A 115343-nucleotide genomic window follows, 5' to 3' on the forward strand; every position below is an offset into this window, starting at 1 on the left:
GCTCATTATCAAGCCCTCTCTACAAGGAAAATGAACGCTAAATTTCACATGAAAATTATTTTTAACAAGTGGCTAACTTAAACTTGAAATTTACAAATAATACTTTTGTAAATCTGAATTAAAAATAATTGATACGCATACTATTTAGAAAGGGGTAATATAGAACTATGAGTTGATACTTCCATACCTTTTGTCTCTAATTCACTCGCAAAGGACGGCGGAGAAGTAAACTCCCGTGATCAAGTAACCTTCGGTAAAGATTCAGCTGGATCTATTTCTCATATCGAATGTTACACTATCTTGATGGATGACCTGTCTAAATCACACACGATCCCATTCAATGAAATCCACAACTCAAACGTGGCTCTGGAACACGAAGCGAAAGTATCCAAAATTTCAGAAGAACAACTGTACTACTTGATGAGTAGAGGACTAAGCGAAGAAACCGCGACAGAAATGATCGTCATGGGATTCGTCGAACCATTTACTAAAGAGCTACCAATGGAATACGCCGTTGAACTGAACGGTCTCATTAGTTTCGAGATGGAAGGGTCAGTTCGGTAATAGTTAAAAAATATAATCGAGGTGCTAAAAAAGTGCCTCGATTTTACTGTTCTTGGCATTTTTTATAATGATTTTTAGTGTTTTTACAAATTACTGGCTTTAAAGTTTGTTTTTCCTTTAGGAAACATGGAAAAGGTCTGATTTGTGTTTGTATATATGCTATCTTTAAAGGGTAAGTTAACTCTAAAAGAGAACACAAGAATTTAAAGTTTTACAGAAATGAGGTATATTTATATTATTCTTGGTAAGGAGAGAACGAATTGGAGAATAGGAAAAATCAATTATTAGAAATATTAAAAGAAATTAATCTAGAAATAGTTAGTATTGAAGAACCAGAGCTTAAGCATGAAAGGATAGTCGTTCAATTAAAGGATTTGATAACAGATGTTAATGAGAAACTTATTAATTTAATTAGCATTAAAGATATGTCTAATGATCAATTATTACATCTGGTAAGTGAAGTTAATAAGAACTATTATAGCCAAATTAAAAATTTAATTTCTCGCTATCACTCAAATCCTTTGGAAAAGTATAATTCGTTAATAGAGGTAGTACAGTCACTGACAAACGAAATAAAACGAATTGACTACCTATCTCTTGTAGGTAAAAACAATGTAACTCTAGTTGGAGGAAACGGTGTGGGGAAATCTTCTTTTGCTAGTTATATGAAAGAATCACTATCAAGCAATATCGTTGTTATACCAGCACAAAAATTTTTATTTTATGATAAAATGATTGGCTCATTACATTTGACAGATAAAAAACTAATTAATAATATTCAAAAACAAAATTTGATTGGTCGTGGCAAATTTGAAAATAATAGTAAAAATGATTATGTAGTTCAATCATTTATGGCTGATTTGTCTAAGATATTTTCAAAACTAGTTACAGTAGTTACAAACACTCAAATAGAGCAGGAGCACGTTTTAGTAACAACTAATAGTATAGAAAATGATTCCAAAGATAAAACAATCTTGTATAGATTGAATTATTTATGGAAATCATTAATTCCTGATATTGTGTTTGAAGTCGATACTACAAATAGAGTACTAGTTCCGATAAAAAATGGACAGAGATATTCTCTAAATGCAATGAGTGATGGTGAAAAAGCTATGCTTTATTACATATGCCAAGTATTCCTTGCAGAAGAAAATAGCTTCATAGTTGTAGATGAGCCTGAAACATTTATGAACGTTTCAAATTTTAATAGATTATGGGATACCTTAGAAAGTTATAGAACAGATTGTAAATTTATATATATATCACACGTTATAGATTTTATTGTGACACGTTCTAATGCAGATTTGCTATGGTGTAAGAGCTATGATCATCCTAATGACTGGGAGATTGAAAATCTTGAATTAGAGGAAGATTTATCCAACTCTTTCCCCAAAGAACTTCTATCAGAAATAATTGGTGTAAGGAAACCTATACTTTTTTGTGAGGGTAAGAAGGGTTCTTTGGATTATCTTGTCTATTCGAAAATATTTCAAGAAGAAATTGTGGTCTGTCCGGTAGAAGGTCACAATCAAGTTATCCAATATACAAGAGCCTATAATAATTCACCGATACTTAACAATAATAAAGCATTTGGAATAATAGATGCAGATCTAATGAGTCAGAAACAGATAGACGAGTATAAAGAAGAAGGAATTTTTACATTATCATTTAATGAAATAGAAATGATTTTTTTTACGGACGAAATAATGAAAAATATGTTAGAAAATTATTTTCCGTCTAATGAAGTAGAAGAAAAAATTGAAATTTTTAAAAATGAGTTTCTTTCTCTAGTTAACAGTGAAAAAGAAAGTATAGTTCAACAAAAATTAAAGAAATATTTAGATGCCAGGCTCTCAAAATATAGAATTAATAAACTTCAACCTAGCAACGAGATGCTTATAGAAGTAAAGTCATGGCTAGATAGTATCGAAATAGAAACTATAGAACAGTCTTTTTTAACAGAATTAGAGTGTATTATTAGGGAAGCAGATTATGATGCACTTTTAAAAGTTTCTCCTCAAAAAAAATCCGTTTCTAAAGGATTGGCAAATAGATTATTAGATAACAACTATGAAGAGAAAGCAAAAAATAGGTTGAAATTAGATGAAGAACTTTCTAAAGAGATTAGAAATGTTTATTTTTCTCACATTATGTTTAGTTAAATTTACGTATTTAGTATAAAATCATACAAAGAGAATCTCTAACTGTCCGCAACAGTTTTAGTTTCTTTTTTTGTTTAGACTAGTAACTATATAAAGTTTATTGTTCAAGTAACTATTTCTTTAAACAAGCGTAAGTGATAAACTAGTCTATAAACGATTAATAATATAAGGGAGTTTCTAAATTGGGTGCAGAATTAAATAATCGTCTATTTAGTGCTGCGGATAATCTTCGCAGCAAAATGGATGCGTCAGAGTATAAGAATTATTTACTTGGATTAATTTTCTATAAATATCTTTCGGATAAATTGTTAGAAAAAGTAGTAGAACTTGCAGATGAGAGCTTAGAAGAGTTTGATACTCCTGACAAACAATTGAGTTTATATAAAAAGTTGTTAGAAGATGAGGATACAAAAAGCGATTTAATCGCAACTTTAATTGATACTTTAGGTTTTGATATTGAACCGAAGTATTTATTTAATGTGCTTGCAGATCAAGCAAAACAAAACATATTTCAATTAAATGATTTGAACAAAGCCTTTATAGATTTATCAACAAAACATGATCAATTTAATGGTTTATTTGACGACGTCGATTTACAATCAAAAAAATTGGGATCTGATGATCAGCAACGTAATGTGACTATTACTGAAGTACTTAAAAAAATTAATGATGTAAACTTAGTTGGGCAAGAAGGTGATGTTATCGGTGATGCCTACGAATTTCTTATCGGACAGTTTGCCTCGGAAGCTGGGAAAAAAGCGGGAGAATTTTATACTCCGCATATGATTTCTGACATGATGGCTCAAATTGTAGCTAGTGGTCAAGAAGATAAAAGACTTTTCAGTGTATTTGACCCAACAATGGGGTCAGGCTCCTTAATGTTAAATGTACGAAATTACTTAAAGCACCCAGACAGCATTAAGTATCATGGGCAAGAACTCAACACCACGACCTATAATCTCGCAAAGATGAATCTCATTCTACATGGGGTTGATAAAGAAGATATACGATTACGTAATGGAGACACTTTGAACAGAGATTGGCCTACTGATGAGCCTTATACATTTGATTCTGTTTTAATGAATCCGCCGTACTCAGCTAAATGGTCTGCGGATAATACGTTTTTAGATGATTCTCGCTTCAACAAATACGGTAAATTAGCCCCTAAATCGAAAGCAGACTTTGCATTCTTGTTGCATGGTTACTACCATTTAAAAGAAACGGGTACAATGGCAATAGTTTTGCCGCACGGTGTTTTATTTCGTGGAGCAGCAGAAGGGGTGATCCGTCAGAAGTTGTTAGAAGATGGAAGCATATATGCTGTAATTGGTATGCCAGGCAATCTATTCTTTGGTACATCAATTCCAACGACTGTAATCATCTTAAAGAAAAATCGGACAGAACGCGATGTCCTCTTTATTGATGCAAGCAAGGAATTTATCAAAGAAAAGAATCAAAACAAACTAACTAAAGGTAATATTGATAAAGTACTTACTACTTATGTTAAACGCGATAATATCGAGAAGTATGCCTACGTTGCAAGCTTTGAAGAGATTAAAGAGAACGACTTTAATTTAAATATTCCGAGGTATGTTGACACCTTCGAAGAGGAAGAACCAATTGACATTGAAGAGGTTAGCAAAGAAATCGTTAATCTTAATAAAGAAATAGAAAAGGCAGAAAATGAATTTTTATCAATGCTAGATCAACTAGCAGTCAACGAGAATACTAAGGCCTTAATAGAGGCAACTAAGGAGGTATTCCGTTGAGTATCAGTGAAGACAAAAGCTCCCCAGAACTAAGGTTTGAAGGCTTTACTGATGCTTGGGAACAGCGTGGAGGATCAGATATATTTAAATCAATTTCTGACAAGAACCACCCTGAGCTGCCAGTCCTGTCAGCATCTCAAGAAAAAGGGATGATTTTAAGAGATGACATAGGAATCGACATAAAGTATGCCAGTAAGAGCTTAATATCCTACAAGAAAGTAATGCCTCAGCAATTCGTGATTCATTTACGATCATTTCAAGGTGGATTTGCATATTCTTTAATTGAAGGTATAACTTCACCAGCGTATACAATTATAGACTTCAAGAATAAAGAAGAACATGACCCGTCATATTGGCAGTTTATTCTAAGTAGTCGAAACTTTATTAAACGTCTAGAAACAGTTACTTATGGTATTAGGGATGGAAGAAGTATCAGTTATTCTGATTTTTCTACACTCAAGTTCAATGTTCCTTCTATTAATGAGCAAACACAAATAGGTACTTTTTTTTTAGAACTCGATAAGACTATCGCTCTTCATCAGGAGAAGTTAAGTAAATTACAAGAGTTAAAAAAAGCTTACCTTCAAGTAATGTTTTCTCAAGATGGAGAAAATACTCCAGAAATTAGAATTACTGATTTTGATAAAGAATGGGAGCAGCGTAACCTTTTAAAAGTATTGAAAGTTAATTCTGGTCGTGATTATAAACATCTGGAAAGTGGAAATATTCCAGTTTATGGAACTGGTGGATATATGCTTAGCGTAAATCAATATCTGTCCGACAAAGATGCCATCGGCATAGGACGTAAGGGTACAATAAATAATCCTCAATATTTAGTAAGTCCGTTTTGGACAGTAGATACCCTATTCTACATGACTGTTAATAAAGGTTATGATTTACTATTCATCTACTCAATGAGCCAGACTATTAATTGGAAAAGGTTTGACGAATCTACTGGTGTACCTAGTTTATCTAAAACAACTATAAATAATATTATAAAATGTTTCCCACCTTACGAAGAGCAAGTTGCTATAGGTAAATTTTTTGACAAGTTTGAAACGATTGTTAAGTTTGAACAAACTATACTGGATGAATTGAAGAACTTAAAAATATCTTACTTACAAAATATGTTTATTTAAATATTCTTCCAAAAACTATAGAACCTCCGTTAAAATATTAATAGTGAGCAATTCACTAAATATAAAACGGAGGTTTTGTTATTATGCCAAAAAAGAAAAAAGAATCAATCTTATTTCATGAGTACTTTGAAGAGTGGATAGATTTGTATAAAGTGGGAGCTATTCGTCGGGTAACTCTCCAGAAGTACTATATGAGTCACCAGCGAATAATAGAGCTAGCTCCTAATTTAAAAGTATCTGATCTTGATAGGAGAAGTTATCAAATATTGCTAAATAAGTATGCAGCTACTCATGAAAAACAGACAACAATGGATTTCCACCATCAATTAAAAGGTGCTATTCTCGATGCAGTTGACGATGGACTTATTGACAATAATCCTACACGGAAAATCATTATAAAAGGGATAGCTCCAAGAAAGAAGAAGCAAAAATTCCTTAATCAATTTGAAGTTCAAGCTCTATTGAAACAACTAGATCTTACAGAAGAAATAAGCTGGGACTGGTTCATTCTTTTAATTGCTAAAACTGGTATACGATTCTCTGAAGCACTTGCTCTTACTCCAAATGATTTTGATTTTTCTCAACAAAAAATAGCTATTAGTAAAACCTGGAATTATAAACATACTCAAGGCGGTTTTCAATCTACAAAGAATGAATCATCAAAAAGAAAAGTACAATTGGATTGGCAAACGGCTATGCAATTTTCTCAGTTAATTAATAATATGGAAACTGATCAACCTGTATTTGTTAAAGGAAGAGTATTTAATTCTACAGTAAACAGTAGATTAAAAACCCTTTGCTTAAAAGCAGACATACCAGTAATCACTATCCATGGACTGAGACATACTCATGCTTCTCTTCTTTTATTTGCTAACGTGTCAATTGCTAGTGTGGCTAAAAGGTTAGGTCACTCTAGCATGACCACTACTCAAGAGACCTATTTGCATATAATTAATGAACTTGAAAATCAGGATAATGACAAAATTATGAAGCATTTAGCTATGTTATTGTAACGGAAATGCAATTAACTATGTAATGAGAGTAGAGACAGAAGAAATATACTGTCTCTACTTTTTAGCACAATGTCATATAAAAATTTTATTGAAATAAGATTTTTTCAAAATTTTAAGATTTTCTATTTTGCTTTGTTCAAGAGCAATAAGTTTATCTAACTGTATAAAATAATTACCTATTTGACCTTGTTCTTTACTATTTAATGGAATCCAAAAATTAGTATTTGATACTACATTCCAATCTGAACGAGGCATTTTTGTTCCAGTAGATTGATTAGAAACCGTTTGATATCTGCTACTTTGAATTAAAGTATATATAAATTTATTGTTAACGTTTTGAGGACGTAAAATCCAAAAATCACCTACAGCAATGCCAGTGAAGTCTGATAACAACCAGTTTTTTAAGTAAGGACGTAATTTACCAAACAAAATATCGCCAGGTTGAAACTTGATTCCTTTTTTATTACTCTTTTTCTCAAATATATTCTTGTTTAGTTTTCCTACTATAGAGATGATGTCTTCGTATTCAACACGAGGTAAATCTTTTTTATCGCTAGATATAGAAACGCGATTTACTATGTCTACCAACTTATGCTTTTTCCATTCTTCATTATAGTTAGCTACTCTAATTTTTGGAACATTTTCTTCATCTTGAGGGAACATTCCTACTAAGTAAGCCTTTTTTAACTCTTGTAATTTAGTTAACTTCTCCTGATGAAGAGCGATAGTGTTATCAAGCAGTTTGAAAAATGTTGCAATTTTGTTTTGTTCTTTAATAGAAGTTATAAAAGGAGAATAAGACTGAAGGGTTTTATAATAAAGTCTAACTCTAGTACCACCCTTCTTTTGCATGTGAGAAAACCGCATGAAAGATTTTGAAAAATTTAAATTTCTTAATACAAATTCATCATTTGCCTCGTTAGTAGTTGTAAATACGGGGTATTCCTTACTTACTAATACTGGAAGATCCATATGATTCTTATTAAAATGAAAAGTCGAGTCATCCGACATATGACGATATGTGATATATCCTTGAGGAACTAAATGGAAATCTAAGCTCTCATTTATACCACTTCTCTGTCCGTTAAAGTACTCTGACTGAAGAAATAGGCCTTTTCTAGATGACGTGGCTATAGGGTATTCCCCACCTTTAGAAATTTCGTTATGTTCTAATAATATTTCTCCTAACTTACGCTGTTCCCAAGCGGTAATTATCTTAAACTTCTTATCCGTATAAATATATTCATGATATAATGACAGAATATAAAGAAGAGGTAGGTGTTTGGTTAATGAATTCAATATATACTTACGGTGAAGCTGATGTAGAGGCTAGATTGATTGAAGTTTTAGGTGAAGGGTTTAATCAATGGACATATCGCCGTGATCTGAAATCAGAGGATGACTTGTGGAAAAACTTGAGACAGAAAATCACCCAGAATAATCTATCGGAAATTGGAGAAAAGCCTCTAACTAACAAAGAGTTTGACACACTAAAAATAGAACTTTTAGCACGTACGAAGACACCTTTTGATTCAGCAAAATGGCTTAAAGGTGAGAATGGCATAGCACGAATTACAATTGAACGTGAAGATACCTCTTTAGGATCTGTGTCTTTAATTTTATACTCCAGTCAAGATATTGGTGGAGGTATTTCTACATATGAAGTGGTTAATCAGATAGCTAAGCAAAAAATAAGTATGGACGGACGGGACAGACGTTTTGATGTAACATTGCTCATCAATGGATTACCAATTGTGCAAATCGAGCTAAAACAAGCTAGGGCTAAAGATGGGGTTTATCAAGCTTTCAATCAGGTAAAAAAGTATGCCGAAGAAGGAATGTTTCGTAATAATATTTTTTCTACCCTCCAGTTATTTGTGATTTCAAATGAACAAACGACTCGATACTTCGCTAATGCTCTACCTAAGGATATGCACCGCAAACTACTTTTTGGATGGCGTACTAAAGACAACAGGAAGGTAGAAAACCTTTATGAATTTTGCAAGCAGGTCTTGAACATTCCTGATGCTCATCGATTAATTGCTAACTATACAATTGTGAGTGAAGATCAAGACAATAGAAATTTGATGGTACTTCATCCCTATCAAGTTCATGCTATTGAAGCTTTGTTTACTGCTGCGAATAAACATCAATCTGGATATGTTTGGCATGCGACAGGATCGGGAAAGACATTGACGAGTTTTGTATCAACTAAGTTACTCGCCAGAAAATCGGGTATCGACCGAACTATTATGTTAGTGGATCGAAAAGATTTGGATAATCAAACGACTTCAGAGTTTTCCAAGTTTGCTTCAGAATTCAACACTGGCATGTCCTCAGGTAGTAATAGAGAAAACAGTTTAATAGTTGGTACTGAAAGTGCTAAAGAATTAAGTAAGACACTTTTAGCAGATGCAAATTCCAATGTCATTATTGTAACTACTCGACAAAAATTGGATGCTGCGCTACGTTATGCGAAACGACAAGAAGAGAAAAAAGGTACTAATCGATTTAAAAAATTGTTAGGGCAGCACATTGTATTTGTAGTGGATGAATGCCATCGTGCGGTAAGTGCAGAAGGTATGGAAGACATAAAAAAAGTTTTTCCAAATTCAACTTGGTTTGGTTTTACAGGTACTCCTATTTTTGAAGACAATAAAAAGCAAGCCAAAGGCCAGTTAGCACGAACAACACATGATCAGTATGGAGAAGTACTGCATACTTACACCATAAAGAATGCACTGGAAGATGGATCGGTACTTGGTTTTCAAGTAGAACACGAAGATACTATTGAACCAGTATCTCTAAGTAATCAGATATTTAGTCAACTAGACAATGTAAAAGAACCGGCATCTTACTCTAGGGAAAAGATTAATCAGCTTATCGATAACATGGATGGTATAAAAAAGGAAGAGTATTTAGATACTGAAGTATATGAAAGAGATGAGCATATAGAGAAAGTTCTTCATAAAATTTTTCGCCCCGACAATGCTTATACGAAATTTGATTTCGAGAATGGAAGACCACAGAAGTCAGCTATTCTAACAACCAGTTCGATTGATATGGCTAAAAAATACTATTATGCTATAAAAGAAATGACTAAGCACAACGATTGGATAGAAAAAGAGTTTAGCAATCATCCTGTCCGCACGGGAAGATCCATCAGCGATCCAGATTTTCCAAGAGTTGCTATCACCTATTCTTTCGATGAAAATACCGATAAAGCTAGTGAAAAAGAAAATGAGATGCAAGATATTATTCAAGACTACAACGATTATTTCGACACTTCATGGTCCTTAAAAGATATTGACCGCTACAATGGAGACATCAATAACCGTCTGGCACGAAAGAAAGCGGAATTTAAAAAAATTGGACAACAGATTGATTTAGTCATTGTAGTCGACCGCTTGTTAACTGGTTTTGATGCACCGACAGTTCAGACTTTATTTGTGGACCGCAATTTAAGTTATGCTAATTTAATACAGTCTTTTTCAAGGACAAATCGAACGTTTCCAGAAAAAACTAAAGGGCTAATTGTGACGTTTCGTAAACCTCATACGATGGAGAAGAACGTCGAAGAGGCAACAAAGTTGTATTCGGAAGCGAAAGAAGAAACAGGTTTAATTTATCCAACTTATAAGGAGTCTAAGAAACGATTCAAGAAAGCATATGAAGATCTAAAAGAATTTGTTATTGTGCCTGGTGATGTAGACGAGCACTCATCAATGGAAACAAGTGTGGAGTATGTAAAAGCATTTCAAGAGCTGAGTAACTCTTATGGGGCGTTGATTACTTATGATGACTATAACGATGATATGGAAACCTCTAAAGCTCTTAAAAGCCAAGTAAACATTATAGAAGAACAGATGGGTGTCTACAATACTGTCAAAGGATCTATACCCCTCATCGATCCAGAGCGGGAAATAGATTTGTCTGGTATTGAATTTTTCGGCGAAAATAATACTAAACTATATGATATTGACTCAACCTATATAGATCGATTACTGGATACTTATTCTGCAAATGATCAGAATGTTCGAGATGAGATTGAAAATGCCTTACAAAAATTGAATAAAAGTGAGTATGTAAAAGAAGTATACCGCTCTATTCTAAATGCAATGGATAGAAACGAGTTAGACATAAGCGAAGATGTTTTTGTTGTTAAAAGACGATTTTTTACAAATTCTAGAGATGGAGTAATTAAATCTTTTGCTAACGAATGGTTCGTATCTGAAAATGAACTCTACTCTTCAGCTGTTCAATACATGGTTGGAGCAGATTCAGTTCCCAATATTGGAAGTATCATTGAAACCAAAGACTATGATAGCTACAAAGTAGCAAACCCTGATGCTAAGCCTTTTAAATATGCTCAAGCCATGAAGCGTAAATGGAGAAATCTCTTAGATGAAGTCATAGTGCCTTTAGATAATGAGTTGAGGTAGGATTCACTTGATAAGTGTGAAATAAGTAATGATTGAAAAAGGAAGTGATCTTATGACTATCTATCGCATAAGAAACAATGAAATGTTAGAGATTCAAGAAGAACTGTTCACAAAAGAGAGAGACATGCAGATACTAATCGAATCAAATCTAGAGAATTTGTTTAATTTGAAATTCGTTGCAACAGAATTCTCTGTAGATGATTTTCGTCTAGATACAGTTGCTTTCGACGAAGAGACACAGAGTTTTACTATTATTGAATATAAAAAAGGCAAATTGTCTAGTGTCATTGATCAAGGATATGCTTATTTAAACACACTTTTAGCTCATAAAGGGGAATTTGTATTATGTTATAACGAACGATATCCTAATTATGTGAAAAAAATTTAGAGTATTGATTGGTCTCAGACGCGGGTTATTTTTATAGCAAATGATTACACCAATTATCAATATGGAGCAATTAATAATCCTGACCTGCCAATTGACTTAGTCATGGTAAAAAAATATAGCAATGGATTTATATACGTAGAAAAATTGAACAAAACTACTACTAAGCAAAGAACTTCAAAACAAGAAACTAAACAAGAAGTAAGTAAAAAGGGATTGTCTGAAGAAATTAAAGTGTATACTGAAGATGAGCACATCCAAAAAGGTTCTATAGAAATTCAAGAACTTTATGAAGAGCTAAAAGAAATGATAGTAAGCTGGGATAGTAGGATAACTATTAAACCTACTAAGCTATATAACTCATTTAAACTGAAACGGAATATAGTAGATATACATATTCAAAAGAAATCACTGAAAATTTGGGTTAATTTGAAATATGGTGAGTTACATGACTTTGAAAACATTGCTCGAGATGTAAGTAAAACAGGCCATTGGGGAAATGGGGATTATGAAATCGTCATAACAGATAATCAAAATATCGAATATGTAGCCAGTCTAATTAAACAATCTTGGAGATACCACAAGCAATGAGAAACTAGAGTTAGCGGGTATTTAATTAAACCAATATGAAGAAAATTTATGTAGTAAACTGTAATTAGTATTACTATTTATAGTTAAGATAAAGGTCAGAATACAAAGTGTTAAAAAAATAATTATTGAACTGAAACATGAAGCGAAAGTGTCTAAAATTTCTGAAGAACAACTGTACTACTTGATGAGTAGAGGACTAAGCGAAGAAACCGCGACAGAAATGATCGTCATGGGATTCGTAGAACCCTTTACTAAAGAGTTACCAATGGAATACGCCGTTGAACTAAACCGTCTCATTAGTTTCGAGATGGAAGGGTCAGTAGGGTAATAAAATAATGTAAGTCCCGAATCGCTTAGGATCGATTCGGGACTTTTTTTCTATTAATAAAAAATACCGATTAGTTTTCTACTGTGACTAGTTCAGGCCCCGTTGCATTCAAGAACTGGTCTCAAAAAACTTATTGAGACTACTTAATATGAGATTTTCTTTAGAACTAGTCACTAAAATGATATTGAAGCTAGTTCATCTTCAAAACTTGAAAGAAGTGGTTGCAAAAGACTTATTGAGACTAGTTCTTTCTTGGATTTTGGATAAACTGGTCACTAAATTCGTTTAGTGACTACTTCCTATATTAATTACTCATGAACTAGTCTCAAAAGCTATATAGAGACTAGTTGGGTGCCGTTAAGCTGTTCAACTGGTCTCAATTCTGACCAGCAGAGATAATAAAACTACCAGAGGCTCCTAAAAAAATGAAAAACGACTTATTGGCATAAGTCGTTTCCTCTTAATGCTATTAAATATAATGAGAGGATTTGGCAAATCCTGCTATTGTAAACTCAGTGTTTAAAATTGATCTGATTCTTCGTTTAGGTAGAGAGCCACCACACCATGTATACATCGTATTGCTGGTCAGCTGTTCTTCAGGAAACAGAAATTTAAATGCCTTAACCTCTGATAGGAAGAGCTCATTGAGTGAAGTAAAATGCTTACAGGAGCGACAGTGACTACTCTTAGAGGTTGTTTTTAAGTCAAAAGACCCACAACGGCTGCAGGTTAGGCCTTTCCTTAGCTCTTTAAAAGTATAAGAAGGTAATTTTCTCTGGTAAGGAAGCTCTTTTTGGCTTTCTTCCAATAGTCTGTCAGCAATATGGTAATGCTTGTCCAACAATGTGCTGCTACGACGGTTGATATCGGTAAAATGAGGAGCAAGTTGCGGTAGGAAAATATATGGATTATCCTGCTTAGCTTCATAAAGAATGAACGAAGAATTAACGAACACAACATTCGGAACAATACGTAAACTGTGCTCCCACTGGCTGATTAATTTGGTGAATACAGTCGTCGTACGATTTAATTGACCAGCTGGACTGACGATATCCTGACCAGATGTTGTCCGAAACTGTCCCGATTGATCTGTATAATTGCCTTCATAATTCTTTATTTCATACAAATATAGTGCTTCTGAAGTTACTATGAGTGAATCGATTTGAATAGGCGTACTGCCGATAACCAGTGACAGATCGTTGAGAATGATAGCCTCGCTGGTTAAATAGTTCACCACTAGAGAATCAAAAAGCAACTCGCCTTCATAGCCCTTAGTTAAAATAGACAAGTGCTGTTTTTCTCTGTAGTGAAGAGTCAGTCGTCTGTCCAGCAATTCTAGTGAAGTCAGTAATTCTGGTTTAGTCCGCTGTTTTTTTATAAGCATATTCCACCCCCATAGTATTACTATTTACAGTTAAAAGAAATTCTCACTTTATTTTATAGTGACTTTCTGATGATGAGCTTCTTCACCGACGGTAATAGTGAAAAGCGATTCAAAAAGACAGACTGTATTGATGCTCGTCAAAAATAGTGTTATTTGATCCGCTTTAAATGGTATACTTTAATTCGTAATTGTGAATCTTATAATCAAACAAGATTCCGATATTTTCACAAAGGAGGCCCCATGTTTTATTTATTCTTAGCCGTTATATGTAGTGCGGCAATTGCACTCATTTTTAAATACACCGAAAATACTGACACCAACAGATATGTCATAACAAGCGCTAACTATTTTATGGCGTTTGTCATCAGTTTTATTATGATTATGTATCAGGGACTCTTTAATGGCGTAACCAGAGAAGCATCGTTTATAAGTGAAATTGGCCAGCTGTCTTTAGATAATCAGTACATATTATCTCCTTATTCAAGTATTGTCTGGGGGATTATTGTCGGTGGGATATCAGGTGTGTTCTTTTTCTTGTCGTTTACCTATTATCAGAAAAGTGTTAAAGATAATGGTGTTGGTATATCAGGAACGATAGCCAAGTTAGGGATACTGATTCCTATGATTTTTTCGATACTCATCTGGAGAGAATTTCCTACATCCGTTCAGTGGATAGGGATCCTGTTATCTTTAGTCTCGATAGTTGTTGTCAATTTGTCCAAGAAGTCAATCAAGCGATTTGATTTTAAACCGACTATTTTACTTCTGTTTATCTTTGGCGGGATGGCTGAATTTTCAAATAAGATTTACCAGCAGTATGCTTTAAATGAGTACAAGGATATCTTTCTGTTCACCATATTTTTCGTCGCCTTTATAATCAGTGTCACGTACACTGCGAATACCAAGGGGAAGGCCACACTTAAAGACATCCTTATTGGGTTTGCAGTTGGTATACCGAATTTATTTTCGTCTTACTTTCTCATTCAATCGCTTGATACAGTAACGACCTCGGTGGCTTTTCCTATTTACAGTGCGGGGAGTATTGTCTTAATAAATTTAGGCGGCTTACTTATCTATAGAGAAAAAATTGCCCGCAAGAATCAGGTATCCATTGTTATGACGATTGTTGCACTTGTTTTGATTAATGCCTAAAAACGAAAGTTTGCAATTTTAAAAAGATAAAAACCTCGACATGTCGTTATGGACACCGTCGAGGTTTTTGCGTTCAAATTAATAGTTTATTTAATATCTTTATACTCAACTTCCCAAGCCCGTTTAACAGCTGGCCGTTCACCGATGCGTTCAGCCCATTTTTTCAAGTGAGTATACTCGTCAGCTTTCAGGAACTCAGCTGCATTTCCATACAAAGCCCCTTGGACAAGTCGGCCATACCAAGGCCAGATTGCCATATCCGCAATGGTGTACTCGTCACCGTTGATGTAGTCTTTATCTGCCAGATGTCTGTCGAGCAGATCAAGCTGACGTTTGGTTTCCATCGTAAAGCGATTGATAGGGTACTCTTGGTTAGTTGGCGCGTAATGATAGAAGTGTCCGAACCCTCCGCCTACATACGGAGCTGCACCTGTCTGCCAGAACAACCAGTTCATCAGTTCTGTTTTTTCAGCAAGGGCAGTCGGAATGAACTGTCCGAATTTCTCAGCTAGGTATAACAGAATATTGACGGATTCAAACACACGAACGGGTTTGTCCTGAGAATGATCCATCATGGCTGGAATTTTAGAGTTGGGATTGATGTTGACGAAATCACTTCCAAACTGATCGCCGTCGCCAATGTTGATCAAGTATAGGTCATACTTGGCATCCTCAACGCCAGCGTCTTTCAATTCTTCAAGCATGATAGCCACTTTCTGTCCATTAGGTGTCCCTAATGAATAGACCTGCAGTGGATGTTCACCTACTGGTAGTTTCTGTTCAAAGCGACTTCCAGCTACTGGCTGGTTACCGAATTGATTTTTCTCATCTTGATTCCATTCCCATACGTTAGGGACTTCGTAATTTGACATTATATCCACTCCTTATAGGTTTAGTATACTGCTTTAATATTTTTACACAAGAATTCCATCACTACGTAATCGGTAAATTAGTTTAAACTACTTTTGGTAATGTTCTCTCAAAAGCCCCATAGACAGACTAGTGTGATACTTGCCTTGAATGAAATACTGTTGTTCTTTTTTGCCTTCAATTTTAAAGCCCACTTTTTCATAAATATGGACTGCTTTTTCATTATAATCTACGACATCAAGTGTTATTTTATTCAGGTTCAGCTGATTAAAGCCGTAATCGACTATACTGCGCACAACTTTTTCAGCATATCCTTTCCCCTGATTATCGGGATCCAGCATGATAGCTAATACTGCAGTCCGGTGGCGCAAATTAATCAGGTGCAGATTCGTGTAGCCAATCCGCACCTCTTCCGCATAAGCAATAAATTGTCTAGCGGACTCATCTTTCTGACGATTTTCAAAAGAACTTGTGTACTTTTCTTTATTCATATATGGCTCACTAAACCAGTAATCCATAACGTCTGGATTTTTAAATAAGTCAAGCAGATAATCTGTATCGTCCTTTTCTACAGGTGTTAAAGTTATCTTGTTCATTGTATGCCTCCTGATATTGGTTCTGTATTATCCTATTTTAACGTAAACTATAGTGTTTTATCTAAGCTCATCTACTTCATTTTATACGCTTTCTATAGGTTTATCAAATATCTATCACCCCCGTGACCTTATTTTACTTAGTCAAACTTAGATATAGAACGAAGTAGAGTGTAACAGTGATTTTTTAGAGAAGTGAAGTAAGTAGACCAGTTTACTTCAGTAGATTAAGGGTGGATCTTCAGAAGTTGAGGCTAGCTTTGTTCTAAGTTACGAAGATTAGGTAAATTCTTAAGAAGTTTTGGGTATAAAGGGTTCAACTTCTTAAAAAGAATGCTATACTCGTACTAGATTGAAGAGATTACACGAACATCCTTGTTAAAGTAACTATAATACACTTATAAATAAAACAACAAAGAGGTCATTGCGTACCTGCTCTATATAAATCTAAGACATTAGAAGAAAGCACTATAGACTTGTAGGCATTTAATTATAAATACACATTTTTGGAGATGAAGACAATGAAAAATTACAGAGGATATGCCTTACTATCAATCAGCTCAGCTGTTATAGCTTTAGCGATTTCTCTTATGCTGAAAGCATCTGTCGGCGTAGGCGCTTTTGATGCGTTTACCCAATCGGTATCATTAATGGCAGGGATAAGAATAGGGACTGTTGCTATGACAGTTAACTTGCTCTGCGTCCTGGGACAGCTGATCTTATTAAAAAGGGACTTCGGTTTCAACCGTTTGCTGCAGATTCCTATGAGTGTATTAGTTGGTATGCTGGTTAATTTTTTCTATTATGATTTACTTGGAACGGCCCAGATCGAAAATTATGTGACAGCATTGATTACCTTTTTCATTTCATTGGTCACAGTCGCTTTTTCCGTAAGCATGATTATGACGCTGAATCTGATTACACCTCCAATTGAGAGTTTCTGTATGGAATTGACGAAAAGTGTACCTCTTAAATTCTCCACCATCAGACAACTTGTTGATATTCTGTGCATCGTCGTATCGGTAGTCATCACCTTCACCTTTGGGTTCACCTTACCTGTCAGAGAAGGGACAGTCATCGGCATGCTGATTTTTGCACCTTTACTGGGCTTTTTCATTAACAAAATTCAACCAGTCCTGCTTAAAAAGGGCATTGTGCAGGAAGCTGGGATTTAAATCAAAAGGGTAAAGTTAATTGATTGGTTCGATTAAATAAAATCTGTTAGACAAAAAAAAAAGGAACATATAATGGATAAAAAGATAATCGAGGAAACATTAGTTGATCGTAAAAAGATTTTGGAAGAAGCTCGCCAGCACAATAATGAGGCAGAAGAATTAGATACAGGCCCTTATGTAGAAGTTGAGTTTGAAAAAGAAATAAGACAAATTGAACTTGAAATTGATGATTTAGATTCAAAATTGAAGAATCTGTAAAGGGTTCTTTTTTTTTATGAATCTCTAGAGATCTTTTAAGTCAGTGTCATTATTATTCTTTGCCGTAGTCGATTCAAAAACGAGTCCAATGCAGATTGTAATAATACAAAATACTAGATAATATTCCTTTTTTATGGAAAAATTAAGACATCAATCAGGACTAACTAAATCAGGAGGATGACCATGTCTATTTTTTCATCAGATGTTTTTACAGGTAAACACGCTTTGATTACAGGTGCCACTGGAGGAATCGGCTACGAAACAGCAAAGGTACTGGCTGCTATGGGTGCCAATGTTACGATTACAGGAAGAAAAGAAGATGTTCTAAATGAACTGAAAGAAAACATCGAAAGCGAACATCCTAGTGCAAAAGTAAATGTGGTAGTTGCCGACTTAGCGGAGGCTTCTGACAGAGAAAGATTAGTTCAAGCCGCAGAGGGTAAATTAGGACCTATCGCCTTATTAGTTAATTCAGCAGGTATAATGGGTGGGGGCATCATTGAAGAGTTAACACAGGAAGAGTTGGAGCGAGTCATGCATTTAAACTTCACTGTACCCATTCTTTTGACTCAGCAAGTATTTGAGACTATGAAAGGCAATAAAGAAGGTGCTATAGTCAACGTATCTTCATTATCTGGTATAAGAGGAGTGGTGGGAGGAACGGCTTATGTCGGCTCCAAATTTGCACTAAATGGGTTCACACAATCATTTGCTCTAGAAGCCATTAAACACAGCGTACGAGTCAATGCCGTTTGTCCCGGGTACGTAGATACTCAAATGGGAAGAGACGCCATTCGTTCTAAAGCCGATAAAGAAGGCAACAGTTTTGAAGAGCAATTTAAAATTGAAAGTAAAAAACTGCCATCTGGTCGCATTACAACAGCGTTGGAAGTCGCCAACACGATTGCCTATTTATTATCAGATGCCGCTGAGAATGTAGTTGGAGAAGCAGTCATCTTATCAGGTGGATCGGTTATGCGTTAACCCATACCAAAAAGGAAGCATTAGAACATCTATGGTTGTCATAGTTGATCTGATGCTTCCTTATTAGTTAGACTAGTTGTTTAAACCTAACAATTCTTCTTCTATGCCAATCATTATATCGGCTGCTCCATCTGACTTATTTGAACAGACTACTGACGTGACAGAAAGGTCTGGGTAGTAAGCAGAATGAAAGCTGACGCCCGGGTCATACCCCATGACGTGATATCTTAGAATGCGGTCCCCAGAAGTTTTCTTGATCCAGGTGCCATAGCCATAAAAACTATCGTCATCTTCGGGGTCCTGTACATGTGGATACAAAAGCTTATTAGTGTATGACTTACTTAAAAGAGAGAAATTCATAAGAGAAGTCCACAGTTTTGCCATATCCCCGGTAGTAATGTATGCACCCCCGTCCGAACCCCCTTTTACAGGCATAGAATAAATGTTTGATTTCCAGGTGCCGTCACTATTATCGATATAGCCTAGTGCGGTTCTCTCCGGCAATGAATCAAAAGCAAAATAACCTGAATCAGACATATCTGCTTTGTTAAAAATATTCAGCTGAATGTAGTCAGTAAATTCAAGCCCACTAACGTGTTCGACAATTAATCCCAATAAAATATACCCGGCATTATTATATTGAAATTCGTCTCCTGCATTACCTTTCATAGGTTCATCCTGAAACAACGGCAGAAAATCTTTTAATCGTCTAACGTGATACATCGGATGTGTCATCCAAACCTCTTCGAAATCATCCATCGTGTCTTCATCGAAATAATCAGGTATACCAGAAGTATGCGTTAACAACTGATGCACCGTTACATTTTTATCAATGTGTTTAAACTCGAGGTCTACACATTCACTCAATTTGGAGCCAAAAGATAGCTTCTCATTTTCAACTAGTTGACTGATGGCTATTGCCGTAAAGAGTTTGCACCCAGAGGCTATTCCAAAGCGAGTAGAAGAGTTAACTTCTATTTTGTCAGAACGATTTGCGTAACCAAAATTCTGGTTTAATAACACTTTGTCATTATTTTCAACCAGTATAGAACCAGAAAAATCAACCTCAGCTTGAATCTCTGAAATGGTACTTACTAGATGTTTAGTCATAACTATTTCCCCCGTGTATTCAGTAATTTATATATAGTGTTCAAGAGAAACTGTTTATCTTGAACAAGTATAGTCTATCTAACTATACACTCCCCATTATCCCTCCACTGTAATAATCTCCTTTTGAGTATAGCAAACAGTGTATCCGTTAACAATGGATTCAGGCGTTAACTAATCAACCTATACAATAAAAAAATTCTGAGTCAGTCTTGCTATCCCACACCGTTATAACATTTTTCCTTCGGCAGGCTAATACAACCCATCAATTATTACCAGTAGAGTAATGAAAAAATAGCCACTATCTGCTATGGTTAAGATATCTAAACCGCTGGGGTATGGAGAATACTGTTGGTTAGAATTTAATCCAGGAAATAGAAGTGCTAAAAATCTTTACTTAAAAAACGGTTTTTACGAAAATGGTGAATTTGTAAACGGTGAAACAGTAGCTGTTTTAAAACCTTAATAGTTATACTCTATTAAGTATTAGAAAAGATAGGAAACAGCACTTTTAAAATGGGAATATGCATTAAGAATCTTAAGAAACTAAAAGTGACTCGCGAGAAGAATAAAGGTGGATCGAAGTATGTATTCAGCAAGTAAATTGAAGAAAATCGATGCAAATAAAATAATAACGTGGAAATATGAAGCCCCTTATGATTTTTATAATATGACAGACGATCAAGAAACTTTAAAAGAACTGATGGATGGCACATATTTTTCTGCGTACAATCAGGGTGAAGAATTAGTCGGTTACTTTTGTTATGGAAAAAATGCTCAAGTGCCTGCTGGTACGAAAGCTAATTTGTATTCAGACGACTCCTTGCTGGATATAGGCCTAGGATTAAGACCAGATCTTACCGGAAAAGGATATGGGACTTACTTCTTAAATAAAGGCATGGCATTTGGGGAGAATAAGTATGACATAAAAGGGTTTCGTTTGAGTATAGCGTCGTTCAATCAACGAGCAGCTACTTTGTATAACCAAGCTGGATTTGTTCCAAAAGGATTATTTGTTAACAAGAGCGGAAAGACTGAGGTAGAGTTTCTCGTAATGGAAAAATTAGCGAATGGTGAAACTAAACTAGAATATGATTAGTAATAAGTTTAAGTCTTACTAATAAGTAGTAAAGAGAGTGGTCAAATGAAAGAACAACAATTCGCTGTCAAACGAATACATATTATAGGGTCAATTGGGAGTGGTAAAACGACCTTAGCAAGAAAACTATCAAAACAATACGGCTTACCACACTATGAGTTAGATAATGTGGTCTGGATAAGATCCGATAAAGGAGACATCAAGCGAACTGAAGAAGAGAGAGACGCAGTTTTAAGTGATATTTTAATTAGAAAAAGCTGGATCATTGAAGGAGCTCATCATAAATGGGTAGCTCCATCTTTTCAGAGAGCGGATGTCATTATTTTTTTGGATACTAGACTCTCAACGAGGAGATTTAGAATAATTAAACGATTTATCAAGCAAAAATTTAAAGTCGAAAAGGTAAACTATAGACCAACGTTTAAAGTATTGAAGTTTTTGTATCAGTACAATACTATTTTCGATAACACAAGCAAACAAGAGATAATGGCTATGTTGGTTCCTTTCGAAAGTAAGTTGATTATTTTAAACAGTAGTAATGACATGCCTAGTTTACTCAAGCCTGATGTTACTGAAAAGAACGTAAATAATTGAGAATTTTATTTTCCTAAAGAGATAATGTCTTTAGAAAAGGAGCAAATAAGAGATGATAAAACCAAAAGCGTTAGTCAAGGGTGATCGTGTTGCTATAGTGAGTCTCTCAAGTGGTTTATTAGGAGAACCCTATGCAAAGCATCAGTTAGAGCTGGGTATAAAACGGCTTAGAGATTTTGGTCTTGAACCTGTCATTATGCCCAATGCATTGAAAGGAATAGATGAACTGCAGAAACATCCTGAATGGCGTGCGGAAGATCTAAAAAATGCCTTTAGAGATCCATCTATAAAGGGAATCATATGTGCTATTGGAGGAGATGATACCTTTAGGCTGCTCCCTTACTTGATGGAAGACGAAGAATTTGTACATAATGTTCAAAAAACGCCTAAGCTCTTTACTGGTTTTTCAGATACCACCATTAATCACTTAATGTTTCATCGATTGGGAATGGTCTCTTTTTATGGACCAAATTTTTTAAATGATCTTGCTGAACTAGGTAACGAATTGTTGCCCTATACAAAACAGATTTTTTCAGGATACTTTGAGGGAAATGAATTGGAGGGCGTCCCTGAAAGTGACTATTGGTACGAAGAACGTAGTGATTTCTCTGAAAAAGCATTAGGATCAGAGCGACTAAAACACAAGGAAGCACATGGAATAGAAGTGCTGCAGGGAAAGGGGAAAGTATCAGGTAAATTACTTGGAGGATGTTTAGAGAGTTTAGTTGACTGTCTTGTAGGAGAACGCTACGCAGAAGAAGTAGAAACAATTAACCGCTACGATATATTCCCTAGTCTGGATGAATGGAAGGGGAAGTTGCTATTCTTGGAAACCAGTGAAGAGAGACCAAATCCTGACCGATTAAGAGACTTACTTACTGTACTGAAAAACTATGGAATATTTACTGCTGTGAGTGGAGTGCTGATAGGGAAGCCTCAAGATGAAGCTTATATTGATGAATATAAACAAGTTTTTGTTGAAGTGATAGCTGACAAACAATTGCCCATACTATATAATCTCCCATTCGGTCATGCCTACCCAAGATGCATATTACCATACGGGATTGAAATGACAGTGGATACTCAGGTTGGATCAGTGACCTTTAATGAGTCATACTTCCTTTAATCAATAAGTCGTACACCACACTTGGATTAATTTATTTACTGAAATACAGATGATAATTAGAGACAAGCTAATTCTGTTTACGCATTGTAGCGAGTATGCTACAATATATTTATAAAAATATCAGATGTGTCCTATGGTTAAACCGGAATTTGATTGGGGAGACGAATTTGATGACTATTTACAATCGTTAGGTAGTAAAGATGAAGCTAAGTTTAGAGCATTAATCGATAGAGTTGAAAGTACAGAATTACAAGACTCTATTCGAAAAGAACGTGTGAAAAAATTGGAAAATAATCTTTATGAACTTAGAGCTAGAACTGACGAACATTGGTTAAGAGGATGTTATTTTCAAGTGAGAGGTTCACACTATTATATTACACACGGCTTTAGCAAAAAGACTAGGAAAACGCCCAACAAAGAAATAGCTAGAGCTCTTAGTATTAGAAAAAAACACTTTTCTCAAATGAATTCAAGGAGGGAAGAACATGAGTAAAAATACTGAAATGATAAAAAAGCGAAAAGCTGAAAGTACAGTTTTTAAACAAGCTTATGAACAAGAACAAATGAAGTTAGACCTAGCTGACCTAGTATTTGAATTAAGGGAACAATCGGGATTAAATCAAACAGATTTTGCTAAAAGAGTGAATAAATCCCGTTCAACTATTGCACGGATTGAGAGTGCGGTTATGGAACCGTCTATTAGTACTTTGGAGGATATAGCTAAAGCTTTAAACAAGCATGTTGAAATAAATATAGTTGATCGAAGACAAAAAGTATAAATTTACTATTTTAGATTGATGAAAGGCATGAAAGAAGGATTTCTTTCATGCCTTTTTATGGTTCTATGTCAAATGACTAATTCAGTGTTCCCATCAGAAGTTGAGTTGAAAGTTATCGTAACTTTAGAAGAAAACTCCTTAAACTTAAGGAGTTTCATTATTGAATCTCCAAACTCTTAAAGATTACCTACTTTCTTCATGAGCTGATACCTAATACTACTTCTACTCCTTACGGTATTGATAGGATTGTTGATACTTAAGATGAATCAGTCACGTTTTGTGAATTATATTTTATTAACTACACTTAATAACAGATGAGGGGTGATGGCATGAACATTCCAGATGAAGGAGCTTTACTGTCTCTATTTGAATGTGAACCCAACTTATTAGATAATACTGCACCATTTTTTTACAATGAGGCAACCTATGCATTTACTAATGCTTCAGATGAAAGGTTTAAACTAAGTATAACTTCAGCAAATATGGATATAACAATACAGATGTTCCAAGCATCTAATAATGAATTGACCTCATTCCTGGATTTTAAAAATACAAAAGAGATCAAAGTAGTCAAAGATACTAAGGAACAATCAATTATATTGATTAGAACTGACAATTACTCAACTGAGATCGAAATAAAGCCTAAATTTAAAATTCATTTGACCTATACTGGCTTAGTTTAGAATGCCTTGGAAAACAAAAGACAGATAAGCTGGAACAACAAAAAAGTTAGGAGCAAGCAAAATGACAGGTGCTTTACTACTGATCCCTTTTATATGTATTCGATTTTTGATTCTTTCTTTACTCAATAAAGAATCTCTAAAGCGAGCTGTTCATTTTGCGCCTATGTCTGGTAAAAAACAGATAGCTTACTGGGTATATCAATTATCTAATTTGGGGATTTTTATCACGCTCTTTTTTACTGATTACCAGGTTGAACAGACAGTGTTTTACTATTTCTCTGCGACCGTTTATGTAATTGGCGTCATCATGCTGCTTATATCCATCACTTACTTTGCATTTCTATCTCGAGAAGGACTAAATACAAAAGGAATTTATCGTTTTTCAGCTATCAGCACACTGGATTATTCTTTCTGAAGAAAAGTGGTGTATTGAATCATTTGGTAACCAGTATATTGAATATATGAACGAGGTTCGAAGGTACTTCTGAGTTTGACAGATAAAAACTCTAGCGAAGAAATGGTTGCAAACCGAAAATCAGACAGGGATCACTTTAAAGTGTAAATAAGGGTACTGCACCATTTGTAAATAATGGGGAGTATTGAAAAAACTTGTTTTATAGTATACTACTCATATGAAGTGAAAGGGTGGATAGAATGAGAACATATACAACGAGAAAAGTTGGGGATGATATCGTTATTGACGTCCCTGATGATATGGGGATAGAAGCCGATAAAGAGTACTTCATTATAAAAGAAGAAAACGGCGGTTTTATGCTTATTCCCAAAGAATCTCAAATGTTTAAAGAGGAATATAAAAAAAGATATAAATCTAAGAGTAGAACCCGAACATGAGGAAGACAGATAAACTGTCTTTTAAGCCATATTACGGTTCTCGTCATGCTCCTGAGTCTTTGTTAATATAAAGTTCGGAACAAAATAATCAATATAAGCACTAAGTATTACGGCGCAGATCATAAGAGCCACAATGATATAAGGTGATTCAGCAATTCTAAAGGGTGTCACAATTATCAATCCAGCTATTAGCATACGTGAGAGTATTTTATAAATCATTATTCGAGTATTACGCACGACCTCAATAACATCCCCATCTGAAACTGCAATGTCTTTTTTGCTGAAATAAGCTTTGATTGTGAGGCGGTCCGAATGATCCGGCAACTCAAAAGTCATCGATTCCCCAGGCTCTAACCTATCTATCGTTACGCCATCCAGCTGAACGCTGATATTCACCAGTGAACTGAATGATTGTGCACTCCTATGAACTTTCACACTCATTATATCTTCTCCTTTTTGATGCTTCACAACAACTGTCCATTAGTGATTTATATAGTATAGATCATCTTTAAATGATAAAATTGTCATATTAAGCTTTCTACTATAAACGTTACCATTACTAATATAGAATGTAAAGGTTTCCTGTTGAGTGAGTGGTGCTGCTAAAGGGTTTAAGAATGATGCAGGGCTGTTTTTTTTATAACTAATCCACAATAAATCTTATTGGATAGGAGGAAAACTATGCCAAAAGGAATGCTGCATCACATAGAACTGAATGTCAGTAATCTGGCAGGAACCAGACGATTTTGGGACTGGTTTTTAAATGAATTGGGATATGAACTGTATCAGGAGTGGCCAAAAGGAGTGAGCTGGAAGTTGGGCGAAACTTACCTGGTATTTGTTCAAACAGAAGACCACTTCCTGAATAAGAAGTTTCATCGAAAAGAGTCAGGCTTAAACCATTTAGCTTTCCACGTGGAAAATCGAAAAGCAGTTGATAGTTGGACTTTGATCCTCAAAGAAAAAGGGTACAGCATTTTGTACGAAGACAGACACCCCTTTGCCGGGGGAGAAGAGTATTATGCTGTATTTTTTGAAGATCCGAATCGGATAAAGGTGGAACTTGTCGCAGATGAATAGAGGAGGGACTTCAGATGACAGCTAAAAAAAGCTTTTATATATTATGTCTGATTAATAGTTTGCTGATAATAGTGTACGCATTGTATCTCTTACTACCTGAACAGTATTATTTAGGCCATTATCCTATCGGAATCATCCTAATTTTCTTATTGATATTAGCCATCCTATCGGTTTGTTTACACATTAGATATAGTATTCTAGTTATAAAGAAACTAGAATTGAAATCTGTACTGGTTATACTGGCATATGCTTTCCCCATTTTATTAATGAGTTTCAGCTTGTTGGTATGGGGCGCAACATTACCATTATAAACAGAGAATTCCAGTATATCTTCTCACTATACCATTCATCATGACTGATTTTGTCTAAATCAAACTGACGACCATTAAATCATTTGGAGGTTAACACATGCTGCATTTTCAAAAAGGTAATCTGACAGTTTTCCAAAGCGCTTTGTACAAGACCACAACTGCAATCATCGATACGAAGCAGGCAATGATCATGACAGATCCAAACTGGTTGCCAGAAGAAATCGAAGAAATCAGACACTATATTGACGAGCGTTTGGGCGAAAGGAAATTATATATTATCTTCACGCACAGCGACTTTGACCATGTGATAGGGGCCGGAGCCTTTCCCGAAGCCTTTGTGATAGCATCCAAAGCGTTCCATCAAGATAGACACAAGAAACAAAGCATCAAGGATATGTATGCTTTCGACGAAAAGCATTACATAGAACGCAGTTACACCCATAGTTACCCGACTGTAGACCGTTTGATCACAATGGACGGAGACAAACTAAAACTTGGAGAAGTGACGCTGAGATTTTTCATGGCACCTGGCCATACTGATGACGGGCTTCTGACGGTTATCGAGCCATACGGCATCCTGTTGTCTGGAGACTACTTGTCCGATGTGGAATTTCCGTTCATTTACAGCAATTACAAGGATTATGTTAAAACAATAGAAAAGACTGAATCGATCTTTAATGACTTTGAGGTCCACTGTCATGTTCCGGGACATGGGAATGCCACTGACTCAGGAGACGAGATAAAAGAAAGAATTGCCTTTTCAAAATATTACCTGCATCAGTTGAGACTTAATAATAAAGAACTTGAGGAAGAGTGTCGAAGACGTTTTCCATTTTTCGAGGGAATGAGAGAGACTCATCTCGGAAATCTGGAAAAAGCCAAGTTAAGAAAGTGAAAAAGGCCATCACCGACTGCTAATATATAAGACAAAAAAGACCGTCACCTTTACCGATTAAGTCGAACTGAAATTAGTTCGCTTCTCGACTATAGGGTGACGGTTTAGTTTGTAAACCTGATAGTGTCATTTAAAAGAGATGATTAACGATTATCGATTGTCTCAGGATACATATCGTGATTTGCCAATCTGTTCCAAGCCACCTCTTCAAAACGCGTTCCCGGTTTTCCGTAATTACAATACGGATCTATTGAAATTCCGCCACGAGGAGTGAATTTACCCCAGACTTCGATATATTTTGGATCCATCAATTTAATTAAATCTTTCATGATGATGTTCATGCAGTCTTCGTGAAAATCGCCGTGATTTCTGAAACTGAAGAGATACAATTTTAATGATTTACTCTCAACCATTTTCTCTCCTGGTACATATGAGATATAAATCGTTGCGAAGTCAGGTTGTCCAGTAATCGGACAGAGACTGGTAAACTCCGGGCAGTTGAATTTAACAAAATAGTCGTTTTCCGGGTGTTTGTTATCGAAACTTTCTAGCACTTCGGGCGCGTAATCCATTTTGTATTCGACTTGCTGATTGCCTAAGTGTGTGACACCGTTTAATTCTTCTTCATTTCTTCCTGTCATTAGATCACCTTCCGAGATTTAAGTGGTTTGTCCAGCACTTTTGCCAGAATGAATCCGAAAACGCCTGGAATGATTTGGCCTATAATCAGGTTAACGACTAAGACCCAATAAGGAACACCGAGTAAAAAGTTCAAATAACCTGGAACACCCAAGCCTATTACGAAAATGATAGGCAGTGAGATCAACCAGCGAGGGAGATTGAATTTTCGGATCAAAGCGATTGAACCAGACACCAGTATACCGATGATGAATCCGCCAAGGACATCAATGGGGCCTAGACCGCCAAAGAAAAAGTTAGATAGCGCGTTAGCCAGACCAAGTGGAAAAACAAGAAAAGGGAATAAATAAGAAAGAGCATAAAGACTTGTCGCGATTCTGATCTGATAAGCCCCAAATGAAAATGAAGCGGTCGTTGCCATAATGACAACATAAAGAGCAATCACTAATGCTGAAATCGTTAATTTGCGTGTGTTGTATGAGCGTATTGACGTTTCTTTCATATTTATCACCTCCAGTTAATATAGTTGGTGCAAATGAAGGACTTAACCTTTTTTGCACAATAAAAAACGTCCATAGGCATAATGCTAGGACGTCAAAATACAGTAGGCTTTCCCTACTGCTTCCCTAGTTTTGTTTTTCGACAGGATGGTTACGAACTGTCTAATTAATTGGCTTCTAGTAGGATACCATTTTCTGACCTGAGTTACTAGGTGTTATGAAGTAATAGAGGTGAAATCCTCTCTAAAATTGACAAAACTCAATCTAAACCCATTCTTCTGCTCACCAAATCTCTGTCCTTCTGAGACGATGATATGTCTTTCCAACAGTTCTTGAAGCACTTTATCGACTTCTGCCTTTGTTTTATTTGGGAAACGGCAATATAGATGGAATCCTCCTTTTGCAGACATGAATTCAATGGCATTCCCGAACTCTGATTTCAACCAGTCTTCCATCTTTTGGGCTCTATCTTTCAATGTGATTCTGAGCGTTTTCTGATACTCGTCCATATCGTGTCTTAAAAAATGATCGGCCATAAATTGAGGCAGCAAGCTTACTTCAGATTCAATCTGATTACGAATATCTGCCAGCTCTTTCAGAATAGACTGAGGACCGATCATCCAGCCAATACGCAGGTGACTTCCCGCAAATTTAGTTAAAGTGCCAAGGTAAATAACCTGCTGCTGATGATCCATCTTTTTCAGAGGCGTATTATCAACGGCATCATCAAAAGACAGAGCCCCATACGCATCATCTTCTACGATTGGGATACGTTTCATCAGGCAGTACTCAAGTATTTCTTTTTTTCGTTTAGGACTCATGACAAGTCCAGTTGGATTCTGAAAGATTGGATTCAGAATAATCATCTTGAGCGGATAGCTTAAAGAGGCTTCCTGCAACCCTTTTAGGGTCATGCCTTCACTGTCCATTGAGATGGGCACAATACGCAGACCAGCAGCCTGAAATAAACGAAGCGAGTAAAAGTATGAGGGGGCTTCGATTCCCACTGCGTCACCCGGTTTCAATAGTCCTTGCGATATTAAAAACAAGGCATTTTGAGTGCCTGATGTGATCAGGATTTCCTCTATTGGGACAGTCATATCATAGGTTTGACTGAGATACACCTGAACACTTTCTTTAAGTGAATGGATCCCGCTGTCTGAATGGGTCTGTTCTTTTTCATGTTGAACCAGTTCTTTCCAGGATAAATCAGGCGACTGAAGTTCCGGTAACAAATCAGAAGGCAGTCTTCCGTTAGCCAAATCCAGAAGGTCTTCGGGTGCCTGTTGTCTCAATTTAACAGATGCTTGTTCGTAGGTGCTTCTAGCTTTCAAATTAACGTTAGTGAGCGATGTCCCCCAATTGATCAGAGGCTTGGTCTGTAGTCCCCATTTGTTCTCATTAACATAGGTACCACTTCCTTTTTTTCTGGTGAGGACACCTTGAGCTGTGAGTTCTTCCATGGCACGTATTACTGTTGAGCGATTTACATCCAGTTCTTCAGCTAGTTTTCGCTCTGCAGGCAGACGTGTTCCCGGCATCAACTCTCCGGCCTTAATTTTCTCTTCGATAAGCAGCATGATTTTCTGATATAAGGGAAGAGAGTTATTCTGAGTTAACTTCCAAATCATCATTGTCAGACCTCTTTTCATGTATAAACTAAGTATAGCATAAATTGGATGGGTTAAAAGTAGTCCAATTGGATGTTTCCTTGTGCTTTGCTCTTACGTATACTTTCAATTAACGCTGATGAAAAGAATGACACAGGAGGACTATATTAGATGAGTGATAAAATAATTGGAAGTACGCGCGTGAAACGTGGAATGGCTAAAATGCAAAAAGGCGGAGTCATTATGGATGTCGTAAATGCTGAGCAGGCTAGGATTGCAGAAGCTGCTGGAGCGGTTGCGGTCATGGCTCTGGAACGTGTACCTTCGGATATTCGTAAAGCAGGAGGCGTCGCTCGAATGGCTAATCCTACTATTATTGAAGAAGTCATGAATGCAGTGAGCATACCGGTTATGGCAAAAGCCCGTATCGGACATATTTCTGAAGCCCGAATTTTAGAAGCAATGGGCGTGGACTATATTGACGAAAGCGAAGTCTTGACGCCGGCAGATGAAGAATTCCACCTGCTTAAATCCGAGTATATCGTACCGTTTGTCTGCGGATGCAGAGATTTGGGAGAAGCTTTGAGACGTATTGGAGAAGGGGCATCCATGCTTCGTACAAAAGGGGAACCGGGAACAGGAAATATCGTTGAAGCGGTTCGCCACATACGAAAAGTGAATAGTCAAATCGCTGTGCTTTCCGCTAAATCAGATGACGAGCTGATGACCTTTGCAAGAGACATTGGGGCTCCATATGAACTGGTTAAAGAAGTGAAAGAGCTGGGAAGTCTTCCGGTCGTGAACTTTGCTGCGGGTGGCGTTGCAACACCGGCTGATGCGGCATTAATGATGAGCCTGGGAGCAGATGGCGTGTTCGTTGGTTCCGGTATTTTCAAATCTGAATCCCCAGAAAAATTTGCCCGGGCGATTGTTCAAGCAACGACTAACTATGAAGACTATGTATTACTGGCTGAGATCTCTAAAGATTTGGGTGAACCCATGAAAGGCATCGAAATCAGTCACTTGGGGGAAGCTGAGCGTATGCAGGAGCGAGGATGGTAAGCATGTCAAAAACCATTGGTGTCCTTGATCTGCAAGGAGCTGTTTCTGAACATATACGTGCTTTGAAAAAAATAGGGGCTAATGCTGTTTCCGTTAAAAAAGCAGAAGATTTTGATAACCTGGATGGCTTGATCATTCCGGGTGGCGAATCGACTGCCATTGGAAGACTGATCCGTGAGCAAAAATTGGAAGAACGACTGCGGTCGTTCTACAGCTCAGGAAAAGCAATCTTTGGGACATGTGCCGGACTGATTTTATGCAGTACGGATGAGAGTCACACGACTGATGATTTGCGTCTGGGATTCATCGACATGGAAGTCGAACGAAATGGTTTCGGCAGACAAGTAGCCAGCTTTGAAACGGCGCTTGAATTCGCAGGAATCGATCACCCAGTTGAAGCGGTATTCATTCGTGCACCTTACATCCAGTCTGTTGGACTAGACGTCAAGGTATTAGCTACTTTCGATGATAAAATAGTAGCCGCAGAACAAGGGAACGTGCTGGTTACGGCCCATCACCCGGAGCTGACGGAAGACTATGCAGTCCTGAATTACTTTTTAAAAAAAATCAGTCAGACGATAAAAGTCAGAGAGTCTTAAAAGTAGATTTGAAGATGTGATTAGAAACGATGGGCTGTACAGAGCTCGTCGTTTTTTAATTGTCATTACCATTTCTAGCGAAGAGGGTATCTATCTTAAGAAGTTGAGTCAGTAATAAGGACACCTTCTTAAGATAATAGACTAATCATAAGGAGTTATCGTAAACTGCATATCAACTTCTTAAGATATCTGTTAATCTTCAGAAGTTTGAGCACTATTAAAGCACTCTTCTGAAGATTAAGGGCCTGACAAGCAGATTTTTTGCTTGTCTCTTTATTCTCTGTCATAGTATAAACAAACAGAGAAGGAGATGTAACAAATGGCAGATGCAAAAGAAAAAGCACTGAAAATTATGGATAAAAACGATGTAGGAGTTCTGGCTACAATCTCTGACAACAAACCAGTCGCCCGTTATATGAGCTTTTACAGTGAGGACTTTGTATTATACACGGTGACGGATAAACGGACAGAAAAAGTAGAGGACATTGAAAAGAATTCAAACGCATTTGTCCTGTTAGGCTATGAAGAAGGCATATTTGATAAAGATTACGTTGAAATCCAAGCAACAGTTTCAACGACACAGGATCCTGAGCTGATCGACCGTGCTTGGTATTATCATGATCAATATGGCAGCTAATGCCATGTACTATTATTACCCATTTGGAATGGATGCGATGGATGGATCGATTCCATACGGGACAGCCGAGGAAGAATACCAGCAAGTGTTAGCAGATGGGCAGGATTATTTACCCGACAGGGGAATGGATCCATACCGTGTGGGCGTCACTTCTCAAGATAATCATGTCAGAAACCAGTTTCTCTATCTTGATGTAATGGGACTGAATTCCTATTTGTCCGTTACTAATGGAAATATAACAGACTTTGCCAGAACAATTGAAACGGCAGGGTTTCAGGTCATTCAACCATTAAGGAACGGGGTAGATGATAGACGTATAGCTAATCACTTGCTGGGAGTTGACTATATTATCACGGAAGCTGAGAACGAATCATTTCTTCCCTTTGGGTATGAAGTGTTAGAAGAGTTGAAAAACAATCAGAATGAAGACTATATTTTGGCAGAAACACCGAATGCGTATCCATTTGCTTATGCAATCGGGAACGCACTGCCTGAGCAGGCGTTTTTAGAGTTGAATGCAGTTGAAAGAGAGGCCGCCTTTGTCGAGAATGTGATACTTGAGGATTCTGTTTTTCAGACATTACCCCTTGAGAAATCCTTTGTCGAATCGCCTGTTAAAGAACTAGATTACGAAGTGATGGATGATGGGAGTGAACCGGTCAGTTTACCTGACAGCGACATTCGTATTCAGAAAGAACATACAGAGTTCACGCTCATTCTGGAGGAGCCAGAAGAACTGATCGATCATGAGTGGTTCATACGCTTTGAGGGGCTGGATTATCATCCTTTAGACGAGTCGCCATGGCTGCGTCAGTCTACAAATTACCGTTTGTCAGTTACTGATGGCCAGCAAGTGAAAAGTATCTATCAGTCAGATAAATACAGTTTCAGTTCTTATTTCCACAGGGAGCACATGCTCTTTAATATGGGGCATGTCGCTGAAACTGATGATATAGATCAGGTGCAGATTACAGTTGATCGTCCTGGGGTATATTCACTTGATGATATTTCCGTCTATGCTTTGCCTGTCAGTGCGCAGGAAGATGAACGCATTGCTGACGAGAAAAATGAACGAGCGTTAGACATCGATTTATTTTCAAACGACCGTATAGAAGGAAATGTTGATGCCGATGCTAATGAAATCTTAGTGACGTCCATACCGTTCTCTGCTGGATGGTCAGCGACTGTAAATGGAGAACAACGGGATGCGCTTAAAACGAATGTTGGGTTTGTAGGGGTGAGTTTAGATGAAGGGGAAAACAGCATTGAGCTGACTTACCGGACGCCTTATCTGCTTCTAGGATTAGCACTGAGTCTGTTGGGGATCATTCTGGCATTCGTTCCAAAAAAGATTGGTCAAAACTAGGAATCACTCATCTCAACCTTCTTAGCACTTTTTAGATTAAGAAAAAAAGAAGATTGACAATAAAACAGGATGCTGATATGATGATAAATATTAAAGAATGATTAGAAAAAATTAAGAAGTAAAAAATAAATCAATCATGTTGAAGAGAAAAGTACAGTCTAGAGTAAGTTAATAGAGAGTCCCGGGTGGTGGAATGGGGCAGCTGAAAAGGATTGGAAAATGGTCTCTGAGTGAAACAGTCGAAGGTTCCTGGAACTTCAGACGGTTACGGGTGCGCCCGCTAAAGCGCCACAGTTTAAGTAAGCTGAATTAGCTGAACGAACTGGTTGAGGCAATGTCTGTGAAGATGTTGCGAATCAAGGTGGTAACGCGAGAATATTATTTTCCGTCCTTGCACAAAGTTTATTTGTGTGAGGACGGATTTTTTTGATTTAAGAAGCAGGGAGGAGAAACATATGTCACTGATTATAAGAACGGGCCCGCAGGAATATGAATGTCGAGTGGGGGTATTAGATTCACTGATCGAACGTCTAACGAAGCATGACGTACTTAAGGCTGTCATTGTGCATGGAACGACTTCCTGGGATATCGCACGTCCCTATCTATCAGAAGTACTGGACAGTGAAATTGACATAGAGTTGAGTGCTTTTAATGGAGAATGTACCTATGAAGAGGTGGAGCGCATTGCAGAACTTGCTGAATTTGTAGAGGCCGATATCATCATTGGAGTAGGGGGCGGTAAATTAATAGATACAGTCAAATACGCCACAGCCAAATCAAAAGGGGTAAAGTCTCTGCTGATCCCTACTTTAGCCAGTAACTGTGCTCCATGGACGCCTTTAAGCGTGATGTATTCTGCGGAGGGTGTCTGTCTAGGATTTGACATCCATTCAGAACAAGTCGGTACCTTGCTGATTGATCCAAGGCTGGTGCTGGATTCACCAGTTAACTACTTTATAGCAGGCATAGCAGATACTTTAGCCAAATGGTATGAGTCGGATGTTATCTTGTCTCAGCCTGAACATAAAAATAATGCTTTTCTTCAGATGGCTCGATCTGCAGCGCGGAACTGTAAAGAGGCCATCGTTGAGCAGGGACAGCAGGCAGTAAATGATAGTCGATCTCAGACATTGACACCAGCCTTTATTCAAATCGTTGAAACAATCATTGCGGTAAGTGGACTGGTTGGGGGGCTTGGAGACAGTTTTGCCCGAACAACAATAGGACATGCTGTCCACGATAAAATCACTATTTTTCCAGAATCTCATCATTTCCTTCACGGAGAAAAAGTAGCCTACGGAGTTATGGTACAACTGGCTTTTGAAAATAAATGGCATGAGATCAATGAGTTGAGTGTATTCTATGATGAATTAGGGCTGCCTAAATCACTAGCGGATTTGGGGCTGGGTGACTTGACTGATAAAAGGATTAAGATATTTGCAGATGAGATTGCCAATGATAAAACACTGGTAAACTCAGGCTACCCCGCTTCGGGAATTGGCTTGCATGAAGCAATGGTCCTGCTGGAAGACTACGTAAAACTAAAAGGATCAGTTAAGATGGAGGGATAGTAATGGTTGAATTTGAACAGTCTGACACTTTGAAACGACTGCCTAAGCAGTACTTTTCTTATTTGGCAGAACGAAAGAAACAAATCAGGAAGCAATATGAAGATGTGATCGACTTAGGCATAGGGAATCCGGACTTGCCTGCACCAGAGTTTATTGTGAACGAACTTAAAGGAGCTGCGACTGACCCCACAAATGATCAGTACGGACCAGCCAGGGGATTCGATTACTTGAGAGAAGCTGTTGTCGATTATTACCTTCGGGAATACGGCGTCCATTTGGATCCTGATAAAGAAGTAGCGATTTTGCATGGGTCAAAAGCAGGCATTGTAGAAATCAGTCAATGTCTGTTAAATCCCGGTGATACTGTCCTTTTGCCGAATCCTTGCTATCCGGACTACTTATCAGGTATTGGTCTGGCTGATGCTGAAATAGTCGAATTACCCCTACTGGCAGAAAATGATTTTCTACCCAGATACGATTTGCTGGATAAAGAAACCAGTCAAGCAGCTAAACTACTGTTTCTAAATTATCCGAATAATCCAACAGCCGCAGTGGCATCATCAGAATTTTTCTCAGATACCGTATCATTTGCTGAAGAAAACAAAGTTTGTGTAGCACACGATTTTGCCTACGGAACAATTGGCTATGATGGGAAAAGTCCACTAAGCTTCCTGCAGACACCAGGCGCCAAAGAAGTGGGCATAGAGTTCTTTACTTTATCCAAGTCCCACAATATGGCCGGATGGCGGATCGGATTCGCTGTTGGTAATGCGTCTGTTATTGAAGGAATCAACCTGCTTCAGGATCACACAGGCTGCGGATATTACGGTGGGATCCAACGAGCGGCAGCAAAAGCCTTAACAGGAGATCAGTCATCAGTCAGAGCACTGACAGCCACGTATGAGAAGCGTCGAGATCTGTTTGTAGCTGAATTTGAACAGGCTGGTGTAGAGATCAATTTGCCGAAAGGGTCTTTTTATGTATGGATGAAAGTACCTGAACCTTATAGCTCAGAAGAGTTTATGACTTACTTAGTGAATGAAGCACGCGTAATAGTTGCACCAGGAGACGGGTTTGGAAGTTTAGGGGAAGGATATGTTCGTATAAGCTTGGCACAGCCAACAGATACATTACTGGAAGCAGCTAAGCGAATAACAGATTTAGCACCATTCAAAGTAGATTCAAGGGTGAAAATATAATCACTTAAATAAACCAAGGGGGAAACGAAGATGAAAAGAATTTGGGGATTACTCACAACTGTAGCAATAGGAGCTGTATTGACTGGGTGTGGGGGAGAAGAAACAGGATCTGCACAGACAGAGGGATTATTAAGTGACGGAGTATTAACTGTGGGTGTAACTGCGGGACCTCACGAAGATATTCTTAATGAAGTGAAAAATCTGGCTGCTGAAGATAATTTTGAGATCGAAGTGATCACCTTTACCGATTTTGTCAGACCGAATACCGCTCTAGAGGAAGGCGAGCTGGATCTGAACTCTTTTCAGACAGGCATTTATCTGGATACGATTGTAGAAGAAAGTGGATTTGATTTAACTAAAATAGAACCGACTATTACGATTCCTATGGGTATTTATTCTGAAAAATATAATGATATAAGCGACATCGAAGAAGGGGACGTCATAGGTATTCCTAATTCACCTACTCAGGAAGGACGTGCCTTGCAGTTGTTTAAAGAAGCCGGTTTGATTACATTACCTGAAGGATCAGGTATAGAAGTGACAGTCAGTGATATTGTGGACAATCCATTAAATCTGGATTTTATCACTTCTGAAGCAGCTCAGCTACCCGCCCAATTACAGGATGTTGGAGCAGCAGGCATCAATTCGAACTTTATATTAGACGCAGGCATCAACCCTGAAGAATATGGCCTATTCATGGAAGATGTAGAGGATCTGGTTCAAGTCAACTACCTTGTGTCACGAACTGAAAATGAAGACGATGAGGCATTGGAACAGTTAATTGGATACTATAAAACGCCTGAAATTAAAGAGTTTATCGAAGAGCAATTCAAAGGCGCTCTAGTGCCATCCTGGTAAGTTTTTAAAAGAATGAGTTTAGTAATGCTGTCTCCCTTTCTTGGAAGGACAACTGTTCAGAAAATACTAGCTAAATAAGAAATAAGCTAATAAAGAACGCCTTTATTTAGTAGAGATATATCTCTTCACTAGATAAAGGCGTTCTTTGATTGCCGCTGAAATCAAACTCAGCGTATACTGTTTATTCTAATATATCCTCTTCAGCTAGAAGTGAGAGAAATTGCTTAGACGCTTCTTTAGAGAAATTATATATATAATGAGTCTCACTTGTATCCATCAAAGTACCGGAAGAATAATCAGATGAGACCCATAAATGAAAGGTTTCGGAAGACCCGTCTTCGTAGTTTATCTGCAATCCATAGTCAGGTTCTGCCATGTTGACAATGCCGAACTGCCTTTCTGAACCTTCGATCATATCATCCAAAATAAACTTAAGGGTTTCTGTATCTGATACTTCAACTAGAAAATCTGTACTGATGCTGCCAAAATATGCAGAATGAGAGATGCCTGCCTTTATGGGTTCTGCTCTTTCTACAAGACTCAAATAATGTGCATCACCAGATTGATCAGACTCATAAATCGCTTCTTTTTGCTCCTCAAGTGATACATCTTCCAGCTCAGCAGCTGATTCAGTTTCGCAGCCGACTAATAGTAAAGACAGACTGAGTAAAGCAACTTTAGTATAGGTGCTCATTGATTTCCTCCTCACTTGGATAAACATCGCTCTATAATAATTAGACGAATGTGTTAAAGTTAGTATACAATGTATTATATTAAAAGTAATTAAAATAAAAGAAATAGTTAGTAAGTGATTTCTCTTCATAATAAGAGCTTTGTGTAAATGTAAAAAAAACTATTTAAAGAGACAAGATAACAAGCTTAAAGAAAGAAGAAACAAATTTTTGAAACTTAAAGGAGAGCCGCATGTTTGAATATAAAATAAACAAAGAGGTATCATTAAAATTAGAAGATTATACTGATAGTAAAGGGTTATTTGACTTGGTCGATTCTTCGAGAAGTCATTTGAGTGAGTGGTTGAGCTGGGTCGATAAAATTCAAACCGAGAATGATATAAAAGAGTCGATCAGGCGTGATCTGATCGATTTTTCCAAACAGGAAGGCATGTATTTTGTCATTCTTTATAAAGGTGAAATTGTAGGAACAGTCGGGCTTAAGTATTTTCAGTGGGATGTGAAAAGTGCTGAGATCGGTTACTGGTTAGCGCCTGATTATTTAGGAAAAGGCATCATGACTGAAGCGGTAAAAGGAGTGATGGCATATGGATTTGACTATGTATCACTGGATAAAATAGAAATCTGGGCTGCAGAGGAGAATCTTAAAAGTAGAAGTATTCCCGAACGCTTAGGTTTTGTGCAAGAGGGAATGCGACGAAACAATGAACTGATTAAAGGGACATACCACACTATGATGATTTACGGGATGCTGAAATCTGAATGGAAAACAGTAAATAGTTAAGGCTACCTCACACGTTGACTGATTGTTTATGATTAGAATGAAGTGAATTTGGCGTAAAAAAGGGAGCATTGAATAGTCAATGCTTTTTTTTGCGCAGCTGAAGTAGTATTAGTATTGAAATTGTCAAAAATAGAATAAAATAATATCAATAAGATGCAATTAGACTAAATGAATAGCAAAGGGGAAGAGGATGTTCCAATATAAGATAAATGATCAGTTATCATTAAAGTTAAAAGATTTCCACGATACTGAAGAGTTGTATGCATTAATTGATTCTTCCAGAGACCATTTGAAAGAGTGGATGCCATGGGCTATGTCTACTAAAGATGAGAATGATGTCGCGTCGCGTACTCAGCAGAATCTGCTTGATTTTGCTCATCGAAAAGGAATCCACTATCTGATAATGGTCGACAACCAGATAGTGGGTTCTGTAAGCCTCAAAAAATTTAACTGGACTGTGAAAAGTGCTGAGATAGGGTACTGGATTGCGCCTGAGTTTCAAGGAAAAGGCATTATGACAAAAGCAGTTAAAGCCTTGCTGGTTTATGGGTTCGATTACCTTAAATTGAATGAGCTTGAAGTATGGGTAGCATCGGATAATAAAAGGAGCAGGAGAATACCTGAACGACTTGATTTTGTGGAGGAAAGGCGGCGCCGTGCTAATGAATATATAGAGGATAAGTACTTTGACATGATTTTATACGGTCTGTTGAAATCTGAATGGAAAGAACAGAGTGATCGGTATATGTTTTAACAAATGCCAGAGCTCACTAAGTGTTAATGGGTGAAGAATTACTGTGATGTTCGATATGATTTTATATAGAAGGAACAAAAAATGGTTAAAGGAGACTAATTATGGGACAACGTGAAGTTAAAGACACTAAACCACTAGACAGTCTGAAATTAAAATTAAAGTCAGTTAAAGATCAGGTTATTGTCATCACGGGTGCAACTAGCGGAATCGGACTTGTCACAGCCCGTATGGCTGCCGAGAAAGGGGCGAAACTTGTCCTGGCAGGCATGGATAAAGAAGCTTTAGAATCTTTGGCAGAAGATCTAAGTAAAGAGTCTTCACAAAATGTTGTCTATCTGGAGACAGATGTTTCTAAAGAAGAAGAGGTTGAGAAACTCGCTGAAAAAGCAATAGAATCATTTGGAGGCTTTGATACGTGGGTTAATAACGCAGCTGTGGCTATATATGGACATGTGACTGATGTCCCGATCGAAGAAGCACGAGAGTTATTTGAAACTAACTATTGGGGAACTGTATATGGATCCTTAGCGGCAATCAACCATTTCAAAGAAAAAGAATCACCTGGTGCTTTGATCAACATGGGAAGTGTGGTCGGTAACCGGACGTTTCCTATACAAGGGACGTATTCCTCTTCTAAATTTGCTGTACACAGTATTACTGACGCTCTTAGAATGGAAGCAGAAAAAGATCATATACCAGTGGTGATTTCTCAAATCCATCCGGCTCGTGTGGATACGCCTTACGGGGATCATGCGGCAAGCCATATTGACAAAGCGCCATCTCATGACGGGATGATGTATCCGCCTGAGAGTGTAGCAGAAGCTGTTTTACATGCGGCTGAGCACCCAGTAAGAGACGTGTACGTTGGCGGACAGTCTAAGATGATCAGTGTGATGGGCGCTTTGATGCCTCGCTTCACAGATCGCTTTATGGAAAGATCTGTGTACAAGACAAATTATGACGAAACACGTGAAGCCGGTTCCCCTATGGACAGCACCTTGTATGGGGAAGGTGAAGAACTGAAAGAAAGAGGCAATAACAGCGGGTGGCGCAGGAAAGGTAGCTGGATGGTCAAAGGGAAGAAACATCCCCTTCTGTTCTGGATTCCGTTAATCGGATTGGCATTAACGATTGTAACCCTCTTCATGCCCGCCAGCCTCAAGAAAAAAGAAATGCACAAGGCAAAAAAAGCAATGCACAAAAAGAAAGTTAAAGAGATGATGAAGCACCCTAAAGAAGCGTATAAGATCGAACAAACCATGCTTAAACACCCAAAAACAGCAGCCAAGATCGAAAAAGCATTAATGTAATGAGCGTACAGTTACCGTTCTGTTCAACTTAAAAGTACCGGATCAGGAGAGGATCGTCTCTCTATGGTCCGGTTTTTTTATTCAGCGGATGAACTAATCTGTTATGATAAACAGTTGTCCCGGTTTATCATGAGTGAGTAATAGAAGCGTGTAATAAATAATCATTGTCCGACTGAAAAAAACAATGTAAATATTACTTGGAATCTAACTGTTTATGCCTGCTAGTATATTTTAACAGGTAGTAAAAATTAAGAATACTTCCTTGATTTTGCGCGTTTTATCTTCTGTTTTAGATGATTGATCAGGGTGGGATTTTAGCGGTCTAAAGTCTTTAGAATCCCGGTTATAAATTTACAATGTAAATTAAGAAAGTTACCGCTTTCTAACGTGTTGACTTTAATTTGTAAACGTTTTATACTTAAGTCGGAATCGGTTCCGATTTTAACTATTTGATGAACAAGATTAGTATTTTATTTGAAGTGCAGTTACTAAATAGCCTGTAGAGGAGGGGAAGCATCTACTATCTATTCGTATAAAAGGGAACGGGTTTGAAAGGGGGCAATAATCATATATGACCTCAGTCAATTTGATCTCTCTCAACTGAATTTCTTTACAATCACTTTACGGTTGCTGATGGCTGTAGTGGTTGGAGGAATTATCGGACTGGAACGAGATCTGAAAAACCACGCAGCCGGGTTTAGAACCTATATTCTAGTCTGCCTGGGTTCAACTATGGTAATGATGACTAATCAGTTTATATTCGAGAATTACGGACTGGGAGATCCGGCACGTATGGGTGCTCAAGTAATCAGCGGCATCGGATTTCTTGGAGCTGGAACAATTATTGTAACGAATAACAACCATGTTCGCGGCTTAACCACAGCTGCTGGTTTATGGTCAGCTGCTTGTATTGGGCTGGCTATCGGTATCGGATTCTATGAAGGAGCTCTGGCAGGAGGCTTCACTCTGCTGGTTATCATGACACTTTTTCAGAAATTTAAGAACAAGTATGTGAATAGAAATAAAAAAGTAGAGTGTCTGATTTTATTCGAAACATTTAATGATCTTAATGCGTTTACATCCAAATGCAGTAAAAACGGATGGAAAATTCTAAGTATTCAAAGTAAATACTACGAACAAAAAGATGCGACCTTATATATGATAGCATTCGACATCACAACGTCATTAGAAATCAATGATTTAGTGGAACAATTAAATAAAATAAAGGGGCTTCAATCGATAGACATTCAGTAATGATAAGGGTTTGGGGATATTCTGATAGAATGGATCACACACACAAAGGAGAATACACATTATGTCTAAAAAATGGTTATTAACACTTACATCTGCTGCTTCAGTTTTATTACTTGCCGCCTGTGCTTCTGGGGACGAAGCTGAAACACCTGCCGGAAATGATGACGACACTGCTGGAGAAAGTACTGATGGTGGTTCTGGAGAATCAAGACAAGTACTGGTTTACTCTAACTCTTTAGCTGGTGGAAGACAGGAATGGATAGATGAAATGGCGACTGAGGCTGGATTTGATATGCAGTATGTAGAAGGAGGCGGAGGGGAAGTTCTGAACCGTCTACTCGCAGAAGCAAATTCACCTCAGGCCGACGTAGCGTTCGGAATGGATGAAGCGATGTTCTTTGAATTGGTCGATGAAGAACTGCTTGTTGAATATGAACCTGACTGGGTCGGTGAAATTCCTGATGATGCATTGATCGGTGATCAGTTATTCCACCCTTTAGTTGAACAGCGTATATTCATGATGTACAATCCTGAGTATGTCAGTGAAGAAGAAGCACCGTCAAACTGGCAGGATTTGAGTGACATGGAAGAATTTCAGGGGAGATACCGTGTCCCTGCAGCTTTAGGAGGCGGGACAGACCAGAAAGCGATCTTAAGTATCCTTCTTCAATACATCGATGAAGACGGCGAAATGGGTATTGCTCAAGAAGGATGGGATGAAGTCGAACAGTATCTTGCAAACGGCTATCAGACACCTGAAAAAGAAGAGCAGCTGCAGAACTTTGCAGAAGGAACGGTTCCTTTGAGCTATCACTTCTTAGGTGGCATACCTAATGCTGAGGAAGAGTTTGGATTTGATGCTGAAATCGTCAATCCTGAACAAGGTGTGATCACTATGCGTGAACAGATCGGTGTTGTTAATAAAGGTGACGATCATGACTATACTGCAGCACAAGAATTCGTAGACTGGTTCGGTAGTGCAGAAATGCAATCCGCTTTTGTTGAAGAGTTCGGTGGACTTCCAGTTAATGAATCAGCTGTAGACAGTGCTCCTGAAAGACTACAGGAAATTGCTGAACAGACAGAGCCAATGGAAGTGGACTGGAACTTTGTTAGAGAAAACCTGAACCAATGGGTCGAAAAAGTCGAATTAGAATTAATGCCATAGAAGAAAACCTAAAAAAGCGAAATAGTTACTATTTCGCTTTTTATACATAGACAGCATACAAAGGAGAAGGCTTATGATTGAAATAAAAGGGCTGCAGGTCAAATACGATGACTTTATTGCAATAGATGATGTGAATCTGACCATTAAAGAAGGGGAGTTTTTCACCTTATTAGGGCCTTCTGGATGCGGGAAAACAACGACATTAAGATCAATAGCAGGCTTTTTGAAACCTAGTGAAGGCAGCATTAACGTGAACGGTAAAAACATAGTGAACACACCGATCGAAAAAAGAGGACTTGGCATGATTTTCCAGTCGTATGCCTTATTTCCGACTATGAGCGTGTTTGATAATATTGCGTACGGATTGAAAATTGAGAAAAAATCTAAAGCTCAGATAGAAGACCGGGTATACGAGCTGGCAGATCTGGTGGAACTGAACGAAGAACAGCTGGGAAAAAACGTATCGGATTTATCCGGTGGACAACAGCAGAGAGTCGCCATTGCGAGAGCACTGGCAAAGAAACCTACTATTGTATTGTTTGATGAACCTTTGTCCAATCTGGATGCCAAACTGAGAAAACAGCTCAGACTTGAACTGAAACGTATTCAGCGTGAAACAGGAATGACTGCAATCTACGTCACACATGATCAGGATGAAGCACTAGAGATATCAGATCATATTGCTGTATTCAATAATGGCAAAATTGAACAGATTGGGACTCCAAGAGAAATCTATGATCACTCAGCGAGCGAATTTGTCTGTAAATTTATTGGGGAAGCCAATTATTTGGGACCATCACTGATTACACATATTAATGAGCACATGGAAACTAACCGCTTCAATCCAAATGCCAAACATTATGTCAGAGAAGAAAAAGTAAACCTGATGGTACCGGAAGGCAGCAAGGCTGTTCCGGTCAAAGGGAACATCCTGCAGGAAGTCTTTTACGGGACTTTCTCAACATATATCTGTGAAGTGCTGGATACAACTCTTCGGATCATCGTAAAAGAAGATGGCACAACCCGAATCGATTCGAAAAATGAATTGACCTTGTACATTGATCCTAAGGACATTCTGGAGTACGGAGGAGATTAAATATGATGAATAGTCGATTACTGAAAATGAAAGAGTCTAATCTCCTGGCTAAAATACCGTTTTATCTTTTTTGTTTGTTTATAGCCTGGTTTATTTTTGCATTACTGATTTGGCCGAATGTGAATGTTCTGGTGGACATATTCTGGGTCGATGGGGAATTGAGCCTGTCCGCGTTTGGACGGCTATCTGGATCGAACAGAGCAATTAGGGCCATTCTTAATTCATTTCTGCTTGCGACCGTTCTAACCGTTACTGTAAATATTGTCGGAACGTTTATCGTACTGGTGACGGAATATTTCGATATTAAAGGGGCACGGATACTCAGAGTGGGCTTTATGTCAACGCTCGTCTTTAGTGGAATGGTCTTGAATAATGGCTACCTTTACGTTTATGGGCAAAACGGGGTACTGACTAATATATTTACCCGTATTCTTCCTAATCTGGAACCGACCTGGTTTACAGGCTTTCCAGCGGTGCTCTTTGTAATGACCTTTGCCTGTACGACCAATCATATGCTCTTTTTCAGAAATGGTGTTAAAGGGCTGGACAACAATACGATCGAAGCGGCTAAAAATTTAGGAAGCAGCCAGTGGCAGGTATTGAAAGATGTTGTCTTTCCGACGCTATTTCCAATTATTATGACGCTGGTCATCATGTCTTTCCAGCTGGGACTCGGTGCAATGGCGGCGCCTATCATGGTAGGGGGCAGTTTTGAAACGATTTCTCCCCTGATCTTGAGCTTTACGCAACGCCCGTCTTCAAGAGATCTGGCAGCTTTACTGTCAATCATTTTAGGAATCGCACAGATTATCTTGCTGGTAGTCATGACGCGTAATGAGAAAAAAGGCAATTACATGTCCATTTCGAAAACGAAGACACGCGTCACTAAACAGAAAATCGAAAATAAAGTGGCGAACATTGTGGTTCATGCACTTTCTTATATTCTATTTGTAATTTACACTATTCCTTTGATTCTAGTCATTCTGTTCTCGTTTATGAATCTGCAGGGAATATCCCAGTCGACCTTGTCACTGGACTATTTCACTCTGGAAAATTACCGGGCGATCTTAACGAATAACACGAACTATGGGCCGCTGTTGACAAGTGCAGTTTACGCTGGTGGAGCTGCTGTCTTAGCTGTTCTGTTCATGATTATGATTGCACGGATCGTCATGAAGAATAAAAACAACAAGCTGGCAGAATGGACAGAGTACCTGTTTTATATTCCATGGTTATTGCCTGGTTTGATGCTGGCACTAGGATTGATCATATCCTATGATTCTCCATCGTTCCTGCTTCTAGGAAACAGTGTTATAGGAAGTGTCTGGATCCTACCATTAGTGTATCTGATCATGATGCTACCGTCGACTTTAAGGTACATCAAAGGGGCATACTATTCCTTTGACAATAATCTGGAAGATGCTTCTCGCATACTGGGATCGTCTCCTATACGGACATTTTTACGAATCATTTTGCCGGCACTGTTACCTACAGCCTTGGCACTGGTTGCTTTAAACTTTAATAACTTCCTGGCAGATTATGACTTGTCTGCTTTCCTGTATCACCCGGCTTATCCTACAATAGGAATCACAATTAGACGAAATGCTGATGCGGCGAATAACGTCAATGCAGCGGCAGTCAACCTGGTTTATTCCGTCATTATCATGGCGGTCAGTTCGATCATGTTTTACGTGGTTTATGGCCGAGGATCGAAAATGGGTGAGAAGAAAAGTGGTATTAGAAATTCAAGGAGAAGGATTAAAGCGCCCGTTATTGTTACAGGTCTAGGCGACACCGGTGTAGATGATCCGGCTACAGGAGAGAAAGCATGATCAGTAACCCTTTAAGAGACAAGTTAATGACTACGCCATTTCTGATCATGGCTCATAGAGGCTTCTGGGGTGGGAATATTATTGAAAATACAATTGAATCCGCCATCCTTGCCTACCGTGCAGGAGCAGATATCGTAGAAGTAGATATCTGCAGGACTGCGGATCATCAGTACTATTTGTTTCATGATGGAAACGAACCAAAAGTGCTGTGCCGAGAAGAGAATTTTAAAGAACTCACTTCAGAAGATATCAACAACAGTCCGGTGTACAATTCAATTGGCAGTCCATCCGGGCATAGACTCAATACGTTAGCCCAATTCCTTGACTGGTTGCCTAAAGGGAAGATGATTAATATTGACCGATCATGGGAGTACTGGAGCGATCCGGCATTTTTCGAGTTGATCAGACGGTCTGGGAAACAGGAGCAGCTGATTTTTAAATCACCTGCTGTTACTGAATACTTGACTCATTTTAGTGAGAATGGAAAAGGATTGGCTTATATTCCTATCATATTTAACACGGGCGAAGCAGACTTGGTATTATCCTACTCAGAGCTGAATACGGTCGGTTTTGAACTCATTATTGATCACTTCAATTCTGATTTACTGTCTGAGGAGTGGCTAAAGAGGATTAGACAAAAAGACCTGGTGACCGTTGTTAATTCGGAAAATCTAGGTAATGAATTTAACTTGCTAGGTGGTTTTCATGATGACGTTGCGCTTATTGAAAACAAATCGTGGGACAAAATTGTTGACCTGGGAATAGGTATCATCCAGACGGACTGGCCTAACTTCCTGAACGAGTATAGAAAAAATATGAAGTGGTGATTAAATGGCGATTGAATACGGTACGGTTGAGGACTATAAAGGAAGTGTAGAGACTGCAAACCTTATTCCTCTGGTAGGGACCAGTTACAGTGAGGTTGAAGAATTAACTGAGATTCTTCACCTTCTTGAGAACTGGCAGTATAAATCAGCCCTGATTGAACTTGACAAATTGATATCGTCGGGCCAAAAGACTATTGATTCATTATTACTGAAAGGTGAAATAGTGTCACTTTTCGACTACAATCAGGAGGCCATACATCTATTTGACACTGTCCTTACTATGGACAGTTCTAATGTGTACGCAATGGTCATGCGTTTGATTCAGCTGATTATCATAAAAGAAGAGGCCGTGGAAATTGACCGGTCTCTAAATGCATTACGGCTAAACGCACCTTACCTTTATGATTATTTTAAAGAGACTCTTGATTTTATAAATGACAATAAACTAAGATTTGAATGTGACGCAAATAAAAAGCCTATCGATCTCATCTGTGTGTTTGGCTATTTTTTAAATGCAGACGGATCAATGCCGCCTAAACTGAAACAGCGTCTGGATAAGGTTATATCGCTCGCGAAAGAGTATCCGAGTGCGACTATCCTGATCAGTGGTGGAGCCGTTCAGAATGCCTACGTTGAAGCGCTGGAAATGAAAAGGGTTCTGCTGGAAGCAGGTATCCCTGAAGACAGACTGGTTGCATTAACCAGAGCAAGAGATACGGTTGGAAACATAATAGAGTTCATAGACTACATTAAGGACCGGATGTTTTCGTCTATTTGTGTTGTGACCTCTTTAGACCATCTTCCGAGAGCCTGGATGTCATTGAAAATGGGACTTAAAAACATAGGCTATGACGCTGAGGTTGGTGCAGCGGCAACTGAGGAAACAGTAGGAGATATGCAAAAAGAAATCCGCTTAAGTTATCAGACCATATTCAGGATTGCCGGATTATTTGAGAAGCAAGATATAAGAAAGTTGATGATGGACTGAGATTAAAGAGCCCTTGACTGTAGACTGTCAAGGGCTCTTTAATGTACTGAACTCCATTATGCTTTCACCACATCAGATAGAGTGACATCAATTAATGAAGAGAGCTGTTTGGGATCGAGTTCAACGGACAGGCCGACTTTTCCAGCACTGAATATAATCGTATCAAATTTAGAAGCTGATGCATGAAGAATCGTTTTAAACGATTTTTTCATGGCAATAGGTGAACACCCACCATGTACATAACCAGTCAATGGAAGCAGTTCTTTTTCCCGAATCATGGCTATACTTTTTTCATCTACAGCCTGCGCTGCTTTTTTCAAATCCAACTCAGTATTGACTGGGATAATAAAGACATAATATGTTTTTGATTTTCCTTGAGTAACCAATGTCTTAAATTGCTGGTCTGGGTTATTTCCCATTTTTTTAGCGACTTCAATACCATTAGCGACATCATTTCCGAAGTAGTGATGTTCTTTATACGGAATCGAGTGCTGCTCGAGGAGTCTGATTGCATTTGTTTTCTTTGCCTTGGCCATACTAATCACCCTCTCAAAAGTTCTTTCCTTAATAGTTATACCAGAATGCTTATGGAAAATCCAAGTGTGGTTTGATTATTATAGGGAAGACATAGGATTTAACTAAAAGAAAGAGGCAGGGTCAAAAAAAGCGCAGAAAAAAGCTGAAACAGCAAACGATTTCTGTTCCAGCTAAGTAATCTTTATTTGTTTGGGTAGACAGAGTAGGGATGAGATTTAATCTCCTTCATCTGTCTCAGTATCATCGGTGTCGGCATCTGTATCCGTATCTCCTTCAGTGTCTTCTCCACCACCATCAAGATCAACGTCGATGTCAAGATCAGCGTCATTACCGCCATCGTCTCCCTGTTCTTCTGTCTGATCATCAGTAGTTGTATCGGTATTGTTTCCATCTCCCATGAAAAACATAACCACAACTACCCCCACAATAATCAGCAGTGCAATAAAGAACAGAGCGAACAAACCTGTTCGTCTATTTTCCTCTCTTCTGCGTGGATCATCATTTCTGTCTGCCATAGCAAAAAACTCCTTTTTTAATTTTTTGACCTCTTAAGCTTATCATATGGCAGACTATTTCAATAATCATAGGCTCGCAATGAAAAAAACACATGAAAAAAGCCGATGAACATACATCCATCGGCGGTTGACTGTTAGTCGATTCTAGAAGTCTTTTAATCTCTGTCAGCTGGCTAAAGCAACACTAAGCTAGGTAGTGTGGAGTTTCCTCTGCTGCTCGCATTTCCAATGGTGGTATTCTTGGGACTGTAAGTGGTGTGACAATAAAAGTTAACGCCATTAAACCTGCTACTACTAATGAGAAGATTTTCGTCTGTTTTTTCATTGTGTTTCCTCCTTTGAATTGGCAGATAGTTTGTTGTTAATTTCTGTCAGTGCCAGCTGAGAAAAAGATAAAAGTTTTTGGTTGTTTTGTAATTTAAAGATACTAGCTGAAAGTTCAAAGCATTCTTTTGCTTCAACAAAATTGCCTAGTTTATAAAAAATATGACCTTTAGTATGGTGAAAATCACCAAGTGAGTATAAGGAGTTGTTTTTAACAAGTAAATCGATACCTTCGGAAATATACGAAAGAGCTTCTTTATTGAAGTTTTTTTGCTCAAGGGTGAGAGCATAGTTCAAAATGATTTTTGCTCTAATTTCAAAGCTGACGGAATCGTCCAGCATATCTATACCTTTCTTATATGATTCGAGAGCCTTATCAAAATCTCCATTCTTATAATGAATGATTCCTCGTGCATTGAGGATTTCTACGGCAAGATCTTTTTCAACGTCATCGAGATAAATATTATTAAGAATTTCAAGTGTTTTTTCTCTTTTATCATATAGGTGATGTTGTAATGAAGCATCTATCCATGCGAAAAAAACTTTATCGTTTAACTCTCGAGCACTATTAATCAAAGATTTATGATGATCAAGTAAGAGTTCTATTGTTTTGTAGTCTCTCGCTGTTAAATATTGTCTGATCGTCTGTTTCACTTCATTTATTTCATTTTTCTTTGTATTATCCTGGTCTGCTTTTATTAATTCGTTTTTCTCTAATTCGAGTCTGACTTCCAGTTTATCGAGGATGGCTTTTTTAGGCACAATATCGCCTTTTTCTACACGGCTGATAAGTGCTTGTGCACAGATGTCTTTAGCTAATTCTTGTTGCGTTAAACCCAGTTCTTTCCTTCTGAGTTTGATAATTTCTCCAAGTTTCATGTTAATCCCACGCTTTCTATATAGGAAGTATAATAGATTAAAATTGGATTAGCAATCAAAATTATTAATTATTATTAAAAAGATTTATTCTTCATAAAAATGCAACAATTTGACAAACAAATTAATGTGAGCTATAATTATCTCGAATTCGTAATAAGTGGCATTTGACTTTACCTAAAGTGTGAGAATCAGTCAAAGCTATTAAAAGTCAAAAACGTGTCATAAATAAAAACCCATATCACTTGGAAGAAAATACAGGAGGAATTAGCTATGAAAGAGTTAACAGGGATTCACCATGTCACAGCCATCACAAGTTCTGCAGAAAAAACATATGCGTACTTCACTCATGTTTTAGGACTCAGGTTAGTAAAGAAAACGGTAAATCAGGACGATATTCAAACCTATCACTTGTTCTTCGCGGATGATAAGGGGAGTGCCGGTACCGACATGACCTTTTTCGATTTCCCTAACATTCCCAAAGGGGTTCACGGGAATGATGAAATATCAAGAACATCCTTTAGAGTACCAACTGATAAAGCGCTCGAGTACTGGGTCAAACGCTTTGACCGCTTGTCTGTAGAACATTCAGGTATAACAGAACAGTTTGGCAAGAAAGTGATCCGATTTGTTGATTTTGACGACCAGCAGTATCAGTTGATTTCTGATGAGAAGAACAAAGGGGTCGCATCCGGAACACCTTGGAAGAATGGGCCTGTTCCACTAGAGTATGCTATTACCGGCCTTGGTCCAATATTTTTAACCTATTCTGATTTCGATTATATTAAAGCTGTACTTGAGCAAGTTTATGGGATGAGAGAAATAGGAGCAGAAGACGTTTCTCACTTATTTGAAATGGGTGAGGGCGGAAACGGGGCTCAGGTCATCGTTGAAGTTAATAAAGTAGCGGCTCCTCACAGAGAGGGATTTGGAACAGTTCATCATGTAGCGTTCAGAGTGGATGACAAAAAAGCCATTGATGACTGGCTCGCACATTACCAGGGATTCCAGATTCCAAACTCGGGATTTGTTGACCGTTTTTACTTTCAGTCTCTTTATGCCCGTATTACAAGAGGGATACTAGTTGAGCTGGCTACTGATGGCCCAGGATTCATGGAAGACGAACCTTATGAAACGTTAGGAGAGAAAATTTCTCTCCCACCGTTTCTTGAGGGACAGAGAGAGTCGATCGAAAGTCAGGTCCGTCACATCGACACGGTACGCAGCACCAAAACATTTGAGAAAAAATAGATAATATAAAAAAAGTCAGGGGCTACAGTAGCCTCTGACTTTTTTAGTCGCTTAAATTACCAGTTAATGATACCGATGATCAGAACGACCAGGATAGCTGCTGGAGCAATATACTTAGAAACAAAGATGAATGTTTCTCCCCATGCTGTTCCTTCCGTGTCTGTGTGTTTAAGGATATCTTCTTTCTTCCATGACCATGTCACAAACAACACAGTGATCAAGGCACTTAAAGGAAGAAGGATATTTCCAGTGAACCCGTCGATGAAGTCCAGGAAACTGTCCCCGAACAGGGTGATCTCCATGGCTCCTTGACTTAATGAAGACAGGACACCCAGTAGGGATATGACTAGTCCTACAAGTAGTGTGACCACTTTACGAGACATGTTCAGTCGGCGCATAAAGTAAGCAACGGATACTTCCAGTAAAGATATAGCGGAAGAAAGTGCTGCCAGCGTGAATAGAATAAAGAATATCAGACCAACAATTGTTCCAATACCGCCTAATGCTTCAAAAATAACCGGCAATACCACGAACACTAATCCTGCACCTTCAGCAGGATCCAGCCCGAAAGCGAATAACGCAGGGAAGATGATTAATCCGGAAATAATGGCAAATGCTGTATCCAAGACGATGATGATTGCTGCTGAAGATGTCAGACGCTCATCCGGTTTCAGATAACTGCTGTACGTCAGCATGATGCCCATTCCCAGACTCAATGTGAAGAAAGCTTGACCCATAGCAGTCAGATAGATATTTGGATCTGCAAAAGCTGCCCATTCGGGTCTAAACATAAAGTTCAGTGCCTCAACTGTTCCCCCTAGTGTCATACTGTAGATCGCTAAACCGATAACCATGAGACTGAGTATCGGCATCATCCATTTGCTGGTGAGTTCGATCCCTTTTTGAACACCAATAAAGACAATTCCAATTGTTAATGCCATGAAAATGAATTGCCAGAGTACGGGCTGGAATGTACTGCCTATAAAGTTCGAGAAGAACTCTGAAGAGTCTCCGGATATCCCACCAGTAATGTATTCCATTGTGTACCGTAAAGACCAACCTCCAATGACCCCGTAAAACGATAGAATTAAAAAGGCGGCCAATACACCTAGTCCACCGGCAATATACCAGGGTTTATCGGGTGACAGTTTCTTGAAAGCCTGGACCGCATCGGCTTGTGAACGTCGGCCAATTGAAAACTCAATCAGCATAACTGGGAAACCAAGGAGCAGGACACTTATTAAGTATATAATTAAAAATGCAGAACCCCCGCCTGACCCCATAGCGTATGAAAATCGCCAGATATTACCTAATCCAACTGCTGAACCCAGGGTCGCCAGGATAAAGCCCCAACGTGACCCCCACTGTTCTCTTTTTTGTTCCATTCCCTTAACACTCCTTTTCTTTATGTAATAGTCAACATTATAGTAGTATACATCATTCATTAGGTTTTCTAAAGACTTTTCTCATCTTTTACTCATTTTTAAAACGAGTCTGTGAAAAAATGATTTAACGTAACCGCTTTATAACAAGAGTGTATACTGGTGTCGGGATGGTTACAAGAGAAATTTCACAAGGTAAAAGCTTGTCATATCAATAAAAATAAAAGAAATTGTGAATGTGCTATATGAGATAAGCATTTGCTTATAAGAAAAACTGATCGGGCTATAAAAAAAGATGATAACTGATTATATTTTTTTAGATAACAACCGTCAAATAGCTGTGATTGTTTTCTGTTTTAATCTAGCTCAGGAGTATAGACAAAATTTATAGCACTATAGTTTTTAAGTATTTGCACAATATAAATTATCAGGTAAACTTAACTTAAGCGTTTACATACAATGGAGGAATAGACTCATGCCAACAGTTGCAGTAGCAGGTGGATCTAGAGAAGAAATACTGGAGCTCGCCCGCTTAAGTTATGAAGACTATAAGAATGATGTTAAATTTATTGTTTTCGACACTGAAGATAATATCGACACCGATGATGTCTGGGAGTACCGTCACTTTGAAACAGAAGAGGAAATGGTTCGCGAAACAGTCAAGAGTGTTGCTGACGACGAATCGGATATCTTGTTAAAGGGCGGCATTAAAACTCATACCTTACTGAAAGAGGTCCTTAAAAAAGAACATCAGCTTAAAACACAGGACTTACTGTCACATGTCGCGCTCGTCAATCTGCCTGCATTAGACCGTCAAATATTATTGACTGACGCGGGCATGAATATTGAGCCAACAGAAGATCAGCTGGCTCAAATAATAGAAAATGCGCTCAATGTCGGCCTTTCAATTGGTCTGACTCATCCAAAAATAGCCATACTCAGCGCTGCAGAGAATATCAATCCTAAAATGGCGTCTTCTGTCATGGCTAAAAATATAACAGAACGTTTCAAGGAGCAAACTGATGCGACAGTATTCGGACCACTATCACTAGATTTAGCCCTTTCAAAAGTGGCTGTCGAACACAAGCGGTTTAAAGGACCTATCGAAGGGGATGCTGATATACTGGTCGTTCCAGGTATTGATGCAGGTAATGCACTGTACAAGTCATTTCTGCTGTTTGGAGACGCCACAATTGGCGGAACAATCGTTGGAACAAAAGTCCCGATTGTATTGACCTCTAGAAGCGATAAAGTCAGAAGCAAGCTATACGCATTAAAATTTGCACTGATGCAGATTGAAGACAAGTAAATCGTCAAATACAGGAGGATATAAATGAAGGACCTTATTTTAGCACTTAATCCCGGTTCTACTTCAACCAAAGTTTCTCTATATAATGAGAAAACCGAAGTAGCGACCCAAACAATCAGACATTCCACTGAAGAGATTGGTCAGTATGAAGGTGTGATTGATCAGCAGGAGTTTCGCAAGCAAGTCATTCTGGCATTTATGAAAGATGAAGGGTTTACGCCTGATGATCTGCGTGCAGTAGTGGGCCGGGGAGGATTGCTCAAGCCTATTCCTGGAGGGACTTATATTGTCGGAGAAGCCATGCTGAACGATTTGAAAGAAGAGAAGTACAATACTCATGCCTCGAACCTTGGTGCTATACTGGCTCATGAAATCGCAGTGCTGGGTGGTGTGGACGCATATATCGTCGACCCTGTAGTAGTAGACGAGATGGCTGATGTAGCCAGAATATCCGGACTGAAAGGCATCGAACGCAGAAGCGTCGTTCATGCACTGAATCAGAAAGCTGTTGCAAGGAAAGTACTAGAACAGCAGAGTAAAGAGTATGAGACGAGTAATGTCATCGTAGCTCATCTGGGGGGCGGATCCAGTATTGCTGCTCATGAGAACGGTAAAATGATTGATGTGGTGAATGGCCTGGACGGTGAAGGTCCGTTTACACCTGAACGCACAGGTGGATTGCCATTGTTCGATTTTGCTAAAATGATTTTAAACGATCAGTTAAATCTGACTGAGATCAAAAAGAGACTCGCTGGAAAAGGGGGAGTCAACTCGTACTTAAGTGAAATTGATTTACGGCGCGTTCTTGAGCGGATAAAGAATGGAGACGCTGAGGCAGAACTAATTGTGACGGCGATGACCTATCAGATCGCGAAAGCAATAGGAGAGATGGCGACAGTCCTCAAAGGAAAAGTCGATCTGATTATTTTAACAGGCGGAGCAGCTTACGGACAATTTGTTGTAGAGCATATCGAAGAACGGGTATCCTGGATAGCTCCTGTCGCAGTCAAACCAGGTGAAATGGAAATGGATGCCTTATATGAAGGCGTGACACGTGTATTGAATGGAGAAGAAGAAGCGAGACAATACTAAGAAAGAAGTGAGGGAACCAAATGGCTATTGAAACTGAACTGCTGATTTTAGGCGGAGGAACAGGCGGATATGTTGCCGCAATAAGGGCAGCCCAAAAGGGAATGGACGTGGTCCTCGTTGAGAAAGATAAACTTGGCGGCACCTGTCTGCACCGTGGTTGCATTCCATCGAAAGCGTTACTGAGAAGTGCCGAAGTGATAGATACACTAAAAAAGGCGGACGAGTTCGGAATAGAACTTAATGACACAGCAACAATCAATTACACTAAAATCAGAGAACGTAAACAGGCTATAGTCGACCAGCTTCATCAAGGGGTTCAAGGTCTTGTTAAGAAAAATAAAATCAAACTGGTACAAGGAAAAGGAGCTGTCCTTGGACCGTCGATTTTCTCTCCCGTTTCAGGGGCAGTTGCCGTTACCTTTAACGATCCGGACAAAGAAGAAGAAATCTACGTTCCAAAAAAACTGATCATCGCCACTGGATCTGCACCGAGTACATTACCGCATTTGCCACTCGATGAAGAGATGATCTTATCCTCAAACGGAATGTTTGAACTTGAAGAGCTGCCGGAATCGATGGCTATTATAGGCGGAGGCGTAATCGGAGTTGAATGGGCTTCTTTGCTGAACAGTCTTGGTGTTAAGGTAACCTTGTTTGAAGCACTTGACCGTCTGGTGGTCAACGAAAGCAAATCAATCTCCAAATCCCTGCTTAAGCAATTTAAACAGCGTGGGATTGATGTTAAAGTGAGCAAACTTGTTGAAAAGGCAGAAATAAAAGATGGGAAAGTAGCTCTGTCAGTCAAAGATGAAGCAGAAGTCCTGGAAGTGGATAAAGTTATGGTCGCTATCGGGCGTAAACCGATTGTTGAAGGCATTGGTCTCCAGAATACGTCTGTTAAATATGATGCAAAAGGCATCAAAGTCAACGAGCATTATCAGACATCAGAAAGTCATATTTATGCAATAGGAGATTGTATCGATACCCTTCAACTGGCTCATGTCGCTATGAAAGAAGGCGAACTGGCAGTTGATCACATTGCGGCTGATACGAGTGAACCGATCAATTATGTCAACGTTCCAAGATGTACCTACTCCTCACCTGAAATCGCCAGTGTGGGTTATACAAAAGAAACCTTGCCGAAAGGTAAAAAAGTTAAAACAGGTACCTTCTATTTTAATTCTAACGGGAAAGCACTGATTCATGGCCATTCAGATGGATTTGTAGAGGTGCTGAAAGATGAAGAGACGGATGATCTGATTGGAGTATCGATCATTGGACCGCACGCGACTGATCTGATTTCTGAAGTCAGCACGGCCATTTATATGGATGCCAGTCCGATTGAGATAGGTGAAGCGATTCACCCTCATCCGACATTATCAGAAGCCATTCAGGAAGCAGCTTTAGACGTGTATAAATTAGCGATTCATAAATAAGAAAGTGAGTGTGTAGATTATGAGAAAACTGGAAGAATCTGGTTTAACAAAAGATGAAATCATTAAAGCTTACCGCCATATATTGCTTGGTCGTCGACTGGACGAACGGTTGTGGCAGTTGACCCGAATTGGGAAAACATCCTTTAATATTTCAGGACAGGGGCATGAGGTTGGACAAGTCGCAATGGCAATGGCATTCCAGCCTGAGAAAGACTACTTTTTGCCTTATTACCGTGACATGACAGCTTGTATGGTCTGGGGTATGACAGCAAAAGACATTATGCTGGGGTCACTCGGGAAAGAAGATGATCCATCTTCCCATGGGCGTCAGATGCCGAATCACTATGGTTCTAAAGAACATAACATCGTCTCGCATTCTTCCACTGTCAGTACACAGTTTCCACTGGCAACCGGAGTAGCTTATGGGGCACAGCTCAAGAATGAAGATTACGTTACATTGACAGCTACAGGTGAAGGATCTGCCAACCAGGGTGAAGTCCAGGAAGCCATGAACTTTGCTGGCGTCAAAAAATTGCCGCTGATATTTGTGATTGAAAACAATGGGTATGCTATTTCAGTGGGAACAGATGAACAATATGCAAATGAAACAATGGCAGAACGAGGACCCGCTTACGGATTCCCCGGGAAGCGAGTAAACGGCAATGACTTTGTTGAAACCTATTTGGCCTTTAAAGAAGTAGTCGATAATGCGCGTAAGGGTGGCGGACCGGCACTCATTGAACTAATGGTGAGCCGATTGACCTCTCACTCAGCGGATGACGATCATTCCGTTTACCGGACGAAAGAAGACATTGAGAATTTAAAGAAAAATGATGGCCTGTTGTTCTTCGAGAAGCAGCTGATCGATGAAGGGTACCTTACCCGTGATGAAATGACGGATATCGATGCAGAGCTCAAGAAAGCAATCAATCAGGCGACCGATGAAGCTGAAGAAATGCCTGAACCAACAGCAGATACGATCCTTGATCAGATATACGCTGAAAAATAGACTTAGAAAGGAAGGAAGAAGCCTATGGCAATGATGACGTACTTGGAAGCCATTCGAAAAGGAATAGAAGAAGAAATGGCTCGTGATGAAAAGGTAGTAATCTTCGGCGAAGACGTCGGAGGCGTAAAAGGAGGCGTATTTGGTGTAACCAAAGGGTTGGCTGAACAGTTCGGTGATGACCGCTGTTTCAATACCCCTTTAACGGAAGGTCAAATCGGTGGTTTAGCCGTGGGTCTGGGTTTAGTCGGATTCCGCGCAATCGGTGAATTTCAGTTCGCAGATTATATATTACCGGCAGTCAATCAGCTGATATCAGAAGCTTCACGTATGCGTTACCGTACAAAAGGGGACTGGATCGCACCAATCGTTTACCGTGCACCTTATGGCGGTGGTGTTCGTGGAGGACTATACCACTCTCAAACAACAGACAAAGTACTATTCGGTCAGCCCGGACTGCGTATTGTGACGCCATCCTCGCCGCACGATGCAAAAGGATTGATTAAAGCGGCAATTCGATCAGATGATCCGGTCTTATTTTATGAACACAAACGATTATACCGACTGCTTAAAGAAGATGTATCTGATGAGGATTATGTTGTCCCGTTAGACAAAGCGAACGTGGTCCGTGAAGGAGATGACATCACCGTTATCGGGTACGGGATGGTACTGAACCATGCACTTAAAGCAGCAGAAACCTTAAGCAAAGAAGGGTTTGAAGCTGAAGTGGTGGACGTGCGGTCACTGTATCCCCTGGATAAAGAAACGTTAGTGAAAGCAGCGAAGAAAACAGGGAAAGTCCTACTGGTTACTGAAGATAACCTGGAAGGCAGTATTATGAGCGAAATTTCAGCTATTATTGCAGAAGAAGCATTGTTTGATTTGGATGCGCCGATCAAGAGACTAGCCGGACCAGATTCACCAAGCATGCCCTATTCGATTGCTCTCGAGCGGGAATTTTTAGTAGATGAAGAAAAAGTAACGAATGCTATGCGTGAACTGGCAGAGTTTTAAGGAGGATGTTTGAATGAGTATTAAAATTATCGAAATGCCTCATTTAGGTGAGAGTGTCACAGAAGCCTCCATTGCTGTTTGGCTGGTTTCTGAAGGGGATAGAATAGAAAAATATGATCCGATAGCTGAAGCAGTTTCAGACAAAGTGACAACTGAAATTCCATCGAACTATTCAGGTATCGTGAAAGAATTTCTAATCGATGTGGACACAGATGTTGAAATCGGCACAGCAATCGTTAAGATTCAGACTGATGAAGATGGCGAAAATGACGATACCGCTGCTTCAGCCGATTCAGGCGATACACAGGATGAAAAAAGTGAAGAGTTCACTGATCATATTAACGAAGAAATCGATAAAGAAGCCGAAAAACGGCCAATGGAGCGTCAGACAACAAGTGACGCCAGACAGTCAAGTTCTAAAGCATCATCAGATCAAGGAGAGCCAAACGGAGCCAGGTATTCCCCGGCAGTCATGCGTATTTCTCAAGAACGGGGCATCGATTTATCACAAGTAGAAGGCTCCGGAAAGCATGGACGGATCACAAGGAAAGATGTCTTGAATTTCGATTTAGAAACCCAGACGGCACCAACTGAAAAAACACAGCAGTCAGACGGTGCTGATGCGAAGCAGGAAGACAGACAAACGCCAGAAACAAGTAGAACCGCAGATGTAACGCGTACGTCCAATGGAGATGAAATCGTACCAGCTGACGGTATCCGTAAAGCGATTGCCAAAAAAATGGTACAGAGCACGACTGAGATTCCTCATGCCTGGTTGATGGTTGAAGCGGATGTCTCTAATATTGTCAAGTTAAGAGAACGGACCAAAGCCCAATTTAAACAACAGGAGGGCGTCTCATTATCATTCTTCCCGTTCTTTGTTAAAGCGGTTGTACAGGCACTGAAAAAACACCCGATCATCAATACATCATGGGACAATAACAGTATCATTTATCATAAAGACATCAATATTTCAGTTGCGGTTGCGACAGATGAACATTTATTTGTACCTGTGATCCACAATGCAGATCACTATTCATTAAGTGGACTCTCTAAAGAAGTGAATAGACTGGCGAGTCTGGCACGGGACGGAAAACTGAGTAGTGGGGATATTCAAGGCGGGACGATGACGGTCAATAACACAGGAAGTTTTGGATCGATCCAGTCTATGGGAATCATTAACTACCCGCAGGCAGCTATTCTTCAAGTCGAAAGCATCACCAAACGATTCGTTCCGACCGAAGACGGTGGATTCAAAGCATCAGACATGGTCAATTTATGTTTATCGATCGATCATCGGATCATTGACGGTTTACAGGCGGGACGATTCTTACAGGATGTAAAAGATAACCTGAGCCGTTTCTCAGATGAATCAGATCTGTATTAATTAAAAAAGGCAACTTCACTCTACTGAGTAAAACTGCCTATGCTTTTAATTTTTCTTGATTTCAGCAATAAGATCATCAATCGCTTTACTTGGGGCTTTATTTTTCTTCAAGGCTATTCCGATTGAAAAATAATCATTTTTATCGTTCAACGGAATCCACTTCAGCCCTTGAAGAGCTCCAATCGATTGATATTCGATAGGAAGCAGACAGATCGAATCAAGATTCTGCAGGCTGTAAAGCAGTACCTGCAAGTCATCATGGTACATGACGATATTCGGCTCAAATCCTATGTGACGGCTTCTTTCAAAAAGCATCTGTCCCAGCATAAAATTCTCATTTAATGTCGAGAACCGCTGGTCTTTTAAATCTTCAAATTTAAGTTCTTTATGATGAGCTAACGGATTGGTATCTGGCATGACAACATGAACATTGTAACCTTTTGTTGACGTATTCAGTGCTTCAATCGTAATCAGATCCGATTGAGTATTTGGGAACGAGACAAGCCCGATATCCAGTTCATCATTAGCCAGCATCTTCTGGATTTTACGTGACCCGTTTTGAGTAATAATTAAATCGACATTCTGATGAGTGGCGATAAAACTGGAAATTTGTTCCATATATTGGACCGCGAATAAAATGGTCAAGCCTAATCGAATGGTTTCTTTTGTATCCGTTTTCATATGCTGGATTTTATGTACTAAATCGTCAAATTCATCAACAATCTGCATTCCTTTTTTATATAACAACTTACCGGACCTAGTCAGATTAAACGATTTGTCATGTGGATTAAATAGACTAGTGTTCAATTCGGATTCCAGTTTTTTTATAGTAAACGACAATGTCGGCTGAGTGACGAAAAGATTGCGTGCAGCTTGAGAGAGATTTTTAGTGTTGGCGATTTCAATGAAATACTTTAATTGTTTGATATCCATCTGAACCATCCTTAATATAGTGAGCTGATTTATTAATTATACATGAGATAATGGCGATTTAGTCAAGAATTTAGAAGAACTCACTTTCTTCTCATCAGTTAGTAAGAATGAAGGCATACTCCTACTTATCAAAAAAATTATAAACAGAGAGGACGACTATACAATGGACATTTTTAAAGCCTTAAGCGAATACGACTACGAACAGATTGTTTTTATGAATGATGAGGAATCAGGATTAAAAGCCATTACGTGTATCCATGACACCACACTCGGTCCTGGATTGGGCGGAACCCGTTACTGGACTTACGATAAAGAGGAAGATGCCATTCAGGATGCCATGCGTCTGGCAAAAGGCATGACTTATAAGAATGCAGCAAGTGGCCTTCAAATTGGGGGAGCTAAAACGGTTATTATCAAAGATCCGAATAGAGAAGTCAACAAAGAAGCTCTGTTTAGAGCATTCGGGCGATTTGTAGAAGGATTGAATGGCCGTTACATAACTGCGGCAGACGTCGGAACAACTGAAATTGAGATGGATTATATCTATCAGGAAACAAACTATGTCGCAGGAACAGGACTCAAACCTGGGACATCCGGCAACCCGTCACCTTCTACAGCACATGGGGTATACGTCGGAATGAAGGCAGCTGCAATGAAGGCATTCGGGTCAAATTCTCTTGAAGGAAAAGTAATTCTGATTGAAGGTGTTGGAAAAGTTGGCTATCTTCTTGCAGAAGAAGCATTGAACGAAGGGGCGCGCGTTATTGCCACTGATATTTTCGAAGGGCCGAGAGAGCGAGCTAAAGCTTTAGGCTGTGAGATCGTTGAAGCGGACAAAATGTTTGATATCAAAGCTGACATTTATGCTCCCTGTGCAATGGGCGCTTCAATAAATGATGAAAGTTTGAAAAAAATAGAAGCAGCGGGAATCAAAGTCATTGCCGGTGCAGCTAATAATCAGCTGGCTGAGACTCGACACGGAGATAAACTGGATGAAATGGGCCTTGTGTATGCACCTGATTACATCATTAATGCCGGGGGTGTTATCCAGGTAGCTGATGAGTTTAACGGTGGCTACAATAAAGGACGTGCACGGATGTCTGTTGACAGAATTTATGACCAAATCGAAAAAGTATTTAAAATAGCTGAGCGAGACGGCATTCCTGCTTACAAAGCAGCGGATATTTTAGCAGAAGAACGGATAGCAGCTGTGAGAAATACCCGCAGTATATTCACACGAGACACAAAATCTATTATTAACCGTTAATAAGAAAATGGCTGCTTAACAAGACGACACATCCGACTTTAGACTGCTGTGGAAATACTCATAGGCGGTCAATGGTTAGGTGTGTCTTTTTGATTCGGGAGATTTCACCTTAAATCAAAGGGGAATGAACAATTAAAAGGAGAGTTCAGCAAAGTCAAATGGTCATCTTAATCGAGTCTGCCAAAGAGACAGCTAGTTGAGCAAACTCAAGAAGCGATGACTGTTGGGCTTGTTTAAGCAGAAGCAACTTGGGCAGACTCATGAGGTTTTTCCTTTTGAGTAAACTTAAGAAACAGATGCTTAGGTAAACCTGAGAAGATATTCTTTTGAGTTTGCTGAAGAGTGTTTCCCTTCTGCAAACTGACAGATAGTATGTGATTCGAGTAAACCGAACCTATAGAAGCTTCAGCAAAGATGGAGAGAAAAACATCTTGAGTTTACCGAAGGAAGCAGGCACATTACATTTAGCGGCATAATAAGACAAAATGTGTGAACTTAAATCAGTCTTAGAAGGAAAAACTCGTCTGCTGACGAGTTATCTTAAAAACAACTGACTAGTACGGAAGATAAAAGGACTATGCTATAATGAACTAAAAATTAGTAAGGTGGTTCGTTCAAATGCATTCAAAACTGTTAGAACACTATGGCGTAAAAACTAAAATAGCAGGGTCAGACTATAATTTCCGTTACCAGACGGCTGGTAAAAACGTTGTAGATGATATGACCAGACTGCTGGATGAATTACAGGTGAAACCTGAAGAAGTATATACCGGACAGCAGCTTCATACTGCCACCATTGCGTATGCAGATGGTGTAAATGGTGACCCATTCGTATTTGGGAGAACATTTAAAGAAACGGATGGTCTGCTGACAGATAAAGTAGGCATAGGACTGCTGATAAAATATGCTGATTGTACACCAATCATTCTTTATGACCCTGTGAATAAACTACTGGCCAATGTCCATTCAGGGTGGAGAGGAACGACTAAATGCATATCGACTAAGGCAATAGAACAAATGATAAACGAATATGGCTCTAAACCAGAAAATATTGTAGCTTATGTAGGGCCTTCTATTGATCAGAAAAATTATGAAGTAGGGGCAGAAGTGTATGAGGAATTTAGGGACTTTACAGATCGGGATCAGTTTTTTACAAAGAAAGGTGAGAAGTATACACTAAGTATGCTTGATGCGAATGTCGACAGTCTCATAAAAGCAGGCATCAAACCTGGAAACATGGAGATTGAAAGAGCCTCGACTTTTACCGATGATCGTCTTCATTCTGCAAGAAAAGAAGGTCAACATTATCAGTTGAACGGACTCTTTGCAATGATGACTATTTGAATAGCACAAATGATCCAAGAGGAAAAAGACGCTCTCTTGGATTTTTGTATTCAAAGTGAGTTTACTAATGACCGATGCCGTATAGTAGATAGGGGATCATTGAATCGATAAACTGTTCTGGTGATTCATCAGTTTTCGATTGTTTAAAATCTTTGCTTAAACCGACGATCGAATGGGTGAGTAGCCACGATAATTTTGAAATCGTTTCTGGATTGATTTTTTGTTCTGATTTAGTGAGTCTCTCAGAAAAAATATCTGTCAAGTGAACGTGTACAATTGTATCAATCGTTTCATTTTCTTCCTGACTTGAACAGGTTTTACTCATGTTCATACCAAATCTTGCCAACGCAAGAAAAATAAGTTTAATTGTTTTATCTAGAGGGAGCTGGTCTTTCGCCTGATCACAGGCCAAATCCAGTCTCAGTTTTTCACTCACTACTTTCTCCAGTAAGTCATATTTATCAAGGAAGTGGTTGTAGAATGTTGCACGGTTAATCTGTGCTTTTTCAGTAATATCTTTAACGGTTATCGCTGTAAATTCTTTATTGTTTGACAGTTTGATAAAGGACTCGATAATCAAATGTCTTGTACGTGTGGACCTGGAATCTGTTCTAACTTGCTCCATATTATCAGCCTTTCTAAAAATAGTTAGTCAGGTAAATTAAATTAGTGCGTGTTAAACAACACTTTTACTATACTGTTGGTTTATTTCGAAGTCAAGCTAACTTATAATAAGCAATGTAATAAGCTTACAAAAAGTTAGTTTTAACATATAGGAGGAGAAAGATTATGGTAAAAATTGGAATTATAACAGGAAGTACGCGTGATGCTCGAGTAAATGGACAAGTTGCGGAATACGTACTGGAAAAATCAAAAAATGTAGACGGGGCTAATTTCGAAATAGTTGATATCAAGGATTATGATCTTCCTTTATTCAACGAAGCAATGCCACCAGCTATGGCAAATAAACAGTACAGTAATGAAGAAAATCAAAGATGGTCTGAAAAAATCGATTCATTAGATGGATTCATTTTTATAACACCTGAGTATAATAAAGCCATTACCCCTTCATTAAAAAATGCAATTGACTACTTGGGACCAGAGTGGGGAAATAAAGCAGCTGGTATCATCGGATACGGATCAACTTTAGGTGTGGCAGCTACTTTAAGCCTGCGTAGTATTTTATCAAATGCAAATGTAGCAACTGTAGGACCTTTCGGAGCCTTCAACTTGTTCACTGATTTTGAACAGATGACAACATTCCGTCCTGCAGAGGTTCATAACGCAACGATTCAAGCTGTTATTAATACTACTGTAGCTTGGAGTAAAGGATTACAAACTGCAAGAGCTTAAGTTCTAGTCCGCTCAACCAAATAGTAAGAAGGCAGCACCTGTATTTTTACGGGTGCTGTCTTTTTGCTGTGTCATCGTCTTTTAGATGTGGACATAGCGATGGAAGGTTTGATAAACTGACGCTAATAAGGTATTAAAGAGTCTGATGAAAAAAGGAGCAGGGTATGCAGAATAAAATAAACAAGTGGTTGATCATCGGTGTAGTACTTAGTTTGCTCATGATGATAGTGGGGTACTTTTTATGGACGATTTTAATCCCTATACAGGATTTCGATACACTGTCTTCTCTTGAGGTTAGAGAATCCCAGAGAGAACTGGCAATCAACTATCCACTAGGGGCTTTCCTGATGAATCTAGGGTTTGCTGGATTTTCATCAACACTTTTAGCTTTAGTGGTTCGAAAAATACTGACCCTCCTTAATAAATTCTAAATTGATTTTTACAGTTACCTTACAATAGTTGAATTGGATTCGATTCCATTTGATAATTTTATCAGATGCTATACACTAAGAGTAACTTATAATGAATGGAGTGAAGTGAATGGAACAAACAGTGTATACCAATTATTGGCAGAATCGACTAAGTGATGTGAAGAAAGAACACGGCAGTTACGACAATGAAGAAGAGGCAATTAATGGGATCAAAGCTTGGTGGGAACTTCATAAAGAGGATTACCCCCATGCCGAATACAAACGTACCAATTCAGGTGCTCTTGAAATTATCTATAATGATGATGATCATTTTTATCGTATAGAAAAACGTCAAATCGAAGGATCATTACCGAGTCGAAAATATACACTACGTAAACCTGGTGAAATTGAGGCACTGCGTTCCAGACACAATCTCCATGAAGAAGCCTGCTTGTTTGAGGAATTAGCTGAACCCTACAGAGATCGCCTTGTTCAGGCAATGGCTGACAGTGAAAAACTGAGAAACTATGTCTTTGACAAAGAAGGCAGACCGATCAGAAAATTAAGAGCTAACTAAATGAAGTAAGACTCCAGGAGACATTTCCTGGAGTCTTTTTATTTGACCGTCATTTTTATAATGAATAGTTCATTTAATGGTCCCCGATTTTTACCAAAGCAAGAGTGTCTTAAAGTCTGAGCTAATGAATATACAAATAATTGAAATTATAGTACTATTTTCACTACAGGAGGTGGGAAGTTGTGTCAATTGCATCATTCGGATTTAGAGTGCTATCGGCTTTGAGCGACCGTAAAAGAGATAAGGATCTGAAAGTGGATGAAACCATACGTGCCCACTATGATCTAAAATATGGGAAGTCCAAAAAATATAACAGTCTGGATATTTACTACCCGGAAGAGACAAAAGAAAAACTACCGGTCATTGTCAATTTTCATGGAGGGGGATTTGTTTACGGGACAAAAAAGAATTACATGCACTATGGCATGTTTCTTGCTAAACAGGGATTTGTTTTTGTGAACAGTAATTACCATTTGGCACCCAGGAAAAAATACCCGACTCAGCTGACTGAACTCAATTCAGTGATGAAGTGGCTGACTGACCATTCCGACAACTACTATATGGATTCAAATAATGTTTTTATTGTAGGCGACTCTGTAGGCGCACAGATGGCTTTACAATATGCGACTATCTATTCTAATAGTGAATTCTCAGACTTGTTTGATTTGACGATTCCTGAAGGGGTTAATATCAAGGGACTTGCTCTAAATTGTGGACTCTTTAATATTTACTCGAAGATGACTGCACCATCAAACGGTAAAATGAACGACACCGAAAGTCAACTGCTGATTTTGATAAAAGACTACTTGGGAAGCAGCTGGGAGACCTTTGAAAAGCAATTATCTTTTAAAGATTACATAACAGAGACGTTTCCCCCGACTTTCATTATGACAGCTGAATACGATTTTCTCAGAGAGGAATCACTGCCGGTAGTCGAATGGCTGAAGAAAAAGGGAGTGGCGGTTACGTATAAAAAATACGGAAATCCTGGTGACAAGCACATGGAACATATTTTTCATTGCAACATGAATCTTCAAGAGGCGCAGGAGTGTAACAGGGAACAAGCTTCCTATTTTAAATTGCTGATAACAAACTAAAAGACCGCCAATAGCTGGCGGTCTTTATTCTATCCCTTAAAAGTTTCTTTCATCATTTTTTCCAGCTCTTCTGGACTTTTTTCTTCGTGTACTTCATGAAGCATCCACTGATAACCAAAGGGATCTTGAAGGACCGCATTGGAGACACCAAAATCGGGTATATTAGTAATCGGCTGGATTTCAGTGAACCCAGAATTTAGAGCTTTGTTAAAAGTGATGTTAATATCTGATACGGTTACATTGATCCAAAATGGGAAAATCTGATTTTCCTTCGGTGCAGCCAACTGATAATCCGGATTTTCATCAAGTAGGTGAATGGTCAAGCCGTAAATCGAAAAAACGGCCTCATTCAATCCAGGATCAAAAGACGTTTCTTGTATAACAGCCACATCAAAAACAGAGCGATAGGTACGCAATGCAACCAAACTGTCCGTGACGATCATATCAAGTTCTATTGTATTCATTTTTGTCAGCTCCTTTAGGTGTAGGCGAATTAACTGGTTTTATCAGACTTTTTCCCCATATCTAAGCGAAAACGGGTTACGACTGGTCTTTTTAATCACTCTAAGTTTACCATAGTTCAAATAGATGTCATAGAAAAAAGTCTGTTCTTTTGAGTATTGTATTATGCTAAGCGCACGCTTGTGGCGTATACTTAATTATATGAAGAAATGAGTTGGAGGTGCCTGCGCATGTTTACACAGAAAAGACTGACAAATGCATTTAAAGAAGCAAAGAAAATCTATTTCGATGATCATTCACGTATTGTTTTCATGAGTGATGCGCACCGAGGAGACGGTAGTGTATCTGATGAATTTCTGAAAAGTCGGAATTTGTTTGTTCACGCCTTAAACGAATATTATGAAAATGACTATACTTTTTTTGAGGTTGGTGATGGGGAGGAACTGCTGGAATATTCGAAAATGGAGCACATTAAAAATGCTCATGTAGACACTTATAATGCCATTAAGCGTTTTTTTGATAAAGATCGTTACATCCGCATATTTGGTAATCACGATATATTTTTGAAGGACCCAAAATATGTGGAGAAGAATCTACATATCAATTATGATGAATTCAACGAAGAATTTTTCGATTTCCTGAAAGGGATCGAACCTGAAGAAGCAGTAATCTTAAAACACCGATTTACGAGTCAGGAACTGTTTGTGATCCATGGCCATCAGGGAGATGCACCCAATGATCAGTTCTTGTTCTTCACCATGCTGTCAATTAAATACTTCTGGCGATTTTTTCACCGGGTAGGAATCAAAAACCCGGCTAGTCCCGTTAAAAATGTCACTAAGCGGCATAAAATCGAACGGAACTACAGTAAGTGGATCGAAACTAACCGACGTGCTCTGATTTGTGGTCATACTCACCGATTCAAGTTCCCTAAAAATAAACAGATTCCTTATTTTAATACGGGGTGTGGGATATATCCAGCCAGTATAACTGCTCTGGAACTGACTGAAGGCATGATCAGATTAGTCAGGTGGAAAGAAAAAGTAGATGAGAAGGGTATGCTGCATATTAAACGGGAGACCATGCGAGGACCTGAACCCATCGAAGCATTCGACATTAGAAAGCCTAAAGAGGTTGTCGAATACCTTGCTCAGATTAAGATTCAGCGCACCAAGAAAGCAAGGGAAGAGCGCGCTGCCTTCAGAGAAGAAGAAATGGAAACGGACGATCCTGCTGCTGCTGCTGTAAAAGATTAGACTCTTGTCAAAGAGTCTTTTTTTTGCATTTATATTTAAAGAGAGAGGGCGTATAAGAAAGGGACCCTCCACTAAAAAGAATGAAGAGTTGCCAGTATCCTGACAGCTTGTCTGTCTGATGTAAATAGATTATAATGGAGAAATGTGTATTATAATTATCTGTTTTCTAGTTTAAAGGAGGAATGATATATGTCACCAAATATGGTGGGCTTTAGTTTTATTATGATTGGCGTATTTTTAATAATAGGTAAAGTGGTTCGTCTCCATGCTAAATGGCTGCGCAATCTATTTTTGCCGAGTTCGATTATTGCGGGGTTCATTGCATTGATTGTAGGACCAGATGTCTTGGGACGAGTGACCTCTCAGTTCTTGGAACAAGGGTCTTTATTTTACAATGGTCTGATTCCTGATTTTATTTTAGAAGTCTGGCGTCCGCTTCCGGGCATGTTTATCAATATTGTGTTTGCTGCCTTATTCCTGGGGAAAAAAGTACCAGGTGTCAAGAAAATTTGGCGTGTAGCAGGTCCTCAAATCATTATGGGACAGACGGTATCCTGGGGGCAGTATGTTATAGGCTTGTTGTTGACGATGCTTGTATTGACGCCATTGTTTGGCATGAATCCTCTGGCTGGAGCATTGATTGAAATCAGTTTCGTTGGAGGACATGGAACAGCTGCCGGACTGGCTGATACCTTTGTTAACTTAGGATTCCCTGAAGGAGCTGACCTGGCACTTGGTTTAGCGACTGTAGGGATACTTGTCGGAGTAGTAGCCGGTATTCTCATTATCAATATTGGGTTCCGTAAAGGCTTCGCTAAACATGTGGGCGGTAAAGAATACTTTACTGAAGAAGAAAAAGAGCGTTTAGGTGAATCATACGGGTTTGAAATGGAATCACAGGTCAAAGAAGCAAAAGCGATAGAACCACTGGCTTTGCACCTTTCATTAGTAGCTGTTGCCATTGCGATTGGGTACGCTATGCAGCAGGGACTTATTTTACTCGAAGCAGCTACGTGGGGAGCCTGGACAGATGTGCTTTTATTCCCTTATGTGCCCTTATTCCCTCTAGCCATGATCGGTGGCGTGATTGTTCAGATTTTCTTTGATAGACTCGATATCAATATGTACATCGATCAGAACCTGATCAGTAAGATATCTGGATTTGCACTGGATGTTCTACTGGTGTCGGCATTGGCTACTCTTTCTCTGCAGGTCATAGGTGATAACTTTATCCCATTCATGTTGCTGGCAATCGTCGCAACTGCCTGGAATGTCTTTGCTTTCCTGTATCTTGGTCCGCGTATGATACCAGAACACTGGTTTGAAAGAGGACTGGGAGACTTTGGACAGGCAACCGGTATGACCGCAACCGGATTATTGCTGATGAAGATTGCAGATCCTGAGTATCAGACACCAGCTTTAATGGGGTTCGGGTACAAACAGATATTATTTGAACCGTTTGTCGGAGGAGGACTCGTAACGGCTGCATCATTGCCGTTTATTTATCAGTTTGGTCCTTTCGTCTTTTTAGTTATTTCAACCGTCATAACCGTAGCTTTCCTGATTTTTGGATTAGTTAAATTTAATCCTAATCGTAAAGGACGTAAAAAAACGGCAGATTCAACGGGTAGTGCTTAAAGTATAATAAGAAGAGCCTTCAAACAGGAGTGGTGACTCACTGATTGAAGGCTCTTTATCTATAAGCTAATGCTCATTTAATTCAGGCTGCTGAAGGTCTCCTCTGTAAAGAAAAAAAGATATGTCCTTTTGTAGAAAGGGCATGCGACGCGTCAACACTCCGATTCGTTTTAACCCTTTATGCTCATAAAATGTATAGGTGCAGCTCGTGTCTGTGAAAAGGAAAAAGGTACGGGCTCCAACCGATTTCAGATAGTCAAGGTATTGATTGAAAAGCGCAGACCCAATGCCGGAGCCTCTGACAGATTGATCGACTGCAAACAGGACCAATTCTCCGTCGTACGTTTCATAGGTCTGTTTCAGCAAAGCATTGTTGACTTGACTGTGCCGTCTGAAAGATTGGATGGCCTGTTTACCTTCGGATGTAAAGAGTAAAAGAAACAGGTGAAAATACAAATGAAGAAGATAGACCTTTTGCTGTAAAGGAACGTCACTGATTCGTCCAACAATCAATCCCACAGGTGTTCCCTCTTTTAATGCGACTTGTGTATAAGTGCTGTGAGCCAGACTTGAGTACAAAAAAGCAAAAGACAAGTGACTTGCACAAAATGTTGAAGTGATTTTTTCATAGTGCCAAGTATCACTGATGAGGGTTACCAGTTGCTTAGTATCCTTTTTATTGATGGAACGGTAAGTAATCGTTTTTTGAGGCATCGAATCGCCCTTTCTCAATATAATCCCCAACAGTATAACATAATTTTCCAGTCAGAATGGAAGTGTATTTGATGACGCTTGATTGGAGATAGTTCACTTCAAAGGTGATACACTATGAAGAAGGAGTTGTTGTTTATGAAGATAGATAAAATGAGACAAACAGAAACGGAAGCGGTCAGTCAGTTAGTTGTCAATGCCTTTTATTCAAAATTTTCAGAGAAAACGGACTTAAGCAAGGAGAGACTTCAGAAGATACTTAAACTGATTTGGCTCGAAGAAGCTGACCAATTCGGGCTGTCAATCTATACCGTGAAATTAGAAGAAGAAATAGTCGGGGCATTCGGTTTTTCCGGAAAACAGAGGTTCTCTCTTAGTTTGTCTCTGATTGCCAAAGTATGCGCTGTGGTAAACTCGATTGGCGTCAAAGCATTTCTATCCTTCCTTAGAGTGGCTCTTCAGACCCATCGGAAACCGAATAAGCGAGAATGGTACATAGATTTTATCGTGGTCAAAGAAGCTTATCGAAATCAGTCAATTGGACACACAATTCTGTCGAGTCTGGAAGAACGGGCTGATCAGTATGAGCAAATCGACCAGTTGAGTCTCTACGTTCTGAAAGGAAATGATCGGGCGAGACATCTGTATGAGAAATATGGCTTCTCAGAAAAGGAACAGGGGGGAATTGAGCAGTATCAGTATATGGTCAAAAACCTTGGTCATAGGTAACTTCGAAACCATCTTGTTATATGAATGTTAATCACTGATGGAAGTGATAACGGCATCATAAAAAACACTTGTTGTATCTCTTTCTTTTGACAGGTCTTTTTGCTATAGTGATAGAATGCGATTTTTACACTAGCCTACTAGGCACAAAAGGAGGTTGTCATGATGAAAGAAAGAGAACACTACGGTCTGGGAACAGCTATTTCGATGATTGTTGGAATCAGTATCGGATCAGGAATATTTTTTAAAGCAGATGAAATACTAATAGCAACAGGTGGAAGTGTCTGGCTTGGCGTTCTGGTATTTGTTATCGGCGCTTTATGCGTGATTTTTGGAAGTATTACCTTATCTCAGCTAGCAAGCCGGTCATCCATGCGGGGAGGTGTCGTTTCGTATTACGAAGAATTCGTCTCACCGAAAGCGGCCAATGCCTTCGGATGGTTCCAGTTATTTGTCTACTTCCCCACGATTACAGCAGTTGTCAGCTGGGTATCCGGGATTTATACCATCTCGTTGTTCGGCCTGCCTTCCTCGCTGGAACTGCAGACGGCTTTAGGCTTTATGTATATGACATTCTTCTTTACCATGAATTATTTCTCATACAAAAGTGGGGGGCGTTTTCAGAATATAACTACAATCATTAAAATGATTCCGCTTATTGGTATCGGATTACTTGGATTGTTCTGGACACAGTCAGCGCCAGCACTACCGGAAGGTGTTATGCTGGTTGAAAGAAGTAATGTGGGATGGGGATGGCTAGGAGCATTAGCACCGGTTGCCTTTTCATTTGATGGATGGATCGTCTCCACAACGATTACTCAGGAAGTGAGAGAGCACAAACGCACAATGCCATTTGCTTTGACTCTAGGACCCTTGATTGTTTTAGCCGTTTATCTGGCCTTTTTCCTGGGACTGATTGCCATCGTTGGAGTAGAATTTATTCTATCTGCCGGTGATCAGGCTATCGGACAAGTGGGACAATCAATATTCGGCTTGTATGGTGAACGCATCCTGCTCAGTTTTGTACTGATTGCTATTCTGGGTGTGGTGAACGGGATAAGCTTAGGCTATATCCGGTTACCTCATACCTTGGCATCTAAAAATATGATGCCGATGAGCAACAAAATCGTTCAGCTTGATGAGAAAAAAGGATTATCTCCATATTCCGCTTTAACCGCTTATTTACTCACTGTTTTCTGGCTGATGATGCATTATGTGACTCAGAGATGGGATATTTTAGCGGGCGGAGACATCAGTGAAATTGCGATCGTATTCAGTTACGTGTTGTATATTGTCTTGTATGTCAAAGTCCTTCAACTGAAAAAAGAAAAAGTCATTAAAAGCTGGTTCCTAGGCATAGCTGCGCCGATTTTGGGGACAATAGGGTCTCTAGTCATTTTACTTGGAGGCTGGTTCTCAAATCCCGTTTATATGCCGATTTTCATTGGATTCTCAGCAGTTGTTTGTGTGTTAGGGTATCTTTACAGTATTCAAACTACTAAAGCTACACTTAAAGAGGGATAATATGATCAAAGAATTTTGTGCGGAAAACAGTTCCGGTATTAAAGAAGCCATCGATGCGGGAATTTCCCGTATCGAATGTTGTGACCGACTGGATGTTGGAGGAACGACACCGACTATGGATGTGCAGCAAACGGTCTATCAGTATGCGCACGCCCATTCAGTAGAGGTCGTGACCATGATTCGTCCACGTGGAGGCGATTTTGTCTATTCAGACTATGAAAAAGAAATGATGCGGTCTGAGGCCAGGCAAGCTGTTGAACTAGGAGCCGATGGCATCGTTTTTGGAGCGTTGACTCGAGACCATCAGGTAGACTGGGCGTTTGTGGATGAGCTTATTGACATCGCTGGTGAAAGCCAAACGGTTTTTCATATGGCATTTGACAGTCTTTCAAAACAGGATCAGCTGGGAACTATCAAGGAGCTGATCGATCGTCAAGTGACTCGCCTACTCACCAGAGGGGCAGAGTCAGGATCGGCGATTGACAATGCAGATTGGATAAACCAGCTGATTGAAGTATCGGATGGACGCCTGGAGATCCTTGTGGGTGGAGGCATAACTCACGAGAACCTCGATAAAGCCTCAGATACCATCCATGCTAATCAGTTTCATGGAACAAGGATTGTCAGATACTAACTATTCCACCTTTTTAAAATAAATAGGTTGACAGTGATTTACGTAAGATGATATAGTACTAATCAGTCGATACAAACATTAAATTTAAATGAGAACAATGAGCGTTGAAAAGATAAGTACAGATTAGAGAATCAAAGCAGAGAGCTCCTGGTTGGTGAGAAGGGGCGCGACGATCGGTCTGGAAAATGGTCTTTGAGCAGAAATGGTGAGTCTTGTTATGAGCCATTTCCGGTTGCACCCGGTAAAGTGCCACAGTATGCAAAGGACAGCTGTCCTTTAAGTACTGGGAGAGGTTGCTTCAGTGATGAAGTGACAAACAAAGGTGGAACCGCGAATAGACCTATTCGCCCTTTTTGAGTATGAATACTCGAAAAGGGCGTTTTTTTATGCATAAAGACAGGAGCTGGTGTCATGATCACACTGGAAAAAGTAACAAAGACATTTTTAAACAATAAACTGGCATTTGAAGCAGTTAAAGAGACCAGTTTGACTATTGAAAAAGGAGAAATCTACGGCATAGTTGGATACTCTGGAGCAGGAAAAAGTACATTGCTGAGATTATTGAATGGACTGGAGAGACCTTCTTCAGGAAAAATCGTTATCGACAATAGTGAATTAACACCTCTTAGCAAAAAAGAACTGCGTAAAGAACGGCAGTCGATCGGCATGATTTTCCAGCACTTTAATTTACTCTGGAGCCGCACAGTACTTGAAAATGTGTGTTTTCCACTTGAAATAGCAGGCATCAAAAAGGCTGATCGCATCGAAAGGGCCAGAGAGCTTATCGATTTAGTTGGATTAAGCGATAAAGCAGAAGCGTATCCTGCTCAATTATCTGGTGGGGAGAAACAGAGAGTGGGGATAGCAAGAGCGCTTGCCAACAATCCTAAAGTCCTCCTGTGTGACGAGGCAACCAGTGCACTGGATCCTCAGACTACAGATGAAGTACTGGATCTGCTGGCAAAAATCAATGAAGAATTGAATGTAACGATCGTCTTGATTACGCATGAGATGGAAGTAGTCAGAAAAATTTGTGACCGTGTCGCCGTCATGAATAAAGGCGAAATCGTCGAAGAAGGATCTGTCCTTCATGTCTTCAGAGAACCAAAGCAGGAAATCACCAAGCGCTTCATCAAACAGGACCGGGAAACAGATAACAAAGAAACCAGACAGGCGTTGACGGAGCTGAAACAGGCTTACCCTGAAGGACAGATTGTCCAGATTTTTTTCCAGGGTAACAACGTCGGATCCCCGATCATTACCAGAGTCAGCCGGGAATGTGACTGTGACATCAATATCATACAGGGCAGTATCCAGTCCACTCACAATACACCGATGGGTACGCTGATCGTTCAAGTGCTTGGTGATCAGGATAAGCAGGACAAAGCGCTGGCGTTATTCAAAACCTATCCAGTAGAAGTAGAGGTGATTCAAAAAGATGTTTAATCAGTTATACGTTGGATCAATTTTAGCAGAATACACAAACTTAGAAGAGGTGTCATGGGATAGATTGTGGACGGCAACCCAACAAACATTATATATGACCGTCATTTCTGTCATTCTAGTCTTTATATTGGGGTTAATATTAGGACTGCTTTTATACGAAACGCGACATCATCAAACAATATGGTCAGTGGCATTATACAAAATAGTATCGGTTTTCGTTAACATATTCAGATCGATTCCATTCATCATTTTGATTGTGCTGCTTATTCCATTTACGAAAGCTATTGTGCAAAGTATGACCGGTCCTAGCGCGGCATTGCCGGCACTGATCTTATCAGCTGCTCCCTTTTATGCAAGGCTGGTCGAAACGGGGCTGCGAGAAGTTGACAAAGGGGTCATCGAAGCTGCAGAAGCAATGGGAGCCTCCAAATTGGAACTCATTTTTAAAGTCTATATTCCAGAAAGTCTGCCGTCTATTATTGCCGGTATTACAGTGACCGCAATCAGTTTAGTGGGGTACACGGCAATGGCAGGTGTGATTGGAGCCGGAGGGTTAGGAAATCTGGCTTATCTTGAAGGGTTTCAGAGGAACAGGGCAAGCGTCACTTTAGTGGCGACTGCCGTTATCCTTATCATTGTATTTGTTATCCAGTTTATAGGAGACCGATGGGTTTCTTATATTGATAAACGATAAAAAATAAGAAAAAAAGAGGAGAATGACAAATGAAAAAAGCAATCAGATTAGGACTATTAAGCAGTGCGGTATTACTGGCAGCATGTGGTAACGGTGAAGGCGACTCAGCTGAAGAATCACAAGTATTGACGGTAGGTGCGACCAATGTGCCTCACGCAGAAGTGCTGGAATTCGTACAGCCGACTTTAGCAGAAGAGGGTATCGATTTACAGATTGAAACCTATAATGACTACATTATCCCGAATCAGGCATTATCTGGTGGGGACATCGATGCCAACTATTTCCAGCACGTACCATACTTTGAAGGACAAGTTGAAGAAAATGACTATGACTTCGTCAATGCAGGTGGGATTCATATTGAACCACTTGGCGCTTATTCAAATCGATACGAAGACCTGGATGATCTTCCGGAAAACGCAACGATTCTGACAAGCAGTAGTGTCGCAGACCATGGACGTGTGCTGGGGATTCTACAGGAAGCTGGACTGATAACAGTCGATGATTCCATTGAATTAGTGGACGCCACATTTGACGATGTCGTTGAGAATGAACGAAATCTTCAATTCGAATACGAATACGATGCTGCATTGCTGACGACATTATACGCCGAGGATGAAGGCGATGTGTTCTTTATTAATTCGAACTTCGCAGTGGATCAGGGTATAAGCCCGATTGAAGAAGCGATTGCGCTGGAAGATACATCGTCTCCGTACGCCAATATTATTGCAGTCAGATCTGAAGATGAAGACAGTGAATTGATTGCGCGACTAGTCGAAGTACTACGTTCTGAAGAAACTCAGGAATTCATCCTTGACACATGGGATGGTGCGGTTCTCCCTGTAGAGGAGTAATAGTTTAAGATTCGTCTAAACTTCTGCATATGACTTTACTTGATCTTTCCAGTAGTCAATAATAAACCTATGACGTTAATTTGTTGATTCGAAAGGAAGAAAAGAATGAGTAAAGTATATATTGCGGGAGCTAAACGGACACCCATCGGTTCATTTCTAGGCGCACTGAAAGATGTGTCAGCATCCGATCTAGGTAGTGCTGCTATCAGAGGTGTTTTAGAACAGAGTAAGATTAATCACGATGATATAGACGAAGTTGTTTTAGGAAATGTTCTGCCGGCCGGACAAGGTCAGGGAGTAGCTAGACAGGCAGCCATTAAAGCGGGAATCACGGTATCAGTACCTGCCTATTCGCTCAATATGGTTTGCGGCAGCGGGCTTAAATCTGTCATGAATGCCTATCTTGGGATTAAAGCAGGCGAGTACCAGGCCATCATTGCCGGTGGAACAGAATCCATGAGTCAGGCACCTTACCTTATTCCCGGGAAAACACGAACGGGTCAGAAAATGGGCGGCTACCAAATTGGTGACCATATGCTGGATGATGCGTTAACTGACGCGTTTGAAAGGTATCATATGGGGGTCACGGCGGAAAATATCGTCCAGCGGTATAACCTGACACGTGAAGACCAGGATGCATTTGCCTATACATCACAAAGGCGTGCCATCGAAGCAATCGATAATGGGTCATTCAAAGATGAAATTGTAGCCGTCGAAACGAAAGTAAGACGCGAAACAGTCATAGTTGATACCGATGAATTCCCTAACCGTAAAACGACGGAAGAGAAACTGAACAGTCTGAGACCAGCCTTTAAAAAGGACGGATCAGTCACTGCAGGAAATGCCTCCGGAATCAATGACGGAGCGAGTGCAACGTTAATTGTTGGCGAAGAGTATCTCAAGACGAATAAGCTGACACCACTTGTTGAAATTATGGGGATCGGCCAGGGTGGCGTGGATCCATCTGTTATGGGATTGGGTCCGACACCGGCTATCAAACAGGCAGTCAAGCGTTCCGGCATCTCCTTTGAAGACATAGATGTCTTTGAACTGAATGAAGCCTTTGCGTCACAAAGTTTAGGCGTCATTAAAGAAATCTCGGACGAATTTGGTGTCAGTAAAGACTATATGCTGGAACGGACCAATCTGAACGGGGGAGCCATTGCATTAGGTCACCCTGTTGGAGCAAGTGGCAATCGTATATTAGTCACGCTCGTTCACCTTATGAAAAAGCGTGGACTTAGATATGGCTTGGCGTCATTGTGTATTGGCGGGGGCATGGGTGTAGCTGTATTACTTAAAAATACGGACGTTGACTAATAAGTGTTGACAATGTATAAAATTCTATATATTCTTAATGTACAAACTAAATAGTCTTCAGGGCAGGGTGCAAGTCCCTACCGGTGGTATAGCCCACGAGCCGCAAGGCAGATTCGGTCAAATTCCGAAGCCGACAGTATAGTCTGGATGAAAGAAGACACACGTATGCACAATTATCTTTAAAGGGGAGAAACTCTGCTTTTTTAAAGACCACTTGAGATGCAATGGATAATGCCCTGGAATGTAATGTTCCGGGGTATTTTTTTATTTTTTGTTGTCTTAATGATGGACAGACCATTTATTTGGCTTGTGCAGAAATCGTACTAAAAGTCTTTGCCCTGAATCAGTTACTGATTCAGGGCATTTTTTATGAGGTGGAAAAATGAATAATGATGAAAAAATGATGAAAAGAGCTCTTGAACTGGCCAGTAATGGACGTGGATTTACGGCTCCAAACCCGATGGTGGGGGCTGTCATTGTGAAAGACGGAAAAATAATAGGAGAAGGCTACCACAAAAAAGCTGGAGAGGCGCATGCAGAAGTCAATGCGATCGAATCGGCCTCTGAATCTGTTGAAGGGGCAACGCTCTATGTGACACTGGAACCTTGTTCACATTTCGGTAAAACGCCACCCTGTTCAGAACTGATCATTGACAGAAAAATAAAAAAAGTAGTCATTGCTGCAACAGATCCAAATTCCCTTGTTTCAGGATCAGGAATAAAGCAGTTGAGACAAGCTGGAATTGAAGTCGTCACAGGGATATATGAAAAGGAAAGTCACAAGCTGAACGAAGTGTTCAATTATTATATTACAACTAAACTACCTTATGTGGTCATGAAGTATGCCATGTCACTCGACGGGAAGATTGCCACTGAAACTGGAGAATCAAAGTGGATCACTTCCCAAGATTCAAGGCAGCATGCCCGATATCTGAGAGCACACCTTTCCGGCATTATGGTAGGAATTAATACGGTACTGAAAGATGACCCGGAGTTGACTTGTCGTGTCCCAGCATTTGAGAATCCGACACGCATTATACTCGACAGCAGACTTAGAATTCCGCTCGATGCAAAAGTACTGTCACATCAGCAGGACGCGCCCACAATCATTTTGACAACAAGTCAAGCACCGTCTGCTAAACTGGATAAATTAAAAGGCAAGCACATTGAGGTACTAGTCTTACCTGACAAAAACGGACAAGTCGACTTGAAAGAAGCCATGAAAATACTCGGTGAAAAAGGGATAGACAGTTTACTTCTTGAAGGAGGAGGTACCGTGAATGCTTCGGCGTTATCAGCGGACATTGTCAATAAACTGGCTGTCTACATTGCACCTATTCTCATCGGAGGAGACGGAGCACCTTCACCGGTAATGGGTAAAGGAATACAAAAAATGTCTGAGGTCTTTAAACTCAACAATATGGACATCACCAGGATCAGAGACGATATGCACATCGAAGCGTATATTGACAGGAGGAATCAGTAAATGTTTACCGGAATAGTGGAAGAAATTGGTGAAATCAAAGACATTAAAAGAGGATCTAAATCGAGTGAGCTGACAGTTAAAGCTTCAAAAGTGCTTAAAGATACGGTTATAGGAGACAGTATTATGACTAGTGGGGTCTGCCTGACTGTTACACATCTCGATCAGGATACCTTTAAGGCAGATGTTATGTCTGAAACACTGAACCGTACAGCACTTGGCAGCCTCTCGAAAGGAAGTCAACTGAACCTCGAACGCGCATTGAATCTGCAGACAAGACTCGGAGGGCATATGGTCAGTGGTCATATTGACGGAACGGGCGTCATCACGCGGTTTAGAAAAGATGACAATGCCGTCTGGGTGACGGTTGAGGCAGATAAAGCATTACTGCGCTATGTCATTGAAAAAGGATCGATCGCCATCGATGGCATCAGCTTGACAGTCGTTACTGTATCAGAGACTGAGTTCCAGGTGTCAATCATTCCCCACACAGGAGAAGAAACGACCTTGCTGAAACACAAAATTGGAGACAAGGTCAATCTTGAGTGTGACCTGATTGGGAAATATGTAGAAAAACTATTAGGCCTTTCTAGTCAGTCAGATAACAAAAATGAACTGACAGAAGCATTACTGAAAACAAACGGATATTAAATCAGAGAGACAGGAGTGAGCTTATGTTTGATAGAATCGAAGAGTTGCTGGAAGATTTAAAACAAGGAAAGAATGTTATTATTGTCGATGACGAGGACAGGGAGAACGAAGGTGACATAGTCTGTGCGGCTGAATTTGCAACACCTGAAAATGTCAATTTCATGGCAAAATATGCCAGAGGGCTGATTTGTATTCCGATGACGAAGGACTATACAAAAAAACTGGGATTATCTCAGATGAGCCTTTATAACACAGATGACCATACGACTGCTTTTACAGTATCGATCGATTACGTTACAACAGAGACAGGTATTTCTGCTGCTGAACGGTCACTGACAGCAATGAAAACGGTCGCCGAAGACAGTAAACCGGAAGACTTTAAAAGACCCGGTCATATGTTTCCACTGGAAGCAGTAGACGGCGGTATTTTAGCGCGAAACGGCCATACTGAAGCTACTGTGGATCTGATGAGACTGGCAGGTCTAAAACCGGCTGGCTTGTGCTGTGAAATCATGAATGATGATGGCACAATGGCCAGACGAGATGACCTGATCGCTTTTTCTAAAGAGCATGATATGAAAATTGGAACGATCACCGATCTGATCGATTATCGTAAAGCACATGAACAAGTAATTTTCAGGGAGTCTCAGGCGAAGCTGCCAACTAAGTTTGGAGAGTTCGACATCTATGCCTATGAACATAAATTTACTGGAGAACATCACATAGCGCTTGTAAAAGGAACTATAGATGATGGTGAGCCCGTTCTCGCACGTATTCATTCTGAGTGTTTGACAGGAGATGTCTTCGGATCAAAAAAATGTGATTGTGGTCAGCAGCTGGATTCGGCTTTAGAAAAAATCGCTGAAGAAGGCCGAGGTGTGCTGCTTTATATGCGTCAGGAAGGAAGAGGGATCGGGCTGGTCAATAAAATAAAAGCCTATGCGCTCCAGGATCAGGGGCACGATACAATCCAGGCCAACACGCTGTTGGGTTTCCCGGTCGATCTAAGAGAATATTATGAATGCAAGCAGATCTTTGATGACCTGGGAGTCAGCCGGCTGAATCTGATGACGAATAATCCGCTCAAAGTCTCAAGTCTGGATAAATATGGATTGACAGTGGAAAAACGTATCCCGATTCAAATGGATCTCTATGATGAAGATACAGCTTATCTCCGGACAAAAAAAGAAAAAATGGGTCACTATTTAGAATACTGATACGCTTTAAAACAATAGGACATGGAGGAATATAGAAATGAATACAATTGAAGGACAACTAATCGCAAGTGATTTAAAAATAGGGATAGTCGTAGCACGCTTTAATGATTTTATCGGTTCCCGTTTACTGGATGGTGCTGTTGATACATTGAAAAGACATGGGATGAAAGAATCTGACATTACAGTCGCTTGGGTACCGGGTGCTTATGAAATCCCGCTTATCGCCAAGAAGATGGCTGCTTCGGGTAAATATGATGCTGTTATTACATTAGGCGCCGTTATCAGAGGGGCTACGTCTCATTATGATATCGTCTGTTCGGAAGCGGCTAAAGGCGTTTCTGCAGCTGCCGACAGCACAGGCGTTCCAGTCATGTTTGGTGTTCTGACCGTCGATTCGATTGAACAGGCCATCGAACGTGCTGGGACAAAAGCAGGGAACAAAGGAGCAGAAGTCGCTGTTGGGGCAATTGAAATGGCCAATCTGGTCAAGCAGCTATCGTAATGGAAAAGCTTACCAGCGTAAAAACAATTGTTTTTGATTACGATGGCACACTTCATGATAGCAGAGAAATTTATATTCCCGCCTTTAAGCGGGCGTATGACTATTTGGTCGAACAGAAGAAAGCTGCTCCCAGAGACTGGAAAGATGAAGAGATCACTCAGTGGCTGGGATACAGTAAGCAGGACATGTGGCAGCTCTTCATGCCGGATCTCGAAGATACGGTTCAGCAGAAAGCGTCACATCTAATTGGTGAAACAATGCAGACTAAATTACTGAATAATGAAGCAAAGGTGTATCCGAGAGCTTTAGAGACCTTAAAATACCTTAAAGATAAAGGGTACACGATGCTTTTTTTAAGTAACTGTTCGATTGACTATATGGAGCAGCACAATGAGCTGTTTGGTCTGGATCAGTATTTTTCGAAACTGCTTTGCACAGAGCAGTTTAACTTTAAAAAAAGCAAAAAAGAGATCATGAAAATTGTCAAACAGGACTATGAAGAGGATTTTGTTGTAATTGGAGACCGATTTCAGGATATTGAAGTAGGCGAACTTGATGGGTTTTATTCTATTGGATGCCAGTATGGGTTTGGTAAAATAGGAGAGCTGAAGGCTTCAGATTTAGTGATAAATGATATCAGCGAATTGAAACACTTCCTTTAATTTAAAAAGCTTGATGAGATTCTGCGTACAGTGTACGTTTCTCATCAAGCTTTTTAAATTAAAATAAACAGAAATCCGGCTGAACATACGCCTAGAAGAAACCCCTCCAGATTACCATCCCGTTCAGATGGTAATTCGTGTTTGATCACATTTAAAGTCATGGCACCAGCCACAAAGGCTTCTACGCTCCCAATGAAATAGTCTGGGAAATTTGAAAAGACGCCGATGATAAACCCAATAACGATTGATACAGACAAAATATATCGTCCATACTGATCATAAACAGCCTCATGGTGATGACGGAGGCCCCAGTCATTGGTGACAAAGTGAAGCGCAAAGGCAATAAAGAATATAAGTAGAGAGGTTGTCATCTCTTCCATATGAGTGAGCAGGTAACCGATCATAGCATTGTATAGTGTAAAAAATCCAATATGAGACCAGAAAATATGTGATTCGATCAAGTTAGGGTTAGTGGTTTCTTCCGTTTCGTACGCCCGTGCAATCAGACGATCCATTGTATAAAAAACTGTGAGGCCCATTAAGGCAATGATATAAAGGGCGTAATGAAGTAAATGCCCTTCTAGCCAGTGGATTTCCTGTTCCGCCAGAGCTTGTGTATGAGCTACCTGGGGCCACAAATGGATAAAGACATAGGCAATTCCGACACCAGCTGAGAATGATACAAATCGTCTAAGTAAGGGTTGCGGTAAAGAGAGATAAATGGAAAAAAAGTGAATAAGTACAAAGCCGATACATAATACAAAGGGGATCCACATAATTTTTTAAGCTAAACAGTTTTAGCTTTTCCTCACTTTCATAACGGGATAAATAAAGTGTACACTATATTTCAAAATAATCCTATTAGACAGTCAGTCTTTCTTTAAAAAGCTTTCCTAGAGAAACAACTGAATTTAGAGTATGATGAAGGCAGAAAACTACGGATGAATGAGGGATCGCTATGATTGAAAAAGGGCAGACAACAAGCAATGATATAGTCTATGAGTGGATCATAGTGGAGGACTTCACTGAAGAAGAACTGGGTCGCTTCAGTAAAGCCCATGCTATCCCCCTTGATTTATATGCTTTGAACAAAGAGTCAGACATCTCCTACTACAATGCTTTGGATACAGACCATCATGGACAATTGAATGTGCTGCACCTGCCCGTCTGGGAAAAGAAGCGATACGGGACGATTCAGCAGGCAAATTCTACCGTAACCTTTGTTTATTCTGAGGAACTGGTGGTGTGTGTTCTCAGTGGACTCGACAGCCAGTGGATGGCCGATCAGCTGAAAAGCCACACGTCTCCTCACCACGCCATGGTTGAAACAATAAACTTGCTATATAATGATGTAGAAGACAGACTATTACTTTTAAAACAGTCTATTGAGGATTTAATGAAGGAAGCGAAAGAAAAAGCAGATAGAGATGTATTATTAAATGTGACTGATCTTGAACAGGAACTGGTCTTTTTCTCCAGACGAATCGATGATTTTGATGAGACGATATCGCGGTGGTCAGAAGATTCAATTATCTTGAATACGACACAAACGAGCGAACGGGAAATAATAGCACTTCGAATAAAGAAAAGCCAGTATAACAGCCACTTGTATAAGGATTTGATTGAGTCGACTAGTGGACTGCTATCAGACAGTATCGATAATAAGCTGAACAGTATTATGGAATTTCTAGAATCGGTAGCACTGGTCATCTCCATACCCACTTTGATTTTCAGCTTGTTTGGTATGAATACTGGGGGACTCGTAGGGAGACAATCCCCTTTCGGAACAGTGGTGGTCATTGCCGGTTCATTACTGTTGGGAATTGTAATGGCTTTGTACTTAAAAAGAAAAGATTATATGTGAAACAAACCTGAAATGATTTGAGAATTTCATCAGGTAAGGGTAAAGTAGGAGTAGACTACTAAATTGAAGGAGGAAAAACCATGAATGGAAATAAACTGAGAAAATCATCAACTGACCGTATTGTTTCAGGTGTATGCGGCGGGATCGCTGAATTCTTTGGAATCTCTTCGTTAGCTGTTCGAATCGCCTTTATTCTGCTGCCATCGAACTTGCTGCTTTATATTATTCTCGCACTAATTATGCCGGAAGATTACTAGGCAATTAAAGTCAATTTTAACACTCATTAAGCTAAAAAACTATCCCACTCCTGCATCACCCTTTTTACGGGGTATAGAGGAGAGGGTTAGTTTTTTAGTGTCCGGTATCTTGAAAACTGTTAACCGTAAATATTGCCGTCTAGCCTAGAAAGTGACGCAATAGCTTTCATATCCTGATCAGAAAGGTCAAAGTCAAATACTGTCAGATTATCTTTTTGACGGACAGGTGAACTCGATCGTGGAATCGGCATATACCCATTCTGGACGTGCCACCTCAAAATGACTTGACCGATCGATTTGTCATACTGATTCCCAATCTCTCTCAATGTATCATTATCGAGCAAGTCATCTGCCATGCGATTTCCTAAAGGACTCCATGACTGGGTCAATATATTATGTTCTTCATTTGCTTTTAGCATGTCATCCTGGGTAAAGTAAGGATGGGTTTGGATCTGATTGATTACCGGCATGACACCAGTTTCATCTTTCAGACGCTTCAGTTGATCAGGCTGGAAATTCGAAACACCGATTGAGCGGACAAGGCCCCATTTTTGAGCATCGATCAAAGCTTGCCACGCTTCAACAAATTTATCCTGTTTCGGGTCCGGCCAATGGATCAGATAAATATCATAATAGTCTAGACCCGCACGGAATAGAGATTCCTGAATAGCTGGAACAGCCAGGTCATACTGATGATACTTTTCAGGTAGTTTGGAGGAAATCAGTATTTCCTGCCTGGACAACCCGCTTTCTTTAACTGCTTTGCCTACAGTTGCTTCGTTCTCGTAAGCATAAGCCGTGTCTAAAAATCGATACCCATTGTTTAACGCCTGTATGATCGTTAAGACGCCTTTTGCGCCCTTCAGTACATCTGTTCCAAATCCGACAGCTGGAACTTTCAATCCATCATTCAGCGTATACTGTAAAACGTTGTTTGTCATTCGTACCCCCACTTTCCAATTTATAAATTCAGTTTACCTCACAATGAAAGCGAAAACAAATATCTCGCGGTGTACTTATAATAGGATAATGACTATAAATATAAAACTTACAGTTTAAAAAGGAGAGGAAGAGGCACTATGAGGATAAGGATGTTTGTGTAGTCAGCTTTTGTATGGTTCCATTTTCTTTATAAATAAGCGATAATGATAGATGGTATACAATGAAGCAAGGATCAATCCGCTTGCTCAGATGCTGATCAGTCAAACTAACAAAAGCAGTGACTTTAATTTACCTAATAGGACTAGATTGAATAGTATCTGTGAAAATTAGTTTGAATGTCAAAATAAAAATCTGCTATACTATTTCTGAAAAGGGGAAATGTTTATGGAAAAATCATCAGTCAGATGGAAGGTCCTTCTAGGCGGTGTTATGATGCAGCTGTGTATCGGAGGAATCTATACCTGGAGTTTATTCAATCAGCCACTTGTGGATAAATTCGGTTGGGAAAGAACCGAAGTATACACTGCATATTCGCTGATTGTCTTTATTTTTGCCTTTGTGACAATATTTTCGGGAAGACTTCAGGATAAAGTCGGTCCTCGCTTAGTTGGGACTATAGGGATGATTTGCTTCAGTACCGGTCTGATCATCGTCTCACAGGCCACAACGCTGATGACACTTTACTTAGGTTACAGTCTGCTTGGCGGGATTGGAGTAGGCATGGTATACGTCTGCCCGCTCTCAACTGGCCTGAAGTGGTATCCCAGAAAAAAAGGGATGGTAACTGGGATTATCATCGGAGCTTTTGGATTAGGCGGATTTATCTTTAATTTTGTTTTGTCTGCACTGATTGCTTCTATTGGGGTTTCCCAGACATTTCTAGTTCAGGGTCTTGTCTATGCCGCTGTAGGGATTACTGGAGCTCAACTGCTTCGCGTCCCGGAATCAGATGGCGATCATCAGGTACTGGTAAACGAACGTGATTATTCTTCAAAAAAAATGCTGAAAACCAAATCATTCTATTTACTGTGGATTATGTACTTCACAGGCAGTTTGAGTGGATTGCTGATCATCGGCTTATCTCAGGATATTGCCCGGGACTTGGTTGGCTTGTCTCCCAGAGTCGCCGGATATGCAGTAGCTGTAGCAGCTATTGCCAATGCTTCAGGACGATTGGGTTGGGGAGCATTGTCTGATGTTTTTGGAAGACTGCGTGTCTTTACCTTGTTGTTCGGTCTGACTGCAGTATCTATGGCGGCGCTAAGTCTGCTGACGCTTAACGTGTGGACTTACTATCTTCTGCTGGCTGTTATAGTCAGTTGTTTTGGCGGATTCCTGGCAACCTTTCCGGCTGTCTGCAGTGACTATTTCGGGTCATATTACTTCGGGTCCAATTATGGCCTGCTCTATCAAGCGTATGGGATATCCGCTTTAGTTGGTCCACTGATGTTATCGCTAGCGTCTAGAGAAACTCAAGCTTTCCTATGGTCCAGTTTACTGGCAGTGGTCGGATTAGGGCTGACTTTCTTAGTCAAAATACCAGAAGCAGAATAAATCACAAAAAATCATATTTGACCTATTTTGCACCGGGCTTTCTTAAATTCACTGATGTCGCATAAATAGTCATTTTGGGTCTTTCTTAATTCTGTTCAAGCGCTTACATATATGGTATACTTTAGGTGACATATAAGTGCATGAATAGAGAGAGGAGGGCCAGTCATGTTATTCACTGAAGTAACGGATGAGCGGGCTAAAGATAAAAAACCGGGTGAAATATTAGCTATCGTGACAGGGATAGATAAAGCGATCATACAATCAGGGGTCCAGGAATACGGATATGAAATGATTCTGCAGAATCCGGCTCTGTTAAAGGTGACAGAAGAAGATCAGCAGCGGATAAAAGAAGCACGCAGACTAGGTTATCTGGATGTAACTTTATTATAATAATATTCAAAAAAAGAATAGAAACTGCTCTTTTAACGAGCAGTTTCTATTCTTATGTAGACTGCATTTCACATGAGGAAAAGTAAGGAATATGTTATTATGTAAAAAAGTAGCAAAATGACAAGTGTTATAGAGAATGTGAAAAAAGTCATCCTCTCATAACCACCTCACTATAAAGAGGAGGAACTTTTATCGAAAAAGAATTAACGCATGCTTCCAGTATCGAACAGGACTATGGATACTGTGAGGACATTATAAAAGAACATTCTAAAAGCTTCTATTTTTCTTTTTCAAAACTCCCCCCCGAAAAAGCTCAGGCTGTCTATGCTATTTATGCATTCTGCCGCTTGGCAGATGACAGTATTGATGAAGCAGAGACAGAAGAAGAGCAGGCAGATGCCCTGGCTTTTTTGTCTAATGAACTTAATCGCTTTGAAGAAGGCAAAGAATCTGCGCATCCCATCTGGCGTGCTTTAAGAGACGTCTTCAACCGTTATGATATGTCCATTCAGCCTTTTTATGATCAGCTGCAAGGCCAGGCTATGGATTATAAGTTTGAACAGCCCTGTACAATGAAAGAAGTTGAAGAATACAGCTACTATGTAGCGGGTTCAGTAGGTTTAATGCTGTTGCCGATCATTGCAACAGAGCATCATAAAAAACTGAGGGAACCAGCACTATCCCTGGGAGTTGCGATGCAGTTGACCAATATATTGAGAGATATAGGGGAAGATTATAAGAAAATCAATCGTATTTATTTACCTGTGGAACTGATGAACAAACTCAATTATTCGAAGGATGATTTAGCTGAGGGGACTATAAACAGCGCCTTTATCACCTTGTGGGAAAGCATTGCATTGCTCGCAGAACAACGTTATCTTGATTTTTCAAATGCGCTGCACCTTTTTGATAAAGACAGTCAGTTTCCAGTCGCGCTCTCATCACGCGTTTACGCTGGGATACTGGATGCTGTGCGTCAGAATCAGTACGACTGTTTCACTAAACGAAACAAAACCTCTTTTATTAAGAAAATGCTTATTTTAAGAGAAGTCAAAAGTAAGTTCTAATCCAGAGATAGTTATAATTCAAATTCATCTCCAGAATGAGGCATAATTTTATGAGTAAAGTGTTAAACACAGAAGAGTCTACAATCGTAGTAATTGGTGGTGGGCTGGGAGGATTGTCAGCAGCCATTTCATTAGCGCAGAAAGGGTACAGTGTTTCCCTTTTTGAAAAAAATAGTCACCTTGGTGGAAAACTTAACCGATTGGAAAAAGAAGGATTTGGCTTTGATCTGGGGCCGTCTATTTTGACGATGCCGCATATTTTTGACCGTCTGTTTCGTGAAAGCAAAAAGCAGATGAGTGACTATGTCTCTATCAAGCAGCTGCAGTTTGAATGGCGTTCTTTTTTTACTGATGGAACTGTAATGGATCTGTATAATGACCTTGATGAAATGAAGCTGAAGAACCCTGAATTAAGCGAAAAAGAATTACAGGAATATAGAAATTATTTAAAGTATGCAAAAAGATTATATGATGCAACTAATGAAGGTTATTTTGAAAAGGGTCTGGATGATCTTAAATCCATCATCAGTCATCACGGTGTGTTTTCAGCCCTGAAAGACTTTGATTATTTTCACACTATGTCACAGGGTATTGACAAGAGAGTCTCAAATCCGTACTTGAGGGACATGCTCAAGTATTACATTAAATACGTCGGCTCTTCTGCAGACGAAGCTCCGGCTATTTTAAATGTTTTGGCTTACGTTCAGAGTCATTTAGGCTTGTGGTACGTTGAGGGTGGTATGCATAAATTGGCGGAAGCTTTGGTCAAACTGGGTGAAGAAGTCGGCGTGACTTTTCATACAAATACGGAAGTCACCTCGATTGAAACCAGTACAGAGGGGGGAGCAGTTACGGGCGTCCGTCTGGCATCTGGGGAAACTGTTTTAGCAGACCGAGTGGTATCCAACATGGAAGTCATTCCAACGTATAATCGTCTACTGAACGTTGATCCTGTCTATACTAAAGAGCTTGAGAAAACGTTTGAACCTGCTGCATCTGGACTAGTCCTTCACCTTGGAGTGAACAGATTGTATCCACAGCTAGCGCATCACAATTTTTTCTTCTCAGAGGATTCTTCAGAAAATTACAAGACGGTCTTCACGAAAAAGAAATTACCTGAAGACCCGACGATTTATTTAGTCAACAGCAATAAGACTGATCCTAAGCAGGCTCCCGAAGGATATGAAAACATTAAAATTCTTCCCCATATTCCTTATATTCAAAATCGTCCGTTTACAGATGAAGAGTACGCTGATCTCAGAGAGCGTGTACTGATCAAGCTCGAAAATATGGGACTGACAGATCTGAGAAAGCACATTGTAGTGGAGGATCAATGGACACCAGTTGATATTGAAGAAACCTATTACTCGACTCATGGTGCGATTTATGGAGTCGTTTCAGACCGCAAAAAAAATAAAGGCTTTAAGTTTCCTAAAAAAAGTGCCAAATTCAGTAACCTTTATTTTGTAGGGGGATCTGTTAATCCTGGCGGCGGAATGCCAATGGTCACATTGAGTGGGCAGCAGGTATCCGATATGATTGTAAAAGAAGATAAGTAGAACCATAAATTGGCTGAGAGAAAGGGTGAGTGTCAGATGATCTGGTATATGATCGGTTTGATCCTTTTTCTCGGACTGTTTAGTGGTTTTTTCTTTTTGTGGAAACTCCCCCTCATTCCGCTGACTGCGAACTCTGAGAGAGTGCCTCCCTTGTCGATTATCATCCCTGCCCGTAATGAAGAGCTGTCGCTGCCGGCACTTCTCAAGTCTATTCAGCAGCAAAGCATTGAACCTCTTGAAGTGATTGTCGTTGATGATGAATCGACTGACAATACAGCCCATATCGCAGAGGAGTTCGGTGCAACGGTCTTGTCTGCTTCATCCGCAAATCTTTCTCAGAAAGGAAAGTCTGCAGCATGTTGGATGGGTGCCCAAAAAGCAAAGGGGGACTGGCTGGTTTTTCTCGATTCAGATACTCGATTTGTACATAGGGATGCATTACGATCAATAGCGGACGTTTATCTGAAAAAAAATCAGAACGGTCTCTTCTCAATACAGCCATTTCATGAAACAGAAAAAGCATATGAAACTATTTCAGTCGTACTCAATATCATGGTCATGGCTGGACTGAACCGGTTCAGTCTTCTTAAAGACAAGCTTCCTCATAGAGGGGCATTCGGGCCATTTCTGCTCACCACTCGATTGCAGTACGAAAAATCAGGAGGGCATCAGGTAATCCTCGACAGCCATATGGATGATATTGAACTGGCCAGGCTATATAAAAGCAAGAACTGGCCCGTATCCGTTTACGGTGGGAAAGGATCGATTCATTTCAGAATGTTTCCGGAAGGGATCAGTCAGCTGGTGAATGGCTGGACTAAAAGTCTGCTTCAGGGGGCTGAGGGCACTCATCCGCTTGTGCATCTATCCATTGGCATGTGGATAACCGGGGTCATCATGATCTCAATTTTAGTGATACTGTCAGTTGTATACTACAGCAGTTTACTGGCTGTACTTCTATCTCTTTGTGCCTATCTCCTATACTGTTTCCAGTTCAGGTGGCTGATGAACAAGGTGGGGAGGTTCCCACTGTGGACGATGGTTTTCCCGTTCTTTTTTGTTATAGCCTTCATAGGACTGTATATATGGGCATTCGTTCAAGTCCATATTATAAAAAAAGTGAAATGGCGTGGAAGAGATATTAAAACATAAATGAGGTGACAGAAGTGGGATTGATACTGATCAATATAGTGGTGTGGCTTTTCTTCCATCTGACTATTTCTCTTGGGTTACTCAAAATCCCGTACACATGGTTTTCATATGAACACAAACTGAATGTCCTGTTTAAAAAAAGAGCGTTTGAACAAGAAGGAAAACTCTGGCGTAACGTGTTTAAAGTTCAGAAGTGGAAAGATAGTCTGCCGGATGGGGCATCTCTTTTCAAGGCAGGATACAAAAAAAAGAAGCTGCCTGAAGCACAGATTGAGTCTCTTGAGGTGTTCATCAAAGAAACTAAACGAGCGGAACTCACGCATATCCTACTTCTAGTTCCAGCACCCTTGTTTTACTTATGGAACCCAATTTGGGCGGGACATATTATGATTCTTTACGCAGTCATAATTAATATCCCTTTTATCATTATTCAACGGTATAACCGCATACGTCTTGAAAAAATAGTAAACGTCTTAAGAAAAAAACTGACTGATAAAAATCCGAATCTATGATACTATTAAAAAGTAAGTAAATGATAAGGAGTGTTTGAATGTTTAAAATCGATAATGAGTTGACGTGTAGGTATGCGCAGCTGAATGTAACTGATTTAAAAGAGATGACAGCCTATTATTCTGATAAAATCGGGCTGGATGTTATCAGTGAAAATGAAGAACGGATCGAATTAGGTATAACAGAAACAAAAAATACACTGCTTGTTTTGAATAAAACAACTGCAGATAGATCCTCATTAAAAGCCGGTCTGTTTCACACCGCTTTTCTCCTGCCAACACGGAAAGATCTAGGGAACATATTGTTTTCTCTTTTGAACAAAGGAGTTTCAGTGAATGGTGCATCAGATCACGGGTACAGTGAAGCTATTTATCTGCAGGATCCTGAAGGGAATGGAATCGAAATATATCGGGACAAACCAAAGAAAGAGTGGACTATCAATGCAGATGGCACGATACCTGGGGTGACTGAGGAAATGGATGCAGAAGGCGTGCTGAAAAGCAGAGATGATCAGCCCTCAGATCGTTTTCCTCAAAAGACCATCATTGGGCATATGCACTTATCTGTCAGAGATCTGAACGCCTCCGAAGCATTTTATAGAAATGTGCTGGGGTTGAGTTTGAAGTACCAATTTGGAAGTCAAGCTCGATTTTTAGCAGCAGGACAGTATCACCATCATATCGGAATGAATACATGGGCCGGTACAGGTCTGGCTGAACGGACTGAAGAGGATCTGGGATTAAGTTTATTCTCGCTAAACCTGTCATCCAGGAAAACCTTACAGTCATTAACAGATCATTTAACAGAAAGTGGTCACCCATTTCTTACTGAAGCGGATGCGGTCACTTTAACTGATCCAAATGGCATACACGTTAAAGTGGAGTATACAGGTAATGAATAGCAGATAAAGGGAGGTGATCAGTCAGAGCGATTGATCACCTCCCTTTTTATCAGTCGTGTCTCAATTGTGGATAATGAGAATGTCTTTCATTCTCATTTGACTGTCTTTTATACTGGTTAGAAGCAAAATGTGCTATCTTAAGAGTAGATAAATTCCAGTAGATAGGATGAGATGATATGTCAGTACTGTTTAAATATAATAAGCCAATGATGCTCACTGTAGTCAGTGGTTTGCTGATCATAACAGGTGGAGTGCTGAGGGTGTTGGATTATTCCCCTCTTGATGCAGTCGTATTTCTCGCCTCGTTTCTGATTGGGGGCTATTATCAGGGAAGAGAAGGCATTACAGATCTTTTTAAAAAGAGAACTTTAAATGTCGATATTTTAATGATTCTAGCTGCCATCGGGGCCTCTGTCATTGGATACTGGCTGGAGGGAGCACTGCTCATTTTTATTTTTTCTCTCAGTGGATCGCTCGAAGTGTATACAATGAATAAAAGTAAGGACGCCATATCCAGCTTAATGCAGATGACTCCAGATATGGCTCTTCGCCTGAATGAGGATGGCACCACGGAAGAAATTCGTACAGATCAATTGTCCATAAGTGATACCGTGCTCGTTCCTAAAGGGTCAGCCGTTCCGATCGATGGGACACTGCTTAGTCACTATGCTCTGATTGATGAATCAGCTATCTCCGGAGAATCAGTTCCAGTAAGTAAATCCAGAGGAAATGAAGTGATCGGAGGCACACTCAACGCAGCAAATGCCTTCAAGATGGAAGTGACGACTGAATACTCTGATACATTGTTTGCCAAAATCATACGACTGGTAGATGAGGCGCAGGGAACGCCTTCTCAGACAGCCACCTTTATTGAATCGATCGAAACAACTTATGTCAAACTGGTTCTGATTTTTGTTCCAATGATGATTCTGTTCTTCCAGTTTGTAATGGGTTGGGGGCTAACTGAAAGTTTTTATAGAGGAATGGTCCTGTTAACTGTCGCCTCTCCCTGTGCTTTGATGGCTTCTGCTAGTCCCGCTACTTTATCAGCCATATCTAACGGAGCAAAAAAAGGAGTTCTGTACAAGGGCGGTTCTTATCTCGAAAATTTCAGTTCAGTAAATGCAATCGCGTTTGACAAAACAGGGACGCTGACTGAAGGGTCATTTAAAGTAACGGACGACTGGTTTTCATCAGGTCATGATGAGAAGCGTGTTATATCGATCATTATTGAAATGGAAAGGCAATCATCGCATCCTTTGGCAAAAGCTGTTATTAAGCATTATAGTGCTGAAAAACTGGGTGTTACGTCTCAAATAGATGTTGTTAATGAAGTAGAGGGAAATGGTTTGATAGGGATTCAAGGATCTGATGAATATAAAATCGGGAAGAAAGCATTTGTCGTGACCAATGAGGAGGATCCGGCTGCCGTTCGTGCCCTTGAAAGAGAAAAAGAGGGCAAGACGGTTCTTTATCTCTCTATGAATGGTGTGCTGATTGGATTCATTGCGCTACTGGACACACCGGCAGCGGGAGCGAAAGAGACGATAGCCTACTTTAAAGAGCAAGGGATTCATACCTTCATGATTACTGGAGATAATCAAGCGACAGGACAATCGATAGGCGCAATGATCGGCGTGGAGGACGTTAGAGCTAACTGTCTTCCAGATGAAAAAGCTGAGCTGATACTTGAGTTGAAAGAGCAATTCGGGACGATTGTCATGGTAGGTGATGGGATAAATGATGCACCGGCTTTAGCTAACGCTTCTATCGGCATTGCCATGGGAGCGGGGACAGACCTGGCAATGGAATCAGCAGATGTCGTTCTTGTTCAAAACGACCTAAGCCAGTTACCTTATAGCCACTTCTTGTCAAAACAGCTAAATAGGATTATATTACAGAATGTCATTTTTTCAATTTGTGTGATTATTTTTCTGGTATCAGTTAATGTTCTTCAGCTAATCAATCTTCCGTTAGGGGTAATTGGTCACGAGGGAAGCACTATTCTTGTCATACTGAATGGATTACGGTTACTAAAACCTGTCAAACCCTAAGCATAAGAAAGAACTTACTTTATAATAGTGAATTATCGAGCAAGTTTATATGGATGGCCAGAAATTCTAAAATTGAAAGATAGTGATGATTGACACATATAATAAACAGCCCTGTTAAGCTTTTTATAGGGGCTGTTTATTTAGTTGTGAATATAATTAGAAAGTTCTTCTCAAATTGTAATTGACATATTAGCAGAAAATGATATGATTAATGTGAATTAAATCACAACACAGGAGGAACAAAAATATGGTAAAGTGGAACAGATTATTAATGATTACAGCAAGCTTGGGGTTACTAGCTGCTTGTGGCAACGGAGACGATACTGCTGCTGAAGATGAAACAGAAGAAGTTGCAGAAGATACGACTGATGAAACTGGAGAGGATTCAGATGCAACAACTGGAGCAACTCAATCAGTCGTTACCGATGAAGACTCATTACTCGAAGGACTATCAAGTGATGGTGGCTGGATCGTTATTTTCCAAGACGACTTTTCTACAGATGAAGAGCTGGTATTAGCTGGTGGGATGGAAAATAACGACGGTGAATCAGAACGCAAACTGGCATTATATGAGCAGGATGCAGACCGTAACGTTACAGGGACATTTACGCTAAGCGCACCTAGCTTAACTATTGAACAGGATAACACACGCCTGCAGTATGGAACATTCGAAGGTGACGTATATGTAGAAGCAGAAAACTTCCGCTTATTAGGTGGAACGATCGATGGCGATCTGATTTTCGCAAGTGAAGAATTACAAGACTCTGCTGAAATCGATGAAGATGCAACGATTACTGGTGAAACAAAAGTTGAAGGCGAAGATGCTGATGCTGGTGAAACGGCAGATGCAACAACTGGAGCAACTCAATCAGTCGTTACCGATGAAGACTCATTACTCGAAGGACTATCAAGTGATGGTGGCTGGATCGTTATTTTTGAAGATAATGTTTCTTCAGATGAAGAATTAGTAATGGTAGATGGATTTGAAAATAATAACGGTGAAGTAGAACGTAAACTGGCATTGTATGAACAAGATGCAGACCGTAACGTTACAGGTACATTTACATTAAGCGCTCCAAGCATTACGATTCAAAATGAAAATACTCGTTTACAATACGGAACAGTTGAAGGCGATGTATATGTGGAAGCTAATGGATTCAAATTACTTGGTGGGACGATTGATGGCGATTTGATTTTTGCCAGTGACGAATTTGAAGAATCAGCAGAAATTGATGATGATGCAACAATCACGGGAGAAACGAAAGTAGACTAAACTGAAAACGATTAAGGAAAAGACTGGTAAACATTTGCCGGTCTTTTTTATTGATTATACAGTATTGTATAGGTACGACAATACTGTATGACTAATGAGTGATGAAACGCCTATTTTAAAGAGGCCGGAATTGAAGCTGGTCTCTGATAGTTTAATATACTTGGAAACGCAATTGTCACATATTCACAATATATACAGATTAATTTAAAGGGTTAAACTAGTTAATAATAGAAATTTAGAGTTAATATAATTATAAAATACGCGATTTAATCAGATTAAAAAATTAGTAGAGTTGTATAAGCTTTTTTTAACCGATCGGATTGTTGACTACTTCACAAATCTGATATATAGTATATTATAGTAATGTATTGGAGAAGAACTGTCCGGAATGTTTATTCTCTCCATCTTCTCCAATCATTCTATGTACACACTAAATTTTCCATCAGGAAAGGTAAGGGATAATTATGGAATTTTTGAAAAAGAAATTAGCAGCAGGTGCTGCAGTAATCGCTTTAGGAGGATTTTTAGCAGCGTGTGAATCAGATGATGACGCAGCTGAAGATATGGATATTGTTGAAGAAGGCGAAGAAACAGAAGGCGACGAAGATGTCGTTACTGCTGCTTCTATCACTGACGACGCTGATGAAGTTGTTGCTTCATTAAGTACAGAAGGAAACTGGTTAACAGCTATTACAGCTGACGTTGCAATCGACGATGACGTGACAGTTGCTGGAACGTTCTATGACTCAGATGACGAAGACAATGATGAGTACCGCAAACTGGCATTATATGATCAGGATGCAGACCGTAACGTGACTGACGAATGGACATTATCAGTTGCTACAATGACTGTTGAATCTCCAAACTTCCGTATTCAAGAAGGAACTTTAGATGGAGACGTATATGTTGACGCTGAAGGATTTGAATTACTGAACTCTACAGTAACGGGTAATGTTACTTTTGCTTCTCAAGATTTAATGGATGCTGCATTAATGGACGAAGGAACTGTTGAAGGCGAAGTAAGCGTAGACGAATAATCAAATGAGTTAAATTGTAACCGCCGCGGACACGGGAGACAACAGGTTATAACTAGAAACTAATATAAAAGGGGGCAGCTCTTGTACTTAATCGTACACAGAGCTGCTTTTTTATGTGCTCAACGCTTGTTGAACTCAAAGATACACTTGTTAATGAGTGTGTTATAGTGTGTCGAAAATACAAGATATAGTGTATACTGTTTATGAATGACAGTAGTTATCAAGGAGGTGTGCCCTTTGAACCGAAAAGAACGGATCCATCGGTTTATAAAAGAGGCAAGTGACCAATTCACTCAAAGAGAAGTGGATATGGGCATGGGAATTACTACAAAAGACGTAGCGGATGAACTGAATATTCTAAGAAGTAATGTATCTAAAGATTTGAATCAGCTGGTAAGAGAAGGCGAACTGAAGAAGATAGACGGACGACCGGTACGTTTTGTATCCACCGAGGCTGTCAGACATCAGCCATTGACCACTCATGTGCCTAGCTACAAAGAGAAGCAGCCTGTTCAAAAAGGAATCACACAGGAGGTGTTTGACTATTCATATAAAGAAACGAGAGATATTTTTCAGTCGATTATAGGATCTAACGGCAGCATGAAGAATGCAGTCGATCAGGCTAAAGCAGCTGTGTTATATCCACCAAAAGGGTTAAATACATTAATTACTGGTCCAACTGGTTCTGGAAAGTCCTTTTTTGCGCACGCAATGTTCCGTTTTGCTCAGTCACATGAGCTGATCGAAGCAGAAAAAGAACTGATGGTCTTCAACTGTGCTGACTATGCCAATAATCCCGAACTACTGATGAGCTATCTCTTCGGCTACGCTAAAGGGGCGTTTACAGGTGCAGCCAATGAAAAAGAGGGGATGATTCAGCATGCAGACAATGGGATGCTGTTTCTTGATGAAGTCCATCGTCTTCCGCCTGAAGGTCAGGAAATGATTTTTTATTTTATGGACACAGGAAAGTACAGTCGCCTGGGCGAAACTGGAAAAAGCAGAGAAGCAAATGTTCGAATCGTTTGTGCAACGACAGAAGACCCTAAATCGACCTTTTTGGATACGTTTATGCGGCGGATCCCTATTAATATTCACATGCCTTCTTTTAAAGAACGACCGGTAAGTGAACAGCTCGATCTGTTGAAACTGCTGACGGGTTTAGAAGCCAACCGTATTCAACGGAAAATTACATTAACTGCTGATGTCGTCAAAGGGATGCTGGCCAGTGTCGGGTATGGGAATGTGGGACAACTGAAGTCGACAATCCAGCTGGTTTGTGCTAGAGGGTTTATGAATCAGTTGACCAAAGATGAAATCAGTCTGACAATCAAGGATATACCTGAAAGTATCCAGTCGCACCTGGTTGGGTTATCATCTAACCGCAAGGAACAGATGGAGATATCCAACTATTTGGAGGCTAAGATTACAGTAAATCCAAATGAACCCTTTTACAAAATGGAAATGGATTCATATGAGCTGCCATATAATATATATGACATCATCGGAGACAAAGCGACACTCCTGGAAGCTGAAGGGTTAGACCGTGACTCAATCAATCAGTATATATCGACGGATATCAACGTACACTTAAAGTCGTTTTACCGTAACCATGGGTTCTCTCTGCAGACAGAATCCAAGTTGGCGGATGTGGTGAATAAAGAAGTTATTGAATTCGCTCACCAGATGGCATCAGTAGTAGAAACGGCTTTGGGAGCCGGTTTTAATCAGAATTTTATCTATGCTATCAGTCTTCACATCAGCTCGCTTTTAAATAAGATTAATAGCGGAAAAGAACGGAAAATGAATAGTCGTATTCGAGAAATGGCAATGAATTACAGCAGAGAATTTGAGGTTGCCTCGGAAATAAAAGAAAAAATAGGGGAATTTTTCCAAGTCAGTATCCCTGAGAATGAAGTGTATTATCTGACAGTCTTGCTAGTGTCGTTAAAAGAGGAACAGTCTGCAGGTCAAGTAGGGGTTGTGATTGCGACACATGGGAATTCCACTGCAAGCAGTATGGCAAGAGTTGCTGAAGAACTGCTTGATACTAGTGGGGTCAGTTCAGTTGATATGCCGCTGGATATGTCTCCAACTGTTGTGTATGATCGAATCAAACAGGCTGTAACAGATGTTAACCAGGGTAGTGGCGTTTTATTGCTTGTTGATATGGGGTCCTTAGCAACATTCGAATCAACTCTGGAAAAAGACACGGGGATTATCGTTAGATCCATCGATATGGTGTCTACTCCAATGGTATTAGAAGCGGTAAGGAAAGCATCATTAGTCGATGCCGATTTAGATCTTCTTCATGAATCGCTGTTAAGATTCAGCGGTTATTCAAGAGAAATGCCTAAAGAACCTGTTAGTGAGAAGAAAATATCCACTAAACCGCCGATTGTGCTGGCGGTATGTGCAAGTGGAGAAGGAACGGCCAAAAAGATTAAAGAAATAATTGAGAAGCCACTAAGACACCGAGATAAATTAATGGTGGAAGTTAAAACGTGTTCTGTCGCTGAAATGGATGCAAAGATTGCAGAATGGCAGAAACATTATTCGATCATTGCAACCACAGGCATTGTAGATCCTAAACTGGCTGCTCCATTTATACCGCTTGAACGGTTTATTGAAGGGGAACCTGAAAAGTTACTGGACGATATCATAAATAAGACAACCGTTTATACAGCTGACACTGTGACTAATGAAGAAAAAGCAAAAGAAATGATTTATGCATTTCTTGAAGATAACTATACTTTCCTGAATCCCAAAAAACTGTTTCAGCCGTTGTGGGATTTCGCCGAAAAGTGTGCTTTGCTTCAGAAAAGCAGCTCAGCCGAGTATGCATTCCATATTAATCTGGTCCTGCACATGGCTGGTGTCGTCGAGCGGATGGTTCACCATGACAGTCTGACTACTCCATCCTTTGAGGGAAATCAGGAACGGGACAGTCTTGATAAAGAAGTGGAAAAGCTGATCAGACAGCTGGAGAAAAAACTGAAAATCACCATACCTGATGAAGAATACAGTTATATCATATATTTCATCAACAAAGATGATGGAGAGTTTGAGGATTTCGACACACTACTATCTTAATAATGATCTGAGAACACACTATACGGAGTATTGTGTTAGTGTGTTCTCTTAGTGTGTTGAACCAAACGCTGATCTAACACGGTTTCATAAAAATAATGTTGGCACGGTTATTGCTTATGTAATGTAGAAGAGAAAAACAACACGCTGCACCATTTTTTTCTCACTAAATTATTGAAGGGAGCGTGACCGTATTTAGAGGAGGGACCAGAACAAATGGACATCAGGTTACTTCGAATCGATGATCGTCTAATTCACGGTCAGGTAGCCACAACATGGGCCAAGTCGACTGGGATCAGCCGGATTATAGTAGTGAGTGATCAGGTAGCATCTAATTCGCTGCAAAAGTTACTGCTTAAGCAGGCTGCCCCCCCAGAAATAAAAGCACATGTTATCTCCGTATCTAAACTAATTGAAATTGCCGGACATCCTTTAATGAAAGATGTTAAAGTGATGCTGCTGTTCACGAATCCTAGTGACGTCATGGAAAGTTATAAACGTGGCATCCCAATGAAGGTAGTCAATATCGGCGGCATGAAGTTCACTGAAGGAAAACAGATGGTAACGCATTTCGTATCTGTTGATCAGGAGGACATCAATGCTTTTCAATATCTAGATGCACAAGGAATAGAACTGGAAATCAGAAAGGTCCCTAGTGACCGTAAACAGCTCGTAATAGATGTTTTGAAAAAAGGGGACTTTTTGTAAGACTGATCATAATAAATAGCGGCACATCCGCTAGTAGTAGGAGGGAAATAAATGGTAGGAATTATATTAGCAAGCCATGGCGAGTTTGCTGAAGGAATTTTACAGTCAGGTTCAATGATCGTTGGAGAACAGGAAAATGTAAAAGCAGTCACATTACTTCCAAGTGAAGGTCCGGATGACATTCGCCGTAAAATGGAAAAAGCTATTGCATCATTTGATACAGATGAAATTTTATTCTTAGTTGATTTATGGGGAGGTACTCCATTTAATCAGGCAAACACTTTATTCGAAGACAAGAAAGACAAATGGGCAATCGTTGCGGGCCTTAACCTGCCAATGTTGATTGAATCATTTACAGCACGTTTCTCAATGGATAATGCACACGAGATTGCAGCATCACTGATTGACGTAGCAAAAGACAGTGTCAAAGTCAGACCTGAGAGTTTACAGCCGGCAGAAACTAAAGCAGCTGCAGCTTCAGAAGAACCAAGCAGCCCATTACCAGAAGGGACAGTTGTTGGAACTGGTCAAATCGACATTCGTCTGGCTCGTATCGATTCAAGACTGTTGCATGGCCAAGTTGCCACAGCATGGTCTAAAGATGTGAACCCGACACGTATTATTGTGGTATCTGATGAAGTGGCAAAAGATGATCTGCGTAAATCACTGATCACTCAAGCATCTCCACCAGGCATCAAAGCAAACGTAGTACCAATCGACAAAATGATCGAAGTATGGAATGATCCTCGTTTCGGTAAAACAAGTGCATTGCTGTTATTCGAAAATCCGACAGATGCTCTGCGTGTAATCGAAGGTGGAGTAGAAATCGAGGAAGTAAACGTTGGATCCATGGCTCACTCAGAAGGAAAAGTCATGATCAATAATGTATTGTCAGTAAATCAGAAAGACGTTGACGCATTCAAGAAAATGAAAGAACACGGCGTCAAATTCGATGTAAGAAAAGTACCCGCAGATCAGCGTAAAGATATGTGGAACTTATTGAAGAAAACAAAATACGTTAATTAAGACATTTATCAAGGAGGGAATTTTAATATGGACATCATTACAATTGTATTGGTCGTTTTTGTAGCATTTTTAGCCGGTATGGAAGGGATATTAGACCAATTCCAGTTCCATCAGCCGATTGTGGCATGTACATTGATTGGTTTGGCAGCAGGTAACCCAATGCAGGGACTATTACTTGGAGGGACACTTCAATTAATCGCATTAGGATGGATGAACATCGGAGCTGCAGTGGCACCAGATGCGGCACTTGCTTCTATTGCATCAGCTATTTTAGTTACTTACCACGGAGCAGGTATTTCTGAAGGTATCGCATTAGCTATTCCATTAGCAATCGCAGGTCAAGTATTGACAATTTTTGTCCGTACACTGACAGTAGCAATCGCACACGCAACAGATAGAAAAGCAACTGAAGGGTCATTTAGAGCAGTCGAGTTTTATCATATTGGAGCTTTAATGCTTCAGGGCTTACGTATCGCGATTCCAGCGATCATTATTTTATCTGTTCCACCTCAATTGGTAACAGATGCTTTGAATGCAATACCAGCTTGGTTGACAGGCGGACTGGCAGTAGCAGGTGGAATGATTGTTGCTGTAGGTTATGCGATGGTTATCAACATGATGGCAACACCAAAATTATGGTTATTCTTCGCTCTTGGATTTGCGTTATCAGCAATCGGCGAATTAAACTTGATCGCAATGGGTATCATTGGTGTCGTTTTAGCACTCTTATACCTACAATTTGCACCAGAATTTAATCAAGGCGGAGGCGGCGGAGGAAATTCCTCTGGTGGCGACCCACTTGACGATATTCTGAATGACTACTAAAAAGGAGCGTTGATTAAACATGGTTGAAGAAAACAAAAACAAATACAGATTAACTAAAAAAGATCGTTTAAATGTATTCTGGAGAAGTCAGTTCCTGCAAGCTTCATGGAACTTTGAACGTATGCAGAATATCGGCTGGGCGTATGCAATGATTCCAGCTTTGAAAAAATTATATACCTCTAAAGAAGACCGTGCATCAGCTTTGAAACGTCACTTGGAGTTCTTTAATACACACCCGTATCTTGCTGCACCAGTTCTTGGTGTGACATTAACTTTAGAAGAAGAAAAAGCTGCTGGAGAAGATATCGATAATGCCGCTATTCAAGGGGTTAAAATTGGTATGATGGGTCCTTTAGCTGGTGTGGGTGACCCGATTTTCTGGGGTACGATCAGACCGGTATTAGGCGCATTCGCAGCATCACTTGCATTAAGTGGTAGCTGGTTGGGTCCAATCATCTTCTTCCTGGCATGGAATATTATCCGTATGGCTTTCCTATGGTATTCACAGGAATTAGGCTATGTACAGGGTGGTAACATCACTCAAAACCTAGCTGGTGGATTGATGCAGAAATTAACTCAAGGCGCATCTGTTTTAGGGATGTTTATCATGGGGGTATTGGTTCCAAGGTGGACTAATATGAATTTCCCATTAGTACTGAGCCGAGTAGATGTAGCTGAAAACGAAATGGTGAACTTCGGTGCTATTTCAGAAGCAGCAAACGAAGGCGTGCTTTCAGGAGACATGCTGCGTGGCGTTGTAGAAGAGATTCAAGCTGGATTAAGTATTCAACCAGTTGAAGTAACGACTCTGCAAAACACGTTAGATGAATTGATTCCTGGTCTGGCACCATTACTACTGACTTTATTCTGCGTATGGTTATTACGTAAAAAAGTCAGCCCAATCACCATTATTGCTGGACTATTCGTATTAGGAACACTTGGATACGTTGTAGGCCTTTTAGGATAATAAATTAAACAATTAACCCCGCTATCGCCTGTTCAGTCAGGTTGACAGCGGGGTTTTTATTTAGTTTTTGATGCTGTAGAACGGTCTTCAGGCTACATATCTGGAAGAGATCGTCTCCAGATATTGTTGCAGAAAGCCAAAAAGTCCGCATACTGCCCAGTATATGGCAGCAACTAATATATACATTGTCATATAATCATGTTCTCTTCCCCCGACTATACGGGCATTCTGAAAGACTTCGTTTACGGTGATCATAGCTGCCAGCGAAGTCCCTTTGATTACGTCCAGCATCACATTGCTGAGTGGCGGGATGGCGATTCGTATAGCTTGAGGCAAGATGATCGAGCCCATCGTGACGTTGTAATTTAACCCCAGTGCTTTTGCTGCTTCCCACTGACCTTTATCCACAGAGTACAGCGATGAACGGAAAATTTCGGAAATATAGGCCGCAGAATTAAGACTGAAGCATATGACAGCGGAAGTCAGTGCGCCAAGTTGTATACCTGCGAATGGCAGTCCAAAATATATAAGAAACAAAAAAACCAGTGCAGGCGTCCCCCGCATAAAAGAAATATAGGTGCGGGCAAGCCACTGAAAGACTAGTGACGTAGACATCCGCATTAGTGCGAGCACTAATCCTAAGACAATGCCCAATGCGGTACTGACCAGTGCGATGCCTAAGGTGTAGGGCAACCCTCTCAGCAGAAAAGGAAGAGACTCCCAGGCCAGTTCAGGATTGAATATATAATGCCATTGAATCCCTCCCATTGATCAGTCCTCAATTTCATAAGTGGGAATGTCAAGATCCTGTTCCACCGTGACATCTTCACCGTAATAGAAGGTTTCGGAAAGATGACTTAACGTTCCGTCTTCATGCATGTCTTCGAGGGTGTCATTAATGTGTTCAGTAAGTGTGTCATTCCCCAGTTTCATAGAAAAATTAGTGTAACTTGGATTAAAGAACAGTCCATCATTAATTTTGACAGGAATGTCAGGAAGAGCGGTTAAAGCCATAGTCTGTCCATAATAATCATTGACGATGAGATCAGTTCGCTCATTCGCAACATCCCATAAATATTGATCGTTCGTCACATTATCATAAATCACCAGTTCCGCTCCAAACTGTTCTGCAATTTTCATGTATGTAGTCGTGGCTGCTCCAGCTGCTCGCTTACCGTCCAGATCTTCCATCGTTTCAATACCGGAATTGTCGTCTTCTCTAACGATCATAGACATGAAACTGTACTTATACGGGATCGAATAGTTGTATCTGTCAGCATTTTCGCCAGCATGACTGATACTTAAGGCGGCTATATCGATCTGCTCACTATTTAAAGAAGTCAGCATACCGTCTACATTCATTTCAGTAAAGTCGACTTCAAGTTCCAGACGGTCACCGATTTCTTTCAAAATTTCCACCTCAAAGCCAGTTAATTCATTGGTTTCAGCGTCGTGATAGGAATTCGGAAAATAGGTGCCTGAGGTTGCTGCTCTCAATACGCCGCTTTCCTGAATCTCTTCCCATTTCTCGTCAGGAGTTTCGGTTGCCCCTGTTGTATAAGTGCTGCAGGCTGTTAATAAAAGTGCTGCCCCCGCAAAAAGTGTTGTCCATTTCATTCGATTAGTATTCATAGTGTATCGTCTCCTCTCCTGAAAAAGTGTAACAGGCCCCTTATATACCGTCAAAACTTTTAGGCAATAATCGACACTGTTCTCTTTTTAGACAGTATCAGAAATAGAAAAACAGTGTGGCATCGCCCTTTTGATTATTAATTCAAAAACATTATTGTTCTTATAGGGTGACGGCAAACTCATAATCAAAAAGATATTGAGTGAAATGGTCTGCTTGAGAGCAGTGTTTTTAATCAAAAGTGAAATCGAGTTGTGTATTGACTTGGTTTCCTGTTTGGATTTTGCTATCTATTTTTTTTACGGTCACTGTCTGAACTGCTATACTCTGGTAAGACACGCTTAGGCAGTAGAAGACCGAAAGGAGATAACGATGACTCACCATATTAATCGAAAAGAAGACGGCATATATTACGCAGAACTGATCAAAATGAGAGAGGTATCGTCTGAAGAACTGATTCATCAATCGTTTAAAGTGATTGAAGAAAAGAATTCCCTGCTCAATGCAGTAACACACAGTCGTAAAGAGAAGGCATTGGAAGAAGCGGCACGAAATGACTGGGCAGGCAAACCGTTCGGTGGGATCCCGATTTTGCTCAAAGGACTGGGACAAAATCTGAAAGGAGAACCTGCCACCGCAGGTTCAAAGCTCCTTAAAGAAGTGACGGCCAGTCAGACTAGCCATTTTGTACGTCAATTGCAAGCTGCCGGTTTTATCCCAATCGGATCGACAAATGTACCGGAATTTGGCTTTACCAATATTACCCATTCTGAGTTGTATGGTCCGGCTCGTAACCCGTATGATCCTGACTACAGCGCTGGAGGATCAAGTGGAGGAGCGGCTGGAGCAGTAGCTTCAGGAATGGTCCCAATAGCTGGTGCAAGCGATGGAGGAGGATCGATTCGTATTCCAGCGTCATTCACCGGATTGATCGGATTGAAACCGACCAGAGGAAGAACGCCCGTTGGACCTGGAAGTGGTCGGAACTGGCAGGGAGCCGCCATCAGTTTTGCTCTGACTAAAACGATTCGGGACACAGCTGCCATGATGGATGCGATGCAGGTGATACAGCCCGCAGCCGCCTTTCAGACCCCTTTGTTTAAAGAGGGATACCTTAACTATATCAATCAGCCGCTCGAGAAGCCGTTCACTTTTTCATTTTCACTCGATTCGCCTGTGCATACGAAAGTCAGCGAAGATGCGCATTTGGCTGTTGAAAAAGTGGTCAATTGGCTGGAAGAATCAGGTTATGATGTATCAGAAGCTGCTCCAGAAACGGATGGTGTTAAACTGATACGGGCTTACTATACAATGAATGCGGGGGAAACGGCAGCCATGATGTCTACCATTGAAAAGAAAATGGGACGGCCTGTTGGCATTGACGACGTGGAACTGTTAACTTGGGTATTGTACCAGTCAGGAAAACGAACAAGTGCAGCCGACTACTCAAAAGCAATCAGTCAATGGGATGCTGCGGCTGAAAAAGTAGCACATTACCATAAGACGTTTGATATGTTTGTTCAACCTGCTACAGCGGAAACGGCTCCTGCTGTTGACCGCATCTACTGGAGCGATGACTTTAAAGAGAAAATGAAACAAGTGGAATCACTGGATCCAAAAGAGCAGGAGCAACTGATTCAGGATATGTGGGAAGAAAGTCTATCAATCACCCCGTTTACTCAACAGGCAAACATGACGGGTCAGCCTTCCATTAGTCTTCCTGTTCACTTGAGTAAGGAGGGCATGCCGATAGGTGTTCAACTGACAGCCTCAAAAGGAAAAGAGCATTGGCTGCTTAAAATCGCAGCACTGATGGAACAAGATGGACTCTTTATATGAAAAGGGCTTTTATTAAAAAAGTGACTCTTCGCCAGCTGTTTAGTGCTGACTGATAGAGCTAGCTGGTCAAACGGACGACTAGGACAAAATAGGAGTGCAATAGGTGATGTAAGATGTGAACGCCTTTAAATATGTCGGACTAAGATTGAGTGGGAGCGGCGAGAGCTACAAATAGCGCACGATATGTAGCACTCACTCGAGGAGAGCAGTCGAGAGCGACAAATCGCGACCATTTGTGTCGCACTCGGATAGAGTAGGGGATTTGAGAGCGACAATTAACGCCCGATATGTCGCACTCGCCGGAGAAAAGACAGTCGAGAGCGACAAAACCCGGCCAGATATGTCGTGCTCGGATAGAGAAGGAGAAGCGAGCGCTACAATTAACGCCCGATATGTCGTGCTCACCGGAGAAAAGACAGTCGAGATCGACAAAACCCGGCCAGATATGTCGTGCTCGGATAGAGAAGGAGAAGCGAGCGCTACAATTAACGCTAGATATGTAGCACTCCGACAGAGGGGAAGACGCGAGATTTACAAATAGAATGACATAAGTAGTACTCAGGCTAGAAAGTCTAGACGAGTCATACCAATACATTCAGTCAACAACTAGACGAGAACTTAAAACACTTCAAACACACACAAACGAGCCTTAAACTACGTCAAAAGTAGTTAAGGCTCGTTTTTAAATAGCTGAATAGACACCCTTGGTCAAACTAGCTTATCAATAATTCATAAAGGATTTTCACTCCAAGTCAGTCTACAGTCTTTCGCTGTGTAGATGAGGGAATGTTCAGTTTCTGTCGGTATTTTGTTACGCCTCTTCTAGAAAGGGTCAGGCCTTCTTCTTTCAACTCGTCAGCCAATAGTTGATCGGACAAAGGTTTTGCTTTGTTTTCCTGTTCAATCAAAGACACAAGGTGTCTTTCCACTTTGTCCTGAGAACTCCCGTCGGCAGAACGTCTGGATAGGAAGGATTTAAGTTCGTATGTGCCCGTATTTGTTTGAACATAGGAATCTCTTACGGCACGACTGATTGTCGATTCGTTTAATTGCAGTTCATTAGCCAAATCATTCAGCTGGAGAGAGACTAAACCGTTTTGATTGTCTACAAAGAAAGCATACTGATGTTTTGCAATGGCCGCACCCACACGAAGAATTGTTTCTTTCCGTTTTTCGAGCCCAGCTTGAAGATTCTCATATTCTTTTTTCTTTTCGGCGATATACTGATCGATCGTCTTATTTTTATGTTCTTTTAATTCGGTGTAATACGCCGTGTTAAACGACAGTAAAGGTGTCTTGTACTTTGTTTCTTTAACCGTCATCTCTCCGTCTTCAAAAGTGATGCTCAACTCAGGCAGAATGAACGGGGTGTAACTAGGCTGGAAAGCATCTGCAGGATGCGGAGAAAGAGTCTGTACAAAATCAAGGACAGCTCTCACTTCTTTTTCAGTAACAGTATAAATCTCAGCTAATTGCTTCCATTTCCGCTCGGTCAACCGTTCAAAATTTTCTTCTAAAATAATATAGGCAATCGGAGGTGAAAAGGTGATGCGCTCTGTTTGAAGCATTAAGCATTCCTGAAGGCCGCGGGCACCTATTCCTGGAGGATCAAGCTGTTGAAGAAGGGTCAGCGCGTCAAGTACTTGAACAGACGTAGCACCCGTTTCTTTTACAGCTTCGTCGATATCTTTCGTCACATAGCCTTTGTGGTCAAGCTGATTAATCCACCAGAAAATAAGTTCCCTTAAATAAGTCGGTCGGTAAAGCAGTTCAACTTGTTCTTTTAAATACTCGTATAAGGATTGTGTGCTGGTAGCCGTCTCTTCAATGACAGATGCACTATTCTTTATAGCGCGCTGAATTAATCTGTTTTCAGATTCCGGTAGATCCAGAAGGGGATTACCTACAATTAAGTTATTTAAAAAAGCAGACAATTCTAGCCTGTTCAGTTGTAGTAACTGTACATTCTGTACGAGATGCGGGATATAGCTTTGTTTCTGATTCTGGGATAGAGTCGGTTCCTGTTTAAAAGCCATCTCAGTCACATCCTTTCTAAAGATATTTTACCACAAACATCTTTTTATATTTAATTTGGAATTTCTTATGCTATACTTAAGAAAAATTAATCATCTTACAGGAGGAAACTAATGAATTTTCAGGATTATACGTATGAACGACCAGAGTATGAGTTGTATAAGAAAGATTTTCTGCACCTGGTAGATAACTTAAAGAAGGCTGATTCTGTGGAAACAGTCAAGCAGACAATTGATGAGGTATCACAGCTGACAGCGTCACTGGATACAATGGGAACACTCGCTTCTATCCGTAACTCCATCGACACAAAAGATGAATTTTACGATGAAGAAGATAAATACTGGAATGAATACTCTCCTTTATATCAGGAGTTGGGCACCACCTATTATAAGGCTATTATGGATTCACCATATGTTGACGAATTGAAAGAGTTTTATCCGCGTACATTCTTCCAGAACATGCAGTTTGAACTGGATTCGTTTGATTCAAGTATTATTGATCTGCTTCAGAAAGAAAATCAGTTGAGCAGTGACTATCAGAAATTGATTGCGTCTGCAGAAATCGACTATGACGATAAAAAACTGACCTTATCCCAGTTCGGACCGTATCTCGAGTCAACTGAACGGGATACCCGAAAATCTGCATCAGATGCACAGTGGAGCTTTTTTGAAGAAAACGAAGCAAAACTGGATGAGTTATACGATGAATTAGTAAAAGTCAGAGACACGATTGCTAAAAAGTTAGGATATAAAGACTTTGTGGAACTAGGTTATGTCCGCATGAAACGGTTTGATTATGACCGGGATATGGTGGAAGTCTACAGAAAACAAGTGCTTGATTATGTAGTCCCAGTCACACAAAAACTGGCTAAACGTCAGGCAGACCGTATTGGTATTGAGGATATGAAACATTATGATACATCCCTTCAGTTCCTGAACGGCAATCCGACACCTCAAGGCGATCCAGATTACATCATCGAAAATGGCCGGAAGATGTACCATGAATTAAGCGGAGAGACTGCAGAGTTTATTGACTTCATGTTTGACAAGAATTTAGTTGACCTGCTATCAAAAGAAGGAAAAGCGGGTGGAGGGTATTGTACATACATTCCTGACTACAAGTCGCCATTCATTTTCGCGAACTTTAACGGAACATCTGGTGATATCGATGTGCTGACCCATGAAGCGGGACATGCTTTCCAGGTTTATCAGTCTAGATGGATCAAACAGCCGGAAATCGTCTTCCCGACCTTTGAAACCTGTGAAATACACTCGATGAGCATGGAGTTCTTCACTTACCCTTGGATGGAACTCTTTTTCAAAGAACAGACAGAAAAATACAAATTTAATCATTTAAGTGGAGCGATAAGATTCCTCCCATACGGTGTTCTAGTGGATCACTTCCAGCATGAAGTGTACGAAAACCCTGAATGGACTGCAGATAAGCGCAAAGCAGTTTGGAGAGATCTTGAGAAACAGTATCTGCCGGAGAGAGACTTTTCGGAAAATCCATTCCTTGAAAAAGGAACATTCTGGTTCAGACAAGGGCACATATTCGGTATGCCGTTCTATTATATCGATTACACGCTGGCTCAAGTGTGTGCGCTTCAGTTCTGGAAACGGGCTATTGTGGATAAAGATGATCAGGCGTGGAACGATTACCTGGCTATCTGTAAAGCAGGCGGAACGCAAAGCTTCCTAGAAACAGTCTCAACTGCTAAACTGCGCTCACCATTTGAAGAAGGCTCTTTAGAAGGAGTTATTAAAACAATTGATGAAGCACTGGAAGCAGTGGACGATAAAGCGTTATAAAGTTAACTGAAAAAACCCTTTGAGTAACGTAGCAGCAGCCGGCTGAAGTCGGGGTGCAGTAACGTTGTTCAAAGGGTTTTTTGACTAGTTGATCAGGTGGAAGCGTCCAGATTATCGTTAATTTGAGTTAGGCGATTGACTTTGTCCAGATCGTGTTCAATACGCTCATCGAGATCGTCCAGTTCAGATTCTATTTGATTGATCAGGTGATGGGCAGTCTCCAAAGAATTATCCAGCTGATCGGTATCAGAGTTGAATAATCCGTGTAGCATCCACGGGGACGGCAAATCAAAAGGATGATCAGAGGGCAGCGCTGCAACTTCTTCTTCAGTCAGATCCATCCAGACTAGCGAAGACGTACCGTCAGTCTTAGCTTTCTGGAATTCAGTGGCAATAGTTTCGAACAAGCCAGTCTGCTCAGTTAAATCAGACCAGGGATAGACGACGTGCAGGTACTTATTTCCTTTTTCTTCCTCCCACATGAACAAGACTCGTGACTGATCCGGGTTTCTAAAGCAAGCCATCTGATTCAGTTTGTCCTCGGTAAAGAGTGATTCGCGTGCAGGGAATGGATAATAGGCTTCATAAGGAAAGACCTTTTTGTCGAATGACGGGTTGAGATACGTTTGATCGATCCACTTTTTCTTTTCTTCTGTGCTCGTTACTTTTTCCCATAACGCGTCACCTTTTAACAAGGGATCGAGTGAGTCTGTCTGAGCAGCGTACAAAGTGATCACATGAGGAATTCCGATTTTTTCCAACACTTTCTGTGCCGGCTTATTACGCTGTTCAGTATTAGCACCAATCCATTTCACTGCAGGAGTCTGTTTAGCTTCATTTAATATATAGTCTGTAATTTTAGTACCGTATCCATTTTTTCGATAGCGCCTGTCACTTCTCAAGCGTCCCAGCATGGCAAATTCACCTGCAAAGAGAGTGTATCCAGCTACTGCAACAAGCGTTTCATCTTCGAACAAACCGAATAAGGAATTATTGTCAGTCGATAATCGGTCAAATACTTTCAGCATGTAATCCTCTTTTAAACCGGTTTCCATGCTTTTATATAGGTCGTAATCCTCAATTGTTAAGGGTCTGAAAAACAAACTCACTCGTGTTCCTCCTCAAGTTTTTTAATAGCGCCAATTCGAAAACCTTCATATTGATAGCCCTGCTTTAAATACATCTCTCTTGGAGTATCTTCAGCATCCGCAGCCAAGATCACTGTTTTTCCGGAAAGGAGAGCAGTCGACATGACTGCAGACTGAAGAGTGCGGGCAACTCCGGAATACCGAAAATCAGGAAGAGTGAATATATCGTCCAATTCAACAGTATCGGACTGTTCGATCGTGATGCATGAGCCGGCAGCTTCATTATTTAAAAAAGCAATTCTAAGCGTAACGATCGGATCAGCAAAAATAGTGTCGTAAAACAGTTGTTTATGCTCAGCGAATGATCTGGAGGTTACAAGATCTTCTACATAATTGATTTGCTTGAATAAGGGAAGAGAGGTGCTGTCGACTACCTCTACAATGACAGCTGGATTTGCTTTTTCTCTAAAGTCAGCAGGATGAATGGAATATAACTCCAATTTTTCAAGTCCATACTTTTCGTCACTCAAGTAGTCCAGTGTATCCGGAAGTATACCCTGGTCTTGTGGCCAGACAAATTTTACGTGGTCAAGAAAATAATCTTCTGAAAACTTCAGCTGCATTTGCTCAATCAGTTTGAATTCATCAACTGGAGGAGTGTATAACAGTTCAAAAAAGTTGGAATCGTAACGGAATAGTGCCTCCGGATTGTAGTACTGTATAAAAAAATCATTCTGATCCAGTTGTTCACTGAAGGGATAGAGCTGTTGGAAATTCACTATTAATCGTCCTTTCTCATCTCTATTAGAATAGCAAATTAGCGGCTGATTGGAAAGAAAGAGTAACTTATGATAAATAATAGAAAGAAAAAGAATAAAGTTACATTAGTAGATTAAAACAGTCAGATTTTATCTGAAAGAATGACAAACCTTTATTAGCCTATTCACTAAATTTAGAATTTACTAGTCAGTGTAACGCTTACACGTTTCTGAACGGGTAATAGCGTATGAATATTTGTCACTTATTGTTCACTGGTCTAATCGTAAATAACAACAGTTATATATTGATAATTGCAATTAAATCCTTTAGTGACAACCTTTCTAGGCGTTACGATTAGTCAATATTCCGCCATACAATACAATTGTGTAACAAAGAGTGTGTTTTTTTGTCATAGGATTTAAAAATTAGGTCACCCATTCCCGTGGTATGATTCTCTTAGTGCTTCGAACGGACGGTGAAATCTAAACGTCCAAGATGATTTTTATTAGAGGAACACACGTAGCAATTTATAAAGAATCGAAGCAGTCTTAATGAATATTAATAGAAATGGGTGTAATTGGATTGAATAAAAAAAGGTTATTAACGATTTTGGCTACTGCTGTTATGGCAGCACCAACATTCAGCACATTAAATGTAGAAGCATCATCTCAGAAAATGAGAGAATTAGAAGAGCAGCAGCAGGAACTGAATGAAAAATCTAATCAGTTAGACGGCGAAATTTCAAACAGAGAACAGAACATGCAGTCTCTGGATGAAGAGAAAAAACAATTAGAAGCTGAAGTTGCTGAATTACAGGGAAACATAGATGTACTGGTGACAGAGATCGATGAACAGACTAAAGAAATCGAGCGCATCGAAAAAGAAATCGAACGTTTAAATGAAGAAATCGAACAATTGATCGAACAGATTGCTCGTCGTAATGAACAGCTTGAATCCCAAGCACGTTCGGTACAGACTCATGCTAACCCAGCTGATATCGTAGACATGATGATGTCTGCTGAAAGTCTATCGGACCTTATTGGTCGTATTGGAGTAGTGAGTCAGTTGGTTTCTGCTAACCAGAACATTATGCAGGCTCAGCTGGATGATCAACTTCAATTAGAAGAGAATGAAGCTCAAGTTGTCACTGAACAGGAAGAAATGCAGGATGTTAAAGCTCAGATGGAAGTCAGCCGAAACAATCTTGTGACTCAGCGAGTGGCTTTGGATGATAAAATTATTGAAGTAGCTGAACGGTTCAACATGAACGAACAAGAAAAAAATTCATTCATTAATGAACAGACGGTTGTTGCAGAGCGTGCAAGCAATCTAAGTAAAGAGATGCAGGCAGAGCAGCAGCGTATTATTGAAGCAGAACGTAAAAGACAACAAGAAATAAGAATTGCTGAAGAGAAAAGAAGAGCAGAAGCTGAGGCAAAAGCAGTTGCAGAAGCTAAAGCTGAAGAAAAAGCAAGAGCTGCCGAAGCTGAAGCAGCAGCACAAGCTAAGTCGCAGGCAAATGCAAGAGCAGAAGCGGAACGTAAAGCCCAACAGGCTCAAACGTCATCAAGCAATAATTCAAGCTCCAGCAATTCAGGAAGCAACGCAGGCAGTAATTCGAACAATTCAACTAACGGATCAGCACAGACAAGCACTGGCTGGATACGACCGGCAAGCGGCCGTAATACTTCTCCGTTTGGTTACCGAACACACCCTGTGAACGGTGGAAGATCTTTCCACAGCGGACTGGATATTGCCGGCAGCGGACCGATCAGATCATCTAGAGCCGGAACCGTTACAACAGCTGCTTATAATGGGAGCTTGGGATACTATGTTGTCGTTAATCATGGTGACGGATACTCTTCTATGTATGCTCACATGACACCTAACTTAAGCGTAGCACCTGGACAGCAAGTGTCTCAAGGGCAGCAGCTTGGTATTATGGGAACAACAGGAACATCAACTGGGGTTCACTTGCACTTTGAAATTCACCGCAATGGATCACCTGTCAACCCTCAAAATTACATCAATTAATGGA

The 115343-nt window shown here is 39.9% G+C and carries 110 protein-coding genes, 2 pseudogenes, 1 riboswitch and 2 other annotated features; of the genes and pseudogenes, 86 read left to right on the forward strand and 26 right to left on the reverse strand.

The window, feature by feature from the left end; genetic code table 11:
- Positions 1-174 precede the first annotated feature (174 nt).
- The 5 genes and pseudogenes from CLV38_RS04630 to CLV38_RS04650 all read left to right on the forward strand — a co-directional run.
- A pseudogene (locus tag CLV38_RS04630) lies at positions 175-564 on the forward strand (SufD family Fe-S cluster assembly protein); the annotation flags it as partial.
- A 260-nt stretch (positions 565-824) separates the two neighbouring features.
- Complete coding sequence (locus tag CLV38_RS04635) at positions 825-2726, forward strand: DUF4435 domain-containing protein (protein WP_106192177.1); 1902 nt, start codon at positions 825-827, stop codon at positions 2724-2726.
- 182 nt (positions 2727-2908) lie between these two features.
- The gene (locus CLV38_RS04640) at positions 2909-4495 is read left to right on the forward strand and encodes a type I restriction-modification system subunit M (RefSeq protein WP_106192180.1); all 1587 of its coding nucleotides are present in this window, start codon (positions 2909-2911) and stop codon (positions 4493-4495) included.
- Positions 4492-5634 (forward strand): restriction endonuclease subunit S, encoded by a 1143-nt coding sequence (locus tag CLV38_RS13955; protein WP_170068813.1) that lies wholly within the window; start codon positions 4492-4494, stop codon positions 5632-5634. Before CLV38_RS04640 ends, CLV38_RS13955 begins: the two co-directional genes overlap by 4 nt.
- Positions 5635-5717: 83 nt before the next feature.
- Positions 5718-6647, forward strand: coding sequence for a site-specific integrase (locus CLV38_RS04650; RefSeq protein ID WP_106192182.1), 930 nt, complete (start codon positions 5718-5720; stop codon positions 6645-6647).
- Positions 6648-6719: 72 nt separating this feature from the next.
- On the opposite strand, the gene CLV38_RS04655 is transcribed toward CLV38_RS04650, so the two are convergent.
- A complete protein-coding gene (locus CLV38_RS04655; protein ID WP_106192185.1) occupies positions 6720-7946 on the reverse strand; it encodes a restriction endonuclease subunit S in 1227 nt (408 codons plus the stop codon).
- Between CLV38_RS04655 and CLV38_RS04660 the strand changes: the two genes are divergently transcribed.
- The 4 genes and pseudogenes from CLV38_RS04660 to CLV38_RS04670 all read left to right on the forward strand — a co-directional run.
- Positions 7937-11089, forward strand: coding sequence for a type I restriction endonuclease subunit R (locus CLV38_RS04660; protein ID WP_106192187.1), 3153 nt, complete (start codon positions 7937-7939; stop codon positions 11087-11089). The genes CLV38_RS04655 and CLV38_RS04660 overlap by 10 nt on opposite strands.
- A 52-nt stretch (positions 11090-11141) precedes the next feature.
- Positions 11142-11477, forward strand: a complete 336-nt coding sequence (locus tag CLV38_RS13960) for a hypothetical protein (RefSeq protein ID WP_245920538.1) — start codon at positions 11142-11144, stop codon at positions 11475-11477.
- A 102-nt stretch (positions 11478-11579) separates the two neighbouring features.
- On the forward strand, positions 11580-12065 hold the full coding sequence (locus tag CLV38_RS13965; protein ID WP_245920539.1) for a DUF5655 domain-containing protein: 486 nt from the start codon (positions 11580-11582) through the stop codon (positions 12063-12065).
- 124 nt (positions 12066-12189) lie between these two features.
- A pseudogene (locus tag CLV38_RS04670) lies at positions 12190-12393 on the forward strand (SufD family Fe-S cluster assembly protein); the annotation flags it as partial.
- 469 nt (positions 12394-12862) lie between these two features.
- Here CLV38_RS04670 and CLV38_RS04675 read toward each other — a convergent pair.
- Entirely contained in the window at positions 12863-13777 is a 915-nt protein-coding gene (locus CLV38_RS04675) for a nuclease-related domain-containing protein (protein ID WP_106192189.1), read from the reverse strand.
- Positions 13778-14017: 240 nt separating this feature from the next.
- On the opposite strand from CLV38_RS04675, the gene CLV38_RS04680 reads away from it, so the two are divergent.
- Positions 14018-14929, forward strand: coding sequence for an EamA family transporter (locus tag CLV38_RS04680; protein WP_106192192.1), 912 nt, complete (start codon positions 14018-14020; stop codon positions 14927-14929).
- Positions 14930-15015: 86 nt separating this feature from the next.
- Here CLV38_RS04680 and yghU read toward each other — a convergent pair whose 3' ends face one another.
- Both yghU and CLV38_RS04690 read right to left on the reverse strand, forming a co-directional pair.
- A complete protein-coding gene (yghU, locus tag CLV38_RS04685) occupies positions 15016-15801 on the reverse strand; it encodes a glutathione-dependent disulfide-bond oxidoreductase (RefSeq protein WP_106192194.1) in 786 nt (261 codons plus the stop codon).
- Between the two features lie 87 nt (positions 15802-15888).
- Positions 15889-16395: a GNAT family N-acetyltransferase gene (locus CLV38_RS04690; protein WP_106192197.1), complete on the reverse strand. Its 507-nt coding sequence runs from the start codon at positions 16393-16395 to the stop codon at positions 15889-15891.
- Between the two features lie 518 nt (positions 16396-16913).
- On the opposite strand from CLV38_RS04690, the gene CLV38_RS04695 reads away from it, so the two are divergent.
- The 3 genes from CLV38_RS04695 (at position 16914) to CLV38_RS04705 (ending at position 18809) form a co-directional block, all read left to right on the forward strand.
- Positions 16914-17567, forward strand: coding sequence for a YczE/YyaS/YitT family protein (locus CLV38_RS04695; RefSeq protein WP_106192200.1), 654 nt, complete (start codon positions 16914-16916; stop codon positions 17565-17567).
- A 72-nt stretch (positions 17568-17639) separates the two neighbouring features.
- Positions 17640-17825, forward strand: coding sequence for a hypothetical protein (locus CLV38_RS04700; RefSeq protein WP_106192203.1), 186 nt, complete (start codon positions 17640-17642; stop codon positions 17823-17825).
- Positions 17826-18008: 183 nt separating this feature from the next.
- Complete coding sequence (locus CLV38_RS04705; protein WP_106192205.1) at positions 18009-18809, forward strand: SDR family NAD(P)-dependent oxidoreductase; 801 nt, start codon at positions 18009-18011, stop codon at positions 18807-18809.
- Between the two features lie 72 nt (positions 18810-18881).
- On the opposite strand, the gene CLV38_RS04710 is transcribed toward CLV38_RS04705, so the two are convergent.
- Entirely contained in the window at positions 18882-19919 is a 1038-nt protein-coding gene (locus CLV38_RS04710; protein ID WP_106192208.1) for a serine hydrolase domain-containing protein, read from the reverse strand.
- Between the two features lie 583 nt (positions 19920-20502).
- Between CLV38_RS04710 and CLV38_RS04715 the strand changes: the two genes are divergently transcribed.
- The 8 genes from CLV38_RS04715 to mazE all read left to right on the forward strand — a co-directional run bounded on the left by CLV38_RS04715 (position 20503) and on the right by mazE (position 25049).
- A complete protein-coding gene (locus CLV38_RS04715; protein WP_106192210.1) occupies positions 20503-21015 on the forward strand; it encodes a GNAT family N-acetyltransferase in 513 nt (170 codons plus the stop codon).
- Positions 21016-21060: 45 nt separating this feature from the next.
- On the forward strand, positions 21061-21609 hold the full coding sequence (locus tag CLV38_RS04720) for an AAA family ATPase (RefSeq protein ID WP_106192212.1): 549 nt from the start codon (positions 21061-21063) through the stop codon (positions 21607-21609).
- 52 nt (positions 21610-21661) lie between these two features.
- Complete coding sequence (locus CLV38_RS04725) at positions 21662-22735, forward strand: S66 family peptidase (protein ID WP_106192215.1); 1074 nt, start codon at positions 21662-21664, stop codon at positions 22733-22735.
- Between the two features lie 133 nt (positions 22736-22868).
- The gene (locus tag CLV38_RS04730) at positions 22869-23228 is read left to right on the forward strand and encodes a type II toxin-antitoxin system RelE/ParE family toxin (RefSeq protein WP_106192217.1); all 360 of its coding nucleotides are present in this window, start codon (positions 22869-22871) and stop codon (positions 23226-23228) included.
- On the forward strand, positions 23221-23514 hold the full coding sequence (locus tag CLV38_RS04735; RefSeq protein ID WP_106192219.1) for a helix-turn-helix transcriptional regulator: 294 nt from the start codon (positions 23221-23223) through the stop codon (positions 23512-23514). The genes CLV38_RS04730 and CLV38_RS04735 overlap by 8 nt, the downstream gene beginning before the upstream one ends.
- Positions 23515-23843: 329 nt before the next feature.
- Positions 23844-24197: a hypothetical protein gene (locus CLV38_RS04740; protein ID WP_106192222.1), complete on the forward strand. Its 354-nt coding sequence runs from the start codon at positions 23844-23846 to the stop codon at positions 24195-24197.
- 61 nt (positions 24198-24258) lie between these two features.
- Positions 24259-24612 carry a hypothetical protein gene (locus CLV38_RS04745; RefSeq protein ID WP_245920540.1) on the forward strand — a complete coding sequence of 118 codons (354 nt, stop codon included), beginning with the start codon at positions 24259-24261 and terminating at the stop codon, positions 24610-24612.
- Between the two features lie 239 nt (positions 24613-24851).
- A complete protein-coding gene (gene mazE, locus CLV38_RS04750; protein ID WP_106192224.1) occupies positions 24852-25049 on the forward strand; it encodes a type II toxin-antitoxin system PemI/MazE family antitoxin in 198 nt (65 codons plus the stop codon).
- A gap of 21 nt (positions 25050-25070) precedes the next feature.
- Here the strand turns inward: mazE and CLV38_RS04755 are convergent, their stop codons facing one another.
- A complete protein-coding gene (locus tag CLV38_RS04755; protein ID WP_106192226.1) occupies positions 25071-25490 on the reverse strand; it encodes a hypothetical protein in 420 nt (139 codons plus the stop codon).
- A gap of 240 nt (positions 25491-25730) precedes the next feature.
- Here CLV38_RS04755 and CLV38_RS04760 point away from each other — a divergent pair, with 240 nt between their 5' ends.
- Complete coding sequence (locus CLV38_RS04760; RefSeq protein WP_106192229.1) at positions 25731-26129, forward strand: VOC family protein; 399 nt, start codon at positions 25731-25733, stop codon at positions 26127-26129.
- A gap of 408 nt (positions 26130-26537) precedes the next feature.
- Positions 26538-27335: an MBL fold metallo-hydrolase gene (locus CLV38_RS04770; RefSeq protein WP_106192234.1), complete on the forward strand. Its 798-nt coding sequence runs from the start codon at positions 26538-26540 to the stop codon at positions 27333-27335.
- A 143-nt stretch (positions 27336-27478) separates the two neighbouring features.
- Here CLV38_RS04770 and queF read toward each other — a convergent pair whose 3' ends face one another.
- From queF to CLV38_RS04785, 3 genes are all read right to left on the reverse strand, one after another.
- Entirely contained in the window at positions 27479-27907 is a 429-nt protein-coding gene (queF, locus tag CLV38_RS04775; RefSeq protein ID WP_425427771.1) for a preQ(1) synthase, read from the reverse strand.
- 68 nt (positions 27908-27975) lie between these two features.
- Entirely contained in the window at positions 27976-28476 is a 501-nt protein-coding gene (locus CLV38_RS04780; protein ID WP_106192239.1) for a QueT transporter family protein, read from the reverse strand.
- A 213-nt stretch (positions 28477-28689) separates the two neighbouring features.
- Positions 28690-30108, reverse strand: a complete 1419-nt coding sequence (locus CLV38_RS04785; RefSeq protein ID WP_245920541.1) for an aminotransferase-like domain-containing protein — start codon at positions 30106-30108, stop codon at positions 28690-28692.
- A 147-nt stretch (positions 30109-30255) separates the two neighbouring features.
- On the opposite strand from CLV38_RS04785, the gene pdxS reads away from it, so the two are divergent.
- The 7 genes from pdxS to CLV38_RS04820 all read left to right on the forward strand — a co-directional run bounded on the left by pdxS (position 30256) and on the right by CLV38_RS04820 (position 37376).
- Positions 30256-31146, forward strand: a complete 891-nt coding sequence (gene pdxS, locus CLV38_RS04790) for a pyridoxal 5'-phosphate synthase lyase subunit PdxS (protein ID WP_106192241.1) — start codon at positions 30256-30258, stop codon at positions 31144-31146.
- Between the two features lie 2 nt (positions 31147-31148).
- Positions 31149-31745 (forward strand): pyridoxal 5'-phosphate synthase glutaminase subunit PdxT, encoded by a 597-nt coding sequence (pdxT, locus tag CLV38_RS04795; protein WP_106192244.1) that lies wholly within the window; start codon positions 31149-31151, stop codon positions 31743-31745.
- A 319-nt stretch (positions 31746-32064) separates the two neighbouring features.
- Complete coding sequence (locus CLV38_RS04800) at positions 32065-32382, forward strand: pyridoxamine 5'-phosphate oxidase family protein (RefSeq protein WP_106192246.1); 318 nt, start codon at positions 32065-32067, stop codon at positions 32380-32382.
- On the forward strand, positions 32348-33748 hold the full coding sequence (locus CLV38_RS04805; RefSeq protein WP_170068814.1) for a YfhO family protein: 1401 nt from the start codon (positions 32348-32350) through the stop codon (positions 33746-33748). The genes CLV38_RS04800 and CLV38_RS04805 overlap by 35 nt, the downstream gene beginning before the upstream one ends.
- Before the next feature lie 130 nt (positions 33749-33878).
- Positions 33879-34144: a binding site (T-box leader), on the forward strand.
- Between the two features lie 59 nt (positions 34145-34203).
- Entirely contained in the window at positions 34204-35319 is a 1116-nt protein-coding gene (locus tag CLV38_RS04810; protein ID WP_106192252.1) for an iron-containing alcohol dehydrogenase family protein, read from the forward strand.
- 2 nt (positions 35320-35321) lie between these two features.
- The gene (locus tag CLV38_RS04815) at positions 35322-36518 is read left to right on the forward strand and encodes an aminotransferase class I/II-fold pyridoxal phosphate-dependent enzyme (RefSeq protein ID WP_106192254.1); all 1197 of its coding nucleotides are present in this window, start codon (positions 35322-35324) and stop codon (positions 36516-36518) included.
- A gap of 30 nt (positions 36519-36548) precedes the next feature.
- Positions 36549-37376, forward strand: a complete 828-nt coding sequence (locus CLV38_RS04820; RefSeq protein ID WP_106192257.1) for a MetQ/NlpA family ABC transporter substrate-binding protein — start codon at positions 36549-36551, stop codon at positions 37374-37376.
- Between the two features lie 181 nt (positions 37377-37557).
- On the opposite strand, the gene CLV38_RS04825 is transcribed toward CLV38_RS04820, so the two are convergent.
- Positions 37558-38070 (reverse strand): YhfM domain-containing protein, encoded by a 513-nt coding sequence (locus CLV38_RS04825; RefSeq protein WP_106192259.1) that lies wholly within the window; start codon positions 38068-38070, stop codon positions 37558-37560.
- A gap of 230 nt (positions 38071-38300) precedes the next feature.
- Between CLV38_RS04825 and CLV38_RS04830 the strand changes: the two genes are divergently transcribed.
- The 9 genes from CLV38_RS04830 (at position 38301) to CLV38_RS04870 (ending at position 48081) form a co-directional block, all read left to right on the forward strand.
- On the forward strand, positions 38301-38852 hold the full coding sequence (locus tag CLV38_RS04830) for a GNAT family N-acetyltransferase (protein WP_106192261.1): 552 nt from the start codon (positions 38301-38303) through the stop codon (positions 38850-38852).
- A gap of 190 nt (positions 38853-39042) precedes the next feature.
- The gene (locus CLV38_RS04835) at positions 39043-39606 is read left to right on the forward strand and encodes a GNAT family N-acetyltransferase (protein WP_106192264.1); all 564 of its coding nucleotides are present in this window, start codon (positions 39043-39045) and stop codon (positions 39604-39606) included.
- Between the two features lie 101 nt (positions 39607-39707).
- Positions 39708-40916 carry an SDR family oxidoreductase gene (locus CLV38_RS04840; RefSeq protein WP_106192267.1) on the forward strand — a complete coding sequence of 403 codons (1209 nt, stop codon included), beginning with the start codon at positions 39708-39710 and terminating at the stop codon, positions 40914-40916.
- A gap of 633 nt (positions 40917-41549) precedes the next feature.
- Positions 41550-42170 carry an MgtC/SapB family protein gene (locus CLV38_RS04845; protein WP_106192269.1) on the forward strand — a complete coding sequence of 207 codons (621 nt, stop codon included), beginning with the start codon at positions 41550-41552 and terminating at the stop codon, positions 42168-42170.
- Between the two features lie 61 nt (positions 42171-42231).
- Positions 42232-43338, forward strand: coding sequence for an extracellular solute-binding protein (locus tag CLV38_RS04850; protein WP_106192271.1), 1107 nt, complete (start codon positions 42232-42234; stop codon positions 43336-43338).
- A gap of 73 nt (positions 43339-43411) precedes the next feature.
- Entirely contained in the window at positions 43412-44434 is a 1023-nt protein-coding gene (locus CLV38_RS04855) for an ABC transporter ATP-binding protein (RefSeq protein WP_106192273.1), read from the forward strand.
- A 2-nt stretch (positions 44435-44436) separates the two neighbouring features.
- Entirely contained in the window at positions 44437-46266 is a 1830-nt protein-coding gene (locus CLV38_RS04860; RefSeq protein WP_245920542.1) for an ABC transporter permease, read from the forward strand.
- Positions 46263-47093 carry a glycerophosphodiester phosphodiesterase family protein gene (locus CLV38_RS04865; RefSeq protein ID WP_106192276.1) on the forward strand — a complete coding sequence of 277 codons (831 nt, stop codon included), beginning with the start codon at positions 46263-46265 and terminating at the stop codon, positions 47091-47093. The genes CLV38_RS04860 and CLV38_RS04865 overlap by 4 nt, the downstream gene beginning before the upstream one ends.
- Positions 47094-47097: 4 nt before the next feature.
- The gene (locus tag CLV38_RS04870) at positions 47098-48081 is read left to right on the forward strand and encodes a YdcF family protein (RefSeq protein WP_106192279.1); all 984 of its coding nucleotides are present in this window, start codon (positions 47098-47100) and stop codon (positions 48079-48081) included.
- A gap of 56 nt (positions 48082-48137) precedes the next feature.
- Here the strand turns inward: CLV38_RS04870 and ybaK are convergent, their stop codons facing one another.
- The 4 genes from ybaK to CLV38_RS04885 all read right to left on the reverse strand — a co-directional run bounded on the left by ybaK (position 48138) and on the right by CLV38_RS04885 (position 50336).
- Positions 48138-48617, reverse strand: coding sequence for a Cys-tRNA(Pro) deacylase (ybaK, locus tag CLV38_RS04875; RefSeq protein ID WP_106192281.1), 480 nt, complete (start codon positions 48615-48617; stop codon positions 48138-48140).
- A 216-nt stretch (positions 48618-48833) separates the two neighbouring features.
- The gene (locus CLV38_RS04880) at positions 48834-49133 is read right to left on the reverse strand and encodes a hypothetical protein (RefSeq protein WP_106192284.1); all 300 of its coding nucleotides are present in this window, start codon (positions 49131-49133) and stop codon (positions 48834-48836) included.
- 184 nt (positions 49134-49317) lie between these two features.
- Positions 49318-49458 carry a hypothetical protein gene (locus tag CLV38_RS13710; protein ID WP_170068815.1) on the reverse strand — a complete coding sequence of 47 codons (141 nt, stop codon included), beginning with the start codon at positions 49456-49458 and terminating at the stop codon, positions 49318-49320.
- Positions 49455-50336 carry a helix-turn-helix domain-containing protein gene (locus tag CLV38_RS04885; protein ID WP_106192286.1) on the reverse strand — a complete coding sequence of 294 codons (882 nt, stop codon included), beginning with the start codon at positions 50334-50336 and terminating at the stop codon, positions 49455-49457. The genes CLV38_RS13710 and CLV38_RS04885 overlap by 4 nt, the downstream gene beginning before the upstream one ends.
- 270 nt (positions 50337-50606) lie before the next feature.
- Between CLV38_RS04885 and CLV38_RS04890 the strand changes: the two genes are divergently transcribed.
- A complete protein-coding gene (locus CLV38_RS04890) occupies positions 50607-51584 on the forward strand; it encodes a ring-cleaving dioxygenase (RefSeq protein ID WP_106192288.1) in 978 nt (325 codons plus the stop codon).
- 56 nt (positions 51585-51640) lie between these two features.
- On the opposite strand, the gene CLV38_RS04895 is transcribed toward CLV38_RS04890, so the two are convergent.
- Positions 51641-52969, reverse strand: coding sequence for a sodium-dependent transporter (locus CLV38_RS04895; protein ID WP_106192290.1), 1329 nt, complete (start codon positions 52967-52969; stop codon positions 51641-51643).
- A gap of 472 nt (positions 52970-53441) precedes the next feature.
- On the opposite strand from CLV38_RS04895, the gene CLV38_RS04900 reads away from it, so the two are divergent.
- Genes CLV38_RS04900 through CLV38_RS04925 form a run of 6 tightly spaced genes read left to right on the forward strand, consistent with a single transcriptional unit; the run spans position 53442 to position 60210 of the window.
- Positions 53442-54275, forward strand: coding sequence for a phosphate acyltransferase (locus CLV38_RS04900; protein WP_106192293.1), 834 nt, complete (start codon positions 53442-53444; stop codon positions 54273-54275).
- 24 nt (positions 54276-54299) lie between these two features.
- Complete coding sequence (buk, locus tag CLV38_RS04905) at positions 54300-55367, forward strand: butyrate kinase (RefSeq protein ID WP_106192295.1); 1068 nt, start codon at positions 54300-54302, stop codon at positions 55365-55367.
- Positions 55368-55387: 20 nt separating this feature from the next.
- Positions 55388-56803 (forward strand): dihydrolipoyl dehydrogenase, encoded by a 1416-nt coding sequence (gene lpdA / locus CLV38_RS04910; RefSeq protein ID WP_106192298.1) that lies wholly within the window; start codon positions 55388-55390, stop codon positions 56801-56803.
- 19 nt (positions 56804-56822) lie between these two features.
- Positions 56823-57812 (forward strand): thiamine pyrophosphate-dependent dehydrogenase E1 component subunit alpha, encoded by a 990-nt coding sequence (locus CLV38_RS04915; RefSeq protein ID WP_106192301.1) that lies wholly within the window; start codon positions 56823-56825, stop codon positions 57810-57812.
- Between the two features lie 24 nt (positions 57813-57836).
- Positions 57837-58823, forward strand: coding sequence for an alpha-ketoacid dehydrogenase subunit beta (locus CLV38_RS04920; RefSeq protein WP_106192303.1), 987 nt, complete (start codon positions 57837-57839; stop codon positions 58821-58823).
- 13 nt (positions 58824-58836) lie between these two features.
- Entirely contained in the window at positions 58837-60210 is a 1374-nt protein-coding gene (locus CLV38_RS04925) for a dihydrolipoamide acetyltransferase family protein (RefSeq protein ID WP_106192305.1), read from the forward strand.
- A 45-nt stretch (positions 60211-60255) separates the two neighbouring features.
- On the opposite strand, the gene CLV38_RS04930 is transcribed toward CLV38_RS04925, so the two are convergent.
- Positions 60256-61143: a LysR family transcriptional regulator gene (locus CLV38_RS04930; protein ID WP_106192307.1), complete on the reverse strand. Its 888-nt coding sequence runs from the start codon at positions 61141-61143 to the stop codon at positions 60256-60258.
- A 163-nt stretch (positions 61144-61306) separates the two neighbouring features.
- Between CLV38_RS04930 and CLV38_RS04935 the strand changes: the two genes are divergently transcribed.
- Positions 61307-62410, forward strand: a complete 1104-nt coding sequence (locus CLV38_RS04935; protein WP_106192310.1) for a Glu/Leu/Phe/Val family dehydrogenase — start codon at positions 61307-61309, stop codon at positions 62408-62410.
- A 618-nt stretch (positions 62411-63028) separates the two neighbouring features.
- Positions 63029-63754 (forward strand): peptidoglycan editing factor PgeF, encoded by a 726-nt coding sequence (gene pgeF, locus CLV38_RS04940; RefSeq protein WP_106192312.1) that lies wholly within the window; start codon positions 63029-63031, stop codon positions 63752-63754.
- A 64-nt stretch (positions 63755-63818) separates the two neighbouring features.
- Here pgeF and CLV38_RS04945 read toward each other — a convergent pair whose 3' ends face one another.
- Positions 63819-64379 (reverse strand): TetR/AcrR family transcriptional regulator, encoded by a 561-nt coding sequence (locus tag CLV38_RS04945; protein WP_106192314.1) that lies wholly within the window; start codon positions 64377-64379, stop codon positions 63819-63821.
- A gap of 164 nt (positions 64380-64543) precedes the next feature.
- On the opposite strand from CLV38_RS04945, the gene CLV38_RS04950 reads away from it, so the two are divergent.
- The 4 genes from CLV38_RS04950 (at position 64544) to CLV38_RS04965 (ending at position 67191) form a co-directional block, all read left to right on the forward strand.
- Positions 64544-65107, forward strand: coding sequence for an NADPH-dependent FMN reductase (locus tag CLV38_RS04950; protein ID WP_106192316.1), 564 nt, complete (start codon positions 64544-64546; stop codon positions 65105-65107).
- Positions 65108-65271: 164 nt separating this feature from the next.
- Positions 65272-65538: a hypothetical protein gene (locus CLV38_RS04955; protein WP_106192318.1), complete on the forward strand. Its 267-nt coding sequence runs from the start codon at positions 65272-65274 to the stop codon at positions 65536-65538.
- A gap of 109 nt (positions 65539-65647) precedes the next feature.
- Positions 65648-66094 carry a hypothetical protein gene (locus CLV38_RS04960; RefSeq protein ID WP_106192321.1) on the forward strand — a complete coding sequence of 149 codons (447 nt, stop codon included), beginning with the start codon at positions 65648-65650 and terminating at the stop codon, positions 66092-66094.
- Positions 66095-66276: 182 nt separating this feature from the next.
- Positions 66277-67191 carry an alpha/beta hydrolase gene (locus CLV38_RS04965; protein ID WP_106192323.1) on the forward strand — a complete coding sequence of 305 codons (915 nt, stop codon included), beginning with the start codon at positions 66277-66279 and terminating at the stop codon, positions 67189-67191.
- Between the two features lie 29 nt (positions 67192-67220).
- Here CLV38_RS04965 and CLV38_RS04970 read toward each other — a convergent pair whose 3' ends face one another.
- Positions 67221-67655: a VOC family protein gene (locus CLV38_RS04970; RefSeq protein ID WP_106192326.1), complete on the reverse strand. Its 435-nt coding sequence runs from the start codon at positions 67653-67655 to the stop codon at positions 67221-67223.
- Between the two features lie 228 nt (positions 67656-67883).
- On the opposite strand from CLV38_RS04970, the gene CLV38_RS04975 reads away from it, so the two are divergent.
- Both CLV38_RS04975 and CLV38_RS04980 read left to right on the forward strand, forming a co-directional pair.
- Positions 67884-68909, forward strand: coding sequence for a metallophosphoesterase (locus CLV38_RS04975; protein WP_106192328.1), 1026 nt, complete (start codon positions 67884-67886; stop codon positions 68907-68909).
- A gap of 189 nt (positions 68910-69098) precedes the next feature.
- Entirely contained in the window at positions 69099-70547 is a 1449-nt protein-coding gene (locus CLV38_RS04980; protein ID WP_106192330.1) for a sodium/glutamate symporter, read from the forward strand.
- Between the two features lie 66 nt (positions 70548-70613).
- Here the strand turns inward: CLV38_RS04980 and CLV38_RS04985 are convergent, their stop codons facing one another.
- Entirely contained in the window at positions 70614-71261 is a 648-nt protein-coding gene (locus CLV38_RS04985; RefSeq protein ID WP_106192333.1) for a GNAT family N-acetyltransferase, read from the reverse strand.
- 135 nt (positions 71262-71396) lie between these two features.
- Between CLV38_RS04985 and CLV38_RS04990 the strand changes: the two genes are divergently transcribed.
- From CLV38_RS04990 to CLV38_RS05045, 12 genes are all read left to right on the forward strand, one after another.
- A complete protein-coding gene (locus CLV38_RS04990) occupies positions 71397-71987 on the forward strand; it encodes a GNAT family N-acetyltransferase (RefSeq protein ID WP_170068816.1) in 591 nt (196 codons plus the stop codon).
- 159 nt (positions 71988-72146) lie between these two features.
- Complete coding sequence (locus CLV38_RS04995) at positions 72147-73508, forward strand: APC family permease (RefSeq protein WP_106192338.1); 1362 nt, start codon at positions 72147-72149, stop codon at positions 73506-73508.
- Position 73509: 1 nt separating this feature from the next.
- Positions 73510-74142 (forward strand): copper homeostasis protein CutC, encoded by a 633-nt coding sequence (locus CLV38_RS05000; RefSeq protein ID WP_106192341.1) that lies wholly within the window; start codon positions 73510-73512, stop codon positions 74140-74142.
- A gap of 95 nt (positions 74143-74237) precedes the next feature.
- Positions 74238-74497, forward strand: a binding site (T-box leader).
- Positions 74498-74553: 56 nt separating this feature from the next.
- Positions 74554-75588, forward strand: coding sequence for a methionine ABC transporter ATP-binding protein (locus CLV38_RS05005; protein WP_106192344.1), 1035 nt, complete (start codon positions 74554-74556; stop codon positions 75586-75588).
- Positions 75581-76282: a methionine ABC transporter permease gene (locus tag CLV38_RS05010; RefSeq protein ID WP_106192346.1), complete on the forward strand. Its 702-nt coding sequence runs from the start codon at positions 75581-75583 to the stop codon at positions 76280-76282. Before CLV38_RS05005 ends, CLV38_RS05010 begins: the two co-directional genes overlap by 8 nt.
- A 29-nt stretch (positions 76283-76311) precedes the next feature.
- Positions 76312-77133, forward strand: a complete 822-nt coding sequence (locus tag CLV38_RS05015; RefSeq protein ID WP_106192348.1) for a MetQ/NlpA family ABC transporter substrate-binding protein — start codon at positions 76312-76314, stop codon at positions 77131-77133.
- A 105-nt stretch (positions 77134-77238) separates the two neighbouring features.
- On the forward strand, positions 77239-78453 hold the full coding sequence (locus CLV38_RS05020) for an acetyl-CoA C-acetyltransferase (protein ID WP_106192351.1): 1215 nt from the start codon (positions 77239-77241) through the stop codon (positions 78451-78453).
- Positions 78454-78502: 49 nt separating this feature from the next.
- A riboswitch (FMN riboswitch) is annotated at positions 78503-78616 on the forward strand.
- 219 nt (positions 78617-78835) lie between these two features.
- A complete protein-coding gene (gene ribD, locus CLV38_RS05025; protein ID WP_106192353.1) occupies positions 78836-79939 on the forward strand; it encodes a bifunctional diaminohydroxyphosphoribosylaminopyrimidine deaminase/5-amino-6-(5-phosphoribosylamino)uracil reductase RibD in 1104 nt (367 codons plus the stop codon).
- The gene (locus CLV38_RS05030; RefSeq protein WP_106192357.1) at positions 79940-80587 is read left to right on the forward strand and encodes a riboflavin synthase; all 648 of its coding nucleotides are present in this window, start codon (positions 79940-79942) and stop codon (positions 80585-80587) included. It abuts the gene before it with no gap.
- Positions 80588-80610: 23 nt separating this feature from the next.
- A complete protein-coding gene (locus CLV38_RS05035) occupies positions 80611-81804 on the forward strand; it encodes a bifunctional 3,4-dihydroxy-2-butanone-4-phosphate synthase/GTP cyclohydrolase II (RefSeq protein WP_106192360.1) in 1194 nt (397 codons plus the stop codon).
- A gap of 37 nt (positions 81805-81841) precedes the next feature.
- Positions 81842-82306, forward strand: a complete 465-nt coding sequence (gene ribH, locus CLV38_RS05040) for a 6,7-dimethyl-8-ribityllumazine synthase (RefSeq protein WP_106192362.1) — start codon at positions 81842-81844, stop codon at positions 82304-82306.
- Positions 82306-82968 carry an HAD family hydrolase gene (locus CLV38_RS05045; RefSeq protein ID WP_106192364.1) on the forward strand — a complete coding sequence of 221 codons (663 nt, stop codon included), beginning with the start codon at positions 82306-82308 and terminating at the stop codon, positions 82966-82968. The genes ribH and CLV38_RS05045 overlap by 1 nt, the downstream gene beginning before the upstream one ends.
- Positions 82969-83021: 53 nt before the next feature.
- On the opposite strand, the gene CLV38_RS05050 is transcribed toward CLV38_RS05045, so the two are convergent.
- Positions 83022-83744: a ZIP family transporter gene (locus CLV38_RS05050; RefSeq protein WP_106192367.1), complete on the reverse strand. Its 723-nt coding sequence runs from the start codon at positions 83742-83744 to the stop codon at positions 83022-83024.
- Between the two features lie 182 nt (positions 83745-83926).
- On the opposite strand from CLV38_RS05050, the gene CLV38_RS05055 reads away from it, so the two are divergent.
- The gene (locus CLV38_RS05055) at positions 83927-84832 is read left to right on the forward strand and encodes a CorA family divalent cation transporter (protein ID WP_106192369.1); all 906 of its coding nucleotides are present in this window, start codon (positions 83927-83929) and stop codon (positions 84830-84832) included.
- A gap of 80 nt (positions 84833-84912) precedes the next feature.
- The gene (locus CLV38_RS05060; RefSeq protein ID WP_106192372.1) at positions 84913-85089 is read left to right on the forward strand and encodes a PspC domain-containing protein; all 177 of its coding nucleotides are present in this window, start codon (positions 84913-84915) and stop codon (positions 85087-85089) included.
- Between the two features lie 119 nt (positions 85090-85208).
- Here CLV38_RS05060 and CLV38_RS05065 read toward each other — a convergent pair whose 3' ends face one another.
- Positions 85209-86030, reverse strand: coding sequence for an aldo/keto reductase (locus CLV38_RS05065; RefSeq protein WP_106192374.1), 822 nt, complete (start codon positions 86028-86030; stop codon positions 85209-85211).
- Between the two features lie 385 nt (positions 86031-86415).
- On the opposite strand from CLV38_RS05065, the gene CLV38_RS05070 reads away from it, so the two are divergent.
- The 15 genes from CLV38_RS05070 (at position 86416) to CLV38_RS05140 (ending at position 104144) form a co-directional block, all read left to right on the forward strand.
- Positions 86416-87585 carry an L-lactate MFS transporter gene (locus tag CLV38_RS05070; RefSeq protein WP_170068817.1) on the forward strand — a complete coding sequence of 390 codons (1170 nt, stop codon included), beginning with the start codon at positions 86416-86418 and terminating at the stop codon, positions 87583-87585.
- 165 nt (positions 87586-87750) lie between these two features.
- Entirely contained in the window at positions 87751-87975 is a 225-nt protein-coding gene (locus CLV38_RS05075; RefSeq protein ID WP_106192379.1) for a hypothetical protein, read from the forward strand.
- A 254-nt stretch (positions 87976-88229) separates the two neighbouring features.
- Complete coding sequence (locus CLV38_RS05080) at positions 88230-89042, forward strand: phytoene/squalene synthase family protein (RefSeq protein WP_245920545.1); 813 nt, start codon at positions 88230-88232, stop codon at positions 89040-89042.
- A 50-nt stretch (positions 89043-89092) separates the two neighbouring features.
- Entirely contained in the window at positions 89093-90601 is a 1509-nt protein-coding gene (locus CLV38_RS05085; RefSeq protein WP_106192385.1) for a phytoene desaturase family protein, read from the forward strand.
- A gap of 36 nt (positions 90602-90637) precedes the next feature.
- Positions 90638-91753 (forward strand): glycosyltransferase family 2 protein, encoded by a 1116-nt coding sequence (locus tag CLV38_RS05090; protein WP_106192387.1) that lies wholly within the window; start codon positions 90638-90640, stop codon positions 91751-91753.
- Positions 91754-91767: 14 nt separating this feature from the next.
- The gene (locus tag CLV38_RS05095) at positions 91768-92265 is read left to right on the forward strand and encodes a glycosyl-4,4'-diaponeurosporenoate acyltransferase CrtO family protein (RefSeq protein ID WP_245920543.1); all 498 of its coding nucleotides are present in this window, start codon (positions 91768-91770) and stop codon (positions 92263-92265) included.
- 38 nt (positions 92266-92303) lie between these two features.
- Positions 92304-93164 (forward strand): VOC family protein, encoded by an 861-nt coding sequence (locus tag CLV38_RS05100; RefSeq protein ID WP_106192392.1) that lies wholly within the window; start codon positions 92304-92306, stop codon positions 93162-93164.
- A gap of 176 nt (positions 93165-93340) precedes the next feature.
- On the forward strand, positions 93341-95218 hold the full coding sequence (locus CLV38_RS05105) for a heavy metal translocating P-type ATPase (protein ID WP_106192394.1): 1878 nt from the start codon (positions 93341-93343) through the stop codon (positions 95216-95218).
- 247 nt (positions 95219-95465) lie between these two features.
- Positions 95466-96491, forward strand: a complete 1026-nt coding sequence (locus CLV38_RS05110) for a hypothetical protein (protein WP_211295420.1) — start codon at positions 95466-95468, stop codon at positions 96489-96491.
- A gap of 464 nt (positions 96492-96955) precedes the next feature.
- Complete coding sequence (locus CLV38_RS05115; protein WP_106192397.1) at positions 96956-97528, forward strand: hypothetical protein; 573 nt, start codon at positions 96956-96958, stop codon at positions 97526-97528.
- 207 nt (positions 97529-97735) lie between these two features.
- Positions 97736-100621, forward strand: a complete 2886-nt coding sequence (locus CLV38_RS05120) for a sigma-54-dependent transcriptional regulator (protein WP_106192399.1) — start codon at positions 97736-97738, stop codon at positions 100619-100621.
- A 213-nt stretch (positions 100622-100834) separates the two neighbouring features.
- The gene (locus CLV38_RS05125; protein ID WP_106192402.1) at positions 100835-101326 is read left to right on the forward strand and encodes a mannose/fructose/sorbose PTS transporter subunit IIB; all 492 of its coding nucleotides are present in this window, start codon (positions 100835-100837) and stop codon (positions 101324-101326) included.
- A gap of 51 nt (positions 101327-101377) precedes the next feature.
- Positions 101378-102352 (forward strand): mannose/fructose/sorbose PTS transporter subunit IIA, encoded by a 975-nt coding sequence (locus CLV38_RS05130; RefSeq protein ID WP_106192404.1) that lies wholly within the window; start codon positions 101378-101380, stop codon positions 102350-102352.
- 27 nt (positions 102353-102379) lie between these two features.
- Complete coding sequence (locus tag CLV38_RS05135; protein WP_106192407.1) at positions 102380-103177, forward strand: PTS mannose/fructose/sorbose transporter subunit IIC; 798 nt, start codon at positions 102380-102382, stop codon at positions 103175-103177.
- A gap of 19 nt (positions 103178-103196) precedes the next feature.
- Entirely contained in the window at positions 103197-104144 is a 948-nt protein-coding gene (locus CLV38_RS05140) for a PTS system mannose/fructose/sorbose family transporter subunit IID (protein WP_106192409.1), read from the forward strand.
- Between the two features lie 87 nt (positions 104145-104231).
- Here the strand turns inward: CLV38_RS05140 and CLV38_RS05145 are convergent, their stop codons facing one another.
- Together CLV38_RS05145 and CLV38_RS05150 are read right to left on the reverse strand one after the other, a co-directional pair.
- Positions 104232-104912: an amino acid ABC transporter permease gene (locus tag CLV38_RS05145; protein ID WP_106192412.1), complete on the reverse strand. Its 681-nt coding sequence runs from the start codon at positions 104910-104912 to the stop codon at positions 104232-104234.
- Positions 104913-104915: 3 nt separating this feature from the next.
- Positions 104916-105776, reverse strand: coding sequence for a transporter substrate-binding domain-containing protein (locus tag CLV38_RS05150; protein ID WP_106192414.1), 861 nt, complete (start codon positions 105774-105776; stop codon positions 104916-104918).
- A 370-nt stretch (positions 105777-106146) separates the two neighbouring features.
- On the opposite strand from CLV38_RS05150, the gene CLV38_RS05155 reads away from it, so the two are divergent.
- Positions 106147-107613 (forward strand): amidase, encoded by a 1467-nt coding sequence (locus tag CLV38_RS05155; RefSeq protein WP_106192416.1) that lies wholly within the window; start codon positions 106147-106149, stop codon positions 107611-107613.
- A 752-nt stretch (positions 107614-108365) separates the two neighbouring features.
- Here CLV38_RS05155 and rpoN read toward each other — a convergent pair.
- Entirely contained in the window at positions 108366-109649 is a 1284-nt protein-coding gene (gene rpoN, locus CLV38_RS05165; protein WP_106192424.1) for an RNA polymerase factor sigma-54, read from the reverse strand.
- Between the two features lie 111 nt (positions 109650-109760).
- On the opposite strand from rpoN, the gene CLV38_RS05170 reads away from it, so the two are divergent.
- Positions 109761-111458, forward strand: a complete 1698-nt coding sequence (locus CLV38_RS05170) for a M3 family oligoendopeptidase (RefSeq protein ID WP_106192426.1) — start codon at positions 109761-109763, stop codon at positions 111456-111458.
- A 92-nt stretch (positions 111459-111550) separates the two neighbouring features.
- Here the strand turns inward: CLV38_RS05170 and CLV38_RS05175 are convergent, their stop codons facing one another.
- On the reverse strand, positions 111551-112567 hold the full coding sequence (locus CLV38_RS05175; RefSeq protein ID WP_106192429.1) for a GNAT family N-acetyltransferase: 1017 nt from the start codon (positions 112565-112567) through the stop codon (positions 111551-111553).
- Positions 112564-113325 carry a GNAT family N-acetyltransferase gene (locus CLV38_RS05180; protein ID WP_106192431.1) on the reverse strand — a complete coding sequence of 254 codons (762 nt, stop codon included), beginning with the start codon at positions 113323-113325 and terminating at the stop codon, positions 112564-112566. Before CLV38_RS05180 ends, CLV38_RS05175 begins: the two co-directional genes overlap by 4 nt.
- Before the next feature lie 562 nt (positions 113326-113887).
- Between CLV38_RS05180 and CLV38_RS05185 the strand changes: the two genes are divergently transcribed.
- Positions 113888-115339 carry a M23 family metallopeptidase gene (locus CLV38_RS05185; RefSeq protein WP_170068818.1) on the forward strand — a complete coding sequence of 484 codons (1452 nt, stop codon included), beginning with the start codon at positions 113888-113890 and terminating at the stop codon, positions 115337-115339.
- The last annotated feature ends 4 nt before the right edge of the window (positions 115340-115343 follow it).

The organism is Alkalibacterium olivapovliticus (genome assembly GCF_003003275.1).
GTDB classification, from domain to species: Bacteria; Bacillota; Bacilli; order Lactobacillales; family Carnobacteriaceae_A; genus Alkalibacterium; species Alkalibacterium olivapovliticum.

Excerpts from the sequence above, each read along its gene's own strand:
- CLV38_RS04650 (WP_106192182.1), top strand. The coding sequence starts at position 5,718 with ATGCCAAAAAAGAAAAAAGAATCAATCTTATTTCATGAGTACTTTGAA.
- CLV38_RS04660 (WP_106192187.1), top strand. The coding sequence starts at position 7,937 with ATGAATTCAATATATACTTACGGTGAAGCTGATGTAGAGGCTAGATTG.
- CLV38_RS13960 (WP_245920538.1), top strand. The coding sequence starts at position 11,142 with ATGACTATCTATCGCATAAGAAACAATGAAATGTTAGAGATTCAAGAA.
- CLV38_RS13965 (WP_245920539.1), top strand. The coding sequence starts at position 11,580 with ATGGTAAAAAAATATAGCAATGGATTTATATACGTAGAAAAATTGAAC.
- CLV38_RS04675 (WP_106192189.1), bottom strand. The coding sequence starts at position 13,777 with ATGCTTATAAAAAAACAGCGGACTAAACCAGAATTACTGACTTCACTA.
- CLV38_RS04680 (WP_106192192.1), top strand. The coding sequence starts at position 14,018 with ATGTTTTATTTATTCTTAGCCGTTATATGTAGTGCGGCAATTGCACTC.
- yghU (WP_106192194.1), bottom strand. The coding sequence starts at position 15,801 with ATGTCAAATTACGAAGTCCCTAACGTATGGGAATGGAATCAAGATGAG.
- CLV38_RS04690 (WP_106192197.1), bottom strand. The coding sequence starts at position 16,395 with ATGAACAAGATAACTTTAACACCTGTAGAAAAGGACGATACAGATTAT.
- CLV38_RS04695 (WP_106192200.1), top strand. The coding sequence starts at position 16,914 with ATGAAAAATTACAGAGGATATGCCTTACTATCAATCAGCTCAGCTGTT.
- CLV38_RS04700 (WP_106192203.1), top strand. The coding sequence starts at position 17,640 with ATGGATAAAAAGATAATCGAGGAAACATTAGTTGATCGTAAAAAGATT.
- CLV38_RS04705 (WP_106192205.1), top strand. The coding sequence starts at position 18,009 with ATGTCTATTTTTTCATCAGATGTTTTTACAGGTAAACACGCTTTGATT.
- CLV38_RS04710 (WP_106192208.1), bottom strand. The coding sequence starts at position 19,919 with ATGACTAAACATCTAGTAAGTACCATTTCAGAGATTCAAGCTGAGGTT.
- CLV38_RS04715 (WP_106192210.1), top strand. The coding sequence starts at position 20,503 with ATGTATTCAGCAAGTAAATTGAAGAAAATCGATGCAAATAAAATAATA.
- CLV38_RS04720 (WP_106192212.1), top strand. The coding sequence starts at position 21,061 with ATGAAAGAACAACAATTCGCTGTCAAACGAATACATATTATAGGGTCA.
- CLV38_RS04725 (WP_106192215.1), top strand. The coding sequence starts at position 21,662 with ATGATAAAACCAAAAGCGTTAGTCAAGGGTGATCGTGTTGCTATAGTG.
- CLV38_RS04730 (WP_106192217.1), top strand. The coding sequence starts at position 22,869 with ATGGTTAAACCGGAATTTGATTGGGGAGACGAATTTGATGACTATTTA.
- CLV38_RS04735 (WP_106192219.1), top strand. The coding sequence starts at position 23,221 with ATGAGTAAAAATACTGAAATGATAAAAAAGCGAAAAGCTGAAAGTACA.
- CLV38_RS04740 (WP_106192222.1), top strand. The coding sequence starts at position 23,844 with ATGAACATTCCAGATGAAGGAGCTTTACTGTCTCTATTTGAATGTGAA.
- CLV38_RS04745 (WP_245920540.1), top strand. The coding sequence starts at position 24,259 with ATGACAGGTGCTTTACTACTGATCCCTTTTATATGTATTCGATTTTTG.
- mazE (WP_106192224.1), top strand. The coding sequence starts at position 24,852 with ATGAGAACATATACAACGAGAAAAGTTGGGGATGATATCGTTATTGAC.
- CLV38_RS04755 (WP_106192226.1), bottom strand. The coding sequence starts at position 25,490 with ATGAGTGTGAAAGTTCATAGGAGTGCACAATCATTCAGTTCACTGGTG.
- CLV38_RS04760 (WP_106192229.1), top strand. The coding sequence starts at position 25,731 with ATGCCAAAAGGAATGCTGCATCACATAGAACTGAATGTCAGTAATCTG.
- CLV38_RS04770 (WP_106192234.1), top strand. The coding sequence starts at position 26,538 with ATGCTGCATTTTCAAAAAGGTAATCTGACAGTTTTCCAAAGCGCTTTG.
- queF (WP_425427771.1), bottom strand. The coding sequence starts at position 27,907 with ATGGATTACGCGCCCGAAGTGCTAGAAAGTTTCGATAACAAACACCCG.
- CLV38_RS04780 (WP_106192239.1), bottom strand. The coding sequence starts at position 28,476 with ATGAAAGAAACGTCAATACGCTCATACAACACACGCAAATTAACGATT.
- CLV38_RS04785 (WP_245920541.1), bottom strand. The coding sequence starts at position 30,108 with ATGATGATTTGGAAGTTAACTCAGAATAACTCTCTTCCCTTATATCAG.
- pdxS (WP_106192241.1), top strand. The coding sequence starts at position 30,256 with ATGAGTGATAAAATAATTGGAAGTACGCGCGTGAAACGTGGAATGGCT.
- pdxT (WP_106192244.1), top strand. The coding sequence starts at position 31,149 with ATGTCAAAAACCATTGGTGTCCTTGATCTGCAAGGAGCTGTTTCTGAA.
- CLV38_RS04800 (WP_106192246.1), top strand. The coding sequence starts at position 32,065 with ATGGCAGATGCAAAAGAAAAAGCACTGAAAATTATGGATAAAAACGAT.
- CLV38_RS04810 (WP_106192252.1), top strand. The coding sequence starts at position 34,204 with ATGTCACTGATTATAAGAACGGGCCCGCAGGAATATGAATGTCGAGTG.
- CLV38_RS04815 (WP_106192254.1), top strand. The coding sequence starts at position 35,322 with ATGGTTGAATTTGAACAGTCTGACACTTTGAAACGACTGCCTAAGCAG.
- CLV38_RS04820 (WP_106192257.1), top strand. The coding sequence starts at position 36,549 with ATGAAAAGAATTTGGGGATTACTCACAACTGTAGCAATAGGAGCTGTA.
- CLV38_RS04825 (WP_106192259.1), bottom strand. The coding sequence starts at position 38,070 with ATGAGCACCTATACTAAAGTTGCTTTACTCAGTCTGTCTTTACTATTA.
- CLV38_RS04830 (WP_106192261.1), top strand. The coding sequence starts at position 38,301 with ATGTTTGAATATAAAATAAACAAAGAGGTATCATTAAAATTAGAAGAT.
- CLV38_RS04835 (WP_106192264.1), top strand. The coding sequence starts at position 39,043 with ATGTTCCAATATAAGATAAATGATCAGTTATCATTAAAGTTAAAAGAT.
- CLV38_RS04840 (WP_106192267.1), top strand. The coding sequence starts at position 39,708 with ATGGGACAACGTGAAGTTAAAGACACTAAACCACTAGACAGTCTGAAA.
- CLV38_RS04845 (WP_106192269.1), top strand. The coding sequence starts at position 41,550 with ATGGCTGTAGTGGTTGGAGGAATTATCGGACTGGAACGAGATCTGAAA.
- CLV38_RS04850 (WP_106192271.1), top strand. The coding sequence starts at position 42,232 with ATGTCTAAAAAATGGTTATTAACACTTACATCTGCTGCTTCAGTTTTA.
- CLV38_RS04855 (WP_106192273.1), top strand. The coding sequence starts at position 43,412 with ATGATTGAAATAAAAGGGCTGCAGGTCAAATACGATGACTTTATTGCA.
- CLV38_RS04860 (WP_245920542.1), top strand. The coding sequence starts at position 44,437 with ATGATGAATAGTCGATTACTGAAAATGAAAGAGTCTAATCTCCTGGCT.
- CLV38_RS04865 (WP_106192276.1), top strand. The coding sequence starts at position 46,263 with ATGATCAGTAACCCTTTAAGAGACAAGTTAATGACTACGCCATTTCTG.
- CLV38_RS04870 (WP_106192279.1), top strand. The coding sequence starts at position 47,098 with ATGGCGATTGAATACGGTACGGTTGAGGACTATAAAGGAAGTGTAGAG.
- ybaK (WP_106192281.1), bottom strand. The coding sequence starts at position 48,617 with ATGGCCAAGGCAAAGAAAACAAATGCAATCAGACTCCTCGAGCAGCAC.
- CLV38_RS04880 (WP_106192284.1), bottom strand. The coding sequence starts at position 49,133 with ATGGCAGACAGAAATGATGATCCACGCAGAAGAGAGGAAAATAGACGA.
- CLV38_RS13710 (WP_170068815.1), bottom strand. The coding sequence starts at position 49,458 with ATGAAAAAACAGACGAAAATCTTCTCATTAGTAGTAGCAGGTTTAATG.
- CLV38_RS04885 (WP_106192286.1), bottom strand. The coding sequence starts at position 50,336 with ATGAAACTTGGAGAAATTATCAAACTCAGAAGGAAAGAACTGGGTTTA.
- CLV38_RS04890 (WP_106192288.1), top strand. The coding sequence starts at position 50,607 with ATGAAAGAGTTAACAGGGATTCACCATGTCACAGCCATCACAAGTTCT.
- CLV38_RS04895 (WP_106192290.1), bottom strand. The coding sequence starts at position 52,969 with ATGGAACAAAAAAGAGAACAGTGGGGGTCACGTTGGGGCTTTATCCTG.
- CLV38_RS04900 (WP_106192293.1), top strand. The coding sequence starts at position 53,442 with ATGCCAACAGTTGCAGTAGCAGGTGGATCTAGAGAAGAAATACTGGAG.
- buk (WP_106192295.1), top strand. The coding sequence starts at position 54,300 with ATGAAGGACCTTATTTTAGCACTTAATCCCGGTTCTACTTCAACCAAA.
- lpdA (WP_106192298.1), top strand. The coding sequence starts at position 55,388 with ATGGCTATTGAAACTGAACTGCTGATTTTAGGCGGAGGAACAGGCGGA.
- CLV38_RS04915 (WP_106192301.1), top strand. The coding sequence starts at position 56,823 with ATGAGAAAACTGGAAGAATCTGGTTTAACAAAAGATGAAATCATTAAA.
- CLV38_RS04920 (WP_106192303.1), top strand. The coding sequence starts at position 57,837 with ATGGCAATGATGACGTACTTGGAAGCCATTCGAAAAGGAATAGAAGAA.
- CLV38_RS04925 (WP_106192305.1), top strand. The coding sequence starts at position 58,837 with ATGAGTATTAAAATTATCGAAATGCCTCATTTAGGTGAGAGTGTCACA.
- CLV38_RS04930 (WP_106192307.1), bottom strand. The coding sequence starts at position 61,143 with ATGGATATCAAACAATTAAAGTATTTCATTGAAATCGCCAACACTAAA.
- CLV38_RS04935 (WP_106192310.1), top strand. The coding sequence starts at position 61,307 with ATGGACATTTTTAAAGCCTTAAGCGAATACGACTACGAACAGATTGTT.
- pgeF (WP_106192312.1), top strand. The coding sequence starts at position 63,029 with ATGCATTCAAAACTGTTAGAACACTATGGCGTAAAAACTAAAATAGCA.
- CLV38_RS04945 (WP_106192314.1), bottom strand. The coding sequence starts at position 64,379 with ATGGAGCAAGTTAGAACAGATTCCAGGTCCACACGTACAAGACATTTG.
- CLV38_RS04950 (WP_106192316.1), top strand. The coding sequence starts at position 64,544 with ATGGTAAAAATTGGAATTATAACAGGAAGTACGCGTGATGCTCGAGTA.
- CLV38_RS04955 (WP_106192318.1), top strand. The coding sequence starts at position 65,272 with ATGCAGAATAAAATAAACAAGTGGTTGATCATCGGTGTAGTACTTAGT.
- CLV38_RS04960 (WP_106192321.1), top strand. The coding sequence starts at position 65,648 with ATGGAACAAACAGTGTATACCAATTATTGGCAGAATCGACTAAGTGAT.
- CLV38_RS04970 (WP_106192326.1), bottom strand. The coding sequence starts at position 67,655 with ATGAATACAATAGAACTTGATATGATCGTCACGGACAGTTTGGTTGCA.
- CLV38_RS04975 (WP_106192328.1), top strand. The coding sequence starts at position 67,884 with ATGTTTACACAGAAAAGACTGACAAATGCATTTAAAGAAGCAAAGAAA.
- CLV38_RS04980 (WP_106192330.1), top strand. The coding sequence starts at position 69,099 with ATGTCACCAAATATGGTGGGCTTTAGTTTTATTATGATTGGCGTATTT.
- CLV38_RS04985 (WP_106192333.1), bottom strand. The coding sequence starts at position 71,261 with ATGCCTCAAAAAACGATTACTTACCGTTCCATCAATAAAAAGGATACT.
- CLV38_RS04990 (WP_170068816.1), top strand. The coding sequence starts at position 71,397 with ATGAAGATAGATAAAATGAGACAAACAGAAACGGAAGCGGTCAGTCAG.
- CLV38_RS04995 (WP_106192338.1), top strand. The coding sequence starts at position 72,147 with ATGATGAAAGAAAGAGAACACTACGGTCTGGGAACAGCTATTTCGATG.
- CLV38_RS05000 (WP_106192341.1), top strand. The coding sequence starts at position 73,510 with ATGATCAAAGAATTTTGTGCGGAAAACAGTTCCGGTATTAAAGAAGCC.
- CLV38_RS05005 (WP_106192344.1), top strand. The coding sequence starts at position 74,554 with ATGATCACACTGGAAAAAGTAACAAAGACATTTTTAAACAATAAACTG.
- CLV38_RS05010 (WP_106192346.1), top strand. The coding sequence starts at position 75,581 with ATGTTTAATCAGTTATACGTTGGATCAATTTTAGCAGAATACACAAAC.
- CLV38_RS05015 (WP_106192348.1), top strand. The coding sequence starts at position 76,312 with ATGAAAAAAGCAATCAGATTAGGACTATTAAGCAGTGCGGTATTACTG.
- CLV38_RS05020 (WP_106192351.1), top strand. The coding sequence starts at position 77,239 with ATGAGTAAAGTATATATTGCGGGAGCTAAACGGACACCCATCGGTTCA.
- ribD (WP_106192353.1), top strand. The coding sequence starts at position 78,836 with ATGAATAATGATGAAAAAATGATGAAAAGAGCTCTTGAACTGGCCAGT.
- CLV38_RS05030 (WP_106192357.1), top strand. The coding sequence starts at position 79,940 with ATGTTTACCGGAATAGTGGAAGAAATTGGTGAAATCAAAGACATTAAA.
- CLV38_RS05035 (WP_106192360.1), top strand. The coding sequence starts at position 80,611 with ATGTTTGATAGAATCGAAGAGTTGCTGGAAGATTTAAAACAAGGAAAG.
- ribH (WP_106192362.1), top strand. The coding sequence starts at position 81,842 with ATGAATACAATTGAAGGACAACTAATCGCAAGTGATTTAAAAATAGGG.
- CLV38_RS05045 (WP_106192364.1), top strand. The coding sequence starts at position 82,306 with ATGGAAAAGCTTACCAGCGTAAAAACAATTGTTTTTGATTACGATGGC.
- CLV38_RS05050 (WP_106192367.1), bottom strand. The coding sequence starts at position 83,744 with ATGTGGATCCCCTTTGTATTATGTATCGGCTTTGTACTTATTCACTTT.
- CLV38_RS05055 (WP_106192369.1), top strand. The coding sequence starts at position 83,927 with ATGATTGAAAAAGGGCAGACAACAAGCAATGATATAGTCTATGAGTGG.
- CLV38_RS05060 (WP_106192372.1), top strand. The coding sequence starts at position 84,913 with ATGAATGGAAATAAACTGAGAAAATCATCAACTGACCGTATTGTTTCA.
- CLV38_RS05065 (WP_106192374.1), bottom strand. The coding sequence starts at position 86,030 with ATGACAAACAACGTTTTACAGTATACGCTGAATGATGGATTGAAAGTT.
- CLV38_RS05070 (WP_170068817.1), top strand. The coding sequence starts at position 86,416 with ATGGAAAAATCATCAGTCAGATGGAAGGTCCTTCTAGGCGGTGTTATG.
- CLV38_RS05075 (WP_106192379.1), top strand. The coding sequence starts at position 87,751 with ATGTTATTCACTGAAGTAACGGATGAGCGGGCTAAAGATAAAAAACCG.
- CLV38_RS05085 (WP_106192385.1), top strand. The coding sequence starts at position 89,093 with ATGAGTAAAGTGTTAAACACAGAAGAGTCTACAATCGTAGTAATTGGT.
- CLV38_RS05090 (WP_106192387.1), top strand. The coding sequence starts at position 90,638 with ATGATCTGGTATATGATCGGTTTGATCCTTTTTCTCGGACTGTTTAGT.
- CLV38_RS05100 (WP_106192392.1), top strand. The coding sequence starts at position 92,304 with ATGTTTAAAATCGATAATGAGTTGACGTGTAGGTATGCGCAGCTGAAT.
- CLV38_RS05105 (WP_106192394.1), top strand. The coding sequence starts at position 93,341 with ATGTCAGTACTGTTTAAATATAATAAGCCAATGATGCTCACTGTAGTC.
- CLV38_RS05110 (WP_211295420.1), top strand. The coding sequence starts at position 95,466 with ATGGTAAAGTGGAACAGATTATTAATGATTACAGCAAGCTTGGGGTTA.
- CLV38_RS05115 (WP_106192397.1), top strand. The coding sequence starts at position 96,956 with ATGGAATTTTTGAAAAAGAAATTAGCAGCAGGTGCTGCAGTAATCGCT.
- CLV38_RS05120 (WP_106192399.1), top strand. The coding sequence starts at position 97,736 with ATGACAGTAGTTATCAAGGAGGTGTGCCCTTTGAACCGAAAAGAACGG.
- CLV38_RS05125 (WP_106192402.1), top strand. The coding sequence starts at position 100,835 with ATGGACATCAGGTTACTTCGAATCGATGATCGTCTAATTCACGGTCAG.
- CLV38_RS05130 (WP_106192404.1), top strand. The coding sequence starts at position 101,378 with ATGGTAGGAATTATATTAGCAAGCCATGGCGAGTTTGCTGAAGGAATT.
- CLV38_RS05135 (WP_106192407.1), top strand. The coding sequence starts at position 102,380 with ATGGACATCATTACAATTGTATTGGTCGTTTTTGTAGCATTTTTAGCC.
- CLV38_RS05140 (WP_106192409.1), top strand. The coding sequence starts at position 103,197 with ATGGTTGAAGAAAACAAAAACAAATACAGATTAACTAAAAAAGATCGT.
- CLV38_RS05145 (WP_106192412.1), bottom strand. The coding sequence starts at position 104,912 with ATGGGAGGGATTCAATGGCATTATATATTCAATCCTGAACTGGCCTGG.
- CLV38_RS05150 (WP_106192414.1), bottom strand. The coding sequence starts at position 105,776 with ATGAATACTAATCGAATGAAATGGACAACACTTTTTGCGGGGGCAGCA.
- CLV38_RS05155 (WP_106192416.1), top strand. The coding sequence starts at position 106,147 with ATGACTCACCATATTAATCGAAAAGAAGACGGCATATATTACGCAGAA.
- rpoN (WP_106192424.1), bottom strand. The coding sequence starts at position 109,649 with ATGGCTTTTAAACAGGAACCGACTCTATCCCAGAATCAGAAACAAAGC.
- CLV38_RS05170 (WP_106192426.1), top strand. The coding sequence starts at position 109,761 with ATGAATTTTCAGGATTATACGTATGAACGACCAGAGTATGAGTTGTAT.